The 112,705-nt window shown below is 62.1% G+C and carries 106 protein-coding genes, 1 tRNA gene, 1 other RNA gene and 3 pseudogenes (2 of these 111 cut by a window edge); 44 read left to right on the top strand and 67 right to left on the bottom strand.

What is annotated here, in order from left to right:
• Positions 1 to 63, bottom strand: the start of a protein-coding gene (locus ASC86_RS19680) for a DUF3108 domain-containing protein (protein WP_056325093.1). Its footprint begins 711 nt before the window's first position; 63 of the gene's 774 nt are visible here — the first part of the coding sequence; it begins with the start codon at positions 61 to 63; its stop codon lies beyond the left edge, outside the window.
• A 332-nt stretch (positions 64 to 395) separates the two neighbouring features.
• On the opposite strand from ASC86_RS19680, the gene rpmB reads away from it, so the two are divergent.
• Together rpmB and ASC86_RS19670 are read left to right on the top strand one after the other, a co-directional pair.
• Positions 396 to 686, top strand: a complete 291-nt coding sequence (gene rpmB / locus ASC86_RS19675; protein WP_056325084.1) for a 50S ribosomal protein L28 — start codon at positions 396 to 398, stop codon at positions 684 to 686.
• A gap of 135 nt (positions 687 to 821) precedes the next feature.
• The gene (locus ASC86_RS19670) at positions 822 to 1,466 is read left to right on the top strand and encodes a VUT family protein (protein WP_056325082.1); all 645 of its coding nucleotides are present in this window, start codon (positions 822 to 824) and stop codon (positions 1,464 to 1,466) included.
• A 147-nt stretch (positions 1,467 to 1,613) separates the two neighbouring features.
• Here the strand turns inward: ASC86_RS19670 and ASC86_RS19665 are convergent, their stop codons facing one another.
• From ASC86_RS19665 to ASC86_RS19650, 4 genes are all read right to left on the bottom strand, one after another.
• Positions 1,614 to 2,588: an esterase-like activity of phytase family protein gene (locus ASC86_RS19665; protein WP_056325229.1), complete on the bottom strand. Its 975-nt coding sequence runs from the start codon at positions 2,586 to 2,588 to the stop codon at positions 1,614 to 1,616.
• A gap of 281 nt (positions 2,589 to 2,869) precedes the next feature.
• A complete protein-coding gene (gene cobT / locus ASC86_RS19660; RefSeq protein ID WP_056325079.1) occupies positions 2,870 to 4,774 on the bottom strand; it encodes a cobaltochelatase subunit CobT in 1,905 nt (634 codons plus the stop codon).
• A 3-nt stretch (positions 4,775 to 4,777) separates the two neighbouring features.
• Positions 4,778 to 5,773: a cobaltochelatase subunit CobS gene (cobS, locus tag ASC86_RS19655; RefSeq protein WP_056325076.1), complete on the bottom strand. Its 996-nt coding sequence runs from the start codon at positions 5,771 to 5,773 to the stop codon at positions 4,778 to 4,780.
• Positions 5,774 to 5,850: 77 nt separating this feature from the next.
• On the bottom strand, positions 5,851 to 6,489 hold the full coding sequence (locus ASC86_RS19650; RefSeq protein ID WP_156387121.1) for a DnaJ domain-containing protein: 639 nt from the start codon (positions 6,487 to 6,489) through the stop codon (positions 5,851 to 5,853).
• Between the two features lie 141 nt (positions 6,490 to 6,630).
• On the opposite strand from ASC86_RS19650, the gene ASC86_RS19645 reads away from it, so the two are divergent.
• On the top strand, positions 6,631 to 6,912 hold the full coding sequence (locus ASC86_RS19645) for a BolA family protein (RefSeq protein ID WP_056325071.1): 282 nt from the start codon (positions 6,631 to 6,633) through the stop codon (positions 6,910 to 6,912).
• Positions 6,913 to 7,089: 177 nt separating this feature from the next.
• Here the strand turns inward: ASC86_RS19645 and ASC86_RS19640 are convergent, their stop codons facing one another.
• The 3 genes from ASC86_RS19640 to ASC86_RS19630 are packed head-to-tail and all read right to left on the bottom strand — an operon-like array spanning position 7,090 to position 10,090.
• Entirely contained in the window at positions 7,090 to 8,397 is a 1,308-nt protein-coding gene (locus ASC86_RS19640) for an HlyC/CorC family transporter (RefSeq protein WP_056325067.1), read from the bottom strand.
• A complete protein-coding gene (aroB, locus tag ASC86_RS19635; RefSeq protein ID WP_056325065.1) occupies positions 8,394 to 9,506 on the bottom strand; it encodes a 3-dehydroquinate synthase in 1,113 nt (370 codons plus the stop codon). Before aroB ends, ASC86_RS19640 begins: the two co-directional genes overlap by 4 nt.
• Before the next feature lie 5 nt (positions 9,507 to 9,511).
• Positions 9,512 to 10,090, bottom strand: coding sequence for a shikimate kinase (locus ASC86_RS19630; RefSeq protein ID WP_056325062.1), 579 nt, complete (start codon positions 10,088 to 10,090; stop codon positions 9,512 to 9,514).
• Between the two features lie 146 nt (positions 10,091 to 10,236).
• Between ASC86_RS19630 and ASC86_RS26290 the strand changes: the two genes are divergently transcribed.
• The 5 genes from ASC86_RS26290 to ASC86_RS19610 all read left to right on the top strand — a co-directional run bounded on the left by ASC86_RS26290 (position 10,237) and on the right by ASC86_RS19610 (position 14,273).
• On the top strand, positions 10,237 to 10,386 hold the full coding sequence (locus ASC86_RS26290) for a hypothetical protein (RefSeq protein ID WP_156387120.1): 150 nt from the start codon (positions 10,237 to 10,239) through the stop codon (positions 10,384 to 10,386).
• Positions 10,383 to 11,336, top strand: coding sequence for a site-specific tyrosine recombinase XerD (xerD, locus tag ASC86_RS19625; RefSeq protein ID WP_056325059.1), 954 nt, complete (start codon positions 10,383 to 10,385; stop codon positions 11,334 to 11,336). Before ASC86_RS26290 ends, xerD begins: the two co-directional genes overlap by 4 nt.
• Before the next feature lie 67 nt (positions 11,337 to 11,403).
• Positions 11,404 to 12,357: an acetyl-CoA carboxylase carboxyltransferase subunit alpha gene (locus ASC86_RS19620; RefSeq protein ID WP_056325056.1), complete on the top strand. Its 954-nt coding sequence runs from the start codon at positions 11,404 to 11,406 to the stop codon at positions 12,355 to 12,357.
• 222 nt (positions 12,358 to 12,579) lie between these two features.
• Positions 12,580 to 14,043 (top strand): L,D-transpeptidase family protein, encoded by a 1,464-nt coding sequence (locus tag ASC86_RS19615; RefSeq protein ID WP_056325226.1) that lies wholly within the window; start codon positions 12,580 to 12,582, stop codon positions 14,041 to 14,043.
• Complete coding sequence (locus ASC86_RS19610; protein ID WP_056325055.1) at positions 14,043 to 14,273, top strand: sulfurtransferase TusA family protein; 231 nt, start codon at positions 14,043 to 14,045, stop codon at positions 14,271 to 14,273. Before ASC86_RS19615 ends, ASC86_RS19610 begins: the two co-directional genes overlap by 1 nt.
• On the opposite strand, the gene ASC86_RS19605 is transcribed toward ASC86_RS19610, so the two are convergent.
• Positions 14,270 to 15,394 carry a GTP-binding protein gene (locus ASC86_RS19605; protein WP_056325052.1) on the bottom strand — a complete coding sequence of 375 codons (1,125 nt, stop codon included), beginning with the start codon at positions 15,392 to 15,394 and terminating at the stop codon, positions 14,270 to 14,272. The two genes, ASC86_RS19610 and ASC86_RS19605, sit on opposite strands and share 4 nt — an antisense overlap.
• Positions 15,395 to 15,410: 16 nt before the next feature.
• Entirely contained in the window at positions 15,411 to 16,502 is a 1,092-nt protein-coding gene (locus ASC86_RS19600; RefSeq protein WP_056325050.1) for a D-alanyl-D-alanine carboxypeptidase family protein, read from the bottom strand.
• A gap of 147 nt (positions 16,503 to 16,649) precedes the next feature.
• Between ASC86_RS19600 and ASC86_RS19595 the strand changes: the two genes are divergently transcribed.
• A complete protein-coding gene (locus ASC86_RS19595; protein ID WP_056325048.1) occupies positions 16,650 to 17,813 on the top strand; it encodes a M20 aminoacylase family protein in 1,164 nt (387 codons plus the stop codon).
• 7 nt (positions 17,814 to 17,820) lie between these two features.
• Complete coding sequence (locus ASC86_RS19590) at positions 17,821 to 18,285, top strand: Lrp/AsnC ligand binding domain-containing protein (protein WP_056325222.1); 465 nt, start codon at positions 17,821 to 17,823, stop codon at positions 18,283 to 18,285.
• A 222-nt stretch (positions 18,286 to 18,507) separates the two neighbouring features.
• Here the strand turns inward: ASC86_RS19590 and ASC86_RS19585 are convergent, their stop codons facing one another.
• Positions 18,508 to 19,548, bottom strand: coding sequence for an NAD(P)-dependent alcohol dehydrogenase (locus ASC86_RS19585; protein WP_056325044.1), 1,041 nt, complete (start codon positions 19,546 to 19,548; stop codon positions 18,508 to 18,510).
• 209 nt (positions 19,549 to 19,757) lie between these two features.
• On the opposite strand from ASC86_RS19585, the gene ASC86_RS19580 reads away from it, so the two are divergent.
• Positions 19,758 to 20,699: an AraC family transcriptional regulator gene (locus ASC86_RS19580; RefSeq protein WP_056325041.1), complete on the top strand. Its 942-nt coding sequence runs from the start codon at positions 19,758 to 19,760 to the stop codon at positions 20,697 to 20,699.
• 6 nt (positions 20,700 to 20,705) lie between these two features.
• Here ASC86_RS19580 and maiA read toward each other — a convergent pair whose 3' ends face one another.
• Together maiA and ASC86_RS19570 are read right to left on the bottom strand one after the other, a co-directional pair.
• Positions 20,706 to 21,323 carry a maleylacetoacetate isomerase gene (gene maiA / locus ASC86_RS19575; protein ID WP_056325039.1) on the bottom strand — a complete coding sequence of 206 codons (618 nt, stop codon included), beginning with the start codon at positions 21,321 to 21,323 and terminating at the stop codon, positions 20,706 to 20,708.
• Complete coding sequence (locus tag ASC86_RS19570; protein WP_056325219.1) at positions 21,320 to 21,757, bottom strand: MarR family winged helix-turn-helix transcriptional regulator; 438 nt, start codon at positions 21,755 to 21,757, stop codon at positions 21,320 to 21,322. The genes maiA and ASC86_RS19570 overlap by 4 nt, the downstream gene beginning before the upstream one ends.
• Positions 21,758 to 21,905: 148 nt before the next feature.
• Here ASC86_RS19570 and hmgA point away from each other — a divergent pair, with 148 nt between their 5' ends.
• Positions 21,906 to 23,243 (top strand): homogentisate 1,2-dioxygenase, encoded by a 1,338-nt coding sequence (gene hmgA, locus ASC86_RS19565; RefSeq protein ID WP_156387127.1) that lies wholly within the window; start codon positions 21,906 to 21,908, stop codon positions 23,241 to 23,243.
• Positions 23,240 to 24,457 carry a fumarylacetoacetase gene (gene fahA, locus ASC86_RS19560; protein ID WP_056325035.1) on the top strand — a complete coding sequence of 406 codons (1,218 nt, stop codon included), beginning with the start codon at positions 23,240 to 23,242 and terminating at the stop codon, positions 24,455 to 24,457. The genes hmgA and fahA overlap by 4 nt, the downstream gene beginning before the upstream one ends.
• 247 nt (positions 24,458 to 24,704) lie before the next feature.
• Here fahA and hppD read toward each other — a convergent pair whose 3' ends face one another.
• Complete coding sequence (gene hppD, locus ASC86_RS19555; RefSeq protein ID WP_056325032.1) at positions 24,705 to 25,808, bottom strand: 4-hydroxyphenylpyruvate dioxygenase; 1,104 nt, start codon at positions 25,806 to 25,808, stop codon at positions 24,705 to 24,707.
• Positions 25,809 to 25,935: 127 nt separating this feature from the next.
• On the opposite strand from hppD, the gene ASC86_RS19550 reads away from it, so the two are divergent.
• Complete coding sequence (locus ASC86_RS19550; protein WP_056325030.1) at positions 25,936 to 26,397, top strand: Lrp/AsnC family transcriptional regulator; 462 nt, start codon at positions 25,936 to 25,938, stop codon at positions 26,395 to 26,397.
• A gap of 135 nt (positions 26,398 to 26,532) precedes the next feature.
• Here the strand turns inward: ASC86_RS19550 and ASC86_RS19545 are convergent, their stop codons facing one another.
• The 4 genes from ASC86_RS19545 to ASC86_RS19530 form a co-directional block, all read right to left on the bottom strand.
• Positions 26,533 to 27,492 (bottom strand): DUF2950 family protein, encoded by a 960-nt coding sequence (locus ASC86_RS19545; RefSeq protein WP_056325214.1) that lies wholly within the window; start codon positions 27,490 to 27,492, stop codon positions 26,533 to 26,535.
• 22 nt (positions 27,493 to 27,514) lie between these two features.
• Positions 27,515 to 28,966, bottom strand: coding sequence for a DUF3300 domain-containing protein (locus ASC86_RS19540; protein ID WP_056325013.1), 1,452 nt, complete (start codon positions 28,964 to 28,966; stop codon positions 27,515 to 27,517).
• Positions 28,967 to 29,316: 350 nt separating this feature from the next.
• Positions 29,317 to 31,290: a methyl-accepting chemotaxis protein gene (locus tag ASC86_RS19535; RefSeq protein ID WP_348270773.1), complete on the bottom strand. Its 1,974-nt coding sequence runs from the start codon at positions 31,288 to 31,290 to the stop codon at positions 29,317 to 29,319.
• A 66-nt stretch (positions 31,291 to 31,356) separates the two neighbouring features.
• Positions 31,357 to 33,393: an NADH:flavin oxidoreductase gene (locus ASC86_RS19530; RefSeq protein WP_056325004.1), complete on the bottom strand. Its 2,037-nt coding sequence runs from the start codon at positions 33,391 to 33,393 to the stop codon at positions 31,357 to 31,359.
• Positions 33,394 to 33,538: 145 nt separating this feature from the next.
• On the opposite strand from ASC86_RS19530, the gene ASC86_RS19525 reads away from it, so the two are divergent.
• The gene (locus ASC86_RS19525; RefSeq protein WP_056324999.1) at positions 33,539 to 34,168 is read left to right on the top strand and encodes a TetR/AcrR family transcriptional regulator; all 630 of its coding nucleotides are present in this window, start codon (positions 33,539 to 33,541) and stop codon (positions 34,166 to 34,168) included.
• A gap of 57 nt (positions 34,169 to 34,225) precedes the next feature.
• Here the strand turns inward: ASC86_RS19525 and ASC86_RS19520 are convergent, their stop codons facing one another.
• Both ASC86_RS19520 and ASC86_RS19515 read right to left on the bottom strand, forming a co-directional pair.
• Positions 34,226 to 35,773 carry a DegQ family serine endoprotease gene (locus ASC86_RS19520; protein ID WP_056324997.1) on the bottom strand — a complete coding sequence of 516 codons (1,548 nt, stop codon included), beginning with the start codon at positions 35,771 to 35,773 and terminating at the stop codon, positions 34,226 to 34,228.
• Positions 35,774 to 35,988: 215 nt separating this feature from the next.
• On the bottom strand, positions 35,989 to 36,405 hold the full coding sequence (locus tag ASC86_RS19515) for a hypothetical protein (RefSeq protein ID WP_056324995.1): 417 nt from the start codon (positions 36,403 to 36,405) through the stop codon (positions 35,989 to 35,991).
• A 461-nt stretch (positions 36,406 to 36,866) separates the two neighbouring features.
• Here ASC86_RS19515 and ASC86_RS26935 point away from each other — a divergent pair, with 461 nt between their 5' ends.
• Complete coding sequence (locus tag ASC86_RS26935; RefSeq protein ID WP_162245020.1) at positions 36,867 to 39,947, top strand: calcium-binding protein; 3,081 nt, start codon at positions 36,867 to 36,869, stop codon at positions 39,945 to 39,947.
• A gap of 41 nt (positions 39,948 to 39,988) precedes the next feature.
• Here the strand turns inward: ASC86_RS26935 and ASC86_RS19505 are convergent, their stop codons facing one another.
• Complete coding sequence (locus ASC86_RS19505) at positions 39,989 to 40,960, bottom strand: alpha/beta fold hydrolase (protein WP_056325211.1); 972 nt, start codon at positions 40,958 to 40,960, stop codon at positions 39,989 to 39,991.
• Between the two features lie 60 nt (positions 40,961 to 41,020).
• On the opposite strand from ASC86_RS19505, the gene ASC86_RS19500 reads away from it, so the two are divergent.
• From ASC86_RS19500 to ASC86_RS19485, 4 genes are all read left to right on the top strand, one after another.
• The gene (locus tag ASC86_RS19500; protein WP_056324989.1) at positions 41,021 to 41,632 is read left to right on the top strand and encodes a TetR/AcrR family transcriptional regulator; all 612 of its coding nucleotides are present in this window, start codon (positions 41,021 to 41,023) and stop codon (positions 41,630 to 41,632) included.
• Between the two features lie 108 nt (positions 41,633 to 41,740).
• Positions 41,741 to 42,049 (top strand): antibiotic biosynthesis monooxygenase, encoded by a 309-nt coding sequence (locus ASC86_RS19495; RefSeq protein WP_056324986.1) that lies wholly within the window; start codon positions 41,741 to 41,743, stop codon positions 42,047 to 42,049.
• Between the two features lie 459 nt (positions 42,050 to 42,508).
• On the top strand, positions 42,509 to 43,675 hold the full coding sequence (locus ASC86_RS19490; protein WP_244477649.1) for an efflux RND transporter periplasmic adaptor subunit: 1,167 nt from the start codon (positions 42,509 to 42,511) through the stop codon (positions 43,673 to 43,675).
• Complete coding sequence (locus tag ASC86_RS19485) at positions 43,672 to 46,758, top strand: efflux RND transporter permease subunit (RefSeq protein WP_056324984.1); 3,087 nt, start codon at positions 43,672 to 43,674, stop codon at positions 46,756 to 46,758. The genes ASC86_RS19490 and ASC86_RS19485 overlap by 4 nt, the downstream gene beginning before the upstream one ends.
• A 233-nt stretch (positions 46,759 to 46,991) precedes the next feature.
• Here ASC86_RS19485 and ASC86_RS19480 read toward each other — a convergent pair whose 3' ends face one another.
• Positions 46,992 to 47,360 carry a transglutaminase-like cysteine peptidase gene (locus ASC86_RS19480; RefSeq protein WP_056324981.1) on the bottom strand — a complete coding sequence of 123 codons (369 nt, stop codon included), beginning with the start codon at positions 47,358 to 47,360 and terminating at the stop codon, positions 46,992 to 46,994.
• 848 nt (positions 47,361 to 48,208) lie between these two features.
• Positions 48,209 to 48,487 (bottom strand): annotated as a pseudogene (locus ASC86_RS19475) (esterase); the annotation flags it as partial.
• Positions 48,488 to 48,888: 401 nt separating this feature from the next.
• On the opposite strand from ASC86_RS19475, the gene ASC86_RS19470 reads away from it, so the two are divergent.
• Positions 48,889 to 49,806, top strand: coding sequence for a formylglycine-generating enzyme family protein (locus tag ASC86_RS19470; protein WP_082510322.1), 918 nt, complete (start codon positions 48,889 to 48,891; stop codon positions 49,804 to 49,806).
• A gap of 22 nt (positions 49,807 to 49,828) precedes the next feature.
• Here ASC86_RS19470 and ASC86_RS19465 read toward each other — a convergent pair whose 3' ends face one another.
• Positions 49,829 to 50,845: an HAD family hydrolase gene (locus ASC86_RS19465; RefSeq protein WP_156387118.1), complete on the bottom strand. Its 1,017-nt coding sequence runs from the start codon at positions 50,843 to 50,845 to the stop codon at positions 49,829 to 49,831.
• Between the two features lie 273 nt (positions 50,846 to 51,118).
• Between ASC86_RS19465 and ASC86_RS19460 the strand changes: the two genes are divergently transcribed.
• Positions 51,119 to 52,093, top strand: a complete 975-nt coding sequence (locus tag ASC86_RS19460; RefSeq protein WP_056324972.1) for a hypothetical protein — start codon at positions 51,119 to 51,121, stop codon at positions 52,091 to 52,093.
• A gap of 265 nt (positions 52,094 to 52,358) precedes the next feature.
• Here the strand turns inward: ASC86_RS19460 and ASC86_RS25380 are convergent.
• From ASC86_RS25380 to ASC86_RS19430, 5 genes and pseudogenes are all read right to left on the bottom strand, one after another.
• A pseudogene (locus tag ASC86_RS25380) lies at positions 52,359 to 52,900 on the bottom strand (IS110 family transposase); the annotation flags it as partial.
• A 448-nt stretch (positions 52,901 to 53,348) separates the two neighbouring features.
• The gene (locus tag ASC86_RS19445) at positions 53,349 to 53,642 is read right to left on the bottom strand and encodes a hypothetical protein (RefSeq protein ID WP_056324968.1); all 294 of its coding nucleotides are present in this window, start codon (positions 53,640 to 53,642) and stop codon (positions 53,349 to 53,351) included.
• Between the two features lie 220 nt (positions 53,643 to 53,862).
• Positions 53,863 to 53,939: transfer RNA gene (locus ASC86_RS19440), tRNA-Met, on the bottom strand.
• 145 nt (positions 53,940 to 54,084) lie between these two features.
• On the bottom strand, positions 54,085 to 55,281 hold the full coding sequence (mnmA, locus tag ASC86_RS19435; RefSeq protein ID WP_056324962.1) for a tRNA 2-thiouridine(34) synthase MnmA: 1,197 nt from the start codon (positions 55,279 to 55,281) through the stop codon (positions 54,085 to 54,087).
• Between the two features lie 210 nt (positions 55,282 to 55,491).
• Positions 55,492 to 56,223, bottom strand: coding sequence for a helix-turn-helix transcriptional regulator (locus ASC86_RS19430; protein ID WP_056325205.1), 732 nt, complete (start codon positions 56,221 to 56,223; stop codon positions 55,492 to 55,494).
• 488 nt (positions 56,224 to 56,711) lie between these two features.
• On the opposite strand from ASC86_RS19430, the gene ASC86_RS19425 reads away from it, so the two are divergent.
• Both ASC86_RS19425 and ASC86_RS19420 read left to right on the top strand, forming a co-directional pair.
• The gene (locus tag ASC86_RS19425; RefSeq protein WP_056324960.1) at positions 56,712 to 56,987 is read left to right on the top strand and encodes a DUF1153 domain-containing protein; all 276 of its coding nucleotides are present in this window, start codon (positions 56,712 to 56,714) and stop codon (positions 56,985 to 56,987) included.
• 180 nt (positions 56,988 to 57,167) lie between these two features.
• Positions 57,168 to 57,449, top strand: coding sequence for a GNAT family N-acetyltransferase (locus ASC86_RS19420; RefSeq protein ID WP_056324958.1), 282 nt, complete (start codon positions 57,168 to 57,170; stop codon positions 57,447 to 57,449).
• 118 nt (positions 57,450 to 57,567) lie between these two features.
• Here the strand turns inward: ASC86_RS19420 and ASC86_RS19415 are convergent, their stop codons facing one another.
• Positions 57,568 to 57,918 carry a hypothetical protein gene (locus ASC86_RS19415; protein ID WP_056324956.1) on the bottom strand — a complete coding sequence of 117 codons (351 nt, stop codon included), beginning with the start codon at positions 57,916 to 57,918 and terminating at the stop codon, positions 57,568 to 57,570.
• Positions 57,919 to 58,361: 443 nt separating this feature from the next.
• Here ASC86_RS19415 and ctrA point away from each other — a divergent pair, with 443 nt between their 5' ends.
• The gene (gene ctrA / locus ASC86_RS19410) at positions 58,362 to 59,060 is read left to right on the top strand and encodes a cell cycle two-component system response regulator CtrA (protein ID WP_024270822.1); all 699 of its coding nucleotides are present in this window, start codon (positions 58,362 to 58,364) and stop codon (positions 59,058 to 59,060) included.
• Positions 59,061 to 59,271: 211 nt separating this feature from the next.
• Here the strand turns inward: ctrA and ASC86_RS19405 are convergent, their stop codons facing one another.
• The gene (locus ASC86_RS19405; protein WP_056324954.1) at positions 59,272 to 59,634 is read right to left on the bottom strand and encodes a response regulator; all 363 of its coding nucleotides are present in this window, start codon (positions 59,632 to 59,634) and stop codon (positions 59,272 to 59,274) included.
• 117 nt (positions 59,635 to 59,751) lie between these two features.
• Positions 59,752 to 60,399, bottom strand: a complete 648-nt coding sequence (locus ASC86_RS19400; RefSeq protein WP_056324952.1) for a histidine phosphotransferase family protein — start codon at positions 60,397 to 60,399, stop codon at positions 59,752 to 59,754.
• Positions 60,400 to 60,634: 235 nt separating this feature from the next.
• Between ASC86_RS19400 and ASC86_RS19395 the strand changes: the two genes are divergently transcribed.
• Positions 60,635 to 61,225, top strand: coding sequence for an EipA family protein (locus ASC86_RS19395; RefSeq protein WP_056324950.1), 591 nt, complete (start codon positions 60,635 to 60,637; stop codon positions 61,223 to 61,225).
• A gap of 164 nt (positions 61,226 to 61,389) precedes the next feature.
• Positions 61,390 to 62,544 (top strand): hypothetical protein, encoded by a 1,155-nt coding sequence (locus ASC86_RS19390; RefSeq protein ID WP_056324948.1) that lies wholly within the window; start codon positions 61,390 to 61,392, stop codon positions 62,542 to 62,544.
• Here the strand turns inward: ASC86_RS19390 and ASC86_RS19385 are convergent, their stop codons facing one another.
• Both ASC86_RS19385 and ASC86_RS19380 read right to left on the bottom strand, forming a co-directional pair.
• Positions 62,545 to 63,570: an RNA methyltransferase gene (locus ASC86_RS19385; RefSeq protein WP_244477648.1), complete on the bottom strand. Its 1,026-nt coding sequence runs from the start codon at positions 63,568 to 63,570 to the stop codon at positions 62,545 to 62,547. It lies immediately after the preceding gene.
• A 6-nt stretch (positions 63,571 to 63,576) separates the two neighbouring features.
• Positions 63,577 to 63,963, bottom strand: coding sequence for a hypothetical protein (locus ASC86_RS19380; RefSeq protein WP_056324947.1), 387 nt, complete (start codon positions 63,961 to 63,963; stop codon positions 63,577 to 63,579).
• A gap of 31 nt (positions 63,964 to 63,994) precedes the next feature.
• Between ASC86_RS19380 and ASC86_RS19375 the strand changes: the two genes are divergently transcribed.
• The 3 genes from ASC86_RS19375 (at position 63,995) to rpoH (ending at position 66,519) form a co-directional block, all read left to right on the top strand.
• Positions 63,995 to 65,026, top strand: coding sequence for an RluA family pseudouridine synthase (locus ASC86_RS19375; protein WP_056324945.1), 1,032 nt, complete (start codon positions 63,995 to 63,997; stop codon positions 65,024 to 65,026).
• A 72-nt stretch (positions 65,027 to 65,098) separates the two neighbouring features.
• Entirely contained in the window at positions 65,099 to 65,356 is a 258-nt protein-coding gene (locus tag ASC86_RS19370) for a DUF2171 domain-containing protein (protein WP_056324943.1), read from the top strand.
• 260 nt (positions 65,357 to 65,616) lie between these two features.
• A complete protein-coding gene (gene rpoH, locus ASC86_RS19365; RefSeq protein WP_056324939.1) occupies positions 65,617 to 66,519 on the top strand; it encodes an RNA polymerase sigma factor RpoH in 903 nt (300 codons plus the stop codon).
• 77 nt (positions 66,520 to 66,596) lie between these two features.
• Here the strand turns inward: rpoH and ASC86_RS19360 are convergent, their stop codons facing one another.
• Together ASC86_RS19360 and ASC86_RS19355 are read right to left on the bottom strand one after the other, a co-directional pair.
• Positions 66,597 to 68,864 (bottom strand): hypothetical protein, encoded by a 2,268-nt coding sequence (locus ASC86_RS19360; protein ID WP_056324936.1) that lies wholly within the window; start codon positions 68,862 to 68,864, stop codon positions 66,597 to 66,599.
• Positions 68,865 to 68,942: 78 nt separating this feature from the next.
• Positions 68,943 to 70,241, bottom strand: a complete 1,299-nt coding sequence (locus ASC86_RS19355; RefSeq protein ID WP_056324933.1) for an adenylosuccinate synthase — start codon at positions 70,239 to 70,241, stop codon at positions 68,943 to 68,945.
• A gap of 217 nt (positions 70,242 to 70,458) precedes the next feature.
• Here ASC86_RS19355 and ASC86_RS19350 point away from each other — a divergent pair, with 217 nt between their 5' ends.
• Positions 70,459 to 71,364 carry a DMT family transporter gene (locus tag ASC86_RS19350; RefSeq protein WP_056324930.1) on the top strand — a complete coding sequence of 302 codons (906 nt, stop codon included), beginning with the start codon at positions 70,459 to 70,461 and terminating at the stop codon, positions 71,362 to 71,364.
• A 73-nt stretch (positions 71,365 to 71,437) separates the two neighbouring features.
• Here ASC86_RS19350 and ASC86_RS19345 read toward each other — a convergent pair whose 3' ends face one another.
• From ASC86_RS19345 to tolQ, 14 genes are all read right to left on the bottom strand, one after another.
• Positions 71,438 to 71,947 carry a GNAT family N-acetyltransferase gene (locus tag ASC86_RS19345; protein ID WP_056324928.1) on the bottom strand — a complete coding sequence of 170 codons (510 nt, stop codon included), beginning with the start codon at positions 71,945 to 71,947 and terminating at the stop codon, positions 71,438 to 71,440.
• A gap of 85 nt (positions 71,948 to 72,032) precedes the next feature.
• A complete protein-coding gene (gene serA / locus ASC86_RS19340; RefSeq protein WP_056324925.1) occupies positions 72,033 to 73,628 on the bottom strand; it encodes a phosphoglycerate dehydrogenase in 1,596 nt (531 codons plus the stop codon).
• A 78-nt stretch (positions 73,629 to 73,706) separates the two neighbouring features.
• On the bottom strand, positions 73,707 to 74,885 hold the full coding sequence (locus ASC86_RS19335) for a phosphoserine transaminase (protein WP_056324921.1): 1,179 nt from the start codon (positions 74,883 to 74,885) through the stop codon (positions 73,707 to 73,709).
• A gap of 134 nt (positions 74,886 to 75,019) precedes the next feature.
• Positions 75,020 to 75,784, bottom strand: coding sequence for an outer membrane protein (locus ASC86_RS19330; protein ID WP_244477647.1), 765 nt, complete (start codon positions 75,782 to 75,784; stop codon positions 75,020 to 75,022).
• A gap of 240 nt (positions 75,785 to 76,024) precedes the next feature.
• Positions 76,025 to 76,792: an outer membrane beta-barrel protein gene (locus ASC86_RS19325; protein WP_056324917.1), complete on the bottom strand. Its 768-nt coding sequence runs from the start codon at positions 76,790 to 76,792 to the stop codon at positions 76,025 to 76,027.
• Positions 76,793 to 76,992: 200 nt separating this feature from the next.
• Complete coding sequence (gene glmM, locus ASC86_RS19320; protein ID WP_056324914.1) at positions 76,993 to 78,345, bottom strand: phosphoglucosamine mutase; 1,353 nt, start codon at positions 78,343 to 78,345, stop codon at positions 76,993 to 76,995.
• A gap of 316 nt (positions 78,346 to 78,661) precedes the next feature.
• The gene (gene ftsH, locus ASC86_RS19315) at positions 78,662 to 80,596 is read right to left on the bottom strand and encodes an ATP-dependent zinc metalloprotease FtsH (protein ID WP_056324912.1); all 1,935 of its coding nucleotides are present in this window, start codon (positions 80,594 to 80,596) and stop codon (positions 78,662 to 78,664) included.
• Between the two features lie 99 nt (positions 80,597 to 80,695).
• A complete protein-coding gene (tilS, locus tag ASC86_RS19310; RefSeq protein WP_056324909.1) occupies positions 80,696 to 82,198 on the bottom strand; it encodes a tRNA lysidine(34) synthetase TilS in 1,503 nt (500 codons plus the stop codon).
• A gap of 10 nt (positions 82,199 to 82,208) precedes the next feature.
• On the bottom strand, positions 82,209 to 83,222 hold the full coding sequence (ybgF, locus tag ASC86_RS19305) for a tol-pal system protein YbgF (RefSeq protein ID WP_056324907.1): 1,014 nt from the start codon (positions 83,220 to 83,222) through the stop codon (positions 82,209 to 82,211).
• Positions 83,223 to 83,400: 178 nt separating this feature from the next.
• A complete protein-coding gene (pal, locus tag ASC86_RS19300) occupies positions 83,401 to 83,931 on the bottom strand; it encodes a peptidoglycan-associated lipoprotein Pal (protein ID WP_056324904.1) in 531 nt (176 codons plus the stop codon).
• Positions 83,932 to 84,115: 184 nt separating this feature from the next.
• Positions 84,116 to 85,426 carry a Tol-Pal system beta propeller repeat protein TolB gene (gene tolB, locus ASC86_RS19295; protein WP_156387126.1) on the bottom strand — a complete coding sequence of 437 codons (1,311 nt, stop codon included), beginning with the start codon at positions 85,424 to 85,426 and terminating at the stop codon, positions 84,116 to 84,118.
• A gap of 26 nt (positions 85,427 to 85,452) precedes the next feature.
• Positions 85,453 to 86,529: a cell envelope integrity protein TolA gene (tolA, locus tag ASC86_RS19290; protein WP_056324902.1), complete on the bottom strand. Its 1,077-nt coding sequence runs from the start codon at positions 86,527 to 86,529 to the stop codon at positions 85,453 to 85,455.
• 9 nt (positions 86,530 to 86,538) lie between these two features.
• Positions 86,539 to 86,994, bottom strand: a complete 456-nt coding sequence (gene tolR, locus ASC86_RS19285) for a protein TolR (protein WP_056324900.1) — start codon at positions 86,992 to 86,994, stop codon at positions 86,539 to 86,541.
• Positions 86,995 to 87,021: 27 nt separating this feature from the next.
• Positions 87,022 to 87,741: a protein TolQ gene (gene tolQ / locus ASC86_RS19280; RefSeq protein ID WP_056324898.1), complete on the bottom strand. Its 720-nt coding sequence runs from the start codon at positions 87,739 to 87,741 to the stop codon at positions 87,022 to 87,024.
• 310 nt (positions 87,742 to 88,051) lie between these two features.
• Between tolQ and ligD the strand changes: the two are divergent.
• Positions 88,052 to 88,942: pseudogene (gene ligD, locus ASC86_RS19275) on the top strand (non-homologous end-joining DNA ligase); the annotation flags it as partial.
• Positions 88,943 to 88,944: 2 nt separating this feature from the next.
• Here ligD and ybgC read toward each other — a convergent pair.
• From ybgC to ruvC, 5 genes are all read right to left on the bottom strand, one after another.
• Complete coding sequence (ybgC, locus tag ASC86_RS19270) at positions 88,945 to 89,388, bottom strand: tol-pal system-associated acyl-CoA thioesterase (protein ID WP_056324893.1); 444 nt, start codon at positions 89,386 to 89,388, stop codon at positions 88,945 to 88,947.
• Between the two features lie 73 nt (positions 89,389 to 89,461).
• Positions 89,462 to 89,974 carry an NUDIX hydrolase gene (locus tag ASC86_RS19265; RefSeq protein WP_056324890.1) on the bottom strand — a complete coding sequence of 171 codons (513 nt, stop codon included), beginning with the start codon at positions 89,972 to 89,974 and terminating at the stop codon, positions 89,462 to 89,464.
• Positions 89,974 to 91,014 carry a Holliday junction branch migration DNA helicase RuvB gene (ruvB, locus tag ASC86_RS19260; RefSeq protein ID WP_056324887.1) on the bottom strand — a complete coding sequence of 347 codons (1,041 nt, stop codon included), beginning with the start codon at positions 91,012 to 91,014 and terminating at the stop codon, positions 89,974 to 89,976. Before ruvB ends, ASC86_RS19265 begins: the two co-directional genes overlap by 1 nt.
• Positions 91,015 to 91,070: 56 nt before the next feature.
• Positions 91,071 to 91,688 carry a Holliday junction branch migration protein RuvA gene (gene ruvA / locus ASC86_RS19255; protein ID WP_056324885.1) on the bottom strand — a complete coding sequence of 206 codons (618 nt, stop codon included), beginning with the start codon at positions 91,686 to 91,688 and terminating at the stop codon, positions 91,071 to 91,073.
• Between the two features lie 56 nt (positions 91,689 to 91,744).
• Positions 91,745 to 92,257, bottom strand: a complete 513-nt coding sequence (ruvC, locus tag ASC86_RS19250) for a crossover junction endodeoxyribonuclease RuvC (RefSeq protein ID WP_056325198.1) — start codon at positions 92,255 to 92,257, stop codon at positions 91,745 to 91,747.
• A gap of 170 nt (positions 92,258 to 92,427) precedes the next feature.
• Here ruvC and ASC86_RS19245 point away from each other — a divergent pair, with 170 nt between their 5' ends.
• Positions 92,428 to 93,444 carry an LLM class flavin-dependent oxidoreductase gene (locus ASC86_RS19245; protein WP_056325195.1) on the top strand — a complete coding sequence of 339 codons (1,017 nt, stop codon included), beginning with the start codon at positions 92,428 to 92,430 and terminating at the stop codon, positions 93,442 to 93,444.
• A gap of 196 nt (positions 93,445 to 93,640) precedes the next feature.
• Here ASC86_RS19245 and ASC86_RS19240 read toward each other — a convergent pair whose 3' ends face one another.
• The 5 genes from ASC86_RS19240 to ASC86_RS19220 form a co-directional block, all read right to left on the bottom strand.
• A complete protein-coding gene (locus ASC86_RS19240) occupies positions 93,641 to 94,387 on the bottom strand; it encodes a YebC/PmpR family DNA-binding transcriptional regulator (RefSeq protein WP_056324882.1) in 747 nt (248 codons plus the stop codon).
• Between the two features lie 86 nt (positions 94,388 to 94,473).
• Positions 94,474 to 94,953 (bottom strand): hypothetical protein, encoded by a 480-nt coding sequence (locus tag ASC86_RS19235; RefSeq protein ID WP_156387117.1) that lies wholly within the window; start codon positions 94,951 to 94,953, stop codon positions 94,474 to 94,476.
• Between the two features lie 14 nt (positions 94,954 to 94,967).
• Entirely contained in the window at positions 94,968 to 95,801 is an 834-nt protein-coding gene (locus ASC86_RS19230) for an MBL fold metallo-hydrolase (protein WP_156387125.1), read from the bottom strand.
• 125 nt (positions 95,802 to 95,926) lie between these two features.
• Positions 95,927 to 96,751, bottom strand: a complete 825-nt coding sequence (locus ASC86_RS19225) for a TIGR00282 family metallophosphoesterase (RefSeq protein ID WP_056324877.1) — start codon at positions 96,749 to 96,751, stop codon at positions 95,927 to 95,929.
• Positions 96,748 to 97,338 (bottom strand): 5-formyltetrahydrofolate cyclo-ligase, encoded by a 591-nt coding sequence (locus ASC86_RS19220; RefSeq protein ID WP_056324874.1) that lies wholly within the window; start codon positions 97,336 to 97,338, stop codon positions 96,748 to 96,750. The genes ASC86_RS19225 and ASC86_RS19220 overlap by 4 nt, the downstream gene beginning before the upstream one ends.
• A 224-nt stretch (positions 97,339 to 97,562) precedes the next feature.
• Between ASC86_RS19220 and ASC86_RS19215 the strand changes: the two genes are divergently transcribed.
• Complete coding sequence (locus ASC86_RS19215; protein WP_056324872.1) at positions 97,563 to 97,775, top strand: LuxR C-terminal-related transcriptional regulator; 213 nt, start codon at positions 97,563 to 97,565, stop codon at positions 97,773 to 97,775.
• Here ASC86_RS19215 and ASC86_RS19210 read toward each other — a convergent pair.
• Positions 97,770 to 97,976, bottom strand: a complete 207-nt coding sequence (locus ASC86_RS19210) for a hypothetical protein (RefSeq protein WP_056324869.1) — start codon at positions 97,974 to 97,976, stop codon at positions 97,770 to 97,772. The two genes, ASC86_RS19215 and ASC86_RS19210, sit on opposite strands and share 6 nt — an antisense overlap.
• Before the next feature lie 99 nt (positions 97,977 to 98,075).
• Here ASC86_RS19210 and ASC86_RS19205 point away from each other — a divergent pair, with 99 nt between their 5' ends.
• Positions 98,076 to 98,948, top strand: coding sequence for a LysR family transcriptional regulator (locus tag ASC86_RS19205; RefSeq protein ID WP_056324866.1), 873 nt, complete (start codon positions 98,076 to 98,078; stop codon positions 98,946 to 98,948).
• Between the two features lie 12 nt (positions 98,949 to 98,960).
• Here ASC86_RS19205 and ssrS read toward each other — a convergent pair.
• The 3 genes from ssrS to ASC86_RS19195 all read right to left on the bottom strand — a co-directional run bounded on the left by ssrS (position 98,961) and on the right by ASC86_RS19195 (position 99,870).
• Positions 98,961 to 99,118, bottom strand: a non-coding RNA gene (gene ssrS, locus ASC86_RS25375) — 6S RNA.
• 77 nt (positions 99,119 to 99,195) lie between these two features.
• Positions 99,196 to 99,573 (bottom strand): cell division protein ZapA, encoded by a 378-nt coding sequence (locus ASC86_RS19200; protein WP_056324862.1) that lies wholly within the window; start codon positions 99,571 to 99,573, stop codon positions 99,196 to 99,198.
• A 24-nt stretch (positions 99,574 to 99,597) separates the two neighbouring features.
• A complete protein-coding gene (locus ASC86_RS19195; RefSeq protein WP_056325188.1) occupies positions 99,598 to 99,870 on the bottom strand; it encodes a DUF4164 domain-containing protein in 273 nt (90 codons plus the stop codon).
• Between the two features lie 334 nt (positions 99,871 to 100,204).
• Here ASC86_RS19195 and tkt point away from each other — a divergent pair, with 334 nt between their 5' ends.
• The 5 genes from tkt to ASC86_RS19170 all read left to right on the top strand — a co-directional run bounded on the left by tkt (position 100,205) and on the right by ASC86_RS19170 (position 106,307).
• Positions 100,205 to 102,187 carry a transketolase gene (gene tkt, locus ASC86_RS19190; RefSeq protein ID WP_056324858.1) on the top strand — a complete coding sequence of 661 codons (1,983 nt, stop codon included), beginning with the start codon at positions 100,205 to 100,207 and terminating at the stop codon, positions 102,185 to 102,187.
• A 72-nt stretch (positions 102,188 to 102,259) separates the two neighbouring features.
• The gene (gap, locus tag ASC86_RS19185; RefSeq protein ID WP_056324856.1) at positions 102,260 to 103,270 is read left to right on the top strand and encodes a type I glyceraldehyde-3-phosphate dehydrogenase; all 1,011 of its coding nucleotides are present in this window, start codon (positions 102,260 to 102,262) and stop codon (positions 103,268 to 103,270) included.
• 4 nt (positions 103,271 to 103,274) lie between these two features.
• Positions 103,275 to 103,838 carry a putative glycolipid-binding domain-containing protein gene (locus ASC86_RS19180; RefSeq protein ID WP_056324852.1) on the top strand — a complete coding sequence of 188 codons (564 nt, stop codon included), beginning with the start codon at positions 103,275 to 103,277 and terminating at the stop codon, positions 103,836 to 103,838.
• Positions 103,839 to 103,848: 10 nt separating this feature from the next.
• Entirely contained in the window at positions 103,849 to 105,051 is a 1,203-nt protein-coding gene (locus ASC86_RS19175) for a phosphoglycerate kinase (protein WP_200943836.1), read from the top strand.
• 230 nt (positions 105,052 to 105,281) lie between these two features.
• Positions 105,282 to 106,307: a class I fructose-bisphosphate aldolase gene (locus tag ASC86_RS19170; protein WP_056324847.1), complete on the top strand. Its 1,026-nt coding sequence runs from the start codon at positions 105,282 to 105,284 to the stop codon at positions 106,305 to 106,307.
• 58 nt (positions 106,308 to 106,365) lie between these two features.
• Here ASC86_RS19170 and ASC86_RS26280 read toward each other — a convergent pair whose 3' ends face one another.
• Complete coding sequence (locus ASC86_RS26280; protein ID WP_200943834.1) at positions 106,366 to 106,521, bottom strand: hypothetical protein; 156 nt, start codon at positions 106,519 to 106,521, stop codon at positions 106,366 to 106,368.
• Positions 106,522 to 106,705: 184 nt separating this feature from the next.
• Here ASC86_RS26280 and ASC86_RS19165 point away from each other — a divergent pair, with 184 nt between their 5' ends.
• The 3 genes from ASC86_RS19165 (at position 106,706) to ASC86_RS19155 (ending at position 109,113) form a co-directional block, all read left to right on the top strand.
• Positions 106,706 to 107,992 carry an MFS transporter gene (locus tag ASC86_RS19165; RefSeq protein WP_056324845.1) on the top strand — a complete coding sequence of 429 codons (1,287 nt, stop codon included), beginning with the start codon at positions 106,706 to 106,708 and terminating at the stop codon, positions 107,990 to 107,992.
• A complete protein-coding gene (locus tag ASC86_RS19160; RefSeq protein WP_056324842.1) occupies positions 107,989 to 108,180 on the top strand; it encodes a DUF1192 domain-containing protein in 192 nt (63 codons plus the stop codon). The genes ASC86_RS19165 and ASC86_RS19160 overlap by 4 nt, the downstream gene beginning before the upstream one ends.
• 414 nt (positions 108,181 to 108,594) lie before the next feature.
• A complete protein-coding gene (locus tag ASC86_RS19155; protein ID WP_056324840.1) occupies positions 108,595 to 109,113 on the top strand; it encodes a DUF1465 family protein in 519 nt (172 codons plus the stop codon).
• Positions 109,114 to 109,263: 150 nt separating this feature from the next.
• On the opposite strand, the gene rpmE is transcribed toward ASC86_RS19155, so the two are convergent.
• Positions 109,264 to 109,485, bottom strand: a complete 222-nt coding sequence (gene rpmE, locus ASC86_RS19150; protein ID WP_023516320.1) for a 50S ribosomal protein L31 — start codon at positions 109,483 to 109,485, stop codon at positions 109,264 to 109,266.
• Between the two features lie 204 nt (positions 109,486 to 109,689).
• On the opposite strand from rpmE, the gene ASC86_RS19145 reads away from it, so the two are divergent.
• Positions 109,690 to 111,489, top strand: coding sequence for an ABC transporter transmembrane domain-containing protein (locus ASC86_RS19145; protein WP_056324838.1), 1,800 nt, complete (start codon positions 109,690 to 109,692; stop codon positions 111,487 to 111,489).
• Here the strand turns inward: ASC86_RS19145 and ASC86_RS19140 are convergent, their stop codons facing one another.
• Positions 111,490 to 112,705: the 3' portion of an FAD-binding dehydrogenase gene (locus ASC86_RS19140; RefSeq protein ID WP_056324835.1), read on the bottom strand. The gene runs 422 nt beyond the window's last position; the window shows 1,216 of its 1,638 coding nt (coding positions 423-1,638); its start codon lies off the right edge, out of view — the gene reads right to left on this strand; the stop codon is at positions 111,490 to 111,492.

Raw genomic sequence — 112,705 nt, 5'->3', positions numbered from 1 at the left:
GCTTCCTGTGGACAACATCAGCGCCACGGCTGCAAACAAGGCTGCACAACGCTGCCGGATCATTCCTTATTCCTTCATTCAAACGCCAGGCCAGCCCTTTGAGCTAGGGCGGGTTTGCGGCTTTTCTGCGCTTTTGGCGGCTTCTTCCGGGATTCTTAACGCAGGCGCTTGAAAAGGAAAGTTCCGGAAGGTTACAACGGCCATCCACGAGAAGGAATTTACTGGGAAAACGCGGCATATGCGGCCTATTCCCGAGCGATTTCCCAAAATGGCTTGACGTGCCAACCTTCTCTGACTATAGAACCGCAACTTTCCAATCATGGCCAGTGGGAATGCGGCCTGGGCTCTAGGCCCGCAAACGCATTGTACGACGGCGAAAAGAAAATAGGTGCACAATGTCCCGTAGTTGCGAATTGACCGGCAAGGGCGTCCAGTCGGGCAACAATGTCAGCCACGCCAACAACAAGACCAAGCGTCGGTTCCTCCCGAACCTGTGCAACGTCACGCTGATTTCCGACGCGCTCGGCCAGCGTTATCGTCTGCGCGTTTCGGCTGCGGCCCTGCGCTCCGTCGAACACCGTGGCGGCCTCGATGCCTTCCTTCTGAAGTCCTCGGAAAACGACCTGTCCATGCGCGCTCGTCTGCTGCGCCGCCAGATCGTCAAGAAGACCGCAGAAGCCGCGTAATCGGCCCTTTCGGTTTTAAGAAAAAAGGCTTGCCTTTCTCAAGGCGAGCCTTTTTCGTGTGACCAATTCATCCGTCTTCGGCCCCGGCCGCAGGCGACCGTTCCTCCAACTGGTGGCATACCCCAGGATAAAAAAATGCTTCAAGCACGCACGTTTGCACTTTATGTCGCGATGATGACCCTCGTGGTCATCGCCTCCAACGTCCTCGTCCAGTATCCGCTTCCCGGCAGCATCGCCGGCATGCAGCTCGGCGATCTCCTGACCTGGGGCGCCTTCAGCTATCCTATAGCCTTTCTCGTGACCGACCTCACCAACCGCCAGTTCGGCCCCTCGGTTGCGCGCCGCGTGGTCATTGCCGGCTTCGTCGTGGCGATCGGCTTCTCGATTTTCCTTGCGACCCCGCGCATCGCGATAGCCTCGGGCTCGGCCTTCCTGCTCGGCCAGTTCCTCGATATCTCGGTGTTCAACCGCCTGCGCCGGCAAAGCTGGTGGCGGGCGCCGTTGATCGGCTCGCTGGTCGGCTCGTTCCTCGATACCGCGATTTTCTTCTCCTTCGCCTTTGCGCCGTTCTTCGTGTTCTTCGGACCGAACGACGGCTTCGCGCTGGAGAATGCGCCGATCCTCGGCCTGCTGTCGACGGAAGCGCCGCGGTGGATTTCCTGGGCGCTGGGCGATCTCAGCGTCAAGATCATCGTCGGACTGGTGATGCTCCTGCCCTATGGGGCACTGATGAGCGTAATCAAGCCGATGCCGGGGCTGAAGGCTTCGGCGCAGGGGTGAGGCACCTTCCCCCTTCTCCCCCACGGGGAGAAGATGCCCGAAGGGCAGATGAGGGGTGGTGCGGCATACTCAGGGCTCGCGAGCAGCCCCCCTCATCCGGGCGCTACGCACCACCTTCTCCCCGCTGGGGAGAAGGGAAAACCGAGGCTACTGCAGCAGCCGGAACTCCAGCATCAGGTTCCGTTCGAGAATCGAGTGGTTGTCGTCCGAGACGATGATGATGCGGATATCGCCATCGGGCATGACGATGACGTCCATACCTTCCATATTATCGATCTGATAGCCCATATCCGCCTGCAGCAGCACCTCGCCATCGACGACCGCGCCGGGCTTGATGCTGTCGCCGGGGATGCGGCGGATTTCCATGCCGATGCCCTGCGCGAAGCCGAAACGCCGCTCCAGGATGAGCAGGTCGCCATTGGGCAGGAAGGCGCCGTCCGTCACCGCGAAGGGATCGTTCTCCGCCACGCCGAACAGGCCCTTGCGTGGACCGTCCAGCACGGCGGCGTAGAGGTGGTTGCTCTTGTCGAAGCTCGCCTCGGCGATGACCACTGGCGCGCCGGCAAGCGGGCTCGATTTCGGGGCGACAGCGAGCGTTTCGAAGGAACGGTTGCTCTTCAGGCCAGCGACCGGGATCAAGAAGGGAATGCTGCGCAACGGCTTCGACTGCGCGAAGCCGGGATCGGGATAGGCATCGACCCGGTGATAGCCCTCATAGCTCACCAGCACCTCGCCGTCGCGGAAGGCGAGGCTTTCGGCATCCATGCGGTTCTTGACCTGCTCGGCACGGCCTTTGCTATCCATCATCGAGGTGCCGATCAGGTCGCTGATGCCGGAGAGACGACCCTTTGCGTCGCGCTCGATACGGCCTTCCAGCCAATGGCCGGTATCCATCACGGCAACGAACGAACGACCATCCGGGCGGAAGCGGATGCCGGAGACGGCGCCGAGAAGGGCGTTGGAGGACGACATCTCGATGCCGCCGATGAATTCCAGCTTGCCGAAGATTTTCTGGTCCGAGCTGATCTTGAAATTCTCGATCTGGCTGGCCTTGACCGGAATGGGCTCCTGCGGCGGGAGCGACTGGGCGAAGGACGTGGCCGACAGGAGCAGCGCGGCGATAAAGGCAAGCGACGGTGCTCTCACGGGAACATCCTTCTGGGGGAAAATCTTCAATACGGCGCCTGCAGCCTCACCCCCCTCTGCCCTGTCGGGCATCTCCCCCTCAAGGCGGGAGATTGGCTGGGGTTGGCCTCTTGCTCCCGATCTCCCCCCTTGAGGGGGAGATGTCAGCATAGCTGAGAGAGGGGGGTGAAGCGGCTAGTTCCGAATTCGCGGGAAAGCCCCCTCATCCGGCGCTGCGCGCCACCTTCTCCCCGCATGCGGGGAGAAGGGAAACCTCATCAGGCCCTGCGGCGCATGGCGCCGGCCGAGCGGCGGCGGGTGCTTTCGTCGTCGAAGAGCGAGGCAAGCTGCTCGGTCATGGCGCCGGCCAGTTCATCCGCATCGACGATGGTGACGGCGCGGCGGTAGTAACGCGTCACGTCGTGGCCGATGCCGATGGCCAGCAGCTCGACCGGCGAGCGCGTCTCGATCTGTTCGATGACGGCGCGCAGGTGCCGTTCCAGATAGTTGCCGGGGTTCACTGACAGCGTCGAATCGTCGACCGGAGCGCCGTCGGAAATCATCATCAGGATACGGCGCTGTTCGGGGCGGCCGAGCAGGCGGTTATGCGCCCAGATCAGCGCCTCGCCGTCGATGTTTTCCTTGAGCAGCCCTTCGCGCATCATCAGCCCGAGATTGCGGCGGGCACGACGCCACGGCGCATCGGCCGATTTGTAGATGATGTGGCGCAGGTCGTTGAGGCGGCCCGGTGCCTGCGGCTTGCCGCTGGCCAGCCACTTTTCACGCGACAGACCGCCCTTCCACGCCTTGGTGGTGAAACCGAGGATTTCGACCTTGACGCCGCAGCGCTCCAGCGTGCGCGCCAGAATATCGGCGCAGGTGGCGGCGACTGTGATCGGCCGGCCGCGCATCGAGCCGGAATTGTCGATCAGCAGCGTCACCACCGTATCGCGGAAGTTGGTATCCTTCTCGCGCTTGAAGGAGAGCGGCTGCATGGGGTCGATGATCATGCGCGTCAGCCGCGCCGAATCGAGATAACCCTCTTCGAGATCGAATTCCCAGGAGCGGTTCTGCTGGGCCATCAGGCGGCGCTGCAGGCGGTTCGCCAAGCGTCCGACCGCGCCTTGGAGATGGGCGAGCTGCTTGTCGAGGAAGGCGCGCAGCCGGTCGAGTTCGGCTTCGTCGCAGAGTTCTTCAGACGCGATGGTCTCGTCGAACTCTTCGGTGAAGACGGCGTAATCGACCTTCTCGTTGAAATCGTCGAAGGGCGTTGCCGGACGCTTGACCTCGCCGGGGGTCTCGCTGTCGTCCTCTCCGTCGTCGGACATTTCGTCCTCGGAGATTTCGGCGCCGTCCATCTCGCCCTCTTCCATCTGCTCTTCGGCAGCCTGGTTTTCCTCGGCGGGGGCAGCTTCGTCGCCGGCATCCTCGTCGGAGCTGTTTTCGTCCTGCTCCTGGCTGCGCGGCTGGTCTTCGTCGGGCTGGGTCTGTTCGTCGTCCGGCTCGGTCTCGTCGTCGCCGTATTTCTCGGCGACATCCATCGCCGTCAGCATGTCGCGCACGACGCGGCTGAAGGCCTGCTGGTCGGTGACGACGGAGGACAGGTTTTCAAAATCGCCGGCAGTCTTTTCCTCGATGAAATCCCGCCAGAGATCGACGACCTTGCCGGCGCTCTTCGGCGCCGGGCGGCCCGTCAGCTTTTCGCGCACGAGAAGCGACAATGCCTCGGCCAGCGGGGCATCGGCCTGACGGTCGATCGCGCCGAAGTTCGACTTCGAATATTTCTCCTCGAGCATCGAGGTGAGGTTTTCGGCAACGCCTTCCATGCGGATCGCACCGATCGCCTCGACACGCGCCTGCTCGACCGCATCGAAGATGGTGCGGGCGTCCGCCCCCTGCGGCGACATGGTCGCGTGGATACGGCCGTCATGGCAGGCCTTGCGCAGCGCCATGGCGTCGCCGAGCCCGCGGGTGACCGCAAGCTCGTGGCGCGTCGGGCGCTTGGAGATTTCCGGCAGGCGCACGCGCTCGCCAGCGAGGCCGGGGCGCTCGTTGGCAAACACCACCTCGACCTCGGCATCGCCCGCGATGGCGCGGACGCAGCCCGTCAGAGCCCGGCGGAACGGTTCGACATCGACGGTTCCGGTCGGCCTGGGTTTCGAATTATCGCCCCGCCCCGCCATGGATCAAGCCGTGGCTTCGAGCACGATATTGGCGGCACTTTCCTTCAGCTCGACACCGAAGGCGCGCTGGTAGTGTTCGGCCACGAGCGCACGCTCGAGTTCGTCGCACTTGTTGAGGAAGGTGACGCGGAAGGCAAAGGCGATATCACCGAAGATATAGGCGTTTTCCGCCCAGGTGATGACCGTGCGCGGGCTCATGACGGTCGACAGATCGCCGTTGATGAACGAGGCGCGGGTCAGATCGGCGACGCGCACCATCTTCGACACCGTCTCGCGGCCGCGCGCCTGCGTAAAGCCCTTGACCTTGGCGGCGACGATATCGACTTCGTTGTCGTGCGGCAGGTAGTTCAGCGTGGTGACGATCGACCAGCGGTCCATCTGCGCCTGGTTGATCTGCTGCGTGCCGTGGTAGAGGCCGGTGGTATCGCCGAGGCCGACGGTGTTTGCGGTCGCAAACAGGCGGAAGGCCGGGTGAGGACGGATGACGCGGCTCTGGTCGAGTAGGGTCAGGCGGCCGGACGATTCCAGTACGCGCTGGATGACGAACATCACGTCCGGGCGGCCGGCGTCGTATTCGTCGAAGACGAGGGCGACGTTGTGCTGGTAGGCCCAGGGCAGGATGCCGTCCTTGAACTCGGTGACCTGCATGCCGTCCTTGACGACGATCGCATCCTTGCCGACGAGATCGATACGGCTGACGTGGCTGTCGAGGTTGACGCGCACGCACGGCCAGTTCAGCCGGGCAGCAACCTGCTCGATATGGGTGGACTTGCCGGTGCCGTGATAGCCGGAGACCATGACGCGGCGGTTATGGGCAAAGCCGGCGAGAATGGCGAGCGTGGTTTCGCGGTCAAAGAGGTAGTCCGGGTCGAGATCCGGCACGTAGGCATCGGCCTTGGAATAGGCCGGAACGCGCAGATCGGTATCGATGCCGAAAACCTCACGGACGGAAACGGTGGTATCGGGAAGATTGGAAATATCGAGGTCTACCTTGCTCATCATGTCTCCAGCACGGAAACATCAGGGCGTTCCCGTATATCGTCTTCAAATGTCGGTGACTGTAATAGAACGGGTTCCTAGCAGAAGCCAGCCTGTTTTAACAATTGATATGCCTGGATAACGGCGCGAAAACGCTCTTCGGAGCCTCTATCTCCGCCATTGGCATCGGGGTGATGCTTTTTTACCAGCTCCTTGTAGGCCGTCTTGATCTCGGCGGCCGTGGCATTGGCGTGAACGGCAAGCGTTTCGAAAGCCTTGGCCTCCAGCGTCTTCAGTTTTCGCTGGCGCGGCTCCTGTTTCGCGGCGCGGGCGCGGGCCTGCTCGACGAAGCCGAAGGGATCGCGCATGCGGGCCTGGGAGCCTGCCGAGCCCGAGCGCATCTGCGACTGCTGCGGCGCATTCTTGGCGTTCTTGTTGACGCCGACCGTCCAGGTGGGGCGGTGCCCGGTCAGGGCTTCCTTCTGGTAGCGGGCGATCTCGTTATCGGAGAGGCCGGAGAAGTAGTTGTAGCCCTTGTTGTATTCCTTCACATGCTCGAAGCAGAACATGAAAAACTCGTTTTCGGCATTGCGGCCGACCGGCGCGCGGTGCACGCCGTTTTGCTCGCAGCCGTCCCACTGACAGACCGGCGCCATAGGCTCCGGCTTCTGGTTTGGGCGGCGGCGACTGGTGCGAATCCCGTCGAAATATTTTGAATCGAGTTTCATGGCGCTAATTATGGGGTGTGACAGGCATCACAACAAGAATTGACAAACCGGAATGTTGCAGGCTTTTTGCGAGTATTTTGCACCGCTCGGCCCGTCCGCCGTTAACCGGCGCGCAACCCTGCGGACAAGCCAGAAGAACGGGGCCAAATCATGTCGTTTCAACAGAGTATTGAGGCAAAACTGACCGAAGCTTTCGCCCCGGAGCGGCTGATGGTGATCAACGAAAGCCACCTGCATGCCGGGCATCAGGAAAGTTTCGACGGAAGCGGCGAAACCCATATGCGGGTGCGGATCGTTTCCAGCGTGTTTGCCGGCATGAGCCGGGTAGCGCGGCACCGGGCGATCAACGCACTTTTGAAGCCGGAACTGGATGCCGGGCTGCATGCGTTGGCGGTGGAGCCGGCAGCGCCGGGGGAAGCGACGCGGTGGTGAGGATTTTGCAGGATTGCCCCTCACCCTAGCCCTCTCCCAGCTCGCGGAGAGAGGGGACGATCGAGATTGCCGCTCGTTCCTTTTCCAAAAGCAGCAAAAGGAAAACAGCAGGTGCGGCATATCCCTTCTCCCCGCAAGCGTGGAGAAGGTGGCCGACAGGCCGGATGAGGGGGAGCCCTATCCCCCCGCCGGCAAATCCTCTGCCGGCCGGATGCGCAATCGTGTAATCCGGTTCTTCACCCGTTTCATCACGATGAAACGCTTGCCGTAGAACGTGAACGCCTGCCGCTCTTCCGGAATGCTGCGCGACTCGTGGATGACGAGGCCGGCGACGGTGGTGGCTTCCTCGTCGGGAAGCGACCAGTCGAGCGCGCGGTTCAGGTCGCGGATCGGCACGCTACCATCGACGACGATCGATCCGTCCGCTTCGGTGCGCACACCCTGGATGGCGATATCGTGCTCGTCGGCGATATCGCCGACGATCTCCTCCAGAATATCTTCCAACGTCACCAGACCCTGCATCTCGCCGTATTCGTCGACGACGATGGCGAAATGGACCTTGCGGCGCAGGAAGGCGCTAAGCTGGTCCTTGAGATTGGTCGTATCCGGCACGAACCACGGCTTTTGCGCGATGCGGACGATATCGACCGTCTCCGGCGTCACATCCGGCTCGGCAAGGGCGCGTAACAGGTCCTTGGCGTGCAGCACGCCGATGATGTTGTCGCTCGCACCGCGCCAGACGGGCATGCGGGTATAGGAGCTTTCCAGCACCGCGCGCACAAGCACTTCCGGCGCTTCCTCGGCATTCAGCGCCCGCATCGACGTGCGGTGGATCATGATATCGGAGACGGCGAGATCGCCGAGATCGAGCACGCCGCCGAGCAGGTCGCGGTCGGCTTTTACCACCGCGCCCTCGCGGTGCAGGAAATCGACGGCGCCGCGCAGTTCCTCATGCGCCGTCAGCATCGGGCGTTCCTTGGAGAACTCATAGCCGAAGAGACCGAGGATGCCGCGCACGATGCGGTTGACGAGACTGGAGACCGGCCCGATCAGCACCACGAAAAAGTGCGCGACGGGGGCGACGGCGCGCGCCAGCCTGTCCGGCGCGGCGACGGCCCAGCCCTTGGGCAGGACGTCGGAGAAGATTACCAGCAGGAAGGTCATCGTCAGGGTTGCGTAAAGCACGCCCCACCAGCCGAAGGATGGGATGAACAGCTCGGCCGCCAGTGTTGCCGCGAGGATATTGACGATATTCTTGCCGAGCAGCAGCGTGCCGATCAGCCTGTCCTGCCGGGCGTTGAGCACCGTAACGAGACGAGCGCGGTCATCGCCGTTGGCCTCCAGTGCATGCATGCGCGCCTGCGAGGCGTTGACGAGGGCCGTTTCGGCCGCGGAGAAGAAAGCAGAGCAGACAAGCAGCAGGGCGATGCCGGCCAGAACCGGCCATTCCTCAACCAAAAAGCCGAGAACGCCTTCCACCGTCATGCCGGATGCTTCTCCTCGAGGAAGGAGAGCACTTCCGAAGCCGGCACATCATCGGCGACGAAGGACTGGCCGAGACCGCGGGTCAGGATGAAAGTGAGCTTGCCGCCCTTGACCTTCTTGTCCTGGGCGATGGCATCCATCAGCACGTCGGCCGGTGGCAGGCTACCGGGAATTTCGTCTATCCGGGTGGGAAGGCCGACCTGCCTCAAGTGGGCTTCGACGCGGCTTGCGACATCGGGGCTCGCAAGGTTCATGCGGGCGGAAAACTGGTGGGCGAGCACCATGCCGATCGACACACCCTCGCCGTGGACCAGCCGGCTGCCGTCATAGGCGGTGGCGGCTTCCAGCGCGTGGCCGAAGGTGTGGCCGAGATTGAGCAGCGCCCGCTGGCCGTTTTCGCGCTCGTCGGCTGCGACGACATCGGCCTTGGCCTGGCAACTGATTGCGACGGCCTCGATGCGGGCCTCGCCGCCGGCGAAGACCGCCTGCCAGTTGTTTTCCAGCCATTCGAAGAAATCCGGCTTGTCGATCAGGCCGTATTTGGCGACCTCGGCATAACCGGCGCGGAATTCGCGCGGGCTCAGCGTATCGAGCACATCGGTATCGGCGAGCACGAGATCCGGCTGGTGGAAGACGCCGATCAGGTTCTTGCCGTGGGGTGAATTGATGCCGGTCTTGCCGCCGACGGAGGAATCGACCTGCGCCAAGAGCGAGGTCGGGATCTGGATGAAGCGGGAGCCGCGGCGGACGATGCCGGCGGCAAAGCCGGTGAGATCGCCGATGACACCGCCGCCAAGCGCGATCACGGCATCGTTGCGCTCGATGCGGGCACCGAGGATGGTTTCGCAGACGGGGATCAGGTGATCGAAGCTCTTGGTCTTCTCGCCGGCCGGGAGCACGGCGCTGACGGCCTCGATGCCGGCGCTCGCCAGACCATGCATGACGGTGTCGAGATAGAGCGGCGCGACATGCTCGTCGGTGATGACGGCCATGCGGCGGCCCTTGAGGCGCTTGGTGATCTCTGCGGCGGTCGCGGCGATCAGGCCGGGGCCGATGAGGATGTCATAGGAACGGTCGCCGAGTTCGACGCGGACGGTACGGTGGGTCATTACACTCACTTCTTCTGCAGGCAGGAGATGGCAGCCAGCACCTCCTCGACCATGACTTCTTTCTTCACATCGCGCGACAGTACGCTGAGATCGGCTTCGGCATAGATCGGGTAGCGGGCCTTCATCAGGTTTTCGAGCGTCTGCCTGGGGTTTTCGGTTTTCAACAGCGGCCGGGTGTCGCGCTTGTTGACCCGCTCCCAGAGCACGTCGAGATCGGCATTCAGCCACAGGGACAGGCCGCTGCGCTTGATATGGCGGCGGGTGCGCTCGTTGATATAGGCGCCGCCGCCGGTGGAGACGACGCGCGGACCGGAATTCAAAAGGCGCTTGATGACGCGGGCTTCCAGCGCGCGGAACTCGTCTTCGCCGTAAGCCGCGAAAAGCTCCGATATGGTCATGCGCGAGACGCGCTCGATCTCGTGGTCGGAATCGACGAAGGGAATGCCGAGCGCGGAAGCCGTCATGCGGCCGATCGCCGATTTTCCGGCGCCCATCAGGCCGACGAAGACGAGATTGCGCTTGCCGAGCACGGCTTTCGCCTTTTCCGCCAGCACCTCGGAAACCGGTTCGGTCACGTCGTTCATAAAGCCTTCTGTCCCTGTTCCCTTCCGGTATCGACAAATCAGGGGAAAGCGTCAAGGGATCGCCGGGCGGTAAGCGGCGGCAAAGCGCTTCTTCTTGCACTTCAAAACCGGCATGCTCATATAGGTGCCGATTTTAGGAGTTGATCATGCCCACCCTGTTCCGCTTCCTGTTCATCTGCGCGGTCATTGCGGGCGTGATCTATGGAACCATGCTGGCACTTGTGACCTTCGTGAACCCGGTGGAACGGGACGTGACGATCCGCATCCCCTCGGAACGGATCAACAAGCCCCAATGACCGACCGCTCAGGCCTCCACGTCGAATCCTTCCTGGAAATGATGAGCGCCGAGCGGGGCGCTGCCGTCAACACGCTCTCTTCCTACGAGCGCGATCTGGAGGATGCCTGCTCGTTCCTCAAGACGCGCGGCGTCAGCGCGCTCGCAGCAGGCTCGGAGGATTTGCGCGCCTATCTTGCCCACCTCTCGCAACAGGGCTTCATGGCCTCCTCGCAGGCGCGGCGGCTTTCGGCGCTCCGGCAATTCTACAAGTTTCTCTATGCCGAGGGCCTGCGCGGCGACGATCCGACCGGCGTGCTCGACGCACCGAAGAAGGCGCGCTCGCTGCCGAAGACGCTGAGCATCGACGACGTTTCCAAACTGATCACGCAGGCGGAGACCGAAGCACAGGATGCGAGCCCCGGCCGGCTTCAGCGCCAGCGCATGCACGCGCTGATCGAGCTGCTCTATGCCACCGGCATGCGCGTCAGCGAACTCGTTTCGCTGCCGGCAAGCGTGCTCTCCCAGAACGGACGCTTCCTCGTCATTAGGGGCAAGGGCAATAAGGAACGGCTGGTGCCGCTGTCGCGCTCGGCGATCAGCGCCGTCGCGACCTACGGGACAGCTTTGGCTGCTGAGACTGCGGCGACGGAGGGGGCCGAGGATAGTCCCTGGCTGTTCCCCTCCTCCGGCAAGGCCGGCTATCTGCCGCGGCAGGTTTTCGCCCGCGACCTCAAGGATCTGGCGGCCCGCGCCGGCATTCGGGTCGCGACGATCTCGCCGCATGTGCTGCGCCACGCCTTTGCGAGCCATCTTCTTGCCAACGGGGCAGACCTGCGCGCCGTACAGGAACTGCTTGGACATTCGGACATTTCAACGACACAAATCTATACCCATGTGCTGGAAGAGCGGCTTCACCAGCTCGTCCAGAACCATCACCCCCTTGCCAAACAGGCGAAAAAACGGGATTAGGACCGCCAGAGCCCTTGGATCGCACCCATCGGCGGCCAAGAGCGCAGAACGATCGGAAACGTATCTCATGCACAACTACCTCGATTTCGAAAAACCAATCTCGGATCTCGAAGGCAAAATCCATGAGCTGAAGAAGCTCGCCAGCGAGGACGAGAGCATCGACACGAGCGATGAAGTCGGCCGGCTGGAAGTGCGTGCGCGCGAAGCGATGGTCGACATCTATTCCAAGCTCAACCCGTGGCAGAAGACCCAGGTCGCGCGGCATCCGCAGCGTCCGCACTTCGTCGATTATGCCGCCGGTCTCTTCACCGAATTCACGCCGCTTGCCGGCGACCGCAAGTTCTCCAACGACGAAGCCATCCAGGCGGGCCTTGCCCGCTTCCGCGGCACGCCCGTCGCCGTCATCGGCCAGGAGAAGGGCAACGACACCAAGTCGCGCATCAAGCACAATTTCGGCAGCGCCCGTCCCGAAGGCTACCGCAAGGCGATCCGCGTCATGGAAATGGCCGACCGCTTCGGCCTGCCGCTGGTGACGCTGATCGATACGGCCGGCGCCTATCCGGGCATCGGCGCGGAAGAGCGCGGCCAGGCGGAAGCCATCGCCCGCTCCACGGAAATGTGCCTCAACGTCAAGGTGCCGATCGTCTCCGTCGTCATCGGCGAAGGCGGCTCCGGCGGCGCAATCGCCATCGCGACCGGCAACCGCGTCTATATGCTGGAGCATTCGATCTACAGCGTGATCTCGCCGGAAGGTGCAGCCTCGATCCTGTGGCGCGATTCCACCCGCGCCCGCGAGGCCGCGACCAACATGAAGATCACCGCGGAAGACCTGAAGTCGCTCGGCATCGTCGACGGCATCATATCCGAGCCGGTGGGCGGCGCCCATCGTGATCCCGATGCCGTGATCGAGCGGACCGGCACGGTCATCGCCGACGCGCTGAAGGAACTTTCCGGCCGCAACGGCGAGCAGCTGCGTTCGGATCGCCGGCAGAAATACCTGAACATCGGCCGTCATCTCTGAGCCGACCGGTGCAAGGCGGCAACGGTGTCGCCCTAACCATCGGGGAATATGTCGATAATCGGGAATACAGCCAAATCTTGGCCATAATCATGGGGTCAGGACATGGCAGGGCCGAGGCGGGCCTGCAAGGTTAATAATTTGTGAAGTATAAGGACGTATTGATTCCCTGCTCCGCCTGCGGGAATCGAGGCGTTTGATTGTATTCATAATGGGCTCTTGCTGATGCGTCTGAGAAATCTCGTTATTACCGCCGCTGTCGCCGCCTTGCTCGCAGGCTGCACCAACGAGACGCTGGATTCCTTCGACAAGGCCGAAGTCGACATCAAGAGCGTCAAGAACAAGACAACTTACGAGCTTTCCGGCCGGATCGTCGCCAATATGCAGGCGGCGAACATGCCGAAGACCTCCCCGATCATGATCCGCATTTTCAAGGAAGAAGGTGCGCTCGAAATCTGGAAGGCCGACGCCACCAACCGTTTCGCCAAGCTGCGCGAATACAAGATCTGCGCCTGGTCCGGCAAGCTCGGCCCGAAGGTGAAGGAAGGCGACCGGCAGGCGCCCGAGGGTTTCTATCCTATCAGCCCCGGCCAGATGAACCCGAATTCCAGCTATTATCTCGCCATCAACACCGGCTTTCCGAACCGCTACGACGCAGCGAACGGCCGCCATGGCACCAACCTGATGATACACGGCGCCTGCTCGTCGTCCGGCTGCTATTCGATGACCGACGAGCAGATGCAGGAAATCTTCGCGCTCGCGCGCGACGCCTACAAGGGCGGCCAGCAGACGATCCAGCTGCAGGCCCTGCCCTTCCGAATGACCGCGGAAAACATGGCGCGCCACAAGAACAGCCCGAACATCGACTTCTGGAACATGCTGAAGGTCGGCTACGACCAGTTCGAGATCACCAAGCGGCCGCCTGAGGTCAACATCTGCGAGAAGAAATACGTCTTCAACCAGCAGACCGACGGCAAGTTCAATCCGGCCGGCGCCTGTCCGGCCATGTCGACGCCGCCGTCAATGCAGATGGCGCTGGCGAGCTACAACAAGAAATACGACGAGGACTACGCCAAAGCGCTGAAGAAATATGACGGCATGGTGTGGTACGAGCCGAGCGAGGCCGAGCGCAAGGCGATCGTCGCCAAGGATCGCGTCGGCAAGGAACTCGCCTACGCGCCGACCGGCCGCTCCATCGACGCCGGTAAGCTGATGAAGGCGGAAGACCTCGCGGAACTGGAAGCAAAGCGCGCCGAACTGGCGGAAGCCAAGAAGGCGATCGAAATCCAGGCGGCGGAGCTTGAGAAGAGCACCCGTGGCGGCAAGAGCGTGCCGGTGCCGGCTGAAAACCCGATGCCCCGGCCGGTCGAGCAGGCCGCTGTCGAGGCTCCGGCCGCCAAGAAGAGCTTCTGGAGCCTGTTCGGCGCCAAGGACGTTGCCGAGCCGCAAGCGGCGCCCGTTTCCAACAGCCTGACGGAGGCCAACCCGGCAGCCGCTGAGAAGCGGGTGACCGAGACGGCCACGATCCCGGCCAAGGCGGCGCAGACGCCGGTCAAGGACGCAAAGCCCGCTGCGGCCGCGGAGACGGCAGCTGCCGCACCGCAGGCCGATGCGACCGTTGTCGCGCCGGGTGAGATGACCGTCGAACAGCCGCAGAAAAAACCCTTCTGGAAATTCTGGGCCAAGTGATGCCCGATGCCATCGTCTATGACCTCAAGGGGCTGAAATGCCCCTTGCCGGTCATGAAGACCCGCAAGCGCATGCAACTTCTGGCGCCGGGCGCGCTGATCGCGGTCGAGACCACCGATCCGCTGGCGGTGATCGATATCCCGCATTTCTGCCATGAGGACGGACATACGCTGGTCGAAAGCGATGCACTCGAAACCGGGCATCGTTTTCTGATCAGGAAGAAGACCTAAAGCTTCATTCCCGGCACGGCGAGCGGATTGTCTTCCAGGGCCTGACGGTCGGCTCTGTCGATGGACGGGCGGCCGGTGAAGGCGTCGAACAGGTCTCGCACGAAGGCTTCGTCCAGGCCCTTGGTGATGATGACCATGCGGGTGCGCCGGTCGTTCGGGTCCGGCCAGGCGGCGAGGCGCTGTGGTGTATGGAAGACGTTCTGGACGCCATGTAGGATCAGCGGCCGCTCCGGCCGGTCCGACATGGCAACGACCGCCTTCATCCGCAGCAACTTTTCGCCATGGGCCGAGCGCAGGAGATCGATGAACATGTCGAGCGCCATCGGCTCGATCGGCCGGTCATGGACGATGCTGAAGGAACGGATATCCGCACCATGGCGGTTGGCATCGTGATGATGATGGTGGTGGTGATCATGATGGTCGTGGTCGCAATGATCGTGATCGTGCGCCTCGTCCTGCAGCCAGCGGCCGACATCGGCGATCTTGGTCGCGGGATCGTAGAGCCCACAGTGAAACAGCTCGGCCTTGCCGGCAAGGGGCGTATCGCCGTCGATCAGCGGGGCTCGGGGGTTGAGCGCGGCAAGACGCGCCTTCAAGGCGTCCACCGCCTCCGGTGAGGCAAGCGTCGCTTTCGACAGCACCAGCCGATCGGCCATGGCGACCTGCTTCACGGCCTCTTCGTGATTGTCGAGCGTGGCAAGGCCGTTGACGGCATCGACCACGGTGACGACGCCGTCGAGCCGGTAGTTCTGCACGAGGATCGGATTGCCGATGACCGATTGCAGCACCGGGGCCGGGTCGGCAAGGCCGGTCGTTTCGATAACGACACGCTGCAGGGGGCGGATACGGCCGGTCTGCATGCGATCCATCAGGTCCGCCAGCGTATCGACCAACTCGCCGCGCACGGTGCAGCAGAGGCAGCCGTCGGAAAGCTCGATGATGCCGTCGCTGGAGGCCTCGACCAGCAGATGATCGAGCGAGACATCACCGAATTCGTTGATAATGACGGCGGTATCGGAAAGGTCCGGGTCCTTCAGGAGCCGGTTGAGCAGCGTCGTCTTGCCGGCGCCGAGAAAGCCGGTAAGGATCGAGACCGGCACCGTGTTCGAAGAGGCTGTCATGGCATGTCGGCCTTAATTAGAAGGTCGGGCGCGGAACCGGGACCGGGACGTTGGCGAGATCGCCCTCGCCGCCGGCGACCTGGCCCTTGGCATCCGCGATGGTGCTGCCCGGCAGCAGTTCCGCCGAAACCAGATTGAGCGGCCGGTCGATCTCGTGGATGAAAGGCGACAGCAGCTTTTGGCGGCCGGCCTCGTCGCGGCCTTCGCTGCGCACCTTTGCGGCATGCGCCGAGCAGATGTCCTTGCTGATATCGGCCACCATGTCGCGGGTTTCGCCATAAGGGGCGATCTGGCCGAGGCCCGGCTTGCCGGCGCTGCTTTCGGTCAGCGCCATCTGCATCATGCGGGCCGATTCGTCCGCGCGGGCGCCGAGGCTGTCGGCGCCGAGCACGACCGAGACGACGCTGCGGCCGTTGCGGGTGGCGGACGAGACCTGATTGAAGCCGGAGGCGCAGATGAAGCCGGTCTTCATGCCGTCGGCGCCGTCGAAGCGGCCGATCAGCATGTTGTAGTTCGGGAATTTCTTCTTGCCGGTCTGGAAGCCTTCATAGGCAAAATAGGGCGCATATTGCGGAAATTCGCGCTTGATGGTGATGGCGAGAACCGCAAGATCACGCGCCGTCGTATACTGGCCGGGGGCCGGCAGGCCGTTCGGATTGACGAAATGAGAGGACGTCATGCCGATGCGGCGCGCCTCGGCATTCATCATGTCGACGAAGGCGGGCTCGGAACCGCCGACAGTCTCGCCGATGGCAACCGCGATATCGTTGGCCGATTTGATCAGCATCATCTTCAGCGCGCTGTCGAGCGTCATTGCCTGGCCGGGCTTCAGATACATCTTGCTCGCCGGCTCGGAAGCGGCATTCTTGCTCATGACGACGGGAGATTCGAGCGTCAGGCGGCCGGATTTGAGCGCGCGGAAGGTTGTGTAGGCCGTCATCAGCTTGGTGAGCGAGGCCGGATACCAGCGCTGGAAGATATCCTGCTGCTCATAGACCTTGAGCGAATTGACATCGACGACCAGACGCGGATTGGCCATTGCCGGCAGGACACTCGACAGAGCGATGGCGCAAGCCCCCGCCAGAAGGGCAAGTTTTTTGCCGCCCATACGAATTGCACTGTTGACCACTATCGAACCTCGAAATCGGGAATTGCCTCGTGTCGCCCGGCTATTTAACCTATATGGCAAGGTGATGGCAAAGGCCTTTCTTCACGCCCCGGCCGTCTTAATGCCCGCAAGCACAGGAAAGACACGATGCCCATTCTGAACCGCGCCGCCGAACTCCAGAACGAAGTGACCGAATGGCGCCGCTACCTGCACACCAATCCGGAGCTTCTGTTCGCCGTCGAAAATACGGCGGCCTTCGTCGAAAAGAAACTCCGGGAATTCGGCGTTGACGAAATCGTGACCGGCATCGGCCGCACCGGCGTCGTCGGTTTGATCCGTGGCAATCTCGGCGAAGGCCGCACCATCGGCTTGCGCGCCGACATGGATGCGCTGCCGATGACCGAGACAAGCGGCAAGCCCTGGGCTTCGACCACAGCCGGCAAGATGCATGCCTGCGGCCATGACGGCCACACCGCCATGCTGCTGGGTGCTGCAAAATATCTTTCCGAGACCCGCAACTTCAAGGGCGCGGTCGCCGTGATCTTCCAGCCGGCCGAAGAAGGCGGCGGCGGCGGCAACGAGATGGTCAAGGACGGCATGATGGAGCGCTTCTCCATCGAAGAAGTCTATGGCATGCACAACATGCCGGGCATGCCAGTTGGCGAATTCGGCAGCCGCGTCGGCCCGATCATGGCCTCCACCGACGAGTTCATCATCACCATCGACGGGCGCGGCGGCCATGCGGCGCAGCCGCACAAGACCATCGATCCCATCGTCATCGGCTCGCAGGTCGTCAATGCACTGCAGACGATCGCTTCGCGCACCGCCGATCCGCTGGCATCGGTGGTCGTTTCCGTCACCAAGTTCAATGCGGGCTTTGCCCACAACATCATTCCCGAGCAGGCAGTGCTGGCCGGCACCGTGCGCACGCTGATGCCCGACATGCGCGACATTGCCGAAAAGCGCATCCGGCAGATTTCCGAAAATCTCGGCGCGGCTTACGGGGCGAAGGTCACGGTTCAATATATCCGCAACTATCCCGTCACGGTGAACCACGCCGCCGAGACCGCCCATGCGCTCGATGCCGCCCGCACCATCGCCGGAAGCGGCAAGGTTTCCGACGGCCTCGACCCGATGATGGGCGGCGAGGATTTTTCCTACATGCTGCTCGCCCGCCCCGGCGCCTTCATTTTCATGGGCAATGGCGAGACCGCCGGTTTGCACAATCCGGCTTACGATTTCAACGACGAGGCTATCCCGCACGGCATTTCCTACTGGGTGAAACTCGCCGAAACCCGGCTGGCCGGCTGATATGTCGATCCACGACATCGACAAGATCGATCGCAAGATCCTCAATATCCTGCAGGGCGATGGGCGGATCACCAACCTGGAGCTGGCCGAGCGCATCGGCCTGTCTCCCACCGCCACCAGCGAAAGGCTGCGACGGCTGTTGAAGGACGGCTATGTCTCGGGCTTCGGGGCGCGGCTCGATCCGCACAAGCTGGGCTTCGGCCTGCTCGTTTTCATTGAAGTGATGCTCGACAAGACGACGCCGGAGGTCTTCGACCACTTCGCCGATGCCATCCGCCGCGCGCCGGCGGTGCTGGAATGTCACATGGTGGCGGGCGGGTTCGATTACCTCGTCAAGACACGCTTCGAGGACATGAACGCCTATCGCAGTTTCCTCGGGCAGGTGCTCTGGACGCTGCCGGGGGTGAAGGAAACGCGGACCTATGCGGTGATGGAAGAGATCAAGAACGACGGGCCGCTGCAGCTTTTGTGAGGCGATGCTTCATTGCAGATTCAGAGCAAGCCACGCCCCTCATCCGGCCTGTCGGCCACCTTCTCCCCGCAGGCGGGGAGAAGGTGCAGGCGGCTGCCTCCGTTTCCGACCGCATCACCGTTGCGGTGGACGAGATAACGCCATTGGCAAATTCCGTCGTCCCCTCTCCCCGCGTGCGGGGAGAGGGTTAGGGTGAGGGGCATTTCAGCCCCCGAAACGCCTTTACAGCGTCGCCATGTCGATGACGAAGCGGTAGCGCACGTCGCTCTTGATGACGCGCTCATAGGCTTCGTTGATCTGATCCATGCGGATCATCTCGATTTCCGAAACGATGTCGTGCTCGCCGCAGAAATCGAGCATTTCCTGCGTTTCCTTGATCGAGCCGATCATCGAGCCGGCAATGCTGCGGCGGGCCGGAACCAGCGAGAACGCATGCACCGGCACCGGCTTTTCCGGAATGCCCAGAAGAACCAGGGTGCCGTCGACCTTCAGGAGGCCGGTATAGGCGTTCCAGTCGAGTTCGGCCGAAACCGTGCACAGGATCAGGTCGAAGGCGCCGGCGAGATCCTCGAACGTCTTCGGATCGGATGTGGCGTAATAGTGATCCGCACCGAGCTTCAGACCGTCTTCCTTCTTCGACAGCGACTGGCTGAGAACGGTCACATCGGCGCCCATCGCATGGGCGAGCTTGACGCCCATATGGCCGAGCCCGCCCATACCGACGATGGCAACCTTCTTGCCGGGGCCGGCATTCCAGTGGCGCAACGGCGAATAGAGCGTGATGCCGGCGCAGAGCAGCGGCGCGCTCGCGGCGAAATCGAGGTTTTCCGGAAGGGAGAGCACGTAACCCTCCTTGACGACGATGTGGTCGGAATAGCCGCCCTGGGTCGGCGTTTTTCCGTCGGCTTCGTAACCGTTATAGGTGACGACGAGGCCGGGCAGATACTGCTCGATGTCGACATCGCGACTGGCGCAGGTGGTGCAGGAATCGACGAAGCAGCCGACGCCGACGCGGTCGCCGACCTTGAACTTGGTCACGCTCGAGCCGACCTCGGTGACGATGCCGGCGATCTCATGGCCGGGCACCATCGGAAAGATCGAATTGCCCCATTCGTTGCGGGCCTGATGAATGTCGGAATGGCAAACGCCGGAATATTTGATGCTGATGACGACGTCGTCCGCATTCGGCGCGCGTCGTTCGAAGGTAAAGGGCTGAAGCGGCTTGGACGCATCGGTCGCCGCATATCCTCTTGCCAGGGCCATGGTGTGCTCCTTGAATGTCTTGGGATGGGACTGAAAGCCGGTGGCTTTTCCCGGCGCTACTATGACGCCGAACGCAAAAAGCCGTTAGAGCAATCCTGCAAAATTTTTGCACGATCCTGCAAAACATCCGACCGGCGATTTGCACGGACAGGCATCGTTCCTTACATCGGGATCATACACGAGACGAAGACCGGAGGAAACGTTTCACCATGAGCAACGGTACGCTTTCGCGCCAAGAAGAACTGATCGCGTTGATCTCCGCCTATGCCACCAGGGATGGAGAACACCTGACGCCGATCAAGGGGCTGATGATCAACCGGCTCTCGGGGGTCGGCATGCCCGTCTGCTCCGCCTTCAAGGCAAGCTTCGGGCTGGTGGCGCAGGGAACCAAGGAAGTCATGCTGGGCGACGAGACCTATCGTTACGGCGGCAGCGATTTCCTTTTGACCTCCCTCGACCTGCCGGTCACCAGCCGCGTCGTCGATGCGACAGCGGAGAAGCCCTACCTCAGCATCGGCTTCGAACTCGATTTCCGCCGGATTTCAAGCCTGATCCAGACGCTTGGCCTCGCTCCCGCGCCAGCCGATACCAGCGAACGCGGCATGGTTGTGACGCAGGTAACCGAAGAGCTGGTCGATGCGGTGATCCGGCTCTTGAGGCTGCTGGACCGGCCGGACGAGATGGCTGTCATGGCGCCGCTGATCGAACAGGAAATCCTCTACCGGCTGCTGTCCGGCCCGCAGGGTGCCCGGCTGCGGCGCATGGCGATGGCCGACAGCCAGTCGCACCAGATCGGCAGGGCCTGCGCCTGGCTCAAGGAATATTATGCCCTGCCGCTCAGGATCGAGGAGCTTGCCAATCGCGTCAGCATGAGCGTTTCCTCGCTGCATCATCACTTCAAGGCCGTGACCGCCATGACGCCGATGCAATACCAGAAGCGGCTGAGACTGCAGGAGGCGCGCCGGCTGATGCTGGAGGAGATGCTGGATGCGGGCTCGGCCGGGCATCAGGTGGGCTATGAAAGCCAGTCGCAGTTCAGCCGCGAATATGCCCGCCAATATGGCGAGCCGCCGCTGCGCGACGTCGGCCGCGCCCGGCGTTCGCTGTTCGATCGGCTGGTCGGCGGTACCGAGGTGCTGAGCGAGGGTTGAACCGTCTCAATGCGCCTGCCGGTCGGGATGGGCGGCGGCGAAGGCGGGCAGGGTTTCGAGATGGGCGCCGATGCGGCGTATCTTCGGCATGGCCGCAAGATCGACGCCCCAGCGCACGGCATTGTAAAGCTGCGGCGCCAGGCAGATATCGGCAAGTGTCACCCGGTTGCCGAAGCAGTGGTCGCCGCCGGCCAGCATGTCTTCCAGCGCGGAAAAACCCGCGCCGATGAAATTGCGCATCCACACCTCCATCGTCATGCCGCCGTTGGAATGGGCGATGGCGAAATTGACGACCCTCGGATTGCAGATGGGGTGAATGTCCATGGCGATGGCATAGGCGAGCGCACGCACGCGGGCGCGGTCCCGAAGGTCGTCCGGAAGCAGGCCGAGGCCATGCGCCTCCTCCAGAAACTCGATGATGGCAAGCGACTGGCTGAAGCGTTGGCCATCCATCTCGACAACGGGCAGGAGGCCTTGCGGATTGATGGCGTGATATTCGGGCGAATGGTGTTCCCCTTTCAGGAGGTCCACTGGCAGGCTCTCCCACGGAAGGCCGGCGATGCCGAGCGCGATGCGGACACGGTAGCTGGCCGAAGAGCGCCAGTAGTCATAGAGCCTGATCATGCCTTTTCTCCCAATAGCCGGTCCAGCGCCGCCTCCAGCCCGACGAAGGTCGGCCCAAGCCGGCGCTCGACATCCGCCTGGAAGGCGGCGGCAAGCGGCAGAAGCTCGGCCATAAGCGAGCGCCCCTTTTCCGTCAGCGTCAACTGCACCAGCCGGCGGTCGGTTTCGTTCACGCGCTTTTCGATGAACCCCTGATCTTCCAGCCGCGCCGCAGCCCGGCTGACCTTGGATTTTTCCATGCCGCCACGCGCCTCGACATCCCGGACCGAGACGTTTCCGGAATAAGCAAGATGCGCCATCACCCGCCATTCGGCATTGGAGAGATCGCAGCGCACGCGATAAATTTGCGCAAGCTGGTCGCTCAGGAACTGCGCCGCCGCCGCCATGCGATAGGGCATGAAGTGCATCAGGTCGAAGGGGAGTGCATCGTCCATGGTATAGTCCCATTTGCTTTCCATCAGTCGAAACCAAATTCGTTGCGTTTGCAACAAATTTCTTGACTTCATTGCAAATGCAACGAAAATGATGGGCGAATGAAATTGGGAGGAGATGGACATGAACGATCTCAATCTGCCGGCCGGCATGATCCGCGCCGTGGGCGTCGCCGGCCCCCATGACGGCTACATGCCCGGCTTCGGCAACGATTTCGAAACGGAAGCCCTGCCCGGCGCGCTGCCGCAGGGACAGAACTCCCCGCAGAAATGCGAATACGGGCTTTATGCCGAGCAGCTTTCCGGCACCGCCTTTACCGCGCCGCGCGGCCAGAACGAGCGCACCTGGTGCTACCGCATCCGCCCCTCGGTGAAGCACGCCGGCCGCTTCCACAAGATCGCCCTGCCCTATTGGAAAAGCGCGCCGCACATTCAGGACGACATCATCTCTCTCGGCCAGTATCGCTGGGACCCGGTTGCCGCCGGCAGCGAAGCGCTGACCTGGATCACCGGCATGCGCACCATGACGACGGCCGGCGACGTCAACACCCAGACCGGCATGGCCTCCCACATTTATCTCGTCACGCAATCGATGACGGATGAGTATTTCTATTCGGCCGACAGCGAGCTGCTCGTCGTGCCGCAGGAAGGCCGGCTGCGCTTCTGCACCGAACTCGGCGTCATCGATATCGAGCCGAAGGAAATCGCCATCCTGCCGCGCGGACTCGTTTACCGCGTCGAGTTGCTGGAAGGTCCGGCGCGCGGCTTCGTCTGCGAGAATTACGGCCAGAAATTCGACCTTCCGAACCGCGGGCCGATCGGCGCCAACTGCCTTGCCAACCCGCGCGACTTCAAGTCCCCGGTCGCAGCCTTCGAAGACCGCGATGTGCCCTCGCGCGTGGTGATCAAGTGGTGCGGCCAGTTCCACGAAACCTTCATCGATCATTCGCCGCTCGACGTCGTGGCGTGGCATGGCAATTACTGCGCCTATAAATACGACCTGCGAACCTATTCGCCGGTCGGGGCGCTGCTGTTCGACCACCCCGATCCGTCGATCTTCACCGTGCTGACGGCGCCTTCCGGGCAGGAGGGAACGGCCAATATCGATTTCGTGCTGTTCCGCGAGCGCTGGATGGTGGCCGAACACACCTTCCGCCCGCCTTGGTACCACAAGAACATCATGTCGGAGCTGATGGGCAACATCTACGGCATCTACGACGCCAAGCCGAAGGGCTTCGTGCCCGGCGGCATGAGCCTGCACAATTGCATGCTGCCGCACGGCCCGGATCGCAATGCCTTCGAGCATGCCTCCAACGAAGCGATGCAGCCGGTTTTCCAAGGCAACACCATGTCCTTCATGTTCGAGACCCGCTTTCCGCAGCACCTGACCGAATTCGCCGCCAAGGAAGCGCCGTTGCAGGACGATTACATCGACTGCTGGGACAGTCTGGAAAAGAAATTCGACGGCAAGCCGGGGATCAAAGCATGACGAGTTGGGTATCCTCCGCGAACGGCGATACGGATTTTCCGATCGAAAACCTGCCTTATGGCGTGTTCGACGACGGCGCCGGCCCGCGCATGGGCGTAGCGATCGGCGCTTTCGTGCTCGATGTCGGCAAGATCAAACATGGGCTCGATCCGGCGCTGTTTGCCGAGCCGACCTGGAATGCCGTCATGGCGGCGGGGCCGACGGTCTGGGCGGAACTGCGAGAGCGGCTGACCGCACTTCTGTCGGACGAGACGCACCGGGCGGCGGTCGAGCCGCATCTCGTGCCTCTCGAAAAGGTGGCGCTGCTGATGCCGTTCCGCGTCAGCGAATACACCGACTTCTATGCCGGCCGGCACCATGCCTTCAATGTGGGCACAATGTTCCGCGGGGCGGAAAACGCGCTTCCGCCCAACTGGCTGTCGATCCCGATCGGTTATAACGGTCGCGCCTCCTCGGTGGTGGTGTCCGGCACGCCCGTCCGGCGGCCGTGGGGACAGATCAAGCGGCCCGAGGACGAGCTGCCGCGTTTCGCCCCCTCCGCCCGCTTCGATATCGAGCTGGAGATGGCCGCGATCGTCGGCCAGCCTTCGGATGGCATGGTCTCCGTTGCCGAGGCCGATGCGATGATCTTCGGCTATGTGATGCTCAACGACTGGTCGGCACGCGATATCCAGGCGTGGGAATACCAGCCGCTCGGCCCCTTCCAGGCCAAGGCGACGGCGACGACGATCTCGCCCTGGATCGTGCCGAAGGCGGCGCTGGAACCGTTCCGGGTTTCGACGCCGACGCGGGAACGCGAACTCCTGCCCTACCTGCAAGAGCCGGGGCCGATGCTCTACGACATCGCGCTTTCGGTGGCGCTGGCGCCCGAGGGAAAGCCGGAAACCGTCATCGCCCGCACCAATTATCGCGAGATGTATTATTCGGCGGCGCAGCAGTTGGCCCATCACACCACCTCCGGCTGCCCGATGCGCGTCGGCGACCTGCTCGGCTCCGGCACGATCTCCGGGCCGGAGAAGGAGAACCGCGGCTCGATGCTGGAGCTTTCCTGGGGCGGCAAGGAACCGCTGACGCTGGAGACAGGCGAGATCAGGCAGTTTCTGGAGGATGGCGATACGGTGATTTTGCGTGGTGCGGCGGTCGGCAACGGTTATCGCATCGGCTTCGGCGAGGCGCGAGGGACTATCCTGCCGGCGCTGAAATTGCAGGATTGAGCGACGTTATTTGTCGAAATGCCCCTCACCCTAACCCTCTCCCCGCTCGCGGGGAGAGGGGACGACCGAGCAACTGGCTGCCCCACTCCGAGCTGAGATAATGAGCGATGTGCGGCATCCCCCTTCTCCCCGCCTGCGGGGAGAAGGTGCCCGACAGGGCGGATGAGGGGCCGCTCGCCCGTCTGAAGACAGAAAAGCCCCCGACAATCTCTTGTCGGGGGCTTTTCTGTTCACGTCCAAGCTTACCTTATTCGGCGGCGATCACGCCGCGCTTGATCTGGTCGGCTTCGATGGATTCGAACAGGGCGCGGAAATTGCCCTCGCCAAACCCTTCGTCGCCCTTGCGCTGGATGAACTCGAAGAAGATCGGCCCGATGACGGTCTTGGAAAAAATCTGCAGCAGAATCTTGGTCATGCCGCCGTTCACGACGCCTTCGCCATCGATGAGAATGCCGTGCACCTTCATGCGCTCGACCGGCTCGTCGTGGCCGTTCACGCGCTGATAGGACATATCGTAATAGGTTTCCGGCGGTCCCGGCATGAAGCGCAGGCCGTTGGCGGCGAGCTTATCGGTGGCATCATAGATGCCATCCGTTCCAACGGCGATGTGCTGGATGCCCTCGCCCTTGTACTTGCGCAGATATTCCTCGATCTGGCTGGTATCGTCCTTGGACTCGTTCAGCGGAATGCGGATCTTGCCGCAGGGAGAGGTGATCGCCCGGCTGACGAGGCCGGTGATGCGACCGTCGATGTCGAAGAAGTGGATCTGGGTGAAGTTGAAAAGGTTGCGGTAGAAATCCCACCACTTGTCCATGTTGCCGCGATAGACGTTGTGGGTGAGGTGGTCGAGATAATAGAAACCGACGCCCGCGGGCTTCGGATCGCGTTCGCCGATCCAGTCGAACTCGGCCTCATAGACCGAACCTTTGGCGCCGTATTTCTCGACGAAATAGAGCAGCGACCCGCCGATGCCGACGATCGCCGGAACATCCAGCGCCTTGTCATCGCCTTCATAGGGGGTCGCACCCTTGGAGACCGCATGCTTGAAGGCATGCTTGGCATCGACCACGCGCCAGGCCATGGAGGGGGCGCAGGGGCCGTGTTCATCGACGAAGCGCATGGCATGGCTGCCCGGCTCGGCGTTCAGCACGTAGTTGATATCGCCCTGGCGCCAGACGGTGATGTTCTTCGTCTTGTGGCGGGCAACCGGCGAATAGCCCATGCGCTGGAAAAGCTCTTCCAGTTTTTCAGGCTCGGGATGGGAGAACTCCACGAACTCGAAACCATCGGTGCCGGCCGGGTTTTCGGCAGTGATTTCAGAGACTGGCGCGTCGTGCGGAAAAGGGCCCATGAATTCCTCCCTTGGGGTTTTGATCCTCGGACAAGATAATGCGCCAGATCGGGTGCATTTAGCTTGCAATCTTCGGCGATTTTGCTGTTTTATTGCATGGATCGTGCATGAAACCGGGATATCGCGCATGAATACCGTTCTCGACCCCTACGACCTCAAAATCCTTGCCGAATTGCAGAAGGACGGTCGCCTGACCAACAACGAGCTGGGCGAGAAGATCGCGCTGTCGCCGTCGCAATGTTCGCGCCGGCGCTCTCGGCTGGAGGCGGAGGGTTTCATTCTCGGCTATCAGGCGATCGTTCGCCGCGAGAAGATCGGGCTGGAACTGCTGGTGGTGATTTCGGTGACGCTCGCCACCCACAACCGCGACAACGCCCAGCGTTTCGCCAAGCTGATCCGCAGCCTGCCCGAGGTGCTGGAGGCCTATTCCCTGACCGGCGAGATGGACTATCACCTGAAGGTCGCCTGCCGCGGCCTTGCCGATCTCTCGCGCTTCGTCAACGACGCGCTGCTGCCGCACGAATCCGTCCAGCACGTGAAGACCTCGATCGTGCTGGAAACGCTGAAAGATTTCCAGGGCTACTTCTAGAGTTTGTCAGGGAAAGGTTGGAACCGGTTTCCAGAAAAGACAAACGAAAACAAATAAATATAGAGTCTGTCCGGTTCAATCTGACCAGACGGACTATAGCCGGGCGGACCGGTTCGATCCGGCCCGCAGGGCGCATCATTCCGGCACGACCTTCCATGTGTCGCCGGGGTTGAAGGTGCGGATCTTGTCGGCGACCGCGCTCGTATCATCGCCGAGATCGGCTTCGTAGAGAATGCCGCTCTTGTTGATCACGAAGGTCTGGACGCCGGTGATGCCGTATTTTACCGGCCAGGCGACGAGGCCGAAGCCGGCGATCATGTTGCCGTTGATGATATAGTCGAACTTGCCGCCGGCGACGTTTTCGCCCTGCCCTGTCAGGATGCGGTAGCGGTAGCCGTTATAGCCGAGGCCCGCCTTGGCCTTCGCAAGCGCGTTGCCGTCGACCAGCCCCGCTCCTGCCGGGCTTTCGTCGCCATCACCCTGTTCGGAGGGCCAGTAGAGCCCGTCATGCTTGCCTTCGCTGCTGATCAGCTTCTGGGCATATTCCAGCACGCCGTCCTCGTCCCGATCCTCGGAGGCATAGTCCTCCTGCGCATCGACATAGTCGCGCATCGTATCGATGGTGGAGAGTTCGTTTTCGCCCACCCGCCGGTCGGCGATCTCTTCCAGACCCGCATAGGTATCGAAGCTCCACTTGCCGTCGTCACCCTTCACCAGCGGGAACGGCAGCGGCCAGAGCTGGTTTCCGATCTCCAGCACCTTGCCGCCGTCCTGATCCTCAAGCATCACCTTTTGCTTCACGCCGGCCTGGATATCGGCATAGGCGTCGGTTGCACCGTCGCTGGCCTTGGCCTTGGCGGCATCCAGCCCCAAAAGGGCCGCAAGCTTGTCGAAATCGCCGCTGCCGACCGCCTGCTTGAAGGCATCGACCGCCTTTTCGGGCGTATCGAACGTCGGCGGCGCCGTGGCGGATATATATTCGTCCAGCGGCGGATCGCTGTCGTCAGCCGCAAGGGCCGGGCCGGGAACCATCGCTCCGAGAAGCAGGGCCGCGCAAACCGAAAGCGTCAGCCGTTCAAGCGCCATTTTCATCATCGTCGCCTCCTGATCGCTTCTGTTACCGGCGGCGTCCGCCGCCACCACCACCCCGATGGATCTGCCGCCCACCGCCACCACCGCGATGGACCTGCCGTCCCCCGCCGCCGCCGTTCATGGATTGCGGCCGGCGATGACCGCCGCCCTGCATCGACTGGCGCCCGCGGTTGGACGATATCTGCGTCTGCCGCTTGTTGCTAACATTACCGACAGCGGAACGGTTGCCGGATTTCTTCTTGATGTCGCCGCCGGGTTTCGGCTTGTTGACCTTGCGGTTGGCGTTCTTCGGCGTATTGGCGACCTTGTTGCCGGCGGCCGGGCGATTGGCGGTCGCGTTGCCGTCCCGCCGCGCCGCCTGCCCTGCCCTGTTGCCGTCGCCCCGGTTTGCGGCCGCCCGCTCGCGGTCGGCGCGGGTGCGGTCTGCCTCCACCTTGCTCTTGCGGATATCGTTCGTCGATATCTTCGGCTTGTTCGTTATGCGGCTGCTATCGCCACGGCGCACGTCTTTTGCCCGGTTGGCGATGTTGTTGTCGCGATTTCCCTTGAATTCGTTCTTGAATTTCGTGCGGTCGATATTTGCGATCTGGTTCTTGTCGAACTTGATCTTCGACCGGTCGATATTCTTCCAGTCGACATCGCCCATCTTGAACTTGTCGCGATCGATGTCGATGTTGTTGAAGCACTTGTTGCAGTCGATATCGACATCGCCGTTCCAGCGGCCGCCCCAGACGCCCCAGTCGTCCCAATCCACCGTTGCCGCCCAGATGGCGGCGCCGGTGATGGCGGCGGCGAAATAGGGCGCGGAGGGATAATAATAGCTCGGATAGGGTTCGTCGTAATAGCTGATCGGCGCCTGCGCGTAACCCGGCTCATAGAGCATCTGAGGCTCGTATTTCGGCACGTAGATCTTTTCGGGATCGGCCGCCTGGATCACGATGTTCTCGCCCTGGGTCTCGACCTTCACCTTGTCGTCGGTCTTGATCACGCCGCTGGCGACCGCCTTGTCGCGCAGGTCCTGGATGGCGATCAGCACATCCTTCTGCTGGTAGCTGAGCGCGCTGCCGAGGGATTGCGTCCAGTCGAGATCGTCGCTCATCATCTTGACGATCTCGGGATAGTTGAGCAGCGAGATTACGCTGTCGTCCCAGTCGTCCTTCGGCTGCAGGTTCTTGTCCTTCTTTTTCTGGTCGAGGAAGCGCTGGGCCTCGATGATCTGCAGCGGATAGAGCGAGGCGGAGGTCACCAGCGCCACCAGCTCATCCGGGTAAAGCGCGATGCGCGCGACCAGCACTTCAAGCTCGTCGTCCGTCAGAAGATCGGGAGGCGCTTCGGCCTGTGCGCCGGCCGGGGTCGCGGCGGTGGTCTGCTGCTGCGCCAGGGCCGGTGCGGTGAAACCGACCGCAAGCGACAGCCCCGACGACAAGAGAAGGGCCGGGAAGATGCGCAAATAGGTTGAAAGGCCGTTTGATCGCATCGCATAAACCTCCACGCTCGGCAGCGCCGTCGAGCGGCGCATCTAGGGAGGGAACCGAAGGCGGGCCGAAAACCGGCAAGGCCACGGCAATGAACGGTGGCGATCGGAGCCATCGGCTCCTCCCATAGGCTCCCGCGCAAATCCTGCACCTTCGCCATCGTGCGTGGTAGTATGAGGCCCGTAGATACGTGTAACTTCGGGTGCGAACAGCGCGATAACATCGCCGTCAGGCGACCTGAACGAACAGTTCCCTCAGATCGGCGATTGCGGATCGGTCGCCCCGGTGCGTCGTCATGATCGGTTTTCGCCGGGACAGGCCGTCAGCCTGCCCCGGCGATTGTCTGTCTGGCTCAGAACTCGTCCCAGCCGGGTTCGATGGCCGGAGCGGCATTGCCGCCGAATGCGCTGGCGATCTTGCCGACCATGCGCCGCGCCGGAGACGCCACATGCCGCGAGGCCGCATTGGCGGCAACCGGCGTACGAGCGACGGCCGGGGCATAGGCACGGCTGGAGGAAGCACCCACCTGGAACTGGCTCACAAGCTGGCGCAGCCTCTCGGCATCGCCGGCAAGCGAGGTGCTGGCCGCGGTCGACTGTTCGACCATGGCGGCATTCTGCTGCGTCGTCTGGTCCATCTGGTTGACGGCCGAATTAACCTCGGCCAGGCCGACCGATTGTTCGCGGGCCGAAAGCGCGATGGCATCGAGCTGGGTGTTGATGTCGTTGACATGCTGGCCGATGACCTTCAGCGCCTCGCCGGTCTCGGTGACCAGCCGCACGCCACCTTCGACTTCCTGGGCCGAATGGCGGATCAGTTCCTTGATCTCCTTGGCCGCCTGCGCCGAGCGCTGGGCAAGCTCGCGCACTTCCTGGGCGACGACTGCAAAGCCCTTGCCGGCTTCGCCCGCACGCGCGGCTTCGACGCCTGCGTTCAGGGCAAGCAGGTTGGTCTGGAAGGCGATCTCGTCGATCACGCCGATGATGTTGGAAATCTGGCCGGAGGAGGCTTCGATGCGCTGCATGGCGACGACGGCGTCGGAGACGACCTTGGTCGAATGATGCGCCGACGAATTGGCTTCCGAGGCCTTGCTGCGGGCTTCTTCCGCGCGCTTGGTGGAGTTGGTGACGTTGGCTGTGATCTCGTCGAGGGCGGCGGCGGTTTCTTCCAGCGCTGCTGCCTGCTGCTCGGTTCGGCGCGACAGGTCGTTGGCCGACTGGCTCAGCTCACGCGAGCCGCTGTCGATCGAGATGGCGGCATCCGAGACCGACTGCAGCGTGCTGCGCAGCTGGTTGACGGCGGCGTTGAAATCCTGGCGCAGGCTTTCGAACTCGGCCGAGAAGGACTGCGTCAGTTCGAAATCGAGATCGCCGTTGGCCATGCGCTTCAGGCCTTCGGCGAGGCCACCGGTCGCCTGGGTCATGGCGGCGGCGCGGGCGCGGTCGGTTTCGAGGTTGCGTTCGCGCTCGGCCTCGCTGGCAGTGCGGGCGGCTTCGGTGGAGGCTTCGAGGGCGCGGGCCTTCAGGCCGTTGTCCTTGAACACCTGCACGGCGCGGGCCATGCCGCCGATTTCGTCGCGGCGTTCGGTTTCGGCGACATTGGTATCGAGGTTGCCATTGGCGAGCGTCGCCATGGTTGACGAGAGCGTGTTCAGCGGGCGGGCGATCCACGAGCGGGCGGCATAGAAGCCGGCGATCAGGATGATGACCAGGCCGACGCCGACGCTGAGGATGGTGGTCAGGATGGTGCTGCGGACAGCCTCCTTCAGCGCCTCGTGGCCGGCTTCGGCCGAAGCGGTGATCTTGCCGATTTCCTCGGTGATCGCGGCAATGACGGCGGCAAAGGCCGGGCGGCAGGCATTGGCGAATTCGCCCTGCGCGCGGGCGATGTCAGCCTCGTTGAAGGCCGCGCCGGCAGCCGCGATCAGCGGACCGCACTGACCGTTGAGCGCTTCAAGCCCCTGCGTCTTGATGATCGTCATGCGGTCGTTGCCGGGCGCGGCGGCAATGGCGGCGTCCATCTGCTTGGTGAAGAAACCTTCTGAGAGATGCATATCGTCGATGGCCGCCTTCTTGGCCGCGTCATCGCGCGACAGCAGGAGGTCGGCGATGGCCGAGCGGACGGACACGAGGCTGCGGCTGGCGCGCGCCAGCATCAGCGCCGCCTGCGAATCCTGATCGACCAGCGTGGTGTAGGACGCGTCGATGAAGGATGTGCGCGACGTGCTGAAGGCCGTTACGCCGGCCACGAATAGGCCGAAGGCACACAGAATGATGAGAAACTTACCGATAACGGGAATATTGCGCATGGTTGGGGGGCCTATCATGGAGTGATTGGCCCCTGAATATCCCATTATAGTTAGGTTTCGCTTAAACGGAGCAGGACACCGCCATCAGATATCCTTGGCAAGGCGCAGCGCATCGTAGATGGCCGCATGGGTGTTGCGGGCAGCGACCGCGTCGCCGATCCGGTACAGCCGGTAGGCGCCATCCGGGTTGCGGTCGACGGTTTGCGCAGCGCCGGAGAGCAGTTCGTCATAGGAGACCTCGCCGAGGTTTCTCGATCCCGGCTTCAGCTCGAAATAGAGATCATCCAGCGGAATGGTGCCGTGGTTGATGACGATCTGGTCGACCGCACGGCTCTTGGCGACGCCGCCGTAATCACTGCCGATATGGGCGATGAGCTGGTTGCCGCTCTTTTCCGCCGCATCCAGCCGGTAGGTGACGGTGAAGGTCGCATCGAGCTTCTGCAGCGAACGCATATAGGGAACGAGGTTCATCGCCATGACTTCCGGGGCGAAGGAGCGGTCCGGGGTCATGATCTCGACCTTGCCGCCCGCCTTGGCGATGATTTCGGCCGCCTGCAGGCCGGCATGATCGCCGGCATCGTCATAGATGAGCACGTTGGTTCCAGGCTTTACATCGCCGGAGATGATATCCCAGGAGGAAACGACGAGGTCGTTGCCCTTCGTCAGCACTTCGGTATGCGGCAGGCCGCCGGTGGCGATGATCACGACGTCGGGCTTTTCCGCCGCTATGGTGCCGGCCTCGGCCCACGTGTTGAAATGGAAGGTGACGCCCAGCTTCTCGCACTGGCTCATGCGCCAGTCGATGATGCCGATCATTTCCCGCCGCCGCTCGCTCTGCGCCGTCAGCCGGACCTGACCGCCGGGATGGCTCGCGGCTTCGAACACCACGACCTCATGGCCGCGCTCTGCGGAAACCCGTGCGGCTTCCAGCCCGGCCGGACCGGCGCCGACGATCACCACCTTCCGGCGCCCATCCGCCTTGGGGATCGCGTGCGGCATGGTTTCCTCACGGCCGGTCGCGGCATTGTGGATGCAGAAGGCAAGACCGCCCTGATAGATGCGGTCGAGACAGTAATTCGCGCCGACGCAGGGGCGGATATCGTCCTCTCGCTTTTCGATGATCTTGCGCACGATATGCGGGTCGGTCATGTGGGCGCGGGTCATGCCGATCATATCGACCTTGCCGGCGGCGATCGCATGACGGGCGGTGGCGACATCCTGAATTTTCGCCGCATGGAAGGTCGGAAAACGCGTTGCCGCCCGCACTTCGCCCGCGAAATCGAGATGCGGGGCGCTGGCCATGCCCTGAATCGGGATGACATCCGTGAGGCCCGGATCGGTATCGATATGGCCGCGGATGACGTTCAGATAATCGATGAGACCGCTTTCCTTGAGGCGGCGGGAGATTTCAAGGCCCTCGGCCTTGTCCGTCCCGCCGGGAAGACATTCGTCGGCGGTGTAGCGCACGCCGAGAATGAAATCCTCGCCGACCCGCTCGCGCATGGCCCTGAAGACGTCGAAACAGAAGCGCAGGCGATTGTCCAGCGAGCCGCCATAGGGGCCGTCGAGTTCGTTGGTCAGCGGCGAGATGAACTGGTCGATCAGATGGCCGTAGGCCTCCAGCTCGACGCCGTCCATGCCGCCCGCCTTCATGCGCTCGGCGGCATCGGCGAAATCCTTGATGATGCGCTCGATATCCCAGTCTTCGAGCTTCTTCGGAAAGGCGCGGTGCGCCGCCTCGCGGTGATGCGAGGGCGCCAGCACCGGCAGCCAGTCGCCCTTGTCCCAGCGGGTGCGGCGGCCGAGATGGGTGAGCTGGATCATGATCGCGGCGCCCGTCTCGTGCACGGCATCCGTCATCTCGCGGACCCACGGAACGATCTCGTCCTTGTAGGCAAGCAGGTTGTTGAAGACCGGCGGGCTGTCCTTCGAAACGGCGGCCGAACCGGCCGTCATCGTCAGCGCCACTCCGCCTTTCGCCCGCTCCACCGTATAGGCGCGGTAGCGGCCCTTCGGCATGCCGTCTTCGGGATAGGCCGGCTCATGGGAGGTGACGATGATGCGGTTGCGAAGGGTCAGATGCTTCAGCTGGAAAGGCTGGAGCAGAGGATCGTTCGACATGGGACTGGCTCCGGTTCAAGGATTTTGTCGAACGGTAAACGGAAATGTACACAAGTGTCAACAATCCAAAACACAGGAGTTTCAGGCATGGACATGAGTGTACAATCTGCTTGTCGCGCTGGGCGGCTTTTGTTAGGAAACGGGCATGGAACAGGTGGCAAGCGACAGCGGCTGGCGAGGCTCACACGAGGGATGGCTGGAGGCCGCCTATGAGGCCTTGCTGCTGTCCGGTGTGGATTCGGTGAAGATCCTGCCGCTGGCCAAACGGCTCAATCTTTCGCGCACGAGCTTCTACTGGTTCTTCAAGGATCGGGAGGAATTGCTGGCTGCACTCGTCACCCGCTGGCGCGAGAAGAATACCGGCAATCTCGTGCGCCAGTCCGAGGCCTATGCGGAATCGCTGCCCGAGGCGATGCTCAACGTCTTCGACTGCTGGCTGGACAAGGATGTTTTCGACGCCCAGTTCGAATTCGCCATCCGCAGTTGGGGGCTGCAATCGGCCGATATCCTGGCCGAGGTGCATGAGGCCGACCGGACCCGAATGGAGGCACTGACCCGCATGTTCATGCGGTTCGGCTATGATGCAGGCCCGGCCGACGTTCGGGCGCGAACGACCTATCTCGTCCAGATCGGCTACATCTCCATGCAATCCAGCGAGGAGCTTGCGCTGCGCATGAAGCGCATTCCCGAATATATCGCCATCTATACCGGCCAGGCACCGCAGCAGCGGGAGCTGGACCGCTTCTTTGCCCGGCACGGCTACACGCCGGCCTGACGACGCACGCCCGGCACCAGGGCCGGGCGCGCATCGGGAGGAAGGAAGACTGGCGTTTCAGCCGACCGCGAAAGGCACCGTCACGAAGCTCTGCTGATCCCGCCGCTGGACCAGAAGCAACACGGCCTTGCGGCCTGCCTTGCCGGCTTCCGCCATGGCTGCCTTGGCCTGCTTTGCCGAAGCAACCGGCCTCTGGTTCACCGAGAGGATAACATCGCCGGGTTGCAGGCCGGCATCGGCGGCCGGCTTGTCCGGGCTGACGCTTTCGACGACCGCACCGTTTTCATCGCCCGGCAGGCCGAGCTGATCGCGGATGTCGGCCGTGAGGTCGCCAAGCTGCACACCGATGGTCGGCACATGCTGGGCCGCATTGCCGGAATTGTCGCCGGTATCGGCCGAGGCCTGCTTGCTGCCGTCGTCATTGGTGCCGACGGTGATCGTCAGGTCTTTGCTCGCACCGTCGCGCCAGACGCTGAGGCCTTCCCTGGCGCCGGGGTTGAGATCGGCGACCATGCGCGACAGGTCGCGCGGCGAGGTGACCTGCTTGCCGCCAAGCGCGGTGATGACATCGCCGGACTTGATGCCGGCCTTCGCGGCAGGCGTGCCGTCATCGACCCTGGCCACCAGCGCGCCAGCGGGCTTGGCAAGCCCGATCGCCTCGGCGATATCCGAGGTCACCGGCTGGATCTGCACGCCGATGAAGCCGTGCTTGATGGAGCCGTCCTTCATCAGCTTGGCGACGACGCTCTCAGCCTGATCCGACGGGATGGCGAAACCGACGCCGACGCTGCCGCCGTTCGGCGAATAGATCGCCGTGTTGATGCCGACCACCTTGCCGTCAAGGCCGACGAGTGGGCCGCCGGAATTGCCGTGGTTGATCGGCGCATCGATCTGGATGAAATCGTCATAGGGGCCGCTGTGAAGGTCGCGGCCGCGGGCCGAGACGATGCCGGCGGTGACGGTCGTGCCGATGCCGAAGGGATTGCCGATCGCAAGGATCGGATCGCCCGCCTGCAGCTTGTCGGAATCGCCCCAGGCGATGGTGGCGAGCGGCTTGCCGGCCTCGATCTTCACCACGGCGAGATCCGATTTCGGGTCGGTGCCGACGAGCTTGCCCGGCAACTCCGTGCCGTCGTCGAGCGTCACCTTGATCGTCAGCGCCTTGTCGATGACGTGGTTGTTGGTGACGATATAGCCGTCGCTGGTCACGATGAAACCGGAACCGAGCGCTTCCGCCTTTTCAGCCGGCCGCTGCTGCGGCACCGGCATCTGGCGCTGGCCGAAGAAATCGCGGAATTGCTGGTCGAAGGGCGAATCGTCGCCAAAGGGAGAAGCGCCGTCCGAGGATGCATTTTCCGCCTTCAGCGTCGTCATGATGGTAACGACGGCCGGCTTGTCGGCGGAGACGATCGGGGCGTAGGAGCCCTGGGTCGGCGGGAGGATGACGGTTTCCGGCGTCGCCGCAAGGGCGGTGCGGGAGCCGATGAAGCCGGAGGCCGCAAACGGCGCCATCAGCAGGGCCGCGCCCAGAAGCGCGGCGATCCGGTGCTTTGCGAGAATTCGGCTCTTTGCGGGCGTGCGGGGCTTTTCAACAATCGTGGTCATGGTCGTATTCCTTTTGTCGGCGCCCCGGCGTTTGCAGGGCAGCGCGGGCGCGAGCGAAACCGCACCGCGGGGAGAAGGCGGCAGGTCACGCGAGGTGGTTGACGGGGAGGACGGAGCCGGTCTCAGGGTGAGGCACGGCCCCGGCGCCAGCCGCTCCCAGAAAGAAGACGGCAAGGGACCTCCGGCCAACCCGCCAGGGGCGGCCGGAGAAAAGATCAGCTCATGCGGACGATGTTCCGGTCGAGCTGACGGATATCGGCCCTGAGATGCTGGTAGGTGGCATTCGGGATCGCGCCGTTATGGGTGTCGGCAACGACATAGGCGCGATGGCGAATGGAACCGGCTTCGCCTTCAAGCTTGGTCGCGGAGGCGACCGTCAGGCGATGCATGGCTTCGTCATGCCGGATCGTCCGGTCGGCCGAGCCCAGTTCGGCAAGAACCTGGCTCAGGTGCGGCCGGTGCTGCATCGTCTTCATGCTTTGTGGCGCAGCCATCGGCGGGGTATGGCCGAGATGTTCGCCATAGATGGCAAGCCCCGAATCGCTTTCGGCGGGTGCGGCGGCAAAAGCACCGCCTGCGGCAAGCGAAAGGGCGAAGGTGGCAAGGGTGATGGTCTTCAATGTCGAGCGCATAGGCGTATCCTCGATAAGGGGAGAATGTCTCGATCCCCTAAAGGCTGTCGGGTGCCGTCGCGTCGCGGTTTCATTCCCACCGGCGGCATTCAGCCTGACACTATGTATAAACCCGGAGCCCAGACCGGATCATGTTACAATTAGATAAAGTTTCGAGGCCGTTTCCTGCCAAACTATTGCCTTGATTGAGGAAATCATACTTGGCGGTTTTCCGGATAAGGCTTTTCGGTCAAAGACTTGCTTAAGGTTGCGCCGGCTTCGAAAACGCACCCAGCATGACGGATTTTTAATCTTTGGCGCCCGTGCCACCCGCTCCTCCGATGCCGGCCTGAAAACCGGCTGTTCCCTCAGAAACAGGTTTCGACGCGCCGTCGTGGGCAGATGCGGCCACGGCCGGACATCTCCGGCCGCACCGCGGCGGCCGGTTGCCGTCGCGATCCGAAACGACAGGGGTGATCACAGTGGCTACGAAATACGGAACCGACGCATCCGAAACACTCACCGGCAGCAATACCTACGACTACATTTACGGCTATGGCGGCAATGACACGATCCATGGCCTGTTCGGCGCGGACACCATCATGGGCGGCGAGGGAAACGATACGATCCGGGGCGGCTTCCAGGGCGACACTCTTTCCGGAGACCTCGGAAACGACACCATCATCGGCGGGCAGGGTGACGATACCCTCCTCGGCGGCGCAGGCGCCGACGTCATGAACGGCGAACTCGGCGACGACACGTTCAGCGATTATTACCTCAGCGACTGGGCCGGCGACAAGGTCGATGGCGGGCTCGGCACCGATACGGTCGACATCAACCTGCAATACAACACATCCGGCGTGAGCTTCACCGCGCAGGACCCGACGCAATCGGTGAACCTCTTCGGCTTCACCGTCACCAACATCGAACAGTATACCATCTCCGCGACCAACTATGCCGACACGCTAAAGGGCGGCCATTGGAACGACCGCTTCAGCGGACAGAACGGCGACGACAAGCTCTATGGCCTCGGTGGCAACGACTATCTCGACGGCGGGGCCGGCAAGGACACCATCGACGGCGGCCAGGGTGACGACGATATCCGTGGCGGCGACGGCGACGACGTCATCACCGGCGGCTATGGCGACGACGACATGCAGGGTGGCCTCGGCAACGACAGGATCACCGGCGGCAACGGCCGCGATGCGCTCTATGGCGATGACGGCAATGACACACTCGATGCTGGCAACGGCGACGACTACCTTTGGGGCGGCGACGGCAACGACACGCTGATCGGCGGCGCCGGAAAAGACTACATCATCACCGGCCCCGGCGTGGACAAGGTGGATGCCGGCGCCGACGACGACGAAATCCTCATGACGCTCAACAACGGCAAGGACACGATCGACGGCGGCGCAGGCAACGACTCCCTGGAAATCCGCAATCTCGAAGGCAATTTCACCGCCAAGGCATCCACCGTCGTCAATACGCTGGCCGACGGCTCGACCATCGTCAATGTCGAAAACTACGACCTCTACGGCACCAACGGCAAGAACAGCATCGTGACCCTTGATGGCAAGGATCACATCGTCACCTATGACGGCGACGACATGGTCAAGGCGGGTGCGGGCGACGACTATATCGACGGCGGCGCCGGCAACGACACGCTTTACGGCGAGGCCGGCAACGACACGATCTTCGGCGGCGCCGGCAAGGACAGCATCTATGGCGGCGCGGGCACCGATACCGTCTATCTCGACGTCTCCGGCTACCAGACCACCGGCTATACGTTCGAGGTCGTCAACGGCAAGGGCATACTTTCGAACGGTTCCTTTGCCCAGGATACGGAAATCTTCAACATCTTCACCGCCAACGGCAACGATGTGCTGAAGGCCGGCAATGCCCAGCGCGTCTGGTTCAAATCGGACCAAGGCAACGACCAGCTCTACGGCAGCGCCGGCGACGACCTGCTCGATAGTGGGCTCGGCAACGACAAGATCGTCGCCGGCGCCGGTAACGACACGCTCTACGATCTCGGCGGCAACAACAGCTTCTCCGCCGGCGATGGCGACGACGAACTGCATCTCACGGTCTTCAACGCCCATACCGGCGGCGATACCACGACCGTCGATCTCGGCGCCGGCAATGATGTCGTCGAGTTCAATGCCGGCCTCGGCTATATCCACGGCAAGCTCGTCGCCGATGGCGGCAGCGGCATCGATCTTGCTGAAATCGACCGCCACGAAACCACCAAAGCGCTGACCTTCACGCTGAGCGGCAATGCCACGCTCATCAATGGCGATGCCACGCTGAAGAATTTCGAGCGCGTCGACATCACCGGCGGCAGCGGCGCGGACAATTTCACCGGCGGCGCACTGTCCGACACGCTTGTCGGCAACGACGGCAACGACACGCTTTCGGGCCTCGGCGGAGACGACTGGCTGCATGGTGGCAAGGGACGCGACACCATCAAGGGCGGAGACGGCAACGATAAGATCTGGTCTTCCGGCTGGGGCGGCGACACAGATGCCGACAGCATCGACGGCGGCGCCGGCAATGACGAGATCCACATCGAAGGCGGCGATACCGCCATCGGCGGCGCCGGCACAGACCGCGTTTCCGTCGATGTCTCGGCGCTGACGGCAGGTGTCAACTTCACCTTCGGCACCGGCACGGTGAAGGTCAATGCCAACACGACCTTCACCGGCATGGAAACACTCGAATTCAGCGGCACCAAGGGCAACGACACCGTTATCGGCAGCGCCGGCGATGACGACCTGCGCGGCAATGAAGGCAATGACCGGCTCGATGGCGGCAATGGCCGCGACACCTTGCGCGACGATGCCGGTAACGACACGCTGATCGGCGGCGCAGGAAACGATGTCTTCTTCGATGGCGCCGGCAACGACAGCCATTCCGGCGGTGCGGGTGACGACTGGTTTACCCGCGGCGATTTCGTGGGCAAGGACGTTTTCGACGGCAGCGACGGCATCGATACGCTGGACTTCAATTATTACGGCAATGACTCGTCGGTGAAGCTCGATCTGCTCGACAACACCAAGAATGACGGCCTGGCGCTTGGCCTCACGGTCAAGAGCATCGAGCGCATCTGGGGCACCAGCCAGGATGACGATATCCGCGGTTCGAACGGCAACGACTGGATTTCCGGCGGCGCAAAAGACGATATCCTTCAGGGACGCGGCGGCAACGACACGCTGATCGGCGGCATGGGCGGAGACCACCTCACCGGCGGCACCGGTAAGGACACGTTCCAGTTCAGCTACGTCACCGACGGCGGCGACCAGATCACCGATTTCAAGCGCGGCGAAGACAAGATCGCCATCGACGATCTCGGCTTCGGGCTCGGCGCTGGCGCCTCGATCAAGCTGGTGATTTCCAACGAAGCCACCTTCACCACCGCTGGCGCGACCTTCCTCTACGAGCAGGATACGCACCGGCTGTGGTTCGATGGCGACGGCAAGGGCGGTGACAAGGAAGCCGTACTGATCGCCACGCTCGATAACGTGGCGACGCTCAGCACCGGCGACTTCATCCTCATTTGAGCCATTGAGACCGCGCCGGTCTACGGATCGGCGCGGCCTTTTTAGTAGTAGGGTCGACCAAGGGTTCGCGCTGCCGGCGGGGCGGGTGGATTGAGCACATCGACTTTCCGGGTCGGCCAGGGATTGAGGCCGTCGCGAAGCCAGAGGATTGTATCCAGCCAGAAACCCATCGCATGCATATCGTGGAACAGGTTGAAGTGACCGATTGCCTCCCGGCCGTAGTCTGCCGGGGATAGATGAACCAGCGTCCGGTCCGCACCGGTATAGCAGCCCAGCGTGCGGCGGGCGGCAGCCACCGTTCCCAATGCGTCGTCGGACACCGTGACGGCAAGGATCGGCGCGCTGAACGCGCCCATCCGGGCAAGCACGATCTTGCGCATGGCGCGCGGATGGCTGCGCTCGAAACGGGACCTGCGAAAACTCCATTCATTGGCCACACCGGCCGGCAGGTCTTCGAGCCATCCAAGACGCCGGCCGGGGAAATAGCCGCAAAGCGCCGTCAAAAGCGGCATGGCGAGATGCCATTTCAGCACAAGCTTCAGCCGTTGCGATCTGTCGTAATCGCCCCACCATGCGAATTGCGCCCCGACCGTCAGCATCCGCGAGAGCCGCGCGCCGCCCTCCGCCAGTCCCGGCAGGAAGCCTCCGATGCTGTGACCGACGGCCAGAAGCGGCCCGTCGCCGCATCCTTCCATGAAGCGGACGGCCGCATCGAAATCCAGTTCGCCCCAGTCGCGCCATCGAAAGCCGCAGCCGCGCAGGTCCGGCGGCCGGGAGAGGCCGATGCCCCGATAATCATAGGTCAGCACGTCGAAGCCGCGATCGGCGAGAAAGCGGGCATAGCGGTGATAGAAGCGCGCCGGCACCCCCGTCGCCGGATTGATGATGACCCGTCCGGCTTTGGCGTTCACCGGCGTCTCCCACAGATGGCCCTGAAGCCGGAGACCATCGCGACACGTGATCGCGACGGGATTCGGGAGAACTTCTCGTCTCTTGGTGGGTTCGCCGGTCATGCCGCGACGATAGGGGTCCCGATCCATTGTGTATATTCACTGGTCGGTATACATAAGGTCATGAGCAAAACCGAACGTCCGACCCGCGACCGTATCGTCCTGGCTGCCGGGAAGCTGTTTCACAAGGAGGGCATCCGGGCCGTGAGCATGGATGCCGTCGCCGAACTGACCGGCGTGACGAAGCGCACGCTCTACTATCATTTCCGCAGCAAGGACGACCTGATCGCCGCGCATCTCGAAGCGCGCGATCAGCCCAACCTTGCCCTGTTCCAGCAATGGTTCGACGAGGCCGAGGGCGATATCGCCGATAGGATAAAGGGTATTTTCGACAAGCTCGCCCAATCCGCCCGCCACCCCAAATGGAAGGGTTGCGGCTTTCTGCGGACGTCGGTCGAACTGATCAACCTGCCTGGCCACCCGGCTGTCGTCGCCGGCAGGCGGCATAAGAAGCGGGTCGAAGACTGGTTCTGTTCGATCCTCGATCAGCCGGGCGACCCCGACCGGGTGCGCCGGACGGCCCGGCAGATCATTCTTCTTCTGGACGGCGCCTTTTCAGTCGTGCTGCTGCATCGGGATGCAAGTTACATGGAAAGCGCCGGCGAAGCGGCGGCCTTTCTGGTGCGGTCGATGGGCGGCGCGAGCAAGGAGGATTTTCCTGATCCCCTGCCCTGACTGGCCGCACCGGTTGCCTTCTCATACGGATGCCGCGCGACAGTCTCCTACGACTTGATTTTACCCTGCCTTTTTCATCGATATGGCGATCCGCCCTGGAGGAAATACATGACGACCCGCACCGCTCCCGAAGACAACGCCTTCGTCCTTATCGTCCACGAGGTCGAAGATTACGGGAAATGGAAGGATATTTTCGACAACGCGGCGACGATCCGGGTCCAGGCCGGGGAAATCGAATATCAGCTGCTGGCCTGCGAAAACGATGAAAGGCGCGTCGTGCATTTCTCGCGCTGGACTTCGCTTGCCGCCGCCCGCGCTTTCTTCGAGTCGCCGGAACTTGTCGAGATACGGCGCGTGGCCGGCGTGCGTGCGCCCGAATTTCTCTACCTCAACAGGATAGAGGCGGGAAAGCTTTAGCTCTTCCCCCGAGCCCCTGCAAAGATCCTCCCGTCGCTGCGTTTCCGCCCGATTAGCGACGGGATATTCTCGCTCTCGAAATTCGTGGCGGGCAAACTGAAGCAGCAATTTGGAAAATGAGCTTCGCGCACGCGAGATTTCCCTAATGAGATTCATTGCATGCGCGGCTCTTTCCTCTCCGCGGAGGCAAAGACGCAGGACCGAACCGTGCCTTCTATAGAGCGCGAGGAATGTGACTTCCTCAATCCCGGCAATAATTTGGCAAACGAGATCCTCGAAACTTTATTTAGTTGTAACATGACCTGGAGCACCCGGCAGGCCTATAGCTGACGGAGGGCTGAATGGCGCCGGTTGCCAGCCGCTGCCCGGCCAATGGAACGTGGGGTAGCTTGCCCCCGCACCTCTATGATTGTGCGCACGTCAGCCCGCTATGCGCCCGGCGCATCGAAGGAGCTTTCCATGAGACGCATCGTCCCGGCTATCGTCTTGATTATCGCTGCGGGTGCACTGTTCTTTTACCGGGCCGAACTACAGCGCGTCATCCCGCCCTGGACCGGTGCGACCGCAGCACGGATGCAGCCCACATCAGCAAACGTCGGGTCCGGCAGCATCACCGCGGTGTCGACCACCCTTGCCAGATCAGGCGCGCTTCCTATCGTCCGCCGGACGATCGGTTCTATCGTCCCCCTCCAGACGACCGCACTCGGCAGTCCGCTTGCCGGCATCGTTTCGCAGGTCATCGCCAGGGACGGCGCGGACGTGGTGGCCGGCGACCTGCTGATGCAGCTCGACGATCGCACGGCGAAGGCGAATATCGCGAAGGATCGGGCGCTGCTGGCCAAGGATCAGGCAACGCTCGACGATGCGAACGCCACCCTCAAGCGGGTCGAGGGGCTGAATGCCTCCGGCATCGACACGCAGCAGCAATATGGCGATGCGGTTTCCGCCGCCAAGCAGGCCGCGGCGGCCATCGATGTCGATAGGTCCGTTATCGCCGCCGACAATGTGGTGCTGTCACAAACCCAGATCAGGGCGCCCTTTGACGGGCGGCTGGGCGCGGTCGCCGTCTCTCCCGGAGCCTATCTAGCCGCCGGCGCGACAGTCGTTACGCTCATCCAGATGAAGCCGGTTTATGCCGAGTTCACGCTGCCCGAGCCGGACCTCGCCCTCGTTCGTTCGGCCATGAAAGAGGGAACGCTGACGGTATCGGTGACGCCGCCGCTCGGCCAGGGCAGTGACGTGCCGCAAACCGGGCCTGCCACCTTCATCGACAATGCCATCGATGCCGCATCCGGCACGTTCACGCTGCGCGCCCAGCTTGCCAACGACGCGCTGACGCTCTGGCCCGGCCAATCGCTCGACGTCGCCGTCACGGCCGGTATGCAGGACGGCGTCGTCATCGTGCCAATGGTCGCGCTTCAGCCGCAGGGCAACAGCTATATCTGCTTCGTCGTCAAGGCGGATAATACAATCGACGTCCGCAAGGTCAGCGTCGGGATCACCGTGGGCGACCGCGCCGGTGTCACGTCCGGCCTCAAGGACGGCGATGTGGTCGTCACCGAAGGTCAGGCGGGCCTTGCAGAAGGCGCACGGGTTGCCTCCACGGCGCAGGGTGCAACGCCATGAGCTTTTCCGAACGCTTCATCCGCCGGCCGGTCGCCACCTTCCTGCTGATGGTCGGGATCATCATCGCGGGGCTTGCGGCCTATCGGAACCTGCCGGTCGCCGCCCTGCCGCAGGCGGATTTCCCGACGATCAACGTTTCGGCGCAGCTGGCGGGCGCCTCTCCCGACACGATGGCAAGCTCGGTCGCCACGCCGCTGATCAAGCAGTTCGAGACCATCGCCGGCATCGATACGATCAGCGCGACCTCCTCGCTCGGCAACACCCAGATCACCCTGCAATTCGACCTGTCACGCGATATCGACGCCGCCGCCGCGGACGTCCAGGCGGCCATCGCCCGCTCGCAGCGCCAGCTGCCGGACAATCTCGCGGCACCCCCCAGCTACCGCAAATCGAACCCCGCAGATGCACCCGTCGTCATCCTCGCTTTGACCAGCGACACCCCCGATCTGACGAAGATGGACGATATCGCGGAAAACATCATCTCGCCCGCACTCTCGACCGTCTCCGGCGTGGCGCAGGCGCAGATCTTCGGCGCCAAGGCCTATGCCGTGCGCATCGAGGTCGATCCGACGCGCCTCGCCAGCCGTGGCCTTTCGCTTGACGGTCTCGCCTCCACCCTCTCGGCCGCGAACGACCAGTCGCCGATCGGCACGCTGCAAAACAGATCGCAGGCCCTGACGCTGAATGCCTCCACCCAGCGCACGAATGCCGACACCTTCCGCACCCTCATCGTCGCCCGGCCAAACGGCCGGATCGTTCGCCTCGGCGACGTGGCCGACGTCAAGGACAGCGTGGCGGTCATCGATCAGGGAAGCTGGCTCGATGGCGCGCCCTCCATCGTGCTTGCCGTGCAGCGCCAGCCGGGTGCCAACACGGTCGCGGTGGTCGATGCGATCAAGGCGAAGATACCCGAGCTGCAGGCGAGCATTCCCGCCGGCATGCACATCAACGTCGTCAACGATGCCTCGGTGTCCATCCGCGCAGCGGTACATGATGTGGAGGTGACGATGATGATCACCATCGCGCTGGTGGTCCTCGTCATCTATCTCTTCCTGCAGCGCCTGAGCGCGACGCTGATCCCCGGCATCGCCGTGCCGCTGTCGCTGGTCGCGACGCTGGCGGCCATGTATGCGCTCGGCTATTCGATCGACAACATCTCCCTGCTCGGGCTGACGCTGTCGGTCGGGCTGGTGGTCGACGACGCCATCGTCATGCTCGAAAACATCATCCGCAAGGTCGAAGGAGGAATGCCGCCGTTCCAGGCGGCGATCGAGGGCAGCCGCGAGGTCGCGGGCACCATCATCTCCATGTCGATTTCCCTGGTCGCCGTCTTCCTGCCGATCCTGCTGATGGGCGGCATCGTCGGCCGCGTGCTGAACGAGTTCGGCATCGTCGTCGCCCTTGCCATCCTCTCGTCCGCCACCGTCTCGCTGACGGTGACACCGATGCTGGCCGCCCGGCTGCCGCGCAACGAGCGGAAAGGCCCACAAAAGGAGACCCTCTTTACCCGGATCACGGCGCGCTATGGCGCATGGGTCGGCTGGTGTCTTCGCCACAGGGGCGTGGTGATGCTGGTCTTCGTCCTCACCCTTGCTGCGTCCGGCTGGATGTTTTCAAGCCTGCCTCGCAGCTTCTTCCCGACGGAGGATATCGGCCTCGTGACGATCTCGACGCAGGCGCGGCAGGATATTTCCTATCAGGCCATGAGCGCGCTGCAGGCGCAGGCCGCGGCAGTCGTCTTGAAGAACCCGGCGGTCAGCCATGTCACCACCACCCTCGGTTCCGGCCCCGGCGGTTCGGCGCTGAATGCCGGCATGCTGCTCGTGCAGCTCAAGCCGGCGCCGGAGCGCCCGGCCCTCGGTCCCGTCCTTACCGCCCTGCGCCACGCGCTTTCCGGTGTCGCCGGCCTAAAGGCCTTCATCACGCCGCAGCAGAGCCTGCGGTTCGGCGGCCGCAGCACGCAGAGCCTGTATCAGGTCGTGCTGCAATCCATCGACGCGTCGGCCGCCCGGCAATGGTCGCAGACGCTGGCAGACGCCATGCGCGCCGACCGCGCCCATTTCGTCGATGTCGCCTCCGATCTGCAGAACAACGCGCTCCAGGCCGACATCGAGATTGACAAGGACCGCGCGAGCAGCCTCGGCATATCGGCGCAATCCTTACGCACAACGCTGGAGGCCGCCTTCGGCAGCTATGTCGTGACCCAGATCCAGACGACGGGCAACAGCTACGACGTCATCCTGGAATACGATCAGTCGCTTGACTGGAACGAACAGACCCTTGGTGCGATCCGCGTCGCATCCGCTTCCGGAACCTTGGTGCCGCTTTCCAGCTTCGCGACGGTGAAGCGCAAGGCGGGGCCGGTCACCGTCAACCAGACCGGCCAGCTCACCGCCGTCACCCTGTCGTTCAACCTGCCGTCCGGGGTTTCCCTCGGCACGGCCACGGCGCGGATCGAGGCGCTGAAACACGAAATCGGCCTGCCTTCCGCCGTCGTGGCAAGCTACGCCGGCGCCGCCCAGATCTTCGAGCAGGCCAGCGACAATACCGGCCTGCTGATCGCTGCTGCCGTTCTGACGATCTATATCGTGCTCGGCGTGTTCTACGAGAGCCTGGTGCATCCGCTGACCATCCTGTCGGGCCTGCCTTCCGCCGCTTTCGGCGCGCTGCTGGCGCTCAAGCTCAGCGGCATGGACCTTTCCATCATCGCTCTGATCGGGCTGTTGATGCTCATCGGCATCGTCAAGAAGAACGCCATCATGATGGTGGACGTGGCCCTGACGCTACAACGGGACGAGCATCGCCCGACTGTCGAGGCCATTCACGATGCGGCTGTCCGGCGCTTCCGGCCGATCATGATGACGACATTTTGCGCCCTGCTGGGCGCGCTTCCCATTGCGGTCGGAACGGGAGCCAGCTCGGAGCTGCGCCAGCCCCTTGGCGTGGCGGTCGTCGGCGGCCTGATCGTCAGCCAGGTCCTCACCCTGTTCATGACACCCGTCATCTTCGTGGAGATCGAGCGGCTGTCCGCCACCGTGAAATCAATGCTGCGGAGACGGCGCACCGCAGGGGTGGAGGCTTGATCGGCCATCCGGACGCGCAACGTCCACTTATCGCTGGAATTGCAAATCCGCGCGCCACATCAAGCGACAATCCGTGGCAAAGCTCGCGGCTATCGTGTTCATGGCCACTGTAAGCCGACCCTTCCATAAAAGAGCCCCCGGCGCTCTAAGCCTAACGCACCGGGGGCCTTATGTCATGACGTTCTCACAATAACAGAAGTTGCATCAAGTAGCAAATATCTAACAACGCGCGATTAGAACCGCCGCCGCACCAGCACATCGCGCCGCAGATTATCCAGCTCGAAAATGCCGCCGGTCGTGTGCACCAGAAGGGTCACGTGGTTTACGCCATGCACCTTGAAGACACTTATGCCCATGGCGGTCGGGGGAATGCCGGCTTTGATCAGTCGCCTCCTTTTCGTCATCACGAAGTCGTCGCAATCGCCGTAGCGCACATCGGCTTGCCACACGTCGACGTCCTCGCGCCGGGGTATGATCTCGGCATTCACCTGATACTGCACGCTTGCGATCAGAGCACGCAGGGCCGGTGTCAGCTGAACAACGTGCGGGCCGCGGGAAGGGCATTCGTCAATGTGCCGAAGGCAATACAGATTATATCCCATCGGAACGGCCGAACCCGCAGACGACGGAAGTTCCGTCTCAATCCACACAATAGCTGCAAGAACAATGGACGGGAGCCCCAGCATCCACGTCCACCATCGCGAAGACGCAACAACTCCCCCTTCGCCCCTCCGACGAAAGTTCTCAGGCATAGCAGCCTCACAGCAATGGTGAAGAATAAGCGATGTTACATCATGTCGCGGATCGACGGGGAGTTCCCAATTGGATTCGCGCAGGGTCGTTCGATACGCCTAACGTTTGGAAGCCGGCCACCTTATAGCGTAGCCAGCGCGATGCGCGCGATGAGTTTATTTCAGCGCGGACGCAAGCAGCCAGAGCGATCGCCGTAGCTATTCACCAGGATGGCCGCAATTTGAGGGAATGGGATTTTTTTGTGGGACAGATGGTAGGTGACGCAGTCCCAAGCGAACCCGTCTCAGAAAGCATTTCCCTGATATCCGACGATTTACAGGGAATTTTTCACCGAACTGAAAAATCGATCAGTTTTGCACTGTCATTTTCGCAGAAACATCAGATGACTAAAAGAGATTTCCCTAACTTGACTAACAGGGAAATAGAGCTTGCGATCTGGGATATTCGGTAGCTTTACCAGGAGCTTTTACCGTCGAAATAAAACAGTCTCTAAAACCTCCATATCTCGTTCGGCAGATTGCACCTGGCCAAGGCGTCCCACATGATTACTGCGATAGCAGGGTCACGGTTGAGACCAATCTTTGCATCCGACCGCGTTGTGGAGGTGGCCTGCGGATAAGCTTGCTTCGCGAGTGTCTCGGCCCAATTGAAAAGAAAGTCATTCTCAGTTTCGCACCCATTCGTGACCATCGGCGACGGTTGCCAGTTGCCGCACGCGCACGACGGCAAAATCGGTCTCGGGATTGGGCGGTAGCTTTTTCGGCCATTGCACCGTTCCCGAAGCGCGAACCCTGTCGGAGGGAATGGAAACCGCAACATCCGTGATCGTCGCCTGCGGCGCGCGTTCGCCGGAAAACAGCGTTGTGGGATAGTCGGATGGCAGCCGGCTGGTCGCGACCAGCATGTCCACGACGGAATTGCCCTTCGGTTCCGCGACAAGGTTGAGCGGCTCCATGACGCCCTTCACATGCCCCCCCGCAGGACGTGACGGCAAATCCGATGGCCAGGATCGCCACCAACGCCCGAAATGACTTCATGAACATTCACATTGCTCAATTCATGCCGCGCCACCCGCGGTCGAGAAAGCCAGGAACCAACGCCGGCAATGGTCCTGAAACATGTCAAAGCGGCACCCCCATGGCTCCCGCGCGCGATCATGAGGATCGGCCACGGGGCTGTATAGTTGGACCAAGGGCCAATATTATCCTGAAGTTTTACGGCTTTGCGACGGGCGGTTTCAGGACTAGGATCGTCAGCGCACGGTGGGGAAAACCACGTCCCCGTCAATTGCATCCTTGCCACAGGTGACACCGGATGAACGTGGAGATCAAATCGGAAAACGTCATAGAAGCCCGCAAAGGCTTCGCCCCCGCCGGCATGGCATGGGTGCCGGGGTCCACCTTCATTATGGGATCGGACAGCCATTATCCCGAAGAGGCACCTGCCCATCCCGTCAAGGTCGACGGCTTCTGGATCGACGAAGCGCCGGTAACCAATCGTGACTTCCTTGCCTTCGTCAACGCCACCGGCCATGTCACTTTTGCGGAGAAAAAGCCGCTTGCCGCCGACTATCCGGGTGCCAAACCATCATCCCTGCGGGCCGGATCGCTGGTGTTCGAAAAACCTGATTATGTCGTCACAAGCCGGGATATCACCCAGTGGTGGATTTTTACCCTCGGCGCAAACTGGCGTCATCCCTACGGCCGCAAGAGCAGCATCGGCAGCATTCTCGACCACCCGGTCGTTCATATCGCCTTCAGCGATGCGCTGGCCTATGCGGAATGGGCCGGCAAGCAATTGCCGACGGAGGCGGAATGGGAGCTTGCCGCAAAAGGCGGGCTGGAAGGCGCCGAATTCGCATGGGGCGACGAACTGATCCCCGATGGCCGGCACATGGCCAACACCTGGCAGGGCAATTTCCCCCATCAGAACCTCGTCGATGACGGCTTCGAGCGGACATCGCCGGTGCGGACCTACCCACCGAACGGCTATGGCATCTACGACATGATCGGCAACACCTGGGAATGGACAGTCGATTTCTGGACGACCCGCCATCCCGAAGCGGCGCTCAAACCCTGCTGCATCCCAAGTAACCCGCGCAGCACGGATATCGAAGGCAGCATCGACGAGCGGCAGGCGAACCTCAAGATCCCGCGCCGTGTACTGAAAGGCGGCTCACATCTCTGCGCGCCAAATTACTGCCGCCGTTATCGACCTGCGGCGCGACATGCGCAGGAGATCGACACGACGACCAGTCACCTTGGATTCCGATGCGTGCGCCGCGTAAAGCCATGATGGTCTGAACGGCCCGCCGGCTTTAGGCCGGAAAGACGTCCTTCCAGTCCGACTTCATGCTGACGACCGTCCAGCCGCGTTTCGGCGCTTCGTCCAGACCCTTGGCAAGCGCTCCGAAATGGGATTTGCGATCATAGGCATATTCGCGATCGGCATCGTCGTGGTGCACGATCAGGCCGAAACGCTTACCCGGTCCCGATGTCGTCCATTCCAGCATCTGGAAATCGCCGTCGGAATTGCCGAAGGCGGCTGTCGGGCGGCGGCCGATGAACTTGTGGATGCCGACCGGCTTGCCTTCCTTGTCGTCGATGAAATCGATCTCCGGCAGCCGCAGGATGACCGGCGTTCCATCGCGGACCTCGTATTTGGTCTTGATGCTGGAGCCGATGACGTTTTCCGGCGGAATGCCGTAGACCGCCTCGGCCCAGGGTCGCATGAACTCGATGCCGCCGCCGGAGACAATGAACACCTTGAAGCCGTTTGCCTTGAGGTAGTCGATCAGCTCCAGCATCGGTTGGAACACCGTGGCGGTATAGGGCTTGTCGAATTTCGGGTGCCGGGCCGTCTTGATCCAGTCGGAAACGATCGCGGTGAATTCGTCGCTGGTCATACCCGCATGCGTTACCGCCACGAGCTCAAGCAGCCCTTTCATGCCACCGGCCGCCACACCCGCGAAATCTCCGGCCAGCACGGACTTGAACGGCTCCGTCGAGGCCCATTCGGGATGTTCGGGAGCCAGCGCCTTGACGCGATCAAGGATGAACGCCAGCTGCACATACATCGGCTGCTCCGTCCACAGGGTACCGTCGTTGTCGAAGACGGCCACCCTGTCGTCCTCGGCAACAAAATCGTGGCTGCCATCGGTGGTGACGGCCGTCACGAAGTCGATGATGCTCTTTCTGGTATCACCCTCGTTCCAGGAGGCAAGCACCGCGTCGTCTGCGGTCGCCGCGCCCACCGAACCCACTGAGGCGATGGCCGCGGCACCGGATACGAGAAGCGTTGCCCTCATCAAACTACGTCGGGAAATCTCTGCCATGGCTCCGTCTCCTCAAATGTTTCATTGTATCTTCACGCCAGATCCGCATCGGCGCTAGTTGGACCAAGGGCCACATCGCTCTCCCCGCAAAGTGGTCAATTCCTGCACATATCGATGCCAACACATCTGAACGATAATAACCCTGGCGCGCATAAACTTGCCATTTCGCGTCATCTTATCGTAGCATAATTGCGCATAAGCTCGACGAGGGGCAATCACGACAGACCTAAGTGCAGTTTTCATTCAGTCACATTGCGTATCGGAACACATTCCTTGCAGACACATCATGCGACTTTCCGCCTCGCGATTTTCCAATGGATTATCCTGCTGGTCGTGTCTCTTGCCGGGGTCGCGGCCGCCGCTGCCCAGTCGGCTTCCGATCCGGTCAAGCGCGTCCTCGTCGTCTACGAAAACGACAGCACCCTGGCGGCGGCCGTGGAGGTCGCCCAGGGTCTACGCACGAGCATGCAGGCGGAAATGCCGGCAACGATCGAGATATACAGCGATTATCTTGATGTCGTGCGCTTCCCGCAGGCCGACCATGTCCAGCGTCTCGTGGCCGATCTCACGGCGAAATACGCCGATATCAAGTTCGATGTCGTCATGGCGGTCGGACCGGGTGCGTTGAAATTCTTGACCGAGAACAAGGCCATCGCGGGCGCCGACACGCCGGTCGTGTTCGGCGCGGTGACGGACAGTTCCGTGCGCCGCAATCCGCTTCCCGCGACGGCCAAAGGCGTTATCAGCCATTTCGACGTCCGCAAGACGATGGACCTCGCCATGACCCTGCAACCGGATGCGAAAAACATCGTGGTCATGACGGGTTCGTCGGCCTTCGACAAAAGCTGGCAGGACACTGCCCGGCAGGAGCTCGCAGACAGCTATGCGGGCCTTCGGGTCAGCTATGTGAGCGACCTTACCATCGAAGGCTTCGTGGAGGCGGCGCGCCAGTTGCCGCGCCAGACCATCCTGCTGGTTCTGACGATTTTCGAGGACTCTGCAGGGCGCACTTTCGTCCCGCGGGACGCCGCCGCCTTGATCGCCCCCCAGTCCGGCGCGCCGGTTTATGGCGTCTATAGTACATTCCTGGGAACCGGGGCCGTCGGCGGCTATGTCGGCACCTTCCATGCCATCGGCGAACAGATGGGCAAGCTTGGCGCCCAGGTCATCAAGGGCGATTTTTCGGCACCCCAGTCAAGCCTGGTAGTGGACGGCCCTCTCGTCGATTGGCATCGTATCCTGCATTGAGGCATAAACCCCGATCTTATTCCCGCAAATGCCGAAATCCAGAACTACGAAATGTCGCCTTGGAGGCGATACAGGATTGAAATCGGCACTATGCTTTTCGTGCTGCTGCTCCAGACACTGACGATCGTTACACTTATTCTTCAGAAGCGACGCAGACAGAGACTTGAAGCGGAGTTGGCACTCGAGCGCCTCGAGCTTGCCTATCTGTCGCGCTCCTCGCAGCTCGGGGAACTTTCCGGTGCATTGGCTCATGAACTGAATCAGCCGAATGCTGGCGGGGGACAAGGCCAAGCCAAGCAGCAAAATCGCGACCACTCCGGAATGCCTCCAATAGGCGGCGCGAAGGCAGTGATTGCCATCGCGCAGATCGGCCCGATGCCTGGCACTTTCTGGAGCCGTCGAACGATATCGCTTTGTTTTGCTTCCGCGGCGATACGACGATCAATCTGCTCAATCTCTTCGTGCAACTGAGCGATCTGATTGAGATAAAGACGTCCCATGGTCTGTACCAACTCAGGCAAATTGTCCGACGTAATGAGCGTCGCGACGCCGCTCCACGTTGCCTAAACCTTTGCCCACGATGATACCGTGCTCCGCTAGGTGGCCACGTAAGGCGTTCACCATTTGCGTTCTTTGACCCACCAGAAGATCGCGGGTCCGGAACAACATTGCACGAGCTTGCTGCTCAGACGTCTTCACAGCGACAGTCCGCATCGTCGGTCGCATCGCAGCCTCTGCTACAGCCTCGGCGTCAGCGACATCATTCTTTTGCCTTTTGACAAAGGCCTTCACATAGACTGGGGGGATACATCGTCCGCAGCAACGAGCAACGTGTTGCTCGAAGCGCGAAACGTGCATACGTTCGCGTTAGCCATCTGACACCTCGTCCGTGTTGGTTTGGTTAGGACCCGCCGCAGACTTGCCGGTCGGCGGTGGGTTCGCCTAATCTAAGGACGGTGCCTGTGTGGGTGAAGCCCAGACCTCGGAGCGAGGTAAACAGCGCGTGGCCGATCTCTCTTCAATTTTATTTTTCTGTCCGGAAGGCAACGTCAGTCTGTCCAGAAGGCGGCCGCGCGCCACAGATGGCCGATCGGGTGGACCGATCCGATGCGGCCGGTAATGGAGTGGCCAGTCTGGCTGCGGCGTATGCGTGGCGCACTCTCAAAGCTGCCCACCTAAAAGAATGACCTTCAAGACGGGTTTGAGGACCCTTTGAAGGCCCGCTTACGATGGGGGCCTTCTGAAATTACAGCGACTAGAGGAACCCAAAGTACCGGCAGTTGCGCAAAATTCCGGGCGTCATCTCGTTGTCTTTGAAAGTGGTGCTATCCTTGTGCTCTTCGACGACCTGGCAAAACGTCCGCACTCTTGCCACATCGTTTTCACCGGCCGAAGCCAGTCTAAACAGCTCGTTGCGTGCCCGCTCCTCATTCAGTTCTCTGGCGGCCTGCGCCGAGGCGCGACGGTACTCCGATATCCCATAGTACCCGCCTGCCGCGATAACGACGCCACAGGCCGCCGCGATTAAGACCTTCAACCAGCCATCCATTTCGTGATACCCCTCGCTCCAGAATGGAGCCAACCTATGTGCAATGCCAGCCAGGGGCAATCGATGACGAAGTCGCTAGGGCTGAAAGAAGTTCTGCTGAAAAAGCCGGTGACAAAAATGCAAAATCGCGCGTCACGCTACACTAGAATGTCAGATAACTCGTTGAATTTTTTATCTAAATTCACGTAATATACACCGAGACAGTTTCGCCAGAAATCTTTGGTAGCGGGAGAGGGACTCGAACCCCCGACACGCGGATTATGATTCCGCTGCTCTAACCACCTGAGCTACCCCGCCATCCAATACGGAAGCGCTTGGAAGCACCGCCGTCGTCATCAGACGGGCGGCTTATAAGGTGCGGTTCATGCCGGTGTCAAGCGAGCCGTTTCAAATAATTGCACTTTTGAAACGGCCGGTGGACAACACCGTCGTCAGCCGCAGATCAGGCCGCAGCAGAGCGGGTCAGGAGATCGCGCAACGCTGCTTCCGCCGCCGCCTCGCGTTCCGAACGGAGAATGAAGCCGCCGCCGTAGACACGTGCATCCTCGCCGACGCCCGAATAGAGCGCGCAAGCCTGGCCGGGAGCAACGCCCGCTTCACCTTCCTCCAGCTCGACATAGATGCCGTTTTCGTCGGCATGGAGCATGGCCGGGGCGGGCTGGCGGGTCGAGCGCACCTTGGCGAAACAGGAAAAGCCGTCCCTTGCCACATCTTCGATGGCGCCGTCGCCCAGCCAGTTGATGTCGCGCAGATAAAGGCGGCGGGTTTCGAGCGCTTCCTTCGGCCCTACGATGACGCGGCGCGAGCGGGCGTCGAGATGCACGACATAGAGCGGCTCGCCGGTGGCGACGCCGATGCCACGGCGCTGGCCGATCGTGTAATGCAGGATACCTTCGTGAGTGCCGAGCACACGGCCGTCGAGATGGACGATATCGCCGGCCAGCGCCGCATTCGGCTTCAGCTTCGAGACGATGTCGGAATATTTGCCCTGCGGCACGAAGCAGATGTCCTGGCTGTCGGCCTTCTTGGCGACAACGAGGCCCATCTCCTCTGCCAATTCGCGGGTTTCCGCCTTCGTCAGGTGACCCAGCGGGAAGCGCAGGTAGTCGATCTGCTCCTGGGTAGTGGCGAACAGAAAATAGCTTTGATCGCGGTCCGCATCGGCCGGGCGATAGAGCGCGCGGCGGCCGGGTGCGCCGGGCTGCGGGTTCGGGCGCGAGCGGATGTAATGGCCCGTCGCCAGCGCGTCCGCGCCGAGATCGCGCGCGGTCGCCAAAAGGTCGGCGAACTTGACCGTCTGGTTGCAGGCAACACAGGGGATCGGCGTTTCGCCGGCAACATAGCTTTCCGCGAACGGATTGATCACGGTTTCGCGAAAACGCTGTTCGTAATCGAGCACATAGTGGGGAATGCCGAGGGTTTCGCAGACGCGGCGCGCATCGTCGATATCCTGGCCGGCGCAGCAGGAGCCGGCGCGGTGGACGGCAGCGCCGTGATCGTAAAGCTGCAGCGTGATGCCGAGGACATCATAGCCCTCGCGCTTGAGGATGCCGGCAACGACGGAACTGTCGACACCGCCGGACATGGCAACGACGACACGCGTGTCTTCTGGCTTGCGATCAAAATCGAGACTGTTCAAGGCAATCGATCCGGCGTTCGAGGTACGGGCTTGGGCTGGCAGCACTCTACCCTGATTGAGGCGAACGGCAAAATGCGAAAGGCGCCGCTAGCGCCTGTTCCCGCATTTCAGCCTTTGGGCCTGCGATGTGCCGCTCATATAGAAAGTCTCGCATGCTGCGACAAGAGCGGCAGCCGCAAAGCCCGGCAAACCCTGCCGAGCCGCCGGCTTTCAGATCAGCTTCAGCCGCATGGCGCGCGCGATCGCCTGCATGCGGTTGACGGCATCGAGCTTTCTCGTCGCCGTCTTGAAATAGCTGCTGACGGTATAGACGGAGATGCCGAGGATGATGGCGATCTCGTCGCTGCTCTTGCCGGCCGCTGCCCAGCGTAGGCATTCGATTTCCCGCGCCGAAAGCTTGTCGCGCGCCGAAGCTCCCGCTTCGAAGGTGCGCTCCAGATGCTCGAACAAGCCGACGAGCGCCACATAGATCAGGGCGGCCTCGTTTTGATCGGGCGCTGCGCGGACACCCGAAAGCGTCGCAATAAAGGATTCGCCATAGGTGGTGTGCAGATGAACGGCCAAGGTCCAGCCCATGCCGTCCCAGGAAAGATCGGACTTCTCGGCGCTTGCCGGCTGCATCAGGCCTGCCGTATCATCGAAGACGGGCAGCTTCGTGTGGCGCAGGCGCTCCACCAGCGGGCTCGCCCCGAAAACCGCCGCCTGATCGTAGCGGCGCACGCGATCGGCGGGCCAGCTGCTCAGCACCAGCCGTTCGGCAAAACGCTGATGCTCGCCAAGGGGAAAGCGCGCGATCATGAAGTGGTTGAACCCGAATTGCGCCGCGCACTGACGCATCAGGTGCAGGACTTCATATTCGGTCTGTACGGGCACACCGTTCATGCCGCGAAGAAAATCAGCATGGGCGTCATTCTGCAAGACCACCTTTTCCGGGTCTCTCATATCGGTCACCAATCGTCCGGCCGCGGGCCGTATCAAGAACGCAAGGGCTGGGGGCCAGCTGCAAGCAAAGACCGCACCACACGCCAAAGCCCCAAGACAACCGAAGCTGTTGGAAGAAACCGAGGAAAGATCTGCTGATATCAATGCTTTGCGAGCAGTCGGAGCATTTCGATTATGCTTCCCGCCCGATTTACTGCTGCCTATAGCTAAAATTTTATTCAAGCGAAAGTACATAATTTGCATGGCTTGACGTCAAAGCCTGCAGTTTTGCGATGCTTTGTCTGTTTCACGCCGGCAGGCGAAGCCCGGCCGCCACTCAATCTTTGCGCGAAAAAATTCCGACACCCACGCAATCGCGCCACCCAGGCGAGAAAATCCGTGCCCAATATGTAAAATTGTGGGCGAATTGTTCCGATCCGTTTAGGCAAATGTTAAATGTGGCGGGGTAACGTGCGGTCATATGGTCTTGAGTATGTGTAGAGAGTCCAATGACCGAAATGATACGACCCCGCGTGAAATATGTCATCGGCCCCGATGGCAGCCCTTTGACGATTGCCGACCTGCCGCCTGCCAATACGCGGCGCTGGGTCATCCGCCGCAAGGCGGAAGTCGTCGCCGCCGTCCGTGGCGGGCTGCTCAGCCTCGAAGAAGCCTGTGACCGATATACGCTCACCGTCGAAGAATTCCTTTCCTGGCAGTCCTCGATCGCCGACCATGGTCTTGCAGGCCTGCGCACCACCCGCATCCAGCAGTATCGGCACTAGCATACGGCGGACGTTTCAGCCTGACACGTTTGCGAATAACCCGATCGCCGCTGCCGGCGTAATTTTGAAGACCATATCGACGGGCGGCTCCTCGCAAGAAGGGCCGCCCGATTGTTTTGCCCTTCCGCCTCCCCTGCCCGGCATGCCATGGTGCCGGCAGGTCAGCAAAGGAATTGGGCCATGGACATCATCGAAGAGGAAAACGGCACGCGCGGCCGCTACAGCATCACCGTCGAGGGCCATACCGGCGAGATGACCTATTCCCGGTCATCGCCGAGCCTGATCATCATCGATCATACGCTGGTGCCGGATGCCCTGCGCGGCAAGGGCATTGCCCAAGCGCTCGCCCTGCATGCGGTCGAAGCCGCGCGCACGGGCGGCTGGAAGATCATTCCGCTCTGCCCCTTCATGCGCGCCCAGGCAGAGCGCCATCCGGACTGGCACGACGTGATCCAGACCTGATCCGTCCTTTCCAGCCAAACGAAGAACGCGAAAGACCCATCCTACCCGTCCCCCTTGGGCGGTAAGATGGGTCTTTCGTTTCCGATGCGCAGCCTCGCCGGGCATCGCCGGCAAAGCCTTAGGCGCGCATGCGCACGCCGCCGTCGCGCTCTTCGAGGGCGGCAGCCTTGGCATGTTCCGCCTTGACCTCCTCGAGCGCAAGCTCGGCCGCATCCTGCTGGATCTTCAATTCCCGCACGGACACCTGCAAATTGTCGGCGCGCTGGCGGGCGGCCTTTGCGAAGGTGGGATAGGCGAAGTGCGACGGATCGGTGATCCCGGACTTCTTTTCCTCGAACGTGATCTGGCTTTCCAATTCCTTGGTCATCCGATCGAATTCGGCCATCATCATTTGAAGCTGGTTCAACTGACGCTGCTTTTCCTTCACCTGAAATTCCTTCAGGCGCACAAGGCTCTCACGTGACTTCATACGCAATACTCCGTGGATAACGAGACCCCGGTCACTCGATTTTGGCCCGACCGGATGATCGGACCATGTCAGAAACGAAAAATTTTCAGCGATCTTAACAAATACCTACCGCTGGTAACCTTTCGTTTACGGGCATCATTAATCATAGGGACGATCATTTAAGGGTCGGTAAATGCCGTTTCTCAAATTCGAGGAGAGGCAGAGATTGAGTCGACGGAGTCGGTTAGCCCTCGTTCTTAATGCATCGCATTAGGACGACGTCTGACGAATTCCGAGGAAAAACAGAGGGCTGCTAAAAATATTTAACAAATTCCGTGCTCTTGCCAGAGTGAATCAGAATTTGTTAACCATTTGCTGGCAGCCTCCAAATCAGGCAACGACTGGATCCGTATCGCGTCAGGGGGCCAAAAACTTACCTTGCGGCGGCGGAAAAGGGGACAATTATGCGGGTTCTACTGATTGAAGACGACAGCGCGACAGCGCAGAGCATCGAATTGATGCTCAAGTCGGAAAGTTTTAACGTTTACACCACCGATCTCGGTGAAGAGGGCGTCGATCTCGGCAAGCTCTACGACTACGACATCATTCTGCTCGACCTGAACCTCCCGGACATGTCCGGTTACGAGGTTCTGCGGACGCTGCGCCTGTCCAAGGTCAAGACGCCGATCCTCATACTCTCCGGCATGGCCGGCATCGAGGACAAGGTGCGCGGTCTCGGCTTCGGCGCAGACGACTACATGACCAAGCCGTTCCACAAGGACGAACTGGTCGCCCGCATCCACGCCATCGTGCGCCGCTCCAAGGGCCATGCCCAGTCGGTTATCTCGACCGGCGAACTGATCGTCAACCTCGACGCCAAGACCGTCGAAGTCGGCGGCCAGCGCGTGCACCTGACGGGCAAGGAATACCAGATGCTCGAGCTGCTTTCGCTGCGCAAGGGCACGACGCTCACCAAGGAAATGTTCCTCAACCACCTTTATGGCGGCATGGACGAGCCGGAACTGAAGATCATCGACGTCTTCATCTGCAAGCTGCGCAAGAAGCTGGCCAACGCCGCCGGCGGCGCGAACTATATCGAAACGGTTTGGGGCCGCGGCTACGTGCTGCGCGAGCCCGACGGCGATTTCGCCGAAAGCGCCTGATTTAGGAGGCACGCGGTCGCTCCCCGCATGGCGGCCGCCCTGCTGTTCATGAAGAACATAAAGCCTGTCGGTTTCGGCAGGCTTTTTTTTGTTTTGAAATGCAACGGAAGCGGATGGGGGAATTCCTACCCCTGGGAAGCGCCGCGAAAATGAAAAAGGCACATGCCTCAAAAATGAGCATGTGCCTTTTTTGAAAACTTACCTTCGAAATTTAAGCGGCGATCGAAAGACCGGCAAAGACGCTCGTCAGGATCTTGCGATCGAACGGCTTCAACAGGAAATCGTCGGCACCGGCGCGTTTTCCGGCCATCATCTTCTTCAAATCTGCCTCGACCACGCAATAATAGATGCGCACGGACTTGCCCTCCGGCAGACGACGGATATTGCCGATGAGTTCCAGCGCGCCATCGAGCCCGGCATCGACGATGATGATATTAGGCAGCTCGGCTTCGCAGCGCACGAGCGCTTCAAGACCATTGGCGGCCTCCGAAACAAGGAATCCCATGCCGGAAAGAATCCGCTTTCCGACCTTCCTTACGACGTCGGAATCATCGGCAATCATCAAGCGTTGCATCGTTCGGCTCCCTGTTTAACCCTTGACGGGAGAAACTTCATTAGCAGCAACTGTAGCTTGGCTTTGGCAAACAATCAGTTACCGCGGGAACGAAAATTTGCCCTATCCGATTACCCTTCAGGCCTCCTTGGCGACCGTGCGGGCACTGAACACGATCTCTTCCGGCGTCGAGGCAATCTCGATCTCCATGCCGGATTCGTCTGCGAGAAGAACGGTATAGTAAGGCTGGATCGTATGGGCGTCGACGGCTTCTTCCATCGTGCCGGCCAGCAGTTCCACCAGCTTCGGCGGCACCCGCATCATCCGGCCCTTGGCGATGAGCTTGAAGACGGCATCGTATTCCGGGTTTTCGAGGATTACGTCGATCGAGCCGCCGCGCGGGATCGCGCCATAGGCGATGAGGAACAGGTTGAGCAGCAGCTTGACCCGGTTCTTCGGGATGATGACACGGGGGCCGGTCCAGGTGACTTCGGTCTTCTTTTCGACAGAGGCGAAATCGCGGGCGGCCTTTTCGGCCTCGCCGGTATCGATCGAGGCGCCGACCGAGCCGGAGGCGCCGAAGGCGAGACGGGCGAACTTCAGGCGCACCGAGGCATTGAGCGCGCTGGTGCGGATCAGGTCCATGGCGTCGGCATCGGCGCCGCCCTCATCGAGCAGCTCCAGGCCGTTGTTGATCGCACCGACCGGCGAGATGATGTCGTGGCAGACGCGGCTGCAGAGAAGCGCGGCCAGATCGGGGCCGGTCAGCGTCAGGTTCTTTACCATTGTCTTTTCCTCAAGTGCCTCGCCCGGCCCGCCCATGAAGCCGGCGGTCGAACATGGATATCCGGCCTCCCTACAACACGAAGGTTGCGCGGACCCGGATCAGCGTTTTTCGAAGTTCATAATGACACCACATTTGGTAAACCGATTGTTAAGACGATCGGTTCAAATTGCAGGCAATGAACCGCGCGGCTCGACCCATGACGGACCACCGCCCGGCCCCCGCACGGAGGATAAAATGCAGCCGATGATAAAGCTCGCCAAGGCAGCCTGCCTCGGTCTCGCCGTCACCGTTTTCACCCTTCTGGGATGCCTTGCTTCCGCCCAGGCGCAGTCCGCCGGCGGCAACCAGTATACGATGCAGGAAATCGTCGATGCCGGCCACGGCTTCTTCGGCTCGACCTCCGGCGGGCTGGCGAAAGTGGTCGAGCGCGCCTTCCAGAATTACGGCCTGCCGAACGGCTATATCCTCGGCCAGGAAGGCTCCGGCGCTTTCATCGCCGGCCTGACCTATGGCGAAGGCGATCTCTATACCAAGAATGCCGGCCAGCACGACGTGTTCTGGCAAGGCCCTTCCCTCGGCCTCGACTGGGGCGGACAGGGCAGCCGCACGATGATGCTGGTCTATAACCTGCCGTCGGTGCCCACGCTCTACAAGCGTTTCGGCGGCGTTTCGGGCTCGGCCTATGTGGTGGCGGGCTTCGGCATGACGGTGGTGACCGACGACAACATCGTCATCGTGCCGATCCGCACCGGTCTCGGCGCCCGCCTCGGCATCAATGTCGGCTATCTCAAGCTGACACAGCAGCCGACCTGGAACCCCTTCTGATCGCGCGATCCCGAGGCTTTCGGCGGAAAGGCTTGGGTGCGATAAAATTCATGATATCCTGATAGAACAACCCGGCCGTCGCTGCAGCCACTGCAGCGCGGCCGAACCATGAGACCACCGCATCGGACGGGCACCAAGACGCCGTCCCAACAGAATGGCCGCCTGTGATCGAGTTTCTGCTTCTGTTTTCCCTGGGCTTCCTGACAGCTGTCATGCTGGGCGTACTGGTGGCGCCGATCGTCTATAAGCGCATCATCCGCTTTGCCGAAGACCGGCTGAAGGCCACCATGCCGCTGTCGCCGCAGGAGGTGCGCGCCCAGAAGGACGCCGCCCGTGCCGGCTATGCCGCCGAAAACGCCCGCACCGAGCAGATGCTGAAGCGCGAGCGCGACAAGACCGTGGCGCTGATGCTGGAGAAAGAGGCCGTCATCCGCGACATGCAGCGTCTTTCCGGCGAGAACGCCGACCTTCACGCCCAGATCGAGACGATAAATGTCGAGGCAGGCAATTTCCGCTCGCAGGTGCGCCGTCTGGAGCAAAGCATCGACCGGCTGACCAATTCGCTGGCCGTCACCGAAAAGGACGACGATGCCAAAAAGGCGGAAATCTACGCGCTGTCGCGCCAGATCAACACGCTCTCCATGGAAATCGACAACCTGAAGATCGATCTTGCCGCCCGCAATGCCGAGGCCGAGAACCTGAAAAGCCGCATGACCGGTCTGCGCGACGAGCGTGATATCGCCCGCGAGGAAGCCCGCACGGAAGGCGCCAGAGCCCGCGAATTCGAGTTGCGTCTCTCGCGCGACGAAACCAAGCTTCGGCAGATCGAGCAGAAGCTGTCGCGCGAAATCGCCGCCAATGCCGACAAGGATTCCTTCCTCGACCGCCGTGCCTCAGAGATCGACCGGCTGAAACAGAAGCTGAAGGACAACAACAACGAATTGCGCGATGCCCTGAAGGCTGCCCGCGCAGCCGGCACGAATGGCGCGCCCCGCAAGGAACGCAAGCCCGCGCCCGCTGTCGAGATCACCGCCACTGCAGCGGCGACGGATGTTGCTCCGAACCTCTCCTTCGAGCACGAGCGCAACCGCGTATCGGCCCTTTCCGAACGGCTTGCCACCGTGCAGAGCACTGCCCACGATGCGGCGCTGCGGGAAGAGATCGCCGATATCGCCGCAAGCGTGGTGGCGCTCACTGCCGCGCGCGAGGGCGCGGCGTCTCCGATCCATGCGATCCTCGACAAGGCGCCGGCCGATGCGGAAGGCGATCGCGTGAGCCTTGCAGCACGCGCTTCCGCGCTGATGCCGCCCAAAGCCTGATCAGACAAACCCGTTGATCGTCGCCACCTGATGCAGCGCGATGCCGGTCGCCGTCGCGACGTTGAGGCTGTCCAGCCCCGGCCGCTGGTTGATGCGCGCCGTGCGGATAGACGACAGGATCGCGGCGGGCAGCCCCTCGCCTTCCGTGCCCATCAGAAGCGCCGTGCGCGGCGATGGCGGGATATCGGCAAGCGCCACCTCACCGCGCGGCGAAAGACCACAGACGGCAAAGCCCTCGCCTTGCAGCCGCTCCAGCATTGCACTGATGGAACCTTCGCGGCTGAAGGGCACCGACAGCACCGAACCGACGGAAACGCGGATCGCCTTGCGATACATCGGGTCACAGCAGGTTTCGTCGAGCAGGATGGCATCGACACCGAAAGCGGCGGCGTTGCGGAACATCGAACCGATATTGTCATGATTTGAGATGCCGCAAGCCGCGAGTACAAGGCTTTTCGGCGGAAGGCCGGCGACAAGCGCCTCCATCGACGGCATGCCCGCGCGACGGCCGAGCGCCAAAACGCCGCGGTGCATGTTGAAGCCGGCGATGGCATCGAACACCGCTCCGTCGGCAACATAGACGGGTATGTCGTCGGGAAACTCCGACAGAAGCGGCCGCAATCCCTCGACCCTGTTTTCAAGCAGCAGGATCGCTTCCGCGATGATGCCCTGCCCTGCGCCGCGTTCAACCGCGACATCCAAAGATGCGGCTGGGTTTCCCTTCTCCCCCGCGGGGAGAAGGTGGCGCGCAGCGCCGGATGAGGGGGCCGGCTGGCTCGAAATTTGCGGAAATACCCCCTCATCTGCCCTTCGGGCATCTTCTCCCCGCAGGGGAGAAGGGGGAGCAAGGTGCAGCACTCGTCTCTCTAGCGTAGCCCGATGGGCGGCGGCGAGCATGCGCAGCACCACGGTCCCCTCGGCGATAAAGCGCCCTTCGCGCCCCGTCAGGTCGCGCTCGCGGATCGAGACGAAGCCGGCGATCCGCTCGTCGTCACGATCCGTGATGCGCTGGAGCGGGGCCGCCATGGTGGCTCAGTTGGTCTTGACGGCGATATCGGCGACGATGCGGCCGGCGGCGATATCGAAGACGATCGCCTTCTGCTCACCCGCCGATGTCGCGCCGTAGAACAGGATCTGGCCGCCGGATAGCGCAACATTGGCGACGGTGAACCCGGCTGGGAGCGCGGCGGTTGCGGCAACCGGCGCATCGCTCGGCACGGCAAGACCCGCCGCCTGCGGTGCGGCCGCCTTGTCGTCCATGCGCGTCACCTTGTAGACAATCGCGCCCAGCACGGCCATAAGCATGACCAACATGACACCGGCCGAGACGAGCTGCAGGCGAACCATCTTGCGGCGGACGTTTTCCATCACCGGATCGAGCGGTTTTTCTTCCTGTTCGTCTGGTTCCTGAAGCGACATGATGGGCCTTTACCTGCGGATTTGAGAAACGATGAACGACCCCTTTAAACAAGCAACGGCCAATAGGAAAGTCCTGACAGCCGGCGAAGATGCCGGTGGCCGCATCGATGCCTACCTGACGGAGGCCATGGCCGGCGAATTTTCCCGCAGCCGCATCAAGGCGCTGATCGAACAGGGCGAGGTCGTCGTCAACGGCACGGCCGTCATCGAGCCGAACAAGAAGGTGCGCCCCGGCGACGTCATCGAACTCAACCTGCCGGAGCCGGAAGACCCGCAGCCGAAGGGCGAGAACATCCCGCTCGACGTGCTCTACGAGGACAACGACCTTATCGTACTCGTCAAGCCCGCCGGCCTCGTCGTCCATCCCGGCGCCGGCAACTGGCACGGCACGCTGGTCAATGCCCTGATCTACCATTGCGGCGCGAGCCTTTCCGGCATTGGCGGCGTCAAGCGGCCGGGCATAGTCCACCGGCTCGACAAGGATACCAGCGGCGTCATGGTCGTCGCCAAGAACGATATCGCCCATCGCCATCTCTCCGACCAGTTTGCCGATCACGGCCGTACCGGCCCGCTGGAACGCGCCTATTACGCCGTCGTCTGGGGCCGCCCGCGCACGCTGAAGGGCACGATCGACGCGCCGCTCGGCCGCGCCGGCGACCGGGTGAAGCGTGCCGTCAAGCACGAGGATGCCGAAGACGCCCGCGAGGCGATCACCCATTACGAGGTCGTCGAACGCTATCTGGAAAAGCCGGATGCTACCGCGCTTGCCTCGATGGTCGAATGCCATCTCGAAACCGGCCGCACTCACCAGATCCGCGTGCATATGGCCCATATCGGCCATCCGCTGATCGGCGATCCTGATTATGGCGCGGCCTTCCGCACCAAGGCCAATCTCCTGCCGGACACGGCAAAGGCCGTCGTCAACCGCTTCCCGCGGCAGGCGCTGCATGCCTTCATGCTGGCCTTCGAACACCCCACGACCGGTGAAACCATGCACTTCGAATCCCCCCTGCCACAGGACATGGAGGAACTGGTTCAGGCGCTCAAGGCCGGCGCTCGCTGACAGGATTTTTCGGGCCTGACGCATCCTTTTGCCCAGACGGACGTTGGAAGGGGAGAAAAAAGGAGAAAGCCGATGGTCGATAGCACCGAGATCAGAGAACACGCCGAAGTCATCAGCGCCGACGGCATCCATGTCGGCACAGTCGATCGCGTAGAAGGCGATCGCATCAAGCTGATCAAAAAGGATAGCGGCCCCGGCCACGAAGGCCATCACCACTTCATTCCGCTCGTTGCCGTCGAAAGCATCGACGGCAACCGAGTGCGCCTCAATACGAGCAGCCGGGATGTCATGGGCGAGGAAGAAGAGGCGGATCGCTCCCCGATCCATTGACCCTGGCCTGCCTCCGGCCCAGGTTCGCCTGGGCCGGACCGGGCGCAAATTTTGCGGCGGAGCCCTTGATAATTGCCATCAGGGCACGATCTAGAGGCTGCAACCCATAGCCCGCACACAGCGCGCTGGTATCACATGGTCGTGATACCGGCATCTTGAATCACGTTTTCGCCGTACTTATCTAGGCATCGTGGGGTCGGATAGACCCACATGCCTGGCCTGCCAGTAAGGAGGCCGGAAAGCGAAAGGGGGGTGCACTCATGGCCCGCAATACGTTGCCGTCAATTACCGCCGAAGGCGGCCTCAACAAATACCTCGACGAAATACGCAAGTTTCCCATGCTCGAGCCGCAGGAAGAGTACATGCTCGCCAAGCGCTATCAGGAGCATGACGACCGCAAGGCAGCCCACAAGCTCGTGACCAGCCATCTGCGTCTCGTCGCCAAGATCGCGATGGGCTATCGCGGCTATGGCCTGCCGATCGGTGAAGTCGTTTCCGAGGGGAACGTCGGCCTGATGCAGGCCGTGAAGAAATTCGACCCGGAACGCGGCTTCCGCCTGGCAACCTATGCCATGTGGTGGATCAAGGCCTCGATCCAGGAATATATCCTGCGCTCGTGGTCGCTGGTGAAGATGGGTACGACCGCCAACCAGAAGCGGCTGTTCTTCAACCTGCGCCGCCTGAAGGGCAAAATCCAGGCGCTCGACGAGGGCGACCTGAAGCCCGAACAGGTCAAGCAGATCGCCACGACCCTCAATGTCTCGGAAGCCGAAGTCATATCGATGAACCAGCGCCTCTCGGGTGACGCATCGCTGAACGCGCCGATCAAGGCGAGCGAAGGCGAAAGCGGCCAGTGGCAGGATTGGCTCGTCGACGACCACGACAGCCAGGAAGACATGCTGATCGAGCAGGACGAACTTGAAAACCGCCGCGCGCTGCTGGCCAGCGCCATGAACGTTCTGAACGATCGTGAGCGCCGCATCTTCGAGGCCCGCCGCCTGACGGAAGATCCGGTCACGCTCGAAGACCTGTCGACCGAGTTCGACATCAGCCGCGAGCGCGTGCGCCAGATCGAGGTCCGCGCGTTCGAAAAGGTGCAGGACGCCGTGCAGAAGGCCGCCCGCGAGCGCGCCCAGCAGCTGCGCGTCATCGAAGACGCATAAAAAGCGCCGCAGCAAGACATGAAAAAACCCGGCTGGATCGCTCCAGCCGGGTTTTCTTTTGTCTGCCGCAAATGGTTTTACTGGCTCGTATTCGGCTTTGCCAGGCTCCAGGCCTGCAGCGCCTTTGTAAAGGCTTCCGTGCCGGCCGGCCCCTTTTCCAGCGTCAGCAGCGCGCGGCGGCCGTTGCGGTAGGTAATCGGGATATCGATCCAGCTGCGGCTGCGCAGAAGCTCGGTGTTGGTCGCGACCGCTTCCGGGTAGTCGTTGAGCGCGATCATATGGAAATCGTCGGTGATCTTGGCGGGAACCGCGATCAGCGGATCGCCGCGATCCTGCTCGGTGCGCTTCATCGAAACGCGCTGGACGTTTTCGATGGCGCCGCCTTCGAAATTCTCGGGCAGCGAGAAGACGAATTCGACCACATGGCTGGCCGGCAGAGACGGATCGGTGTTGCGCTTCAGCGTCATCAGCGCCGTCAGGCCCCGCTCGGGAACACTGATCTGCGCCTGCACGGCCGGCTCCGGCGGTGCGCCGTCTCCGGGCGATTCTTCCTTCAGCGACCAGGCGACGGAACCCTCGATCGCCGTCGGCGCCGACTGGCCGAGACGCTCCTCGTAGAGGAACATCTTCTGTGCGCCCTCTGGAACCTGGACGTTGTTCTGGGCGGCCGGCGTCGTGGTGTTGGTGGCCGGCGGGGTCGTCGTGCCGGCGGCCTGATCGGTGCTGGTGACGGGCGTCTGCGTCGTGGCCTGCGCGGTGCCGGCTTCCGTCTGGGCCGCGACGGATTTTCCTTCCGCCTGGGCCACTTCGCCGGTCGCGGGCTGCGCCGGGCCGGGATCGGTTTCGGTGCCGTCCGCCTGCAGGCGCTGGGTGAACTTGGTGTTGCCGGCAGCCTCGCCTTGCGATTGCTCGGTCGTTGCCGGCGTCGTGGACGGCGTTTCGGCGGCCGGCTGGCTGGTTTCCGTCGTGGACGTCTTCGGGGCGGATGCCGTGACGGACGCGATGGTCTTGGAGACCCAGGCATTCAGGTCGTCACGTTTCAGCCAATAGCCATAGCCACCGCCGCCGAGCAGGGCGAGCAGAATCACACCGATCCCAGCAAGCTTCAGGCCGGAGCGCGAACGTTTCGGCTCGACACGGTAGGAAATGGGACGCGCCGGAGCGGCCATTTCCTCCGGATCGGGCACGGTTGCGCGGGGAGGTTCGCCGTCGTCCGCCGTTTCATTCCTATCGAGCAGACGATCGATGTCGTCCCAATGGGCTGCCGGGACCGCGGGCGTCGCGGTTTCAACGCTCGCGGGCTTTTCGACCGGCCAGGACCAGTCGGAAATCGCGGGCTCGCTGCTCTCGGCGGCAGCCGGCGTCGTCGGTTGCTGGAAGGGATCGCTTTCGTCCCACTCCCAGGAATGGGAGGGTTCGACCGAAACCTTGGCACCGTCATCGTTGGACGGGGTTTCCGGCGGCATATAGGCGGCCAGATCTATGACCTTGCCATCCGCATCGATATCGACGCTTTCGGTCCATACGGGTTCCGGCGTGGCGCTTGCCTTTGCCGGAGCGGGATCGTGCCATTCCGGCAGCTCCCATTCCGATCCGGCGGCCGGTTTCTCTTCCTCCGGCTCTTCGGCGGGCTCGGCCGGTGCAACCTCGGCAGCCTGCTCTTCCCAGGCGTCCACGACCTCGGCGGCCTGTTCGTCTTCTACCGGCTGTTCATCGACAGGGCTTTCGACGTCCGGGGCTTCTTCGGCATAGATGGGCCGCGACTCGAAGCTCTGTTCCTCGCGATGCTCGTCGGAGGCCTCAGGCTCGGCCACCGGCTCTTCAGGCTGTTCGAGCACTTCCTCAACAGGCTCACGCTCTTCGGCAACGGCCTCCGGCTCGCTCTGCTGCGGCTGTTCATCGTCCGGCTGCTGGGAGACCAGCTCCTGGGCCGGTTCAGGCTCGTCGTGTTCCGGCTCGGCTTCGGCAACCTGTTCGGCCGGCTCTTCGACAGCCGGTTCGGGCTCGGCGACACGCTCTTCAAGGGCATGTTCTTCCGGGGCCGGCTCTTCCGCGGCGGGCTGTTGCGCCTCTTCGACCGGCGCTGCGTCGTGAGCCGTGGGCTCCTCGGCCACATCGTCGAGGGAGGGCAACGCTTCCGCATAGTCGCTCTCGACTTCGCTGATAGCGGCCTCGAGCTTCTGCATCTGCCGATCGATCAACTCGTCCGAAGGACGAGGCTTCATATTCTCCAGTTGACGGCGAACGGCGCCGCGGGCCTTTTCGTAGACCTTCGACCGCATTTCGGGAACATTGTCCGAGAGACCATCGACGGTCCTTCGAATAACAGCAACAAAATCCGCCATCAGAACTTTCTCATACCCTTCAGGGTGCCCGGCCCCTCGAGAGCCAGGCTCTTGTTTTTCCAGATCAGGCCGCGAAGATTAATCTTCAAACGGGTCCGTCACAAGTATGGTGTCGTCGCGCTCGGGGCTGGTCGAAAGAAGGGCGACGGGGGCGCCGATCAGCTCTTCCACCTGGCGCACATATTTGATCGCCTGGGCCGGTAGGTCGGCCCAGCTGCGGGCACCGACCGTCGATTCCTTCCAGCCTTCCAGCGTCACATATACCGGCTTGGCCTGGGCCTGCTGTGCCTGGCTTGCCGGCAGATGATCGATCTCGACACCATCCAGCGTATAGCCGATGCAGATCTTCAATTCGTCGAGACCGTCGAGCACGTCGAGCTTGGTGAGCGCAATGCCGGTGATGCCGTTGGTGGCGACCGACTGGCGCACCAGCGCCGCATCGAACCAGCCGCAACGACGCTTGCGGCCCGTGACCGTGCCGAACTCATGGCCCTTCTCGCCGAGGAACTGGCCGATCTCGTCGTGCAGCTCGGTCGGGAACGGGCCTTCGCCGACGCGGGTCGTGTAAGCCTTGGTGATGCCGAGGATGTAGCCGAGCGCGCCCGGCCCCATGCCGGAACCGGCGGCAGCCTGGCCGGCGACCGTGTTCGACGAGGTGACGAAGGGATAGGTGCCGTGGTCGATATCGAGCAGCGTACCCTGCGCGCCTTCGAACAGGATGCGCGCGCCCTTGCGGCGCTCGCGGTCGAGCAGCAGCCACACCGTATCCATGAACGGCAGCACGCGATCGGCGATCGAGGACAGCTCCTGCATGATCGCCTCATGGCTGACTTCGGCTTCGCCAAGGCCGCGGCGCAGCGCATTGTGATGGGTCAGCAGCCGATCGACCTTGGCCGGCAGCGTGCTGAGGTCGGCGAGATCCATGACGCGGATGGCGCGGCGGCCGACCTTGTCTTCATAGGCCGGACCGATGCCGCGACGAGTGGTGCCGATCTTGGTGCCGCTATTGGACGCCGCATCCTCGCGAATGCCGTCCAGTTCGCGGTGCAGCGACAGGATCAGCGTCGCATTGTCGGCGACACGTAGGTTGTCCGGGGTAATGGTGACGCCCTGCTTGCCGAGCTTTTCGATTTCCGCGATCAGCGCATGCGGATCGATGACGACGCCGTTGCCGATCACGGCGAGCTTGCCAGGGCGCACGACGCCGGAGGGCAAAAGCGAAAGCTTGTAGCTGACGCCATCGATGACAAGCGTATGGCCGGCGTTATGACCGCCCTGGAAGCGCACGACGATATCCGCGCGCTCAGACAGCCAGTCGACAATCTTGCCCTTGCCCTCGTCGCCCCATTGCGATCCGACCACGACTACATTCGTCATCTCAGTTTTCCCGTTTTTTGGCACATGCCGTCAAAAGCTTCCGGGCGCGCCACCTTCAAACCCGCGCATCTATACTGGTTTGTTTTTTGGAAATCGACCCTGTAGCCGCCTGAATCGGGCTTTTTGCATGACAATCACAGCGTTTAGCCTATATCACGGGTCCGGTGCGTCCGATATCCCCATCCGTCTGCCCCTTCCTGCCCGAGGAAATGCCCCGATGAACCTGCAGGCCTACATCATTCTCTGTATCACCACTGCAATCTGGGGCGGCAATTCGGTGGCCGGAAAAATGGCCGTCGGCCATGTCAGCCCGATGATGCTGACCACCACGCGCTGGGTCATCGCCTGCCTAGTGCTCCTGATCTTTGCGGCACCGCAGGTCAAGCGCGACATGCCTCTCATCCGCAAGAACTGGCTGCTTTTGCTCGGCTACGGCACCATCGGCTTCACCGGCTTCAATGCCTTTCTCTATTCCGCCCTGCAATATACCAGCGCCATCAATGCCGTCATCGAACAGGCCGGCATTCCCATGGTCATCTTCCTGATGAATTTCGTGCTGTTTCGCACGGCGGTTTCGGCCGCACAGATCGTCGGCTTCACGCTGACCCTCGTCGGCATCGCGCTGACGGCGTCGCACGGCAACCCCATCACATTGCTTTCGCTCGAACTCAACCGTGGCGACGGGCTGATGATGATCGCGGCCCTGCTTTATGCCGGCTATACGGTCGCGCTGCGCTGGAAACCTGCGATCCACTGGAAGAGCCTGATCGCGCTTTCCGCCTTCGGCGCGCTCGTCAGCAGCCTGCCGCTGCTTGTCTGGGAGATATCCGCCGGAAACCTCATCATGCCCGATATGGAGGGCTGGGCCATTGTCGCCTATGCCGGCATTCTGCCGTCGCTGGTCTCGCAGATTCTTTACGTACGCGGCGTGGAACTGATCGGCCCCAATCGCGCCGGTCTGTTCATCAATACCATCCCGATCTTCGGCATGCTGCTTTCGATCCTGCTGATCGGAGAACGGCTCGAAACCTTCCACATCGTCGCCATGGCGCTGGTACTGGGTGGCATCGCGGTTGCGGAACGGGGACGCCCGAAGCAGCTTGAGGAGGCGCAGACGCAGTAAAGGCTCTGGGAATCAACCATGGCCACCGCAGTTTCCTCTTCTACCCCAACGGTGGAGAAGGGGAAACCGACCGTCAGGCCGCCGCAAGAAGCCGCTCCATATAGGTGGCTCCATCGCCATAGCTGGCGAGCTTCTCCTGCAGCACCGGATCACTCACGGCGGCGAAATGCTGCTTGCGCCAGAACGGCCGCGAGCCGCCAACCGAAACCAGCGCCAGGACAGCAAACCCTTCAGCGTGCGCCAAGAGCGCCAACTGCGAAACGATCGCCGCCCCGGCCCCGGAGCCCCGCGTTTGCGGCAGAAGCGCCAGATCATGCAGATACCAGCAATCGGCATCGTCGGGGATAGAGTTTAGCGGCCGGTTGAGCGGCGGCGGGCGGCGGCGCGTCCAGGGGTGGCTGAGCATGTAACCGTCTACCGCCTCGCCACGCACCAGCACGAAGCAACCCTGCGGGCAAAGCCGCATGCGCTCGGCGAGCACCGCCTCCTCTTCCGGAAAATCGGCATGGGCGACGGCCTGGATCGCCATAACGGCGTCAAGATCGGCCGGCGTCGCCTGCCGCCATCGGAATTTTGCCTGCATCGTAAAGTCCCTGAACGGATATGGCGCGCCGATGAAAATCGACGCGCCATGGAAAGTCAGTCTTGGGAGGATCTGACGGTGTGTTTCAGTCGACGTTGAAGCTCAGCAACTTCGCCTGACGGATCGCTTCGTTGGCCCGCAGCTTGTCCAGCACCTCTTCGGTCACCGGACCATCGACATAAAGCAGCGCGATCGCATCCGAACCCGCATCCTTGCGGCCGAGCTGGAAGTTGGCGATGTTGACGCCGGCATTGCCGAGTGTCGTGCCGATGAAGCCGATCATGCCGGGAACGTCGGTGTTGGTGATGTAGATCATGTGGCTGCCGACATCGGCATCCAGGTTGATGTCCTTGATCTGGATGAAGCGCGGCTTGCCATCCGAGAACACCGTACCGGCGATCGAGCGGGTCTGGTTCGCGGTCGTGACAGTGAGCTTGATGTAGCCATCGAACACGCCCGATTTGTCGCGCTTGACCTCGGAGAGGATGACGCCCTTCTCCTTGATCATCACCGGCGCCGAAACCATGTTGACGTCTGCCACCTGGCTGCGGATCAGGCCGGCAAGCGCCGCACTCGTCAACGCCTTGGTGTTCATGCCGGCGGTCGAGCCGTCATAGAGGATTTCGATTTCCTTGATCGCGCTTTCCGTGACCTGGCCGACGAAGGCACCGAGCACGTCCGCGAGCCGGATGAACGGCTTCAGGATCGGCGCTTCCTCCGCCGTGATCGACGGCATATTGATGGCGTTGGAGACCGCCCCCTTGACGAGGTAATCCGACATCTGCTCGGCAACCTGCAGCGCGACGTTTTCCTGGGCTTCCGTAGTCGAGGCGCCGAGATGCGGCGTGCAGACAACATTAGGCAAGCCGAAAAGCGGGCTTTCCTTGGCGGGCTCTACTTCAAAGACGTCGAAGCCCGCACCGGCGACATGGCCGGACTTGATGGCATCGGCCAGCGCCTGCTCGTCAACCAGACCGCCGCGGGCGCAGTTGATGATACGCACGCCGGGCTTGGTCTTGGCGAGGTTTTCCCGGCCGAGAATGCCGCGCGTCTTGTCGGTCATCGGAACGTGCAGGGTGATGAAATCGGCCTTGGCCAGGAGTTCGTCCAGCTCGACCTTGGTGACGCCCATTTCCTGGGCGCGCTCGGCCGACAGGAAGGGATCATAAGCAAGCACGTGCATGCCGATACCGATCGCCTTCTTGCAGACGATGCCGCCGATATTGCCGGCGCCGATGACGCCGAGCGTCTTGCCGGTGATTTCGACGCCCATGAATTTCGACTTTTCCCACTTGCCGGCCTGCGTGGAGACGTCGGCGGCTGGCAGCTGGCGGGCAACGGCGAACATCAGCGCGATGGCGTGCTCGGCCGTGGTGATCGAATTGCCGAAGGGTGTGTTCATGACGATGATACCGCGGCGCGAGGCGGCCGGGATATCGACATTGTCGACGCCGATGCCGGCACGGCCAATGACCTTCAGGTTGGTCGCGGCCGCGATCAGCTTTTCCGTCGCCTTGGTGGCGGAGCGGATGGCGAGGCCATCGTAATTGCCGATGATTTCGGCGAGCTTGTCCTTGTCCTTGCCGAGTTGCGGCTGGAAATCGACTTCGACGCCGCGATCGCGAAAGATCTGGACGGCGGTTTCCGACAGTTCGTCGGATACGAGAACGCGAGGTGCCATGATGGGCTTCCTTCAAAAACGGTTCAGCGATGGATATGGGGAATGGGAGGCTCCGCCTTTTCGGCGAAGCCTTTTACGTCAGGCCGCAGCCTGGGAAAGCGTTGCCTTCTGGGTCTCGAAAGCCCAGGAGAGCCACGGCATAAGCTTTTCCATGTCCGCGGTTTCGATGGTCGCGCCGGCCCAGATGCGCAGGCCCGAGGGAGCATCGCGATAGGCGCCGATGTCGTAAGCGACGCCTTCCTTCTCGAGGAGCGTGACGACGCCCTTGGCAAAGGCGGCCTGACCGTCGGCATCCAGCGCCTCGACGTCCTTGTCGACAATCTTGAGGCAGACGGAGGTGTTGGAGGCCGTTTCCGGCTTCACGGCCAGATTGGCGATCCAGTCATTGGCGGCGATGAAATCGGTGATGACCTTGGTATTGGCATCGGCCCGCGCCATCAACGCCTTGAGGCCGCCGATCTTCTGCGCCCACAGCAGCGCATCGATATAGTCCTCGACGCAGAGCATGGACGGCGTGTTGATGGTTTCGCCCTTGAAGATACCTTCGGAGAGCTTGCCGCCCGAAGTCAGGCGGAAGATTTTCGGCAGCGGCCAGGCCGGCGTGTAGGTCAGCAGACGCTCAACGGCACGCGGCGAAAGGATGATGACGCCATGGGCGCCCTCGCCGCCGAGAACCTTCTGCCAGGAGAAGGTGACAACATCGAGCTTGGCGAAATCGAGGTTCTGGGCGAAAGCGGCCGAGGTGGCGTCGCAGATCGTCAGACCCTTGCGATCAGCCGGGATGAAGTCGGCATTCGGAACACGCACGCCGGAAGTGGTGCCGTTCCAGGTGAAGACGACGTCGCGGTCGAAATCGACGGTGGTGAGGTCCGGCAATTCGCCGTAGCCGGCTTCAATGCGGCGGACGTCCTTGAGCTTCAGCTGCTTGACGACATCGGTGACCCAGCCGGCGCCAAAGCTTTCCCAGGCCAGCATATCGACGCCGCGCTCACCGAGCAGCGACCAGAGCGCCATTTCGACGGCGCCGGTATCGGAGGCGGGCACGATGCCGATGCGGTAATCCGCCGGCACGTCCAGAATTTCGCGGGTAAGATCGATGGCCTGCTGCAGCTTCGTCTTTCCGACTTTCGCACGGTGCGAACGGCCAAGCGGCGCGTCGGAGAGGGCATCGAGCGTCCAACCGGGGCGCTTCGAGCAGGGGCCAGAAGAGAAATGGGTATTGTTCGGACGTACGTCCGGCTTTGCGGTCTTCGCCATGTGCTATCCTTCCAGATAGATAGCTCCTCGTTGGGGAGGAGTGTCCCGCCGCCGTGAATATTGATAGCGGCTCTGGAAGTCAAGAAATTTGTGTCGCAGTGAAGAAGATTTTTGGCGTTCCGGTGATAGCCGGCCTACCAGAACGACAAACGCAGGCCGGCGCGGAATTCGTGGCGGCCGAGACCGTCGTCTTTGCCCCTGGCATCCGATGCCCGGAAGAGATCGCCGCCGGCAATATCCGAATAGCGATAGCCGAGATCGAGCTTCAGCCGGTCGCTGACATCGTAAGAGATGCCGGCCATCAGCGCATAGGTGAAGCGCCAGCTCGTCTCGCCGTCATAGGAATACGTCGTCGCGGGACCGCCGGTACAGGCGCCATCGGCGCAGGCGCCGCTCACGGAAACGTCGCCCCATTTCAGCTGCGTCGCGCCGACGCCGGCGCCGATATAGGGCGTGAAACCGGCGAGCGTGCCGAGATCGACATAGGCATTGGCCATCAGGCCGAGAGCACTGTAGTCCGCCTTCGTATTCAGGCCGCAACGCGTGCCGGCCGCATCGCCGGCGCAGGGAGCCGACGAAAGTCCCCTGCCATCTAAATCATCCTCGAAATAATCCGCCGTCAAATCGGCGCGCAACATGTCGTTGAACTGATAACCGATGCCGAGGCCGCCGGAGAAAGGCTTGCCGAACCGCGCGTCGTCGAAATCACCGCCGGCAAGACCCGCCGGCGCCGGCGTCGAGACATCAAGCGACGGATCGCCTTCGCTCGCCCAGGGCGCATAGCCGATATCGCCGCGCAGGTAGAAGCCGCTTGTCGGCGTCCGCGCGGCCGAGATCGTCACTTCCGGGGCATCGAGCAGATCGTCTGCGGCAAGCGCCACAGGGGGCAAAAGCGTCATGACCAAGACTGCCGGGGCGCATGTCGCCAGAAGAGTGTGCCGCCAGTTCATCGTCCGCATCCTTGGTCACCTGAGAGCGCGAATCGCACCGCGCCGCCGTTTACGAGTGTTAACTATTGCAAACAGCGGTTAAGCAGCGGTTAACCATGCTTCTTTGCGAAGCCTTAAGGGATGCGGGCAGCCCGTAAATGCAAAAAGGGCCGCCGATGGCGACCCTTTTTCAAGCTTTACGATCGAACCCTATTGCAGCGAGTAGCGCAGGCCCATCTTGAAGTCGTGCGAGGTGATGTTTTCGAACTTCATCGGCGCATTGGTGACAGAGCCGTCATAGGCATGAATCTTGTCCGTCTTGCCATCGCCGAGATCGAGATAGCTATAGCCGAAATCGAGCGTCAGGCGGTCGGTCGCCTTGTAGGCGACGCCGGCATGCAGCGCCCAGGCCAGATCCCAGTTGCTGTCGCTGCCGGCATAGGCCAGACCGGAGGTCGGCGTGTTGACGTCGCGGAAGTGCGAGATCGTGTTGCGCGACGCACCGATACCGGCGCCGACATAAGGCGTGATGCCATACCATTCGCCGATATCAACGTAAGCGTTTGCCATCAAAAGCCATTCGGACTTTTCACCGGTGTAGTCGTTGGTGCCATCCCAGACGACGCCGCCGGCTTCGTTATGGCCGTAACGGTCGGCGCCGGTGAATTCGGCCTTGCCGCGATACTGGACGATACCGTCCGCACGCAGCCAGTCATTGAACTGATAACCGATACCGATGGCTGCCGTCGGCGCGCTGCCGAAGCCGCCCTCATCGACCATTTCATGGATTTCGACATCGTCGAAGAGCGGATGATCGAGGCTGCCCAGGCGCTGGTTGCTCATGCCGAGATCGCCGCGCAAATACCAGCCGCCCATCGGCACGACGACCGGTGCCGGTTCCTCATAGAGCAGATCTGCCGCCGAAGCGGCCGAACTTGCGAGCATAGCCGCCGCAAGGGCAATCAGATATTTTTGCATCGACGTCTCCGAGTTTTCTCAAAGTATGACACTGCATGCTGCAGTCGTTGAGCCGATATTCTCAGACGTCGGTTAACATTGGATTAAGTATAGAAATTTACTATGTTCAGTAACGATTGAACGGATGAACTGCAGCCACACGCAAAAACACCGGCCTTTCGAGCCGGTGTTTTCTTGTTTGAAACTTGATTTGAACGATATCAGGCGGCGCTGCGAACGCTGGCGATGACGGAAACCAGTTCATCGACGATGCGCTCGACCTGAGCGTGGTCATCGCCTTCGGCCATCACGCGGATCAGCGGCTCAGTGCCGGAGGGCCGGATCAGCAGGCGGCCGTTTTTGGCAAGATCGGCTTCCGCGTCGGCAATCGCCTGACGCACCGCCGGCTCTTCCAGCGGTTTTCCTGCGGCAACTCGGACGTTCTTCAAAACTTGCGGCACCGGTTCGAAGCGGTTGCAGACCTCGCTCACCGGCTTGCCGTGCCGCTTGACGCAGGCGAGAATCTGCAAGGCGGCGACGAGGCCGTCGCCGGTCGTGCCGAAATCCGACAGAACGATATGGCCGGACTGCTCGCCGCCGAGGTTGAAGCCGCCCTCGCGCATGCGCTCGACGACGTAACGGTCGCCGACCTTGGTGCGGTGCAATTCCAGCCCCTTCGTCTGGAGGTGCCGTTCCAGCCCGAGATTGGACATGACGGTCGCAACAATGCCGTTGCCGACCAGTTGGCCGTCCGTCGCCCAGCTGTCGGCGATCACGGCCATCAGTTGGTCGCCGTCGATGATCGTGCCGCGTTCGTCGACGATCAGCACACGATCGGCATCGCCATCCAGCGCGATGCCGATATCGGCGCGCACTTCATGGACCTTCTTCGAAAGGGCCTCGGGATGGGTCGAGCCGCATTCGAGATTGATGTTCATGCCGTTCGGCTCGGTGCCGAGGGTGACGACATCGGCACCGAGTTCCCACAAGGCAGCCGGTGCAACCCGATAGGCGGCGCCGTTGGCGCAATCGATCGCTACGCGCAAGCCCTTGAGCGTCACATCCCGCGGCAGGGTGCGCTTGGCATGCTCGATGTAGCGGTCATGGACGCCGTCGATGCGCTTGGCGCGGCCGATATCGGTGGACTTGGCAAGCTGGCCGGACAGATCCTGATCCAGCAGGTCTTCGATCTGCGCTTCGATATCGTCGGAGAGCTTGTAGCCATCCGGGCCGAAGAGTTTGATGCCGTTATCCTGGAAGGGATTGTGCGAGGCGGAGATCATCACGCCGATATCGGCGCGCAGTGAGCGCGTCAGCATGGCGACGGCCGGTGTCGGGATCGGGCCGAGAACGAAGGCATCGACGCCGGCGGCGGTGAAGCCGGCGACCATGGCGTTTTCCAGCATATAGCCGGACAGCCGCGTATCCTTGCCGATGACCACCCGGTGGCGATGGGCGCCGCGGCGGAAGATCGTACCGACGGCGATGCCGACGCGCATGGCGAGATCCGGCGTCATTGGAAACAGGTTGGACTGGCCGCGAATACCATCCGTACCGAAATACTTGCGCTTCATAAGAACTCCGTTCGTCGAAGGGGCAACGGTCGCGGCGGGCACAATGGCGCTCGGGACCGGAAGAGCCTCTTTCTTCCTCTTCGTGGTTGCGCGTTGCGCAGGACGCATGGCGACACTCCACATTTGATTTTCGCGCGATCGATATGCTTCGTGCGCGATCGCTGATTACGCTCTCTTGCCACAGTTTTCGCGGAAGCGGCAGTCCATCGTAACATCAGAAATCATTACAGCCCGTTACCTTCTACGGCTGACCTACCCGCAAACAAAAAGCCGCCCCGGAAAGGAGCGGCTTTTTGTTTGTTTTCACGCGCAGGGTTTATTGCGGCTGGGGCTCGAAACCACCTTCGGCTTCATCACCCTTGTTGCCGACGTCCTTCTTGCCGGCGGACGGCACGGCCGAACCGCGATGCGGCGGCGTATCGTCGCCGAGATCGCGAGCCGGCTTTTCGCCGCGAATCAGCGCCTTGATCTCCTCGCCGGTCAGCGTTTCGTATTCGAGCAGGCCTTCGGCCAAAGCTACGAACTCGGAGTGCTTCTCGGTGATGATGCGGCGTGCTTCCTGATAGGCTTCGTCGATCAGGCGGCGCACTTCGTTGTCGATCTTCTGGGCCGTCGCTTCCGATACGTTCTTGCTCTGGGAAACGGAATGGCCGAGGAAGACCTCCTGCTGGTTTTCGCCATAAGCGACCTGACCGAGCTGGTCGGAGAAGCCCCATTGCGTGACCATGGCGCGGGCAAGCTTGGTGGCCTGCTCGATATCCGAGGATGCGCCCGAGGTGATGTTCTCCTTGCCAAAGGTGATCTCTTCGGCAACGCGGCCGCCCATCATGATGGCGAGGCGCGAGACCATCCACTTATAGCTCATCGAATAGCGGTCGCCTTCGGGGAGCTGCATGACCATGCCGAGCGCGCGGCCGCGCGGAATGATCGTCGCCTTGTGCAGCGGGTCGGCGGCCGGGACGTTGAGCGCCAGGATCGCATGGCCGGCTTCGTGATAGGCGGTGAGCTTCTTTTCGGCTTCGGTCATGGCGGAGGAGCGGCGCTCCGCACCCATCATGATCTTGTCTTTGGCATCTTCGAATTCAAGCATGGTCACGACGCGCTTGTTGCGGCGCGCGGCCATAAGCGCAGCTTCGTTGACGAGGTTCATCAGGTCGGCACCGGAGAAACCGGGCGTACCGCGAGCCAGAACCTTCAGATCGACATTCGGCGCCAGCGGCACGTTGCGGATATGCACCTTGAGAATGCGCTCGCGGCCGTTGATATCCGGGTTCGGCACGACGACCTGACGGTCGAAGCGGCCGGGACGCAAGAGCGCCGGGTCGAGAACGTCCGGGCGGTTGGTCGCGGCGATCAGAATGATGCCTTCATTGGCCTCGAAGCCGTCCATCTCGACCAGCAGCTGGTTCAGTGTCTGTTCGCGCTCATCATTGCCGCCGCCGAGACCGGCGCCACGATGACGGCCGACGGCGTCGATTTCGTCGATGAAGATGATGCAGGGCGCGTTCTTCTTGGCCTGCTCGAACATATCACGGACACGGCTTGCGCCGACGCCGACGAACATTTCGACGAAGTCCGAACCGGAAATGGTGAAGAACGGCACATTGGCTTCGCCGGCAACGGAGCGCGCAAGCAGCGTCTTACCGGTGCCGGGAGGGCCGACGAGCAGCACGCCGCGCGGAATGCGACCGCCGAGGCGCTGGAATTTCTGCGGGTCGCGCAGGAATTCTACGATTTCTTCCAGGTCCTGCTTGGCTTCGTCGACGCCGGCAACATCGTCAAACGTCACGCGACCATGCGCTTCGGTGAGCAGCTTCGCCTTGGACTTGCCAAAGCCCATCGCACCGCGCGAGCCGCCCTGCATCTGCCGCATGAAGAACAGCCAGACGCCGAGGATCAGCAGCATCGGCAGCAGCGTGCCGATATAGCTCAGGAAGCCGGAAGATCCGTCGCTTTCCGGGCGCACGGTCACGGTGACGTTCTTGGCTTCGAGGCGCTCGGTCAGCGTCGTATCGATCGCGGGCGCATAGGTCTGGAAGGTCGCGCCGCTCTCGGCATAGGAGCCGATCACCTTGTTGCCGGTGATCACGACTTCCTTGACGCGGCTGCCGTCAACTTCCTTCAGAAATTGAGAAAAGGGAATTTCTCGCGACCCGGTGCGTTCGGCCGGTTGCTGAAACATGCTGAACAGCGCGATCAGCAACAAGGCAATGATTGCCCAGAGGGCAAAATTTCGAAAATTAGGGTTCATCGAACTCCCCGGAACCTGTCGTCGCAACCACAAATGATTTGAGATCGCATTCTTGCTCTTAACATAGGATTGCGGGAACGGATTGCCAAGGCGCACCGGTCAAACACGCGTCTTTTCCGTCAATACATCGTGAACCGGAGATACCAAATACCGGCCACGGCCAAAAAGCACGGCCATGCGATCCGCCAGTGTCAGGTCGAAACGCGGCAAAAAGGTGTCGTAGAGCGGGATATGCCGTTCGACCACCGTCGCAATATCCTGATGATCAGGGGTTGCGTGGGAAATCGACAATGCGGCGGGCGCTGCGCGGCGGGCGATGGCCTGCGGTACCCCTGCGGCGAAGAGTCTCGCCTCTGTGCTTCCCGTGTCTTCGGTGGCATGCAGATGAAGGGTTTGCTTTGATCGGTTTTCGACAACGAACCGAGCGTCCCAGATTGCGCGCGCTCCGGGAGTAAGCGTGACGGCGGGTAAGCCGCGCTTTTCGCGGTAGAGATAGAGGGCATCGCGGCGGCGGTCGAAGACGGTGCGGGAGGCAGTGATGCGGCCGGGGGCTCCGCCCCCGAGAAATGCGGCGACGCGATCTGCGACGGCGCGGCTCGGCGCATGCGAGATGCCGCCGATAACCGCAGCCAGCAAAAGAATGACGTCGCGCGCATCCGGCTCTTCGACGCGGTCGATCAGGGCCGGTTCCAGCCGGGCAACCAGCCCTTCCATAACCGAGACATCACCCAGCAATTCGGCCATGCGCCCAGCCCGCAAGCTGCGCCAATGGCCTCCGGCTCGGAAATCGCCGTTGCTTTGCACGACACCCGCCGCTTGCTTTCCCTTCTCCCCAGCGGGGAGAAGGTGGCCAGCAGGGCCGGATGAGGGGGATGGTTGGCGCTGGGCAAGCGGGGGCATCCCCTCATCCGCCCTTTGGGCAACTTCTCCCCGCTGGGGAGAAGGGAAAGCAGGGAGCGCCTCAATGCCACTCTGCTGCAGCAGCGCATGGCGCATTCGCACCCGTTCGAATGCGGGATTGGCATTGCTCGGATCGTCGAACCAGCTCTCGCCTTGCATGCTGAGATAGTCGCGAATAGCTCCCCGCCGAACATTGAGAAAAGGCCGCAATATCCAAACCTGCCGGCCATAGAGAACGGCATCCGCCATACCAGAGAGCCCCGCAGACTGCTCCACGGAGCGGGCTTTGCGCATGGCGATGGTTTCCGCCTGATCATCGGCGGTGTGGGCTGTGACGATGCAAGCAGCGTGAAGATCGACGGCGGCTTCCGAGAGCAAAGCATAACGCGCCTCGCGGGCGGCGGCCTGGATACCGGAGGTGGGTTTTTCACCCATCCATCGCTTGATCACATGGGGAATGCCGATCCTGGCGGAGAAGGCAGCCACATCCTCGGCCTCCCGAAGCGAACCCGGCCGCAAGCCGTGATCCACCGTGCAGGCGGCAACGCTGAAACCTTCTAACCCGCCGCCATCCAGCGCCTGCTTCACGGCGAGCAACAATCCCTTCGAATCGCTGCCGCCGGAAATCGCGACGAGGATGCGGCAGGGGGAGAAAAACCGATGGAGAAAATCCTGCGCCACCGCCAGGACGGGATCGCTCACGATCCGCGTCTCAGCAGGCGAGACGGCTCTGCTCGCTCTTCACCTTGGCGTTCACGGCCGGCGAAGCCTTCGGATAGCGCTTGGTGACCTCGCGCAGCGTCGCGCAGGCCGTATCCTTATTGTCGAGGGCGGCGAGCGACATGCCGAGCTTCAAGAGCATTTCCGGCGCCTTAGGCGATTTGCCGAAGGCCTGATGCGCATTGAGGAAAGTCTTCGCGGCGTCGTTGTACTTGCCCTGCGAATACTGCGCCTCGCCCAGCCAGAAATTCGCATCCGCCGCCTTGTCGCCATTCGGAAAGACGTCGAGATAATCGCGGAATTCCGTTTCCGCGACGCTATAGTCACCCGACAGCACATGGCCGTATGCGGACTGATAGAGATCGCCCGGATTGTCCAGTGCGGCCGTCTGCTGTTGGGTGTCAGGCGTGGAATTGAGGCCCTGATCGGCGCCGGTCTGGGCCGGGTTGACGCTGGCCTGGCCGTTGTCCATGGGCTGGGCATCCTGATTGGCGGCGACCGGATTGCCGTTCTCGTCGAAGATGATCTGGCCGAGCGTCGAGGGCGGGGCACCTGATGTCGAAGAGGCCGTATCCGACCCCAAACCTGCGTTGGGATCGGTAGCCTGACCGTCCGTTGCCGAAGGGGCAACGGAAGCCTGGTTGTTGGTGCGCGGGGTCTGCAGCGAACCGCTCTTCTTGGTCGAAGCGCCCGATTTGCCGCTTTCCAGGTCCTGGAAGCGGAATTCGTTGTCTTCCTGGAACTTGCGGATCTGTTCCTGCATCTGCAAGAGCTGGAAGCTCATTTCCTCGATGCGCCCGTTGAGCTGGCGGATCTGTTCCTCGAGCTGGCCGATGCGTCCGACCTCGCTGGACTGGACGTTGATGATCGGCTGCTGCTTGGCGGCGGGCTGCTCGCGGTGAAGCACGCGGTTGATCACGGCGGAAAGCGGCATGGCGGTTGCTGCCTGCCCGAAGCCTGCAAGCGCAGTAAGGCCGATCATTCCCGCCACGACAAAATGTTTCATGTCATGTGTCCTGTTTGAAGGTTCGCCGACGCGCGGAACCGACCAGAAAATCAGTCTCCGCACGATGTCCGCACAGTTTTCCAATTGACGTCAAAAAGCAACGGAGTTCGGTAAAAGTGTGACGAAAAAGAAAGGCGGCCGTGCGGCCGCCCTCCCCGGATTGCAATGCCTGCGGCAATTACATGCCGGCGCCACCGAGCACGGTAACGGCGCGGCGGTTCTGCGACCAGCAGGAGATGTCGTCGCAGACGGCCACCGGCTTTTCCTTGCCGTAGGAGATGGTCTTGATGCGCGAAGCCGGGATGCCGCGCGAAGCGAGGTAATCGCGGGTCGAGGCAGCGCGACGGGCGCCGAGCGCGAGATTGTATTCGCGCGTGCCGCGTTCGTCGGCATGACCTTCGACGGTGATCGCGTAGTTCGGATACTTCTGCAGCCACTGGGCCTGACGGTCGAGCGTCGCCTGGGCGTCGGCACGGATCGAGGTCGAATCGGTATCGAAGAAGATACGGTCGCCAACATTGACGGTGAAGTCCTGCTGCGAGCCCGGCGTTGCGTTGGCGCCGTTGAGGCCGAGTTCGCCGGCGCTGTTGGGCAGGTTCTTCTTCGATGCGCAGCCGGCGATGGCGAGCGTCATGAACAGGGCAACCATTACCGGATTGCGCGCGATGGAATTCATGCGGCCAGCGGCCGGGGCGTGAATGCGGCTCATGGGCCGGTCTCCTTGCAAGTCGAAGTTTGAATTCAGGGTTGCCAGACTGTAACCGGAAGCGGTTAATTTCATTGCAACGATTATGGTTAATAGAGTGTCAAAACGTGATCTGGAGCGCTGATAATCAGTATTTTGCGGCAGGAAAGCGGCACGTCGCCATATTTCCTGCCGCATTGCAGCATCGCTATTCCAGAAGCGGAGACCAGGCCGGGTCCGAAGCGAAGCCCTGAGTCTGGACCTGCTGCTCGTTATAGCCGGTGAGATCGATCGAATAGATTTGCGGGCCGCCGGCGCCGGCGTTCTGGCGGAAGAACATCAGCACGCGGCCGTTCGGTGCCCAGGTCGGGCCTTCATTGTGAAAGCCCGAGGTCAAGATGCGCTCGCCCGAACCGTCCGTCTTCATCACGCCGATCGAGAACTTGCCGCCCGACTGCTTGGTGAAGGCGATGAGGTCGCCACGCGGAGACCAGACCGGCGTCGAATAGGAGCCGTCGCCGAAGGAGACGCGGCGCTGGCCGGAGCCGTCGGCGCCCATGACGTAAAGCTGCGGCCTGCCGCCCCGGTCGCTTTCGAAGACGATCTGCGAACCGTCTGGCGAATAGGACGGCGAAGTATCGATGGCGGCGGTGTTGGTCAGGCGCGTCGTGGTACGCGAGCGCAGGTCCATGGTGTAGATGTTGGCATTACCGTCCTGCTGCAGGCTCATGATGACCCGCTGGCCATCCGGCGAGAAGCGCGGCGCAAAGGTCATGCCGGGGAAGTTGCCGACGACTTCGCGCTGTCCGGTTTCCAGCTGCAGCAGGTAAACCCGCGGCTGCTGGCCTTCGAAGGACATGTAGGTGATTTCCTGCTTGTTCGGCGAGAAGCGCGGCGTCAGCACGATATCGTTGGAATTGGTGATCGCGCGCGCATTGAAACCGTCCTGGTCCATGATGGCGAGCTGGCGCTTGCGGGCCGTCTTCGGGCCGCTTTCGGCGACATAGACGATGCGGGTGTCGAAATAGCCCTTTTCGCCGGTGATGCGCTCATAGATCGCATCGGCGATGATATGGGCGACGCGGCGCCAGTTTTCCGGCTGGGTGAAGAACTGCTGGCCCGCCATTTGCTGGCCGGCAAAAGTATCCCACAGGCGGAACTCGGCCTTCAGGCGGCCGTCGCCTTCCTGGGTGACGCGACCGGTGACCAGCGCCTGCGCGTTGATGACCTTCCAGTCCTCGAAGCGCGGCGCGGCATCCGGGTTGGAAATCTTCTCGATGAAGGCATTGCGATCGATCGGGGCGAACAGGCCGGAACGCTTCAGGTCGGCTGCGACGACGTCGGAAATCTTCTTGCCAAGCTCACCCTGCAGGAAATCGCTGATGGCGATCGGCATGGGCTCGACATTGCCCTTGTTGATGTTGAGTTCGACGAGCGCGTGGGCCGGTGCGCTCATCAGCGCGACCATGCCCGTCAGCACGACGAGGAATCGAAAGAAGTTGCGTCTCAGCATGATCAAGAAGCCTTTCAGCCATTCGTTCTGTGTCATTGGATCGACATGGAGCTTGGGTCGAAATTGACGACCATCTGTCTCCATGAGTCGTATTTGTCTGCCGGCAAACCCTGGAATGGCAGCGATCGCAGGATCGCGCGGCGCACGCTGCCGGACATCGTCCGCTGCGCCGTCGCCGAACCGCCATTGGTCTCGACCTCGGGTTCACCGATAATGTTGCCCTGCGGGTCCAGCTCGAACCGCACCGTCAGGATCATGCCGTCCAGACCCTCGATGCCGGCAAAGGCGCTCCAGTTCTTCTGGATCTGGCCGCGAAGCGCATCCATTTCGTTCTGAGAAAGCGTGTTGCCCGTCGTCTTGGAGGCACCGAAAGCCTTCGGCGTTTTGCCGCTCTTGGCGCCGCCGTTGGCCGGATCGGTCTTGTTGAGAAGGGCGGCAACCTCATCCGCATTAAAGTCGGATTCAGCGGCGGAAGAAGCCTTTTTCTTCTTTTCCTTCTGGTTTTCTTCCTTCTTGGTGTCCGGCGTCTTTGCCGCCTCGACCGGCTTCTCGACCTTAGGCTTGGCCATCGGCGTCGGTACCTTGTCCGGCAGCGCTTCCGCATCCGGATTTTCCGCCGGCTTCTCTTCCGCGGGCTGCTCTTCAGGCTTTGCTTCCGGCTTCGTCTCCTGCTTGGGCTCGGGCAGGGCCGCGACCTCCTTGGCAGGCTCGGTCACCGGCTTTTCTTCGGTCACGTCCTTGGTGTCTTCCTTCACCGGGTCGGGCGTCGGAGGCGTTTTCTCCGCCTTTTCCGGTGCTGCAGCAGCCTCGACGTTGTTCGGCTTGGCGTCCGGCTTCGGCGGCGTCTTCAGGTCGATCTTGTTTTCGCCGACATGCTCGGCGTTTTCGACGATATCGGGACGTTTGGTCGGCGTAACCGACGGGATTTCGGCCTTTGGCGCTTCCTTGTCGCCCTGCTGCAACTGCGTCAGCTCTTCAATCGGAACCATATCGACCGGCAGCGCCTCGACGTCCGCAACCTGAAAGTCAGGCGGACTACCCAGCGAAACCAGCGCCCAGGTCAGCACGAGGGCGTGCAGCACAGCAGATGTGACGAGACTTGTCTTCATCGCAGCGCTCTACTGGTCCTTCTTGGGCTGGGTAACGAGGCCGATGTTCTTGAAGCCGGCTTCCTGGATGCGCGACATGACGTCGGCGATCACGCCGTAGGGCGAGGTGGCATCGCCGCGCACGAAAATCCGCTCGCTGTAGCCTGTCGTCGCGATCGCTTCGAGCTTGGCGGCGACTTCCTCAACCGGGATCGGGGTTTCCTGCAGGAAGACCTGACCGTCGCTCTTCACGGAAATGGTGATCGGCTGCGTTTCGGAATTCAGCGCCTTCGCCTGCGTTTCCGGCAGGTCGATCGGCACGCCGACCGTCATCATCGGTGCGGCGACCATGAAGATGATGAGCAGCACCAGCATGACGTCGACGAACGGCGTCACGTTGATTTCGCTCATGATTGCCTTGCCGCGTCCGCCGCGCCGGCGGCGACCGCCGCCCGAACCACCAGAACCGCCTACTGCCATACCCATGGGGATACTCCGTCCTTTGAGCCGGCTTTACTGCGCGGCTTGCCGCGGCTGCAGCTTCTCATCGATCTGACGCGAAAGGATGGCCGAGAACTCGTCTGCGAAGCCTTCCATGCGGGCGGTGATCTTGCCGGCATCGGCAGAGAACTTGTTGTAGGCGATAACCGCCGGAATAGCGGCGAGAAGGCCGATGGCCGTTGCAAGAAGCGCTTCGGCGATACCGGGCGCGACGACCGCAAGGTTGGTCGACTTCGAACCGGCAATCGCCTGGAACGAGGTCATGATACCGACGACGGTGCCGAACAGACCGACGAACGGGCCGGCCGAACCGATGGTGGCGAGCGACCCGAGGCGGGCGGAAAGCCCATCGGATTCCCGCGCCAGCGTCACGTCCATGGCGCGATCGATGCGCATCTGCAAGCCGATCGGCGAGCGGGCGCCGCGCTCGAAACTCTTCTTCCACTCGCGCATGGCCGAGACGAAGATCGCCCCCATGCCGGAGGTCTGGCGGTCCGAAAGCGTGCGATAAAGCTCTTCCAGCGACTGACCCGACCAGAAAACCTGCTCGAAGGCGTCTGCCTGGCGGCGGGCCTTGGCGAAGCTCAAGGTCTTGTCGACCACGATCGCCCAGGTCCAGACGGAGGCGGCAATCAGCCCCAGCATCACCAGCTTGACGACGAAGCCTGCCTGCATGAAGAGCGACCAGAGCGATACGTCGGTCGTTGCGGCTGCCAGTCCTACCTGTTCCATACTTAAATCCCCGAATCCAAACACCCGGCAGGAGCAGTCATTTGCTCGCGGCCAGGTTGCTCAAACGTCCTTGCTAAAGATTGACCCGGCATATGCCCTGGACCCGCCTGAGCTGATCTTCAAGCCCTGTCTGCCTGCCTTTTTGCGGCCAATCTTGGTCAAAGGATGACGTGCACTGCACAAAACCCTAATACAACGCATTAAGACATCATTATGGTTAAGAGAGCGTTACCGCCGAGGCGTTTGGGGAACATTCACCTTCGCCCGGCATTATCGGCGCATGACGACAAGGCCCCCGGAAAACAAGGCCGGCGATACCGTTCTCGGCATCCGCATCAGCAGCGGCGACCGCAGGTTGTTCTCCGAGCCCGAGATCAACAAGCTCGACCTCGCCCACTATTATGGCGTGGCAGCAGACCGCATGCTGCCCTTCGTCGCCGATCATCCGGTTTCGATCCTGCGCTGTCCGCAGGGACCGGAGCATCAGTGCTTCTACCAGAAACATGCCGGCGACAGCTTTCCCGACGACATCCTGCAAATCCCGATCGAGGAAGCCGATGGCGATGTCGCCAACTATCTCTATGTGAAGGACGGCAAGGGGCTGGTCGCCGCGGTGCAGATGGGCACGGTCGAGTTCCACATCTGGGGCTCGCGCATCGATCGGCTGGATATGGCCGACCGCCTCGTCTTCGATCTCGACCCCGATCCGAGCATCACCTTCGATACGGTCAAGAAAGCCGCCCTTCTTCTGCGGGAAAACCTTGCGGAGATCGGGTTGAAATCGCTGCCCATGGTCAGCGGCGGCAAGGGGGTGCATGTGATCGTGCCGCTGGCGCGCCGCGCATCCTGGGAGGATGCGAAGGATTTCGCCAAGGCCTTGTCGTTAAAGATCGCCGATGCCGACCCAGACCATTACATCGCCACCATGTCCAAGGCGAAACGCACGGGCCGCATCTTCATCGACTGGCTGCGCAACGAGCGCGGCGCAACCGCCATTACGCCCTACTCCGTAAGAGCGCGAAAAAGCGGGCCGGTGGCCACGCCCGTCAGTTGGGAAGAGTTGGATCGGCTCGATGCCGCCAACAGCTTTCACATTCCCGATATTCTGAAGCGGCTGGAAGAGGCCGACCCATGGCACGAGGCCGGCGACTGGAAACAGGGCCTGACGAAAACCATGCTGGAAAACGCGGGCGCCCAATAGGCTCAGGCCGTGCCGAGGAATTTCTTCCCCAAAGCTTCGGGCAGCCGCCGCGGACGGCCACTGGCATTAATGACCGCGATGATCACCTTGGCGGCGATCAGCAGGGTTCCCTCGCGGCGGATTTCCTGCTGCAGCACCATCTTGGCGCCACCCGCCTTTTCCATCGTCGTGACGATGGTGAGGATATCGTCCATGCGCGCCGGCGCCTTGAAGTCGATCTCCATGCGATGCACGACAAAGACCAGCCCTTCGGTATCGCCCTCTATCGCCAGCGATGCCTGCTCGACGCCGAGGAGACGCAGGTAATCCGTGCGGGCGCGCTCCATGAAATGCAGGTAGCGGGCATGATAGACGACGCCGGAAAAATCCGTGTCTTCGTAGTAGACCCGCTGGATCAGACGGTGCCCGTGTTCGGTGAGTTCGCCGGAAAGCGCGATCAATGTCATGACATGCCTCGGAAATATGGTCCGAGGCGGTGACTACCACCGGTCGCAGGCTTGCGGAAGGGACAAATCCGCTTCAGCGGTCGAGATTGCCGTCGTCCCAGATGATGTGCTGCGGCGTGGCCGGCAGGTCTTCGATCTGCTCGGCGATGAAATAGGGCGGGATATCCAGTTCCGTCAGCGCCTGCCGTGTCGCCTTTGCCCATTTGAATTCAAGATCGTTCTTGCCGTCCTTCAGCCGGTGGACGATGTCCGTCGGATGGAACGGCAGGCTGTCGGGCAATTCCATCAGGTAATAGAAACCGATTTCGTGGTAGTCGCGCTTTTCGTAGTGGAAGAAATTCTCGACCATCCAGAGCATGCGCCCGACCTTCACGGTCACGCCAAGCTCCTCCATCATCTCCCGTTCGAGAGTTTCCGCCGACGTCTCGCCGATCTCCGCCCGGCCACCGGGAAAGGTCCAGAAATTCTCGTGCACCGCCCGGTGCACCAGCACATAGCCATCGCGAAAACCGAGACCGGCAATGCGGAAATTGAAGCGGCGGGGCTTGGCATCGATGCGGATCATCTTCCGCTTGCCCTTGCCCATCAGTCGTCTTCCTGAAACAGCCGGAACTGGCTGGCTTCCAAATCCTTCGGCACCGTCAGGCCCAGATGTTTCCAGGCATTGGCCGTCAGCACCCGGCCGCGTGGCGTGCGCTGGATAAAACCCTGCTGGATCATATAGGGCTCGATGATATCCTCGATCGCATCGCGCGGCTCGGAAAGCCCCGCCGCGATCGTTTCGATGCCGACGGGTCCGCCGCCGAAATTGAGCGCGATCATCGTCAGGTAACGCTTGTCGAGCTGGTCGAGACCCATATTGTCGACGAGCAGCCGCGTCAGGGCCTCGTCGGCAATCTCCTTGGTTACCGCTTCCGCCCTGGCAACCTCGGCGAAATCACGCACACGGCGTAGAAGACGGCCGGCGATACGCGGCGTGCCGCGCGAGCGGCGGGCGATTTCCCGCGCCCCTTCATCGGTGATGCCAAGCCCCATCAGCCGCGCGCCACGGCGCACGATCAGCTCCAGTTCCTCGACCGTATAGAAACTCAGCCGCACCGGAATGCCGAAACGATCGCGCAGCGGCGTCGTCAGAAGCCCGAGGCGGGTCGTCGCCGCAACCAGCGTGAATTTCGAAAGATCGATCTTCACCGAGCGGGCGGCCGGCCCCTCGCCGATGATCAGGTCGAGCTGGAAATCCTCCATCGCCGGATAGAGGATTTCCTCGACGGCCGGGTTGAGACGGTGGATTTCGTCGATGAACAGAACGTCGCGCTCTTCGAGATTGGTCAGCAGCGCCGCGAGATCGCCGGCCTTGGCGATGACGGGGCCGGAGGTCGAGCGGAAATTGACGCCGAGTTCCTTGGCCATGATCTGCGCCAGCGTCGTCTTGCCGAGGCCGGGCGGGCCAACGAACAGCACGTGATCGAGCGCCTCGCCCCGGTTCTTGGCAGCTTCGATGAAGATCTTCAGGTTGGCGCGCGCTTCCGCCTGCCCCGTGAATTCGTCAAGCGACTGCGGGCGCAGCGTCGTATCGATATCCTCGCCGCGCTTCTCGGGGGTCAGCAATCTCTTGTCATCCATCATGCAAACTCAATCTCATTCCCGCGCCGGCGATGCAACGCTCTTCCTTCGCGGCCCACTTAACGCGACAATTCTTTCAACCCCAACCGGATGAGCTTGGCGCTATCCGCCCCCTCGCCGCCGTTCTTCAGCGCGGCAGCCACGGCATTGGCAGCCTGATCGCGGGAATAGCCGAGATTGGTGAGCGCCGAGACCGCATCCGAGACCGGCTGCGACGCGACGCCCTCGCCCAGTTCCTGCTTCAGCCCGACATTCGAAACGGCTTCACCGGCAAAGGCGGGTGCCTTATTCTTCAGTTCGGTGACGATGCGCACCGCGACCTTCGGGCCAACACCCGGCGCGCGGGAAACCGAGGTCTTGTCCTGCAGCGCGATCGCATTGGCAAGCTCGCCCGGCGTCAGCACGGACAGAACCGCCAGCGCCACCTTGGAGCCGACGCCCTGAACGCTCTGCAACAGGCGGAACCACTCCCGCTCCAGTGCCGTCATGAAACCGAACAGCCGCAACTGGTCCTCGCGCACATAGGTCTCGATGAACAGGATGGCTGCCTCACCGGGCGAGCCAAGCTTCGAGAGCGTACGCGCCGAGCAGAAGGCGACATAGCCGACGCCGTGCACATCCAGCACCACATGGTCCTCGCCGATCTCGTCGATCGTTCCCTTGAGCTTGCCGATCATCAGGCATCGTCCTTCATGGATAAACTGTTCGCTGGGAGGCGCGGCGGCATCTTGCCCTATCCGGCCAGAGCCGCAAGCCGCGATGACAGGCCCTGCCGGTTGTGTGCATGGCAGATAGCGATGGCGAGCGCATCGGCCGCATCGTTGCCTTTGAACTCGACCTTCGGCATCAGCACCTTCAGCATCATGTGGATTTGCTGCTTTTCGCCGTGACCGACGCCGATCACCGCCTTCTTGACGGCATTCGGCGCATATTCCGCCACCCGAAGCCCCGCACGGGCCGGCACCAGCATGGCGATGCCGCGCGCCTGACCAAGCTTCAGCGTCGCCACCGCATCCTTGTTGACGAAGGTTTGCTCGACCGCCGCTTCATCCGGCTTGTAGCTATGGATTACCTCGGCAAGACCGTCATGCAGCTGGCAGAGGCGTGAAGCGAGATCCATGTCTCCATCCGAGGTCACCGTTCCCGACGCGACAAAGCGCAGGGAGTTGCCGAGCGTATCGACGATGCCCCACCCTGTCCGGCGCAAACCCGGATCGATGCCGATAATGCGAATCGTAGTCGTCATGCCGAAAACCCTAATGTCATCGGCGGCAAGCTGCCAGCAAAATGTGAACAAAACAAAAACAAACCACAGGCTTCGCCGCAGCGAAAGTGAGCGCCAAGCCGTATTGCGCCTTGGATTTACGAGGCGAGTGCTTACATGAGGGGAAATATCCATTTTCCAAGGGCATGCCGATGATCCCCTTTTCCATCCTCGACCTTTCTCCCATCACGCAAGGCTCGACCGTTTCGCAGGCGCTCGCAAATTCTCGCCGGCTGGCGCAGGAGGCGGAAGCGCAAGGGTACAAGCGCTTCTGGCTTGCCGAACATCATGGCATGAAGGGTATCGCCAGTGCCGCGACCTCGATCGTCATTTCCCATGTCGCCGCGGCAACCAGCACGATCCGCGTCGGCTCGGGCGGCATCATGCTGCCGAACCATTCGCCGCTGGTGATCGCCGAACAATTCGGCACGCTCGCCGCGCTTTATCCCGGCCGCATCGATCTCGGCCTCGGCCGCGCACCGGGCACGGACATGCGTACCGCATCCGCCCTTCGCCGCAACATGGAGGCGAGCGCCAACAATTTCCCGAACGATGTCGTGGAATTGCAGGCCCTGCTCGGGCCGGTCGGCGAAAACCAGGGGCTGATCGCCATTCCCGGTGCCGACAGCAATGTGCCGATCTGGTTGCTCGGCTCCAGCCATTTCAGCGCCCATCTCGCCGGCATGCTCGGCCTGCCCTTCGCCTTCGCCTCGCATTTCGCGCCGGATATGCTGATGTCGGCGCTTGAAATCTACCGCGAGCGCTTCGAGCCTTCCGAATACCTCGACCAGCCGCATGCCATGGTCGGCATCATGGGGGTCGCGGCGGATACGGATGCGGAGGCGAACCATCTCTTCACTTCCATGCAGCAATCCTTCGTGGCGCTACGCCGCAATGCCCGCGGCCAGTTCCCGCCGCCGGTCGACAGCATGGACGGGCTCTGGGACGAAACCGAAAAAGTCTTCGTCGATCACGCCATGACCTATGCGATCGTCGGCGGGCCGGAGACAGTTGAGAAGAAGCTGAAGACCTTCATCCGCAACACCGGCGCCGACGAACTGATCGTGTCCATGCCGATCTTCGACATGGACGCCCGGCTGAAATCCGTCCGGCTTTTCGCCGAAACACAGAAGCGGCTCGCCGCGGCCGATGGGCGGGACGCAGCCTGAGCTTTTGCAAGACAAAGAAAAGCCCGCTCCGGTCATCCGGGACGGGCCTATGGTGTTATCAATACTGGCCTTACCCCCTCCGTCATCCTCGGCCTCGTGCCGAGGATCTTCCATCCTGTCCTCACGAATGGAGAGACTGGCAGGTGCTCGGCTCAGGGCCGAGCATGACGGAGGAGAGATGAGAGCATTCTAAAAATCAGGCCGAAAGCTTCGCCATCACTTCGTCGGAGACTTCGAAGTTTGTGTAGACGTTTTGAACGTCATCATCGTCTTCCAGCGTGTCGATGAGCTTCATCAGCGACTGCGCCTTTTCCTCGTCCACCGGAACGGTGTTCTGGGCGCGCCAAATGGCCTTGACGGTTTCGGCTTCGCCAAGCGTCGCTTCAAGCGCCTTGGAGACCTCGCCGATATCTTCGAAACCGCAGATGATCGTGTGACCGTCCTCATCGGTGGTCACATCTTCGGCGCCCGCGTCGATGGCGGCTTCCATCACCTTGTCGGCATCGCCCGCCGAAAGCTTGTAGACGATTTCGCCGACACGATCGAAGGAGAAGGACACCGAGCCGGTTTCGCCGAGCGCGCCGCCGGCCTTGGTGAAGGTCGAGCGGACGCTGGAGGCGGTGCGGTTGCGGTTGTCGGTCAGCGCCTCGACGATGACGGCGACGCCGCCCGGACCGTAGCCTTCGTAACGGACTTCGTCATAGTTCTCGCCGTCGGCACCGGCAGCCTTCTTGATGGCGCGCTCGATATTGTCCTTCGGCATGGACTGCGCCTTGGCGTTCTGGACGGCCAGGCGCAGGCGCGCGTTCATCGTCGGGTCCGGCAGACCCGTCTTGGCGGCAACGGTGATTTCGCGGGCAAGCTTGGAGAACATCTTGGAGCGGACGGAGTCCTGCTTGCCCTTGCGGTGCATGATGTTCTTGAATTGTGAATGGCCGGCCATGGCGCCCTCTTTGCAGTGCTTGTCGTGTCAGGATTGGGGCGCCTTATAGTTTCATCGGCGCTTTTCGTCCAGCAGGGGGCGATTTTTTAGTTTGCCTCGATGCGCGCGCGGCTCAGAAAGAAGGAATGGCCGTCATCCCGCTCGCAGGCGAGCCCCTTGCGGGTCGAAAGGCAGGTGAAAGGTCCGGCCGACCAGCGCTGCCCGTAATCGAGCACCCGGCTTGCGCCACAGCAGCTGGGATCGCCGACGTTTTTCAACAGACGCCCCGGCCCTTTTCGCGACAACTCCGCCCGCACATAGCGCGGCTCGACCCGGTCGCAAGCCAGTTCCGGCCCACCATCCTCGGGGACATAGACATCCGTGCCGCCTTCCGGGGTGTAGACGCAGCCGATATTGCCGGAGGGCAGAACGAATTCCTCCTGCTCCCCTATGACCTCGGCCGTTTGCGGCGTAACCTTTGCAGAGCTGCCCTCGGCGGTCGGCATACGCGGCGGCGGCGCACCATCGGCCAAGGCAACGCACGGCAAACCCATGAGGGCAATGAAAGCAAGCACGCGAAGCCTCATGCGGCAATCTCCTGTCAGACGCCCTTGAGAATATAAATCAAAGGTTTGCCTGGCAAGGAGCGCAGCGAGACGACGACACTGTTGCTATCGGCGAAAGCGCGATCGAATGTCTCGTCGAACATGGACAGAAAATCGTCGATCGGCGGTCCGCGCCGGTGCATCGGCAGGATCAGCGCCGAGCGCAGGCGGGTGACGACCCGGCTCATGCTTTGCGCGCCCATCGTCAAACCGCCGTCGACCGGCACCATGACGACATCGAGCCGGCCGATCTGGGCATAATGGCTGTCATCAAGCTCGTGATGCAGGTGGCCGAGATGGCCGATACAAAGGCTGGCCACCTCGAAGATGAAGATGGAATTGCCATCCGGTTCCATCGCACCATAGCCGGCACGGATATCGGTGGTGACGTTGCGGATATAGGTGTCGCCGACAAGGACGTGATGTTCGGCCGGTTTGCCGTCATCGCTCCATCCGTGCAGCACGTGTTCGATGGCCGGATCGGGTGTCAGCGTGTAGTGGCTGGGGTGCGCCTTGTTCATCGTGACAACCGTTGGCATGCGAGGTGGCTTGTACCAGCCGTTGTAATCAGTCGCGATGGAGACGCCGCCCGGCGTTTCGATGAAAAACGTCGAATGGCCGATATAGGTTATGGTCACTTCCTCGCCGGCCGATTGAACCGGGATTGCGGCGGGCGTGAAGCTGGCGAAGGTGGCCGACGGCAGCGCCTCGGCGATCGCCTGGCACTGGCTTGCCGGCCCCGACACCCTCGTCTGGGCGGACGCTGGCGTCGGCCAAAGGCTATGCAGGAAAGCAACGACGGCACATGTGTATATCGCGGAACGCAGCATCACGCACCTCGCTTGCGGGAGTTTGCAAGCGCGAAAGGATAGGCGAGCCGCAAACGAGGTAAAGTGCGATCAGGCGCCGATCCCTCACAATCGCGTCATCGGGCACCCGGCCGCTGGTAGTAACCCTAAGCCCAGAACGCCGGAATGGTTTCCGCAAGCCGCGGACCGATGCGCAGGGGCGCGACCGCTTCGGCAAGGCCGGTGCGGTCGGAAATCTCGACGCCGACGCCGCAGATGGTCGCCGGGCCGGAGGCGGCCTCGAAGCGACCTTTCGGCATTTTGGAAATGAAGCGGTTGAGCGGCTCTTCCTTTTCCATCCCAAGCGAGCTGTCGTAATCGCCGCACATGCCGGCGTCGCTCATATAGGCGGTGCCGCCGTTGAGGATCTGGTGGTCGGCGGTCGGCACATGGGTATGGGTGCCGACGACGAGGCTGGCGCGACCGTCGACGAAATGGCCGAAGCACTGCTTCTCGCTCGTCGCCTCCGCGTGGAAATCGAAAACGATCGCATCCGCCTGCTCTTTCAGCGGGCAGGCGGCGAGGATCGCCTCGGCCGACTTGAAGGGATCGTCGAGTTCGGGATGCATGAAGACGCGGCCCATGATGTTGGCGACCAGAACGCGGGCGCCGTTGCGGGCGAAATAGAGATTGGAGCCGCGGCCCGGCGTTCCCGCCGGATAGTTGGCCGGGCGCAGGAACTGATCGTGCCGCTCGCAGAAGACGACGGCTTCCTTCTGGTCCCAGACATGGTTTCCTGTGGTCACCACGTCGGCGCCGGCATTGATCGTTTCGAGGAAGATCTCCTCGGTGATGCCGAAGCCGCCGGCGGCATTCTCGCCGTTGACGATCACGAAATCGAGCTTCAGGTCGCTGACGAGGCCGGGGAGCCTGTCCCAAACCGCCGTGCGGCCCGTCTTGCCCACCATATCGCCCAGAAACAGCAGTCTCATGCCATGATCCCCGATTCAAAAACCTTAAAGCCGCTTTCCGTGAGCATGGCGTCGAGCGCCACGTCATGCGGTTCGGCGGGCACTGATGCCACTTCCTGGCAGTCGAATGCAATGCCGATCAGCTTCGGCGCCCTGCCCTTCGCCCTGAGACGGTCGATGGCGCGGTCGTAATAGCCGGCGCCGTAGCCGATACGATGGCCCGCCCGGTCGAAAGCGGAAAGCGGCACGAGCATGATGTCGGGATCGAGTTCGGCGGCGTCCGGCCCTGGAGCGGAGGTACCGAAACCTGTTTCGATCATATCGGCAGACGGCGAGTACTCACGAAAGACGATCGTGTGCCTGTCGACGATGGCCGGCAGGCAGAGCCGGGCGCCCCGCGCCTGTAGCCGCGACATCAGCGGCCGTACGTCGATTTCCGAACGGATGGGCCAGAAGCCGGAAACGATCGCTTTCGGAAAGAGGGAGATCGCCTCGCCTGCATGTTCCAAAATGGCAAGGCTCGCCTTGGCGCGCTGCTCGGGCTTGAGCGCGTCGCGAAGCGCAAGGCGTTCCTTGCGCAAATTGCCTTTCAGTTCCTTGGGTGTCACGGAAAAAGACCTCTGCCTGTCATCATTCCGCGCAACCTGCGAAACTTTTCAAGTTCGCGCAACGGCTTGATCGAAATGAAACGGAATTAGCGGTCTGTTCATCATGCGCGGCGGTTCTGCTGTCAAAACGGCACACCGGCGGGCAAGAAGAACCCGGAAGAAGCAAGACGGTTCGGTGGCCGCGATACCAGCGGAGAGCCGTCACGAACAGGAATGACAGGTCCATGAAGGACACACTGCACCTTGATCTCGATGCGCTCGAATTGCGCTGCCTCACCCTGGCGGCCAGTGGCCGGACCCGCGAGGACATTACCCGCGAGACCGACATCACGCACGAACGGGTCGACGAAGCCTTTCATTCCGCCATGCGCAAGCTGCAGGCCGCCAATCTCGCCGAAGCGATTTTTCGCGCCGCCCGCATGGATTTGATTTCATAACATCCACGGCCGGGACCGCTGGTCTTCGTCTCCGGCCTGCGTATCCAGGCGTTCCATCCCGGCATCATCGAGAAGATGGGTTCCCTCCCGGCGCTGGATCGTCTGCAACGCCCGTTTCCGTATTCTTTCCATCCGCCAACCGGAAAGGCGGCGGCGGATCGCGGAAAGAAGAAGAGAACCTTTTCCGATGACATAGCCCATGCCGCTTTCCCCCGATCGCGGGCAGTATCGGCCGTGCGTTGACATCAATCCAACGAATTGCAAAAATGGCAGTCATTCGATTATCGAATGGCTTGACCGATGCTGCCACCCCTCGAAAGCGATCTGCTACGCACCTTCGTCGCCGTTGCCGACGTCGGAAATTTCACGAAAGCTGCCGATAGGGTCGGCCGCACGCAATCGGCCGTCAGCATGCAGATCAGGAAGCTGGAGGATATCCTCGGCGAACCGCTGTTCGAGCGCGGCGCGCGCGGCGTCAGCATCACGAAACAGGGTGCCCGCCTGCTCGACAATGCCCGGCGGATCATCGCGCTCCTCGACGACACCGCAGCGACGCTCCGCGCCCCTCTGCTCGACGGCGCCGTACGGATCGGCATTCCCGAGGAATATGTCAGCTCGGAACTGCCCCGCGCGCTCGGCGCCTTCGCCGCGATCCATCCCGGCGTCGAGGTCACGGTGCGCGAGGGATCGAGCATGTCGACGCTCGCCGCCCTCCAGGAGGGCGCGCTGGACATCGCCGTGGTCTTCGAACCGGAAAAACAGACACGACACGAGGTTCTACGGGTCGATCCCACGGTCTGGATGACGTCGATCCAGCATGAAACCCATCTGCGGCGTCCGCTGCCGGTTGCCACCTACACCCATGCAAAAGGCGGCTGGTGCGACGACCTCGCCGCAGTGAACCTGAAGAGATCGGGCATCGAGAGCAGGATCGCCTATGTCAGCCGCACCGGCCGCGGCCTGATCGCGGCGGTCACCTCGGGCCTTGCCGTCTCACCGATGTCCCGCAGCAATATCCCGGAAGGTTGCCGGGAACTGACAGTTGCGGATGGCTATGATGTGATCGATTTTTCGAGCGTGGTTTTGCGCACACGGTCGCGCCAGCCAGACGTGATCGTCGATAGTATGGCAAATGCCATTCGCGAGGCATTTCGCGGAACGACCCGACTTTAGGGAGAGAAGAAAGTGCGATCCACACGACCGATGGAGATTTACGATCCTGGGTGCCTACAAACGTAGGTGGGCGCCATATGTCCAAGCCCACGGGCCTGGTCAGGGACAGCTCCCTTTGGATCGAGTATGGCCCCAGGGATTGTGGTTCCTGTCGGGAAGCGCAGACCGCAGGGAGAATATAGAGAGCTTTCGGCCTCCGCGCCAGTGTCCCGCGTAAACTTAGCGGTCGATTATTGCGAAAGGCGATTTAAGCTGCCGGCTTGGCCGGCGGCGCGTTGACCTTGGCGACGATGCTCTGGATTTGCGCGGTCACTTCCGAAAGCGCCGTCGCCAGCACCTCCTCGGCCTTGGCATTATCGGACTGCGCGCTGTCGCGGGTGCGCTTGAGGGTATCGACCTCGGCTTCCAACGACTTCAGGCGGCGGTTGAGTTCGCTGAGTTCGTCCATCACCATAATGCCGGCCATGACGGTGAGACGAAGATCGCCGATCTCGCCGAACTGGCTCTTGAGGTGGCCGACATACTGGTCGAAGCGCGTGGCAAGCTCTTCCAGATGGCCTTCCTGGCCCTCTTCGCAGGCCATGCGGTAGGCCTTGCCATCGATCGTTACCGTCACCTGCGCCATGCGTTTCCTAACCCTTCTGGCCGTTTACCTGTCGAGCACCGCCCGGATGGTTTCCATGGCCGTGACGAGGCGTCGGGAGACCTCGCGGTTGACCTCCTCCAGCCGGTTGGCGCGGAATTGCGACTGGTCGAGCTCCTGCGCGAGGCGCGAGCGATCCGTGTTGACGCGGCGAACCTCGCCTTCGATCTCGCTATGCTCCAGCTCGCGATCGAAACGTCGCTCGATGGCGCTGTCCAGACCGGCCACGGCGCCACGCAATTCCTCGATCGCTGCCCTGACTGTCTTTGCTGCCGTCATGTCGCCCTTCCAGCCCGCGTCGAATCGGCGCACAGGCCTCGCATGTTCCATCGTCCTTTCCTATTAAACCCATTCCATCGGCGGGAACAACGGCACCTGTGCCACGACAGGACGGAAGCTGTGGATCAGCACACATTTAAATCGATTCGCATCGCCCAAAGCCACCGGACGCGCCTTCCCCTTTCCAACGCCCGAAAATGCGACGGAAAGGCGCCGAAAAGGGCCGTTTTGATTGACTCCAACGGCGCAGATGCTATGTGTCACCCGCTTCCGGCACGGTCTCTGGAGGATTTTCGAGACCGGCCCCTGTCCACTCATTCAAGCGGAACAGTCTATGATCTCTCGCGCACAACACGACCGGATGGCCAATGCAATCCGATTCCTTTCCATGGACGCCGTCGAAAAGGCCAATTCGGGGCATCCCGGCCTGCCGATGGGCGCCGCTGACGTGGCGACGGTCCTGTTCTCCCGCTACCTGAAGTTCGATCCGAAGAACCCGCTGTGGCCGGATCGCGACCGCTTCGTGCTCTCTGCCGGCCACGGCTCGATGCTGCTCTACTCGCTGCTCTATTTGACCGGCTATGAGGACATGGGCATCGAGGATATCAAGCAGTTCCGCCAGCTCGGCTCCAAAACCGCCGGCCACCCGGAATACGGCCATGCCTCGGGCATCGAAACGACCACCGGTCCGCTCGGCCAAGGCATTGCCAATGCCGTTGGCATGGCGATTGCCGAGCGTAAGCTCGAAGAGGAGTTTGGCTCCGACCTGCAGAACCACTTTACCTACGTGCTCTGCGGCGACGGATGCCTGATGGAGGGCATCAGCCATGAGGCGATCGCGCTTGCCGGCCACCTGAAGCTGAACAAGCTCGTTCTCTTCTGGGACGACAACAACATTACCATCGACGGCGCCGTCTCGCTGTCGGATTCGACCGACCAGATCGCCCGCTTCCAGGCCGTTCACTGGAACACGATCCGCGTCGACGGCCACAACCCGGATGAGATCGCCGCCGCCATCGAAGCCGCCCAGAAGTCCGACCGCCCGACCTTCATCGCCTGCAAGACGACCATCGGCTTCGGCGCCCCGAACAAGGCCGGCAGCCACAAGGTGCACGGCTCGCCGCTCGGCGCGGAGGAAATCGCCGCCACCCGCAAGGCGCTGAACTGGGAAAGCCCGGCATTTGAAACCCCGGCCGACGTTCTCGCCGCCTGGCGCGAAGCAGGTGCCCGCTCCAAGGGCGCCCGCGAAGCCTGGGAAGGCCGCCTTGCCGCGACCGAGGCGGGCAAGAAGTCGGAATTCAATCGCCGCTTCGCAGGTGAGCTCGTCAGTGGCTTCGATGCCGCCATCGACGCCTACAAGAAGAAGCTTGCCGAAAACCCGCCGACCGTCGCCACCCGCAAGGCCTCGGAAGACGCTCTCGAAGTCATCAACGGTATTCTGCCGGAAACGCTGGGCGGTTCGGCCGACCTGACGCCGTCGAACAACACCAAGACCAGCCAGATGAAGTCGATCACCCCGACCGATTTCTCCGGCCGCTACGTGCACTGGGGCATCCGCGAGCACGGCATGGCGGCTGCCATGAACGGCGTCGCGCTGCACGGCGGTCTCATTCCCTACTCCGGCGGCTTCATGATCTTCTCGGATTATTGCCGTCCGTCGATCCGACTGGCCGCCCTCATGGGCATCCGTGTCATCCACGTGCTGACGCATGATTCGATCGGCGTCGGCGAAGATGGCCCGACCCACGAGCCGGTCGAGCACATGGCGGCGCTCCGCGCCATTCCGAACCTCCTGATGTTCCGCCCGGCCGATGCGGTCGAAACCGCGGAATGCTGGCAGCTCGCGCTGGAGAACCAGCACCGTCCGTCCGGCCTGGCGCTGACCCGCCAGAACCTCGCACCGTCGCGCCTGACCTATGTCGCTGAAAACCTCAGCGCCAAGGGTGCCTACGAACTCGTCGCCGCCGCCGATGCCAAGGTTTCGATCTTCGCCTCGGGTTCGGAAGTCGAGCTTGCCGTTAAGGCCGCCGCCGAACTGAACGGCAAGGGCATCGCCGCGCGCGTCGTTTCCGTCCCCTGCGTCGAGTTGTTCAACGAACAGTCGGACGCCTACAAGCGTGAAGTGCTCGGCAACGCGCCGGTCAAGATCGGCGTCGAAGCCGCCGTCCGCCAGGGCTGGGACCAGTTCATCGGCGTCGACGGTGCCTTCATCGGCATGCACTCCTTCGGCGCTTCGGCTCCGGCCAAGGACCTGTTCAAGCACTTCGGCATCACCGTGGAAGCGATCGTCGCTGCCGCTGAAGCCAAGCTCGCCTGAGACACTGCGGAGCGCGCCTTGACGGTGCGCTCCAAACCGCCTTCCCAAGAACCGTTTACAGGGAGATCCCCAATGACAGTGAAAGTCGCCATCAACGGATTTGGTCGTATCGGCCGCAACGTTCTCCGCGCCATCGTCGAATCCGGCCGCACCGACATCGAAGTCGTCGCCATCAACGACCTCGGCCCGGTCGAAACCAACGCACATCTGCTGCGCTACGATTCGATCCACGGCAAGTTCCCGGCCGACGTTAAGGTCGAAGGCGACTCGATCATCGTCGGTGGCGGCAAGCCGATCAAGGTCACCGCGATCAAGGACCCGGCGACCCTTCCCCACAAGGAACTCGGCGTCGACATCGCGCTTGAGTGCACAGGCATCTTCACCGCCCGCGACAAGGCTGCCGCCCACCTGACGGCCGGCGCAAAGCGCGTCATCGTTTCGGCTCCGGCAGATGGTGCAGACCTCACCGTCGTCTTCGGCGTCAACCACGACCAACTGACCAAGGACCACCTGGTCATCTCCAACGCTTCGTGCACGACGAACTGCCTGGTTCCGGTCGTCAAGGCGCTCGACGACGCCGTCGGCATCGATCATGGCTTCATGACCACGATCCATTCCTACACCGGCGACCAGCCGACGCTCGACACCATGCACAAGGACCTGTACCGCGCCCGCGCTGCAGCCCTTTCCATGATCCCGACCTCGACGGGCGCCGCCAAGGCCGTCGGCCTCGTGCTGCCGCACCTCAAGGGCAAGCTCGACGGCACCTCGATCCGCGTTCCAACCCCGAACGTCTCGGTCGTCGACTTCAAGTTCGTCGCCAAGCGCGACACGACGGTTGCCGAAATCAACGGCGCGATCAAGGCTCTGGCCGATGGCGCGCTGAAGGGCATCCTCGGCTACACCGACGAGCCGCTGGTCTCGCGTGACTTCAACCACGACAGCCACTCCTCGATCTTCGCCAACGACCAGACCAAGGTTCTGGAAGGCAAGTTCGTGCGCGTGCTGAGCTGGTACGACAACGAGTGGGGCTTCTCCAACCGCATGGCCGATACGGCCGTTGCGATGGCAAAGCTGATCTAAGACCATGTTTCGCGGCCTTTCCCCGACCACGGCCCGCTGGCGCCCGCTGGATGGGGAAGGGCTCGAACATCTCAGCATAGGTCCGCACGACGGGGGCATCCGTGCCGCAAGCGTGCTGATCGGAGAACGCGGCGGCCGCCCCTATGGCGTCCGCTACATCATCGATTGCAATGCCGATTGGGCCGTTCTGTCCTTCAGTATCGAAACCACCGATGGCGTGCGGCTGGCCCTTTCATCCGATGGAAACGGGCACTGGCGCAATGAGGCCGGCATACCCCTCCCCCAGTTCGAGGGCTGCATCGATATCGACCTTGCAGGAACACCCTTCACCAACAGCCTGCCGATCCGCCGCCTCGGGCTTCAGCCGCAGGACGGCACCGTCAAGCTCGACATGCTCTATGTTCCCTTCGACAGCTTCAAGCCGCTGCGCGATAGCCAGCGCTACACCTGCCTCGTCGAAGACCGGCTTTATCGTTATGAAGCCGAGGACCGCAGCTTTACGGCCGAGCTTCCCCTCGACGAGGACGGGCTGGTGACGGACTACCCCACCCTTTTCAAAAGACTATGACCGGAGAAAACTGATGACCTTCAAGACCCTCGACGACCTCACCGACATCGCCGGCAAGCGCGTGCTCGTGCGCGTCGATCTCAACGTTCCGGTCAAGGACGGCAAGGTGACGGATGCCACCCGCATCGAACGCGTCGTGCCGACCATTCGCGAGCTTTCGGAAAAGGGCGCCAAGGTCATCCTGCTCGCCCATTTTGGCCGCCCGAAGGGTGAGCCGGTCGCCGATATGTCGCTTGCGTTCATCGCGCCCGCTGTCGAAGACATCCTCGATCATCGCGTCCAGTTCGCCGCCGATTGCATCGGCGAAAAGGCTGCGATCGCCGTCGCCGCCATGAACAATGGCGACGTGCTGCTGCTCGAAAACACCCGCTTCCACAAGGGCGAGGAAAAGAACGACCCGGATTTCATCAAGGCGCTGGCCGCCAATGGCGATATCTATGTCAACGACGCCTTCTCGGCCGCCCACCGCGCCCATGCCTCGACCGAAGGTCTCGCACAGCTTCTTCCGGCCTATGCCGGCCGCACCATGCAGGCCGAGCTTGAGGCTCTGGAAAAGGGTCTCGGCAATCCGAAGCGCCCGGTCGTCGCCATCGTCGGCGGCGCCAAGGTCTCGACCAAGATCGATCTCCTGATGAACCTCGTGAAGAAGGTCGATGCGCTCGTCATCGGCGGCGGCATGGCCAATACCTTCCTCGCGGCCCGCGGCACCAATGTCGGCAAGTCGCTCTGCGAACATGATCTCGCCGAGACCGCCAAGAAGATCATGATCGAAGCGGCGTCTTCCGGCTGCGCCATCGTGCTGCCGGTCGATGGCGTCGTCGCCCGCGAGTTCAAGGCCGGTGCCGATAACGAAACCGTCGATATCGACGCGATCCCGGCCGATGCCATGGTGCTCGATGTCGGCCCGAAGTCGATCGCTGCCGTCAATGAGTGGGTTTCCAAGGCCGAGACGCTGGTCTGGAACGGACCGCTCGGCGCCTTCGAAATCGCTCCCTTCGACAAGGCGACCGTCGCCGTTGCCAAACACGCGGCTGCCCGCACCAAGAGCGGCGCGCTGATCTCGGTCGCCGGCGGCGGCGACACGGTTTCGGCGATGAACCATGCCAGCGTTGCCGACGATCTTTCCTATGTCTCGACCGCCGGTGGCGCCTTCCTCGAATGGATGGAAGGCAAGCCCCTTCCGGGCGTCGATATCCTCAACCAAGCGAAGTGATCGGCTTCACGTGTCCTCGACGAAACCCGGCCTTGTGCCGGGTTTTTTGTTGGACTTTGGACTACCTCCGTCCTGCTCGGCACAAGGCCGAGGATGACGGAGCAGTGGGAAAACGACAGCATTTCAATCGATTAAAGTAATTTCAATCGTTTAAAATATTTTAATCTTTCTTGAATTGCCCTATTCTTCTGCTATCGGCAAGGCCTCGCAAAGAACAGGGAGAATGCCAGATGAGCGAAAGACTGGAAGACATCGCAGCCGCCATGGTCGCCAAGGGCAAGGGTCTGCTCGCGGCCGACGAATCCACCGCGACGATCGGCAAGCGCTTCGATACGATCGGGCTGGAATCGACGGAAACCTCGCGCCGCGACTACCGCGAAATGCTGTTCCGCACCGATGAGGCGATGAAATCCAGCATCTCCGGCGTCATTCTTTATGAAGAGACGCTGTTCCAGAAGGCGGCAGACGGCACGCCCTTCGTCGACGTCATCCGCGCCGCAGGCTCGATTCCCGGCATCAAGGTCGATACCGGCGCCAAACCGATGGCGAAATTCCCCGGTGAGACCATCACCGAAGGCCTCGACGGCCTAGCCGCCCGACTGAAGACCTATTACGACGCCGGCGCCCGCTTTGCGAAGTGGCGCGGCGTGATCTCCATCTCCGAGGTGCTGCCGACCCGCGGCGCCGTCCGCGCCAACGCGCAGGCGCTCGCCCGCTACGCCGCCCTCTGCCAGGAAGCCGGCATCGTGCCGATCGTCGAGCCGGAAGTGTTGATGGACGGCGCGCCGGGCACCCACACGATCGAGCGTTCGCACGAGGTCACTGAAAACGTGCTGCGCATCGTCTTCGACGAGCTTGCCGAAGCCCGCGTTTCGCTGGAAGGCATGATCCTCAAGCCGAGCATGGTCATCGACGGCAAGAAAAGCCGCAAGGCCTCCGTCAACGAAGTCGCCGACCGCACCATCGAGGTGCTGAAGCGCACCGTGCCTGCGGCTGTCCCCGGCATCGCCTTCCTCTCCGGCGGCCAGTCCACCGAGGAAGCGACCGCCCATCTTTCGGCGATGGTCGCCGGCCACACCCTGCCCTGGGGCCTGACTTTCTCCTACGGCCGCGCTTTGCAGGCCGAAGCGCTCAGCGCCTGGGGCGGCAAGCCGGAAAATATCGCCGCCGGCCAGCGCGCCTTCCTGCACCGCGCCAAGATGTGCAGCCTCGCCGCCACCGGCGGCTGGAAAAAGGATCTCGAACAAGCCGCCTGATTGAGTTCAGGGTGGGAGAGAGGGGAGCCCGGTCGCGCAAGCGGCCGGGCTTTCTATGTTATGGCCTGATCAATACCGTCAGCATCATCACGGCAATAGCCGCCACGGCGATCTTCCAGAAATCCCGCCGCCGCTTCAGTCCCGGCAGGCCGATGGGCTTCAGGACATGGATCGCCATCATCAGGAGGAACAGGATCGACAGAAGTTTCGGCATCGTGCTTCCAACCGGTGCGTGGCGGCAGCCACAGGCTGCTTCGCAATCACCTAAAAAATTTGTGGAATCAGGGCTATGCGTTGCGACTGAAATTTGCAATCTCCGACACCCGTGATTTTACGGCTGGCATTTGCCGGAACATCGCCCTACCTTTCCCGACGCGCCCGGAACCAGCGGATTTCATATGAGAAAGAACCTCCTCCCCGTCGCCGCCCTTTTGCTCGGAACCCTGTTCCTGTTTCTCGGCAACGGCCTGCACGGCCTGCTGCTGCCGATGCGCGGCACGACGGAAGGCTATTCGGCAACTTTGCTCGGTCTGCTCGGTACATCCTGGGCGAGCGGCTTCGTGCTTGGCTGCCTGACGGCGCCGAAGCTTGTGCGCCGCGCCGGCCATGTGCGCGCCTTCAGCGGCTTTGCCGCCCTGCTGGCGATCATCGCGCTTCTTACCGGCCTGCTGGTCGATCCCATCTGGTGGGTGGTGCTGCGCGCCTTCACCGGCTTCTCCACGGCCGGCTGCTCAATGATCATCGAAAGCTGGCTGAACGAGCGGGCCACCAATGAAAGCCGCGGCGCGATCTTCTCGCTTTACATCGCCATTACCCTGTTCGGCGTCGTCGCCGGCCAGATGCTGATCCCCTTCGGCGATACCAACACGACCCTGTTCTTCATGATCTGCGGCATTGTCTATTGCCTGGCGATGCTGCCGACGCTGCTGTCGACCGCCGATTCGCCGCAACCGCTGAAACAGGTGTCTCTCGACCTACGCGGGCTCTACCGCAACTCGCCGGTGTCGTTCCTCGGCATCCTGCTGATCGGCATCGCCAATGGTGCCTATGGTACGCTCAGCGCCGTGTTCGGTCGTCAGGCCGGCCTGACGGACAGCAATGTCGCCCTGATGGTCAGTACCGTCATCTTCGCCGGCGCGGTGATGCAGTTTCCCGCCGGCCGCCTCTCCGACCGCATGGACCGCCGCTATGTGCTGGCCGCCCTTGCCGGGGTCGCCGCTATAGCAGGTCTGCTGCTCTATCTGATCGAACCCACGGGCGTCGTCCTGCTGATCACCTTCGTCGGCATCTACGGCGCTGCGGCAAACGCGCTCTATCCGATCGCCGTTTCCCACGCCAACGACTTCGCCTCGTCGGAGGATTTCGTCAAAATCTCGGGCGGCCTGCTGCTGCTTTACGGCATCGGCACGATCATCGGCCCGACGCTCGGCGGCCCGGTCATGACGATCATGGGGCCTTATGGCCTGTTCATGATCACGGCCTGCGCCCATATCCTGATCGTGATCTACGCGATCTTCCGCAGCCGCATGCGCGCGCCCGTTCCGGTCAACGAGCGCGATGCGTACTCGACGATCAATCCCGGCACGCTCACCACCCCGGAAAGCCTGCAGCTTTCGCCGCGGGCAGCTCCGCTGGAGGAAAATGCCGAGCAGCCGCAGGACCCCGGCATGAGGGCAACGGCATGAGCCTCTTCGACGACGATCTCCCCAAGAAGAAACCGGCCCACGAGCTTGGCTGCGACCTGTCGCAGCTTTCGGTCGACGAACTCGCAAACCGCGTCGGTGTTCTGCGCCAGGAGATCGAACGTCTGGAGGCAGCGATCGCGCAGAAGTCGGCAAGCAAATCGGCAGCCGAAAGCATCTTCCGCCGCTGACCGGCGGTGCCGCTGTTTCAGCGGAGAATCACCTGCCCGCCTTCAGTCGAAAAATGAAATTTTGATGCAAAATCGAGCATCACTCCGTCGTGACTCAGGTCGTCGTAAAGCTTTATTAAGCATTACAAGATATTACTGGATCATCCAGATCGCTCTGGACTCAGACAATTTCCCGATCGGCGAATGGTCTGATTTTTCTCCCTGTTTTACCTTGAGAGCCGCCTACGCGGCTCTTTTTTTGCGCTTTTTTCCACAATTGCCAAAGAATTGTGGAGATTAACCCTTTCTTAAGAATGCCCTTGCGCGAAATGGTCTATGGGATCATTCTTAAGCCCATGAAAACGAGCGCGGAAACAATTGCCCGCATAGCCCGTTACCTGACCAAGTTGATGCGTTAAACAGGGATTTGAGATCATGTCCGAGCGGGGATTGAACACCGTGAGTTTCGCGGGCCATGCTGCGTCGTCCGCGCAGTTCAAGGCGCTGTATGCGGAAGGCATGGGTCTCGTCGAAGAAACCGCCAGCTATCTCGACGGGACGGGCCGCGCAGCCTCGAAGGTTCTGCCGCGCATGGCCTCGGTGCTCTATGCGGCTGAATCCATGCGGCTCACCACCCGCCTGATGCAGATGGCCTCCTGGCTGCTTTTGCAGCGCGCCGTCAACAACGGCGAGATGAGCCGCGACCAGGTGCTATCTGAAAAGAGCAAGGTGCGCCTCGACAGCTTCAACGTCGATCGCACCGCCCCCGGCTGGAACGACCTGCCGGAAGGTTTCCGCGATCTCGTCGAGCGCTCGCTGCGCCTGCAGAATCGCGTCGCCCTGCTCGACCGCGAAATCTACCGCCCGCAGGAAGCCGGCAGCTTCGTTCCCGACAACCAGAACGGCGTCAAGGCGCAGCTCAACCTGCTGCAGACCGCCTTCGGCAACAGCTGATTATTGAGACATCGGCATTTCGAAACCCGGCTTCAGGCCGGGTTTTTTTATTGCCGCGTCACCGCCCGCGAAAAAGCGCATAACAAAAAAGCCCCGTCATCGCTGACAGGGCTTTTTGCATGCAGGCCGCCGGGGCGGCTTTGCAAAGTCTTAGAGGCCGAGGCCTTCGAAGCGCTTCTTGAACTTGGAAACGCGGCCACCGCGGTCCATGAGCTGCTGGTTGCCGCCGGTCCAGGCCGGGTGCGACTTCGGGTCGATTTCAAGGTTCATGGTCGCGCCTTCCGAACCCCAGGTCGAGCGGGTTTCGTATTCGGTGCCATCGGTCATGACCACCTTGATGGTGTGGTAAGCGGGATGGATATCAGCCTTCATAACAATCTTCCTGCAGTTCCAGGGTCCAATTGTCGCAAGGCATTGCGGCAGGCGGACCGAACACGTAAATGAAGCCGCAGACCGCTTGCGGGCTACGGCTTCCCAATTTGATGCCGTGCCTATACATGATGGTCACCCGGATAACAAGTACCGCCGAAGAAGGTTCATGCGAGATTCGCCGCTTCTTCCGCAATTGGAGGTCATGTGGCAAACGAAGTTTCCCCGGCGGCGGCAAGAAAATCGCTGCGTCCCCTCGGACAACTTCTCCCCTATGTCAGACGCTACCGCCTGCTGGTCGCAGGCGCGCTCGTTTCGCTCATGGCCGCAGCCGTCACCACACTGGCGCTGCCGACCGCCGTGCGCCGCATGATCGACCACGGTTTCTCCACCTCAGATTCCGGCTTCATCAATACCTATTTCTCGATGCTGGTGATCCTCGCCGTCATCCTCGCGCTCTCCAGCGCCACCCGCTATTATTTCGTCATCACCCTCGGCGAGCGCATCGTCTCCGATCTGCGCCGCGAAGTCTTCGACCGCGTCACCCGGCTTTCCGCCTCGTTCTTCGACGTCAACCAGTCCGGCGAGATCGTCTCGCGCCTGACGGCGGATACGACGCAGATCAAGTCCGCCGTCGGCGCGACCGCTTCCGTGGCGCTGCGAAACCTCATCCTCTGTCTCGGCGCGATCGGCATGATGGTCTATACCAGCCCGAAGCTTTCAAGCCTCGTGCTCGCGGCCATTCCGGTCATCGTCTTCCCGCTGGTCGCCTTCGGCCGCTCGGTGCGCCGCCGTTCCCGGCAGGCGCAGGATACGCTGGCCGCCGCTTCCGCCTATGCCGGCGAGGCGATCTCCGCGAGCCGTACCGTGCAGGCTTTCAACGCCGAGCGGGCTGCGCAGTCGCGCTATGCGGCCGCGGTCGAGAATGCCTATGACGCCGCCCGCGCCGCCGTGAAGGCACGCGCGGTGCTTACCGCCTTTGCCATCGTCATGATCTTCGGCAGCATCGTCGCCGTGCTCTGGTTCGGAGCGCAGGATGTACTTTCCGGCGCGATTTCGGCCGGGACGCTCAGCCAGTTCCTGCTTTACTCCGTCTTCGCGGCCGGCAGCCTCGGCTCGCTGTCGGAAGTCTGGGGCGAACTTTCGCAGGCTTCGGGTGCCGCCGAGCGACTGGGCGAACTTCTGGCGGAAACGCCCGAAATCGCCGCCCCGCCCCAGCCGACACCGCTGCCGAACCCCGCCGAAGGCCGGGTCGTGTTCGAGGATGTCTATTTCGCCTACCCGGCCCGCCCGGACGAAAAGAGCCTGAAGGGCCTCGATTTCGCGGTGAAGCCCGGTGAAACCGTCGCCATCGTCGGTCCCTCCGGCGCCGGCAAGAGCACGGTCTTCTCGCTGCTTCTGCGTTTCTACGATCCGGCAAAGGGCGCCGTGCTCGTCGATGGCATCGATGCCCGCGCTGTCGATCCCGACGCGCTACGCCGGCGCATCGCCATTGTGCCGCAGGATGTGACGATGTTTGCCGCATCGGTGCACGACAACATCGCTTTCGGTATGCCGAACGCCACCCGTGAAGCCGTGCGCGCCGCCGCAATCGCCGCGCAGGCGGACGAATTCATCTCGCGTCTGACCTATGGCTACGACACCCAGGTCGGCGAGCGCGGCATCACGCTTTCGGGTGGCCAGCGCCAGCGCATCGCCATTGCCCGCGCCATCCTCAAGGATGCTCCGATCCTCTTGCTCGATGAAGCGACCTCGGCACTCGACGCGGAAAGCGAAGTGCTGGTGCAGAAGGCGCTCGACGGCCTGATGCAAGGCCGCACGACGCTGGTCATCGCCCATCGCCTCGCAACCGTGCTGAAGGCCGACCGTATTCTGGTGATGGATCAGGGCCGGATCGTCGAGGAAGGCAACCATGCCTCCCTCGTCCGCCACGGCGGTCTCTACGCCAAGCTCGCCCGGCTGCAATTCGACCATGCCGCCGAGGAACTGCGCATCGCCGGAACCTGATCAGACGCTCCGGCCCGCTACCCGGCCGGAGAAGATGCAGCCGCCGAGGAAGCTACCTTCAAGCGCATTATAGCCGTGCATGCCGCCGCCGCCGAAACCGGCGACTTCACCGGCCGCATAAAGCCCCTCCACCGGCTTGCCGGAAAGCTCCAGCACGCGGCCTGAAAGATCGGTCTGCAGGCCGCCGAGCGTCTTGCGCGTCAGGATATGCAGCCGGACGGCGATCAGCGGTCCGGCCTTCGGATCGAGCAGGCGGTGCGGTTTTGCCGTGCGCATCAGTCGATCGCCGAGATAGCCGCGCGCGCCCCGGATCGCGGTCACCTGCGCATCCTTGGAAAAGGCGTTCCCGATCTCCCGGTCACGCGCCTCGATCTGCCAGCGCAGATGACCTTCCGACAGGCGCTGTTCGCCCGTCAGCGCGTTCATCGCCGTCACGAGATCTTCCAGCCGGTCGCGGACGATGAAATCCTCGCCCTTGTCCATGAAGGACTGAACCGGGCCGGGCGGCTTCCTGCCCAGGCGCTTGAGCAGCAGTGGAATGTCCTTATCCGTCAAATCCGGGTTCTGTTCGGAGCCGGAGAGGGCGAATTCTTTCTTGATGATTGCTTTGGTGAGGATAAACCAGCTGTAATCATGGCCGGTGCGGCGAATGGCCGACAGCGTGCCGAGCGTATCGAAACCCGGCATCGCCGGCGCGGAAAAACGATTGCCATCGGCATCGCACCAGAATGAGGACGGTCCTGGCAGGATGCGGATGCCGTGATCCGGCCAGATCGGCGCGAAATTCTTCAAGCCCTCGGTATAATGCCACATGCGATCGCCATTGATGACCGAGCCGCGGGCACGGCTGGTTATCTCCAGCATGCGGCCATCCACGTGATGGGGAACGCCACTTACCATGGATCGCGGCGGAGGCCCCAGCCGCTCTACCGGCCAGGCGCGGCGCACCAGATCATGATTGCCACCGATCCCGCCGGAGGTGACGATGACGGCGCCGGCACTGATCTCGAAATCGCCGACTATCTCGCGGCTACTTCTTGCACCGCGCACAACCGGATCATTCTCCAGCACCGCCCCAGCCGCCCCGAAAACCGTCCCATTGCGCACGATCAGGTCATCGACGCGGTGGCGGAAACGGAAACGCAGCAGCCCCTTTTCCTCCGCCGCCCGCGCCTTGCGGATGAAGGGTTCCAGCACCGCCGGCCCCGTGCCCCAG

The organism is Rhizobium sp. Root1212 (genome assembly GCF_001424985.1).
Classification (GTDB): domain Bacteria; phylum Pseudomonadota; class Alphaproteobacteria; order Rhizobiales; family Rhizobiaceae; genus Pararhizobium.
This window is presented reverse-complemented; position numbering and strand designations above follow the sequence as displayed.

Bases quoted from the DNA above. Each gene is read 5' to 3' on its own strand.
- rpmB (WP_056325084.1), top strand. From the start codon at position 396: ATGTCCCGTAGTTGCGAATTGACCGGCAAGGGCGTCCAGTCGGGCAAC.
- ASC86_RS19670 (WP_056325082.1), top strand. From the start codon at position 822: ATGCTTCAAGCACGCACGTTTGCACTTTATGTCGCGATGATGACCCTC.
- cobT (WP_056325079.1), bottom strand. From the start codon at position 4,774: ATGGCGGGGCGGGGCGATAATTCGAAACCCAGGCCGACCGGAACCGTC.
- cobS (WP_056325076.1), bottom strand. From the start codon at position 5,773: ATGAGCAAGGTAGACCTCGATATTTCCAATCTTCCCGATACCACCGTT.
- ASC86_RS19645 (WP_056325071.1), top strand. From the start codon at position 6,631: ATGTCGTTTCAACAGAGTATTGAGGCAAAACTGACCGAAGCTTTCGCC.
- ASC86_RS19640 (WP_056325067.1), bottom strand. From the start codon at position 8,397: ATGACGGTGGAAGGCGTTCTCGGCTTTTTGGTTGAGGAATGGCCGGTT.
- aroB (WP_056325065.1), bottom strand. From the start codon at position 9,506: ATGACCCACCGTACCGTCCGCGTCGAACTCGGCGACCGTTCCTATGAC.
- ASC86_RS19630 (WP_056325062.1), bottom strand. From the start codon at position 10,090: ATGAACGACGTGACCGAACCGGTTTCCGAGGTGCTGGCGGAAAAGGCG.
- ASC86_RS26290 (WP_156387120.1), top strand. From the start codon at position 10,237: ATGCCCACCCTGTTCCGCTTCCTGTTCATCTGCGCGGTCATTGCGGGC.
- xerD (WP_056325059.1), top strand. From the start codon at position 10,383: ATGACCGACCGCTCAGGCCTCCACGTCGAATCCTTCCTGGAAATGATG.
- ASC86_RS19620 (WP_056325056.1), top strand. From the start codon at position 11,404: ATGCACAACTACCTCGATTTCGAAAAACCAATCTCGGATCTCGAAGGC.
- ASC86_RS19615 (WP_056325226.1), top strand. From the start codon at position 12,580: ATGCGTCTGAGAAATCTCGTTATTACCGCCGCTGTCGCCGCCTTGCTC.
- ASC86_RS19610 (WP_056325055.1), top strand. From the start codon at position 14,043: ATGCCCGATGCCATCGTCTATGACCTCAAGGGGCTGAAATGCCCCTTG.
- ASC86_RS19605 (WP_056325052.1), bottom strand. From the start codon at position 15,394: ATGACAGCCTCTTCGAACACGGTGCCGGTCTCGATCCTTACCGGCTTT.
- ASC86_RS19600 (WP_056325050.1), bottom strand. From the start codon at position 16,502: ATGGGCGGCAAAAAACTTGCCCTTCTGGCGGGGGCTTGCGCCATCGCT.
- ASC86_RS19595 (WP_056325048.1), top strand. From the start codon at position 16,650: ATGCCCATTCTGAACCGCGCCGCCGAACTCCAGAACGAAGTGACCGAA.
- ASC86_RS19585 (WP_056325044.1), bottom strand. From the start codon at position 19,548: ATGGCCCTGGCAAGAGGATATGCGGCGACCGATGCGTCCAAGCCGCTT.
- ASC86_RS19580 (WP_056325041.1), top strand. From the start codon at position 19,758: ATGAGCAACGGTACGCTTTCGCGCCAAGAAGAACTGATCGCGTTGATC.
- maiA (WP_056325039.1), bottom strand. From the start codon at position 21,323: ATGATCAGGCTCTATGACTACTGGCGCTCTTCGGCCAGCTACCGTGTC.
- ASC86_RS19570 (WP_056325219.1), bottom strand. From the start codon at position 21,757: ATGGACGATGCACTCCCCTTCGACCTGATGCACTTCATGCCCTATCGC.
- hmgA (WP_156387127.1), top strand. From the start codon at position 21,906: ATGATCCGCGCCGTGGGCGTCGCCGGCCCCCATGACGGCTACATGCCC.
- fahA (WP_056325035.1), top strand. From the start codon at position 23,240: ATGACGAGTTGGGTATCCTCCGCGAACGGCGATACGGATTTTCCGATC.
- hppD (WP_056325032.1), bottom strand. From the start codon at position 25,808: ATGGGCCCTTTTCCGCACGACGCGCCAGTCTCTGAAATCACTGCCGAA.
- ASC86_RS19550 (WP_056325030.1), top strand. From the start codon at position 25,936: ATGAATACCGTTCTCGACCCCTACGACCTCAAAATCCTTGCCGAATTG.
- ASC86_RS19545 (WP_056325214.1), bottom strand. From the start codon at position 27,492: ATGATGAAAATGGCGCTTGAACGGCTGACGCTTTCGGTTTGCGCGGCC.
- ASC86_RS19540 (WP_056325013.1), bottom strand. From the start codon at position 28,966: ATGCGATCAAACGGCCTTTCAACCTATTTGCGCATCTTCCCGGCCCTT.
- ASC86_RS19535 (WP_348270773.1), bottom strand. From the start codon at position 31,290: ATGATAGGCCCCCCAACCATGCGCAATATTCCCGTTATCGGTAAGTTT.
- ASC86_RS19530 (WP_056325004.1), bottom strand. From the start codon at position 33,393: ATGTCGAACGATCCTCTGCTCCAGCCTTTCCAGCTGAAGCATCTGACC.
- ASC86_RS19525 (WP_056324999.1), top strand. From the start codon at position 33,539: ATGGAACAGGTGGCAAGCGACAGCGGCTGGCGAGGCTCACACGAGGGA.
- ASC86_RS19520 (WP_056324997.1), bottom strand. From the start codon at position 35,773: ATGACCACGATTGTTGAAAAGCCCCGCACGCCCGCAAAGAGCCGAATT.
- ASC86_RS19515 (WP_056324995.1), bottom strand. From the start codon at position 36,405: ATGCGCTCGACATTGAAGACCATCACCCTTGCCACCTTCGCCCTTTCG.
- ASC86_RS19505 (WP_056325211.1), bottom strand. From the start codon at position 40,960: ATGACCGGCGAACCCACCAAGAGACGAGAAGTTCTCCCGAATCCCGTC.
- ASC86_RS19500 (WP_056324989.1), top strand. From the start codon at position 41,021: ATGAGCAAAACCGAACGTCCGACCCGCGACCGTATCGTCCTGGCTGCC.
- ASC86_RS19495 (WP_056324986.1), top strand. From the start codon at position 41,741: ATGACGACCCGCACCGCTCCCGAAGACAACGCCTTCGTCCTTATCGTC.
- ASC86_RS19490 (WP_244477649.1), top strand. From the start codon at position 42,509: ATGAGACGCATCGTCCCGGCTATCGTCTTGATTATCGCTGCGGGTGCA.
- ASC86_RS19485 (WP_056324984.1), top strand. From the start codon at position 43,672: ATGAGCTTTTCCGAACGCTTCATCCGCCGGCCGGTCGCCACCTTCCTG.
- ASC86_RS19480 (WP_056324981.1), bottom strand. From the start codon at position 47,360: ATGGGATATAATCTGTATTGCCTTCGGCACATTGACGAATGCCCTTCC.
- ASC86_RS19470 (WP_082510322.1), top strand. From the start codon at position 48,889: ATGGCATGGGTGCCGGGGTCCACCTTCATTATGGGATCGGACAGCCAT.
- ASC86_RS19465 (WP_156387118.1), bottom strand. From the start codon at position 50,845: ATGGCAGAGATTTCCCGACGTAGTTTGATGAGGGCAACGCTTCTCGTA.
- ASC86_RS19445 (WP_056324968.1), bottom strand. From the start codon at position 53,642: ATGGATGGCTGGTTGAAGGTCTTAATCGCGGCGGCCTGTGGCGTCGTT.
- ASC86_RS19430 (WP_056325205.1), bottom strand. From the start codon at position 56,223: ATGAGAGACCCGGAAAAGGTGGTCTTGCAGAATGACGCCCATGCTGAT.
- ASC86_RS19425 (WP_056324960.1), top strand. From the start codon at position 56,712: ATGACCGAAATGATACGACCCCGCGTGAAATATGTCATCGGCCCCGAT.
- ASC86_RS19420 (WP_056324958.1), top strand. From the start codon at position 57,168: ATGGACATCATCGAAGAGGAAAACGGCACGCGCGGCCGCTACAGCATC.
- ASC86_RS19415 (WP_056324956.1), bottom strand. From the start codon at position 57,918: ATGAAGTCACGTGAGAGCCTTGTGCGCCTGAAGGAATTTCAGGTGAAG.
- ctrA (WP_024270822.1), top strand. From the start codon at position 58,362: ATGCGGGTTCTACTGATTGAAGACGACAGCGCGACAGCGCAGAGCATC.
- ASC86_RS19405 (WP_056324954.1), bottom strand. From the start codon at position 59,634: ATGCAACGCTTGATGATTGCCGATGATTCCGACGTCGTAAGGAAGGTC.
- ASC86_RS19400 (WP_056324952.1), bottom strand. From the start codon at position 60,399: ATGGTAAAGAACCTGACGCTGACCGGCCCCGATCTGGCCGCGCTTCTC.
- ASC86_RS19395 (WP_056324950.1), top strand. From the start codon at position 60,635: ATGCAGCCGATGATAAAGCTCGCCAAGGCAGCCTGCCTCGGTCTCGCC.
- ASC86_RS19385 (WP_244477648.1), bottom strand. From the start codon at position 63,570: ATGGCGGCCCCGCTCCAGCGCATCACGGATCGTGACGACGAGCGGATC.
- ASC86_RS19380 (WP_056324947.1), bottom strand. From the start codon at position 63,963: ATGTCGCTTCAGGAACCAGACGAACAGGAAGAAAAACCGCTCGATCCG.
- ASC86_RS19375 (WP_056324945.1), top strand. From the start codon at position 63,995: ATGAACGACCCCTTTAAACAAGCAACGGCCAATAGGAAAGTCCTGACA.
- ASC86_RS19370 (WP_056324943.1), top strand. From the start codon at position 65,099: ATGGTCGATAGCACCGAGATCAGAGAACACGCCGAAGTCATCAGCGCC.
- rpoH (WP_056324939.1), top strand. From the start codon at position 65,617: ATGGCCCGCAATACGTTGCCGTCAATTACCGCCGAAGGCGGCCTCAAC.
- ASC86_RS19360 (WP_056324936.1), bottom strand. From the start codon at position 68,864: ATGGCGGATTTTGTTGCTGTTATTCGAAGGACCGTCGATGGTCTCTCG.
- ASC86_RS19355 (WP_056324933.1), bottom strand. From the start codon at position 70,241: ATGACGAATGTAGTCGTGGTCGGATCGCAATGGGGCGACGAGGGCAAG.
- ASC86_RS19350 (WP_056324930.1), top strand. From the start codon at position 70,459: ATGAACCTGCAGGCCTACATCATTCTCTGTATCACCACTGCAATCTGG.
- ASC86_RS19345 (WP_056324928.1), bottom strand. From the start codon at position 71,947: ATGCAGGCAAAATTCCGATGGCGGCAGGCGACGCCGGCCGATCTTGAC.
- serA (WP_056324925.1), bottom strand. From the start codon at position 73,628: ATGGCACCTCGCGTTCTCGTATCCGACGAACTGTCGGAAACCGCCGTC.
- ASC86_RS19335 (WP_056324921.1), bottom strand. From the start codon at position 74,885: ATGGCGAAGACCGCAAAGCCGGACGTACGTCCGAACAATACCCATTTC.
- ASC86_RS19330 (WP_244477647.1), bottom strand. From the start codon at position 75,784: ATGACGCTTTTGCCCCCTGTGGCGCTTGCCGCAGACGATCTGCTCGAT.
- ASC86_RS19325 (WP_056324917.1), bottom strand. From the start codon at position 76,792: ATGCAAAAATATCTGATTGCCCTTGCGGCGGCTATGCTCGCAAGTTCG.
- glmM (WP_056324914.1), bottom strand. From the start codon at position 78,345: ATGAAGCGCAAGTATTTCGGTACGGATGGTATTCGCGGCCAGTCCAAC.
- ftsH (WP_056324912.1), bottom strand. From the start codon at position 80,596: ATGAACCCTAATTTTCGAAATTTTGCCCTCTGGGCAATCATTGCCTTG.
- ybgF (WP_056324907.1), bottom strand. From the start codon at position 83,222: ATGAAACATTTTGTCGTGGCGGGAATGATCGGCCTTACTGCGCTTGCA.
- pal (WP_056324904.1), bottom strand. From the start codon at position 83,931: ATGAGCCGCATTCACGCCCCGGCCGCTGGCCGCATGAATTCCATCGCG.
- tolA (WP_056324902.1), bottom strand. From the start codon at position 86,529: ATGAAGACAAGTCTCGTCACATCTGCTGTGCTGCACGCCCTCGTGCTG.
- tolR (WP_056324900.1), bottom strand. From the start codon at position 86,994: ATGGGTATGGCAGTAGGCGGTTCTGGTGGTTCGGGCGGCGGTCGCCGC.
- tolQ (WP_056324898.1), bottom strand. From the start codon at position 87,741: ATGGAACAGGTAGGACTGGCAGCCGCAACGACCGACGTATCGCTCTGG.
- ybgC (WP_056324893.1), bottom strand. From the start codon at position 89,388: ATGACATTGATCGCGCTTTCCGGCGAACTCACCGAACACGGGCACCGT.
- ASC86_RS19265 (WP_056324890.1), bottom strand. From the start codon at position 89,974: ATGGGCAAGGGCAAGCGGAAGATGATCCGCATCGATGCCAAGCCCCGC.
- ruvB (WP_056324887.1), bottom strand. From the start codon at position 91,014: ATGATGGATGACAAGAGATTGCTGACCCCCGAGAAGCGCGGCGAGGAT.
- ruvA (WP_056324885.1), bottom strand. From the start codon at position 91,688: ATGATCGGCAAGCTCAAGGGAACGATCGACGAGATCGGCGAGGACCAT.
- ruvC (WP_056325198.1), bottom strand. From the start codon at position 92,257: ATGACGACTACGATTCGCATTATCGGCATCGATCCGGGTTTGCGCCGG.
- ASC86_RS19245 (WP_056325195.1), top strand. From the start codon at position 92,428: ATGATCCCCTTTTCCATCCTCGACCTTTCTCCCATCACGCAAGGCTCG.
- ASC86_RS19240 (WP_056324882.1), bottom strand. From the start codon at position 94,387: ATGGCCGGCCATTCACAATTCAAGAACATCATGCACCGCAAGGGCAAG.
- ASC86_RS19235 (WP_156387117.1), bottom strand. From the start codon at position 94,953: ATGAGGCTTCGCGTGCTTGCTTTCATTGCCCTCATGGGTTTGCCGTGC.
- ASC86_RS19230 (WP_156387125.1), bottom strand. From the start codon at position 95,801: ATGCTGCGTTCCGCGATATACACATGTGCCGTCGTTGCTTTCCTGCAT.
- ASC86_RS19225 (WP_056324877.1), bottom strand. From the start codon at position 96,751: ATGAGACTGCTGTTTCTGGGCGATATGGTGGGCAAGACGGGCCGCACG.
- ASC86_RS19215 (WP_056324872.1), top strand. From the start codon at position 97,563: ATGAAGGACACACTGCACCTTGATCTCGATGCGCTCGAATTGCGCTGC.
- ASC86_RS19210 (WP_056324869.1), bottom strand. From the start codon at position 97,976: ATGGGCTATGTCATCGGAAAAGGTTCTCTTCTTCTTTCCGCGATCCGC.
- ASC86_RS19205 (WP_056324866.1), top strand. From the start codon at position 98,076: ATGCTGCCACCCCTCGAAAGCGATCTGCTACGCACCTTCGTCGCCGTT.
- ASC86_RS19200 (WP_056324862.1), bottom strand. From the start codon at position 99,573: ATGGCGCAGGTGACGGTAACGATCGATGGCAAGGCCTACCGCATGGCC.
- ASC86_RS19195 (WP_056325188.1), bottom strand. From the start codon at position 99,870: ATGACGGCAGCAAAGACAGTCAGGGCAGCGATCGAGGAATTGCGTGGC.
- tkt (WP_056324858.1), top strand. From the start codon at position 100,205: ATGATCTCTCGCGCACAACACGACCGGATGGCCAATGCAATCCGATTC.
- gap (WP_056324856.1), top strand. From the start codon at position 102,260: ATGACAGTGAAAGTCGCCATCAACGGATTTGGTCGTATCGGCCGCAAC.
- ASC86_RS19180 (WP_056324852.1), top strand. From the start codon at position 103,275: ATGTTTCGCGGCCTTTCCCCGACCACGGCCCGCTGGCGCCCGCTGGAT.
- ASC86_RS19170 (WP_056324847.1), top strand. From the start codon at position 105,282: ATGAGCGAAAGACTGGAAGACATCGCAGCCGCCATGGTCGCCAAGGGC.
- ASC86_RS26280 (WP_200943834.1), bottom strand. From the start codon at position 106,521: ATGCCGAAACTTCTGTCGATCCTGTTCCTCCTGATGATGGCGATCCAT.
- ASC86_RS19165 (WP_056324845.1), top strand. From the start codon at position 106,706: ATGAGAAAGAACCTCCTCCCCGTCGCCGCCCTTTTGCTCGGAACCCTG.
- ASC86_RS19160 (WP_056324842.1), top strand. From the start codon at position 107,989: ATGAGCCTCTTCGACGACGATCTCCCCAAGAAGAAACCGGCCCACGAG.
- ASC86_RS19155 (WP_056324840.1), top strand. From the start codon at position 108,595: ATGTCCGAGCGGGGATTGAACACCGTGAGTTTCGCGGGCCATGCTGCG.
- rpmE (WP_023516320.1), bottom strand. From the start codon at position 109,485: ATGAAGGCTGATATCCATCCCGCTTACCACACCATCAAGGTGGTCATG.